Origin of the sequence: Glycomyces endophyticus, assembly GCF_039531525.1 — a bacterium.
Classification (GTDB): domain Bacteria; phylum Actinomycetota; class Actinomycetes; order Mycobacteriales; family Micromonosporaceae; genus Glycomyces; species Glycomyces endophyticus.
Genome location: NZ_BAAAQF010000006.1, coordinates 169,866 through 282,790, shown reverse-complemented (window position 1 = coordinate 282,790; position 112,925 = coordinate 169,866). Strand labels below are relative to the sequence as shown.

General features: G+C 72.3%; 106 protein-coding genes and 1 tRNA gene (2 of these 107 cut by a window edge). 60 read left to right on the top strand and 47 right to left on the bottom strand.

Annotation, left to right across the window (positions count from 1 at the left end):
• The 4 genes in view from ABD419_RS11380 to ABD419_RS11365 are tightly spaced (at most 6 nt apart) and all read left to right on the top strand, a layout consistent with a single transcriptional unit that may run on beyond the window.
• On the top strand, positions 1–1,153 hold the 3' portion of the coding sequence (locus ABD419_RS11380) for a nitrite/sulfite reductase (RefSeq protein ID WP_344486090.1). It extends 521 nt beyond the left edge of the window; the window shows 1,153 of its 1,674 coding nt (coding positions 522–1,674); its start codon lies beyond the left edge, outside the window; its stop codon occupies positions 1,151–1,153.
• Positions 1,150–1,374, top strand: coding sequence for a hypothetical protein (locus ABD419_RS11375; RefSeq protein ID WP_344486087.1), 225 nt, complete (start codon positions 1,150–1,152; stop codon positions 1,372–1,374). Before ABD419_RS11380 ends, ABD419_RS11375 begins: the two co-directional genes overlap by 4 nt.
• 6 nt (positions 1,375–1,380) lie before the next feature.
• Positions 1,381–2,091, top strand: a complete 711-nt coding sequence (locus tag ABD419_RS11370) for a phosphoadenylyl-sulfate reductase (protein WP_344486084.1) — start codon at positions 1,381–1,383, stop codon at positions 2,089–2,091.
• Positions 2,084–2,821, top strand: coding sequence for a sirohydrochlorin chelatase (locus tag ABD419_RS11365; protein ID WP_344486081.1), 738 nt, complete (start codon positions 2,084–2,086; stop codon positions 2,819–2,821). Before ABD419_RS11370 ends, ABD419_RS11365 begins: the two co-directional genes overlap by 8 nt.
• Before the next feature lie 36 nt (positions 2,822–2,857).
• Here the strand turns inward: ABD419_RS11365 and ABD419_RS11360 are convergent, their stop codons facing one another.
• On the bottom strand, positions 2,858–3,301 hold the full coding sequence (locus tag ABD419_RS11360) for a hypothetical protein (RefSeq protein ID WP_344486077.1): 444 nt from the start codon (positions 3,299–3,301) through the stop codon (positions 2,858–2,860).
• Between the two features lie 32 nt (positions 3,302–3,333).
• Here ABD419_RS11360 and ABD419_RS11355 point away from each other — a divergent pair, with 32 nt between their 5' ends.
• Positions 3,334–4,290, top strand: coding sequence for a diacylglycerol/lipid kinase family protein (locus tag ABD419_RS11355; RefSeq protein ID WP_344486074.1), 957 nt, complete (start codon positions 3,334–3,336; stop codon positions 4,288–4,290).
• An 837-nt stretch (positions 4,291–5,127) separates the two neighbouring features.
• On the top strand, positions 5,128–5,391 hold the full coding sequence (locus tag ABD419_RS11350) for a WhiB family transcriptional regulator (RefSeq protein WP_344486071.1): 264 nt from the start codon (positions 5,128–5,130) through the stop codon (positions 5,389–5,391).
• A 174-nt stretch (positions 5,392–5,565) separates the two neighbouring features.
• Here ABD419_RS11350 and ABD419_RS11345 read toward each other — a convergent pair whose 3' ends face one another.
• Together ABD419_RS11345 and sodN are read right to left on the bottom strand one after the other, a co-directional pair.
• A complete protein-coding gene (locus tag ABD419_RS11345) occupies positions 5,566–6,012 on the bottom strand; it encodes an ATP-binding protein (protein WP_344486068.1) in 447 nt (148 codons plus the stop codon).
• Positions 6,013–6,200: 188 nt separating this feature from the next.
• A complete protein-coding gene (sodN, locus tag ABD419_RS11340) occupies positions 6,201–6,611 on the bottom strand; it encodes a superoxide dismutase, Ni (RefSeq protein WP_344486065.1) in 411 nt (136 codons plus the stop codon).
• Between the two features lie 158 nt (positions 6,612–6,769).
• Between sodN and ABD419_RS11335 the strand changes: the two genes are divergently transcribed.
• Both ABD419_RS11335 and ABD419_RS11330 read left to right on the top strand, forming a co-directional pair.
• A complete protein-coding gene (locus ABD419_RS11335) occupies positions 6,770–7,738 on the top strand; it encodes a zinc-binding dehydrogenase (protein WP_344486062.1) in 969 nt (322 codons plus the stop codon).
• Between the two features lie 178 nt (positions 7,739–7,916).
• On the top strand, positions 7,917–8,405 hold the full coding sequence (locus ABD419_RS11330; protein ID WP_344486059.1) for a hypothetical protein: 489 nt from the start codon (positions 7,917–7,919) through the stop codon (positions 8,403–8,405).
• A 114-nt stretch (positions 8,406–8,519) separates the two neighbouring features.
• On the opposite strand, the gene ABD419_RS11325 is transcribed toward ABD419_RS11330, so the two are convergent.
• From ABD419_RS11325 to ABD419_RS11305, 5 genes are all read right to left on the bottom strand, one after another.
• On the bottom strand, positions 8,520–9,410 hold the full coding sequence (locus ABD419_RS11325; protein ID WP_344486056.1) for a carbohydrate ABC transporter permease: 891 nt from the start codon (positions 9,408–9,410) through the stop codon (positions 8,520–8,522).
• 1 nt (position 9,411) lies between these two features.
• Positions 9,412–10,353, bottom strand: a complete 942-nt coding sequence (locus tag ABD419_RS11320) for a carbohydrate ABC transporter permease (protein ID WP_344486053.1) — start codon at positions 10,351–10,353, stop codon at positions 9,412–9,414.
• Positions 10,354–10,376: 23 nt separating this feature from the next.
• Positions 10,377–11,699: an extracellular solute-binding protein gene (locus ABD419_RS11315; RefSeq protein ID WP_344486050.1), complete on the bottom strand. Its 1,323-nt coding sequence runs from the start codon at positions 11,697–11,699 to the stop codon at positions 10,377–10,379.
• 254 nt (positions 11,700–11,953) lie between these two features.
• On the bottom strand, positions 11,954–15,643 hold the full coding sequence (locus ABD419_RS11310; protein ID WP_344486047.1) for a multifunctional oxoglutarate decarboxylase/oxoglutarate dehydrogenase thiamine pyrophosphate-binding subunit/dihydrolipoyllysine-residue succinyltransferase subunit: 3,690 nt from the start codon (positions 15,641–15,643) through the stop codon (positions 11,954–11,956).
• A 235-nt stretch (positions 15,644–15,878) separates the two neighbouring features.
• A complete protein-coding gene (locus ABD419_RS11305) occupies positions 15,879–16,232 on the bottom strand; it encodes an STAS domain-containing protein (RefSeq protein WP_091053583.1) in 354 nt (117 codons plus the stop codon).
• A 311-nt stretch (positions 16,233–16,543) separates the two neighbouring features.
• On the opposite strand from ABD419_RS11305, the gene ABD419_RS11300 reads away from it, so the two are divergent.
• The 3 genes from ABD419_RS11300 (at position 16,544) to ABD419_RS11290 (ending at position 20,396) form a co-directional block, all read left to right on the top strand.
• The gene (locus ABD419_RS11300) at positions 16,544–17,263 is read left to right on the top strand and encodes a response regulator transcription factor (protein WP_106361950.1); all 720 of its coding nucleotides are present in this window, start codon (positions 16,544–16,546) and stop codon (positions 17,261–17,263) included.
• Complete coding sequence (locus ABD419_RS11295; RefSeq protein WP_344486043.1) at positions 17,260–18,789, top strand: sensor histidine kinase; 1,530 nt, start codon at positions 17,260–17,262, stop codon at positions 18,787–18,789. The genes ABD419_RS11300 and ABD419_RS11295 overlap by 4 nt, the downstream gene beginning before the upstream one ends.
• A 155-nt stretch (positions 18,790–18,944) precedes the next feature.
• Positions 18,945–20,396, top strand: a complete 1,452-nt coding sequence (locus ABD419_RS11290; RefSeq protein ID WP_344486040.1) for a S1C family serine protease — start codon at positions 18,945–18,947, stop codon at positions 20,394–20,396.
• Positions 20,397–20,465: 69 nt separating this feature from the next.
• Here ABD419_RS11290 and ABD419_RS11285 read toward each other — a convergent pair whose 3' ends face one another.
• Positions 20,466–21,023 carry a restriction endonuclease gene (locus ABD419_RS11285; protein ID WP_344486038.1) on the bottom strand — a complete coding sequence of 186 codons (558 nt, stop codon included), beginning with the start codon at positions 21,021–21,023 and terminating at the stop codon, positions 20,466–20,468.
• 298 nt (positions 21,024–21,321) lie between these two features.
• On the opposite strand from ABD419_RS11285, the gene rsmI reads away from it, so the two are divergent.
• Positions 21,322–22,176, top strand: coding sequence for a 16S rRNA (cytidine(1402)-2'-O)-methyltransferase (rsmI, locus tag ABD419_RS11280; protein WP_344486137.1), 855 nt, complete (start codon positions 21,322–21,324; stop codon positions 22,174–22,176).
• Positions 22,177–22,182: 6 nt separating this feature from the next.
• Here the strand turns inward: rsmI and ABD419_RS11275 are convergent, their stop codons facing one another.
• The 4 genes from ABD419_RS11275 to ABD419_RS11260 form a co-directional block, all read right to left on the bottom strand.
• Positions 22,183–22,437 carry a type II toxin-antitoxin system VapC family toxin gene (locus ABD419_RS11275; RefSeq protein ID WP_344486036.1) on the bottom strand — a complete coding sequence of 85 codons (255 nt, stop codon included), beginning with the start codon at positions 22,435–22,437 and terminating at the stop codon, positions 22,183–22,185.
• Between the two features lie 145 nt (positions 22,438–22,582).
• Entirely contained in the window at positions 22,583–22,828 is a 246-nt protein-coding gene (locus ABD419_RS11270) for a hypothetical protein (RefSeq protein WP_344486033.1), read from the bottom strand.
• Between the two features lie 49 nt (positions 22,829–22,877).
• On the bottom strand, positions 22,878–23,972 hold the full coding sequence (locus ABD419_RS11265; protein ID WP_344486030.1) for an ABC transporter permease: 1,095 nt from the start codon (positions 23,970–23,972) through the stop codon (positions 22,878–22,880).
• Positions 23,969–24,886: an ABC transporter ATP-binding protein gene (locus ABD419_RS11260; protein WP_344486027.1), complete on the bottom strand. Its 918-nt coding sequence runs from the start codon at positions 24,884–24,886 to the stop codon at positions 23,969–23,971. The genes ABD419_RS11265 and ABD419_RS11260 overlap by 4 nt, the downstream gene beginning before the upstream one ends.
• A gap of 146 nt (positions 24,887–25,032) precedes the next feature.
• Here ABD419_RS11260 and ABD419_RS11255 point away from each other — a divergent pair, with 146 nt between their 5' ends.
• From ABD419_RS11255 to ABD419_RS11245, 3 genes are all read left to right on the top strand, one after another.
• Positions 25,033–26,442, top strand: a complete 1,410-nt coding sequence (locus tag ABD419_RS11255; RefSeq protein WP_344486024.1) for an MFS transporter — start codon at positions 25,033–25,035, stop codon at positions 26,440–26,442.
• A 108-nt stretch (positions 26,443–26,550) separates the two neighbouring features.
• Positions 26,551–28,662 carry a molybdopterin oxidoreductase family protein gene (locus ABD419_RS11250; protein WP_425556005.1) on the top strand — a complete coding sequence of 704 codons (2,112 nt, stop codon included), beginning with the start codon at positions 26,551–26,553 and terminating at the stop codon, positions 28,660–28,662.
• 218 nt (positions 28,663–28,880) lie between these two features.
• Positions 28,881–30,002, top strand: a complete 1,122-nt coding sequence (locus tag ABD419_RS11245) for an alpha/beta hydrolase family protein (protein WP_344486021.1) — start codon at positions 28,881–28,883, stop codon at positions 30,000–30,002.
• A 285-nt stretch (positions 30,003–30,287) separates the two neighbouring features.
• Here ABD419_RS11245 and ispH read toward each other — a convergent pair whose 3' ends face one another.
• The 4 genes from ispH to ABD419_RS11225 form a co-directional block, all read right to left on the bottom strand.
• Positions 30,288–31,226: a 4-hydroxy-3-methylbut-2-enyl diphosphate reductase gene (ispH, locus tag ABD419_RS11240; RefSeq protein WP_344486018.1), complete on the bottom strand. Its 939-nt coding sequence runs from the start codon at positions 31,224–31,226 to the stop codon at positions 30,288–30,290.
• Positions 31,223–32,236, bottom strand: a complete 1,014-nt coding sequence (locus ABD419_RS11235) for a polyprenyl synthetase family protein (RefSeq protein ID WP_344486015.1) — start codon at positions 32,234–32,236, stop codon at positions 31,223–31,225. Before ABD419_RS11235 ends, ispH begins: the two co-directional genes overlap by 4 nt.
• A 99-nt stretch (positions 32,237–32,335) precedes the next feature.
• Positions 32,336–33,751, bottom strand: coding sequence for a family 2B encapsulin nanocompartment shell protein (locus tag ABD419_RS11230; RefSeq protein WP_344486012.1), 1,416 nt, complete (start codon positions 33,749–33,751; stop codon positions 32,336–32,338).
• 97 nt (positions 33,752–33,848) lie between these two features.
• Positions 33,849–34,643 (bottom strand): bestrophin-like domain, encoded by a 795-nt coding sequence (locus tag ABD419_RS11225; protein ID WP_344486009.1) that lies wholly within the window; start codon positions 34,641–34,643, stop codon positions 33,849–33,851.
• 89 nt (positions 34,644–34,732) lie between these two features.
• On the opposite strand from ABD419_RS11225, the gene ABD419_RS11220 reads away from it, so the two are divergent.
• A complete protein-coding gene (locus tag ABD419_RS11220; RefSeq protein ID WP_344486006.1) occupies positions 34,733–35,350 on the top strand; it encodes a hypothetical protein in 618 nt (205 codons plus the stop codon).
• On the opposite strand, the gene ABD419_RS11215 is transcribed toward ABD419_RS11220, so the two are convergent.
• Positions 35,266–37,593 carry a terpene synthase family protein gene (locus ABD419_RS11215; protein WP_425556004.1) on the bottom strand — a complete coding sequence of 776 codons (2,328 nt, stop codon included), beginning with the start codon at positions 37,591–37,593 and terminating at the stop codon, positions 35,266–35,268. The genes ABD419_RS11220 and ABD419_RS11215 overlap by 85 nt on opposite strands.
• Positions 37,594–37,869: 276 nt before the next feature.
• Between ABD419_RS11215 and ABD419_RS11210 the strand changes: the two genes are divergently transcribed.
• From ABD419_RS11210 to ABD419_RS11190, 5 genes are all read left to right on the top strand, one after another.
• Positions 37,870–39,291 (top strand): FAD-dependent oxidoreductase, encoded by a 1,422-nt coding sequence (locus tag ABD419_RS11210; protein ID WP_344486000.1) that lies wholly within the window; start codon positions 37,870–37,872, stop codon positions 39,289–39,291.
• Entirely contained in the window at positions 39,288–41,771 is a 2,484-nt protein-coding gene (gene nirB, locus ABD419_RS11205; RefSeq protein ID WP_344485997.1) for a nitrite reductase large subunit NirB, read from the top strand. The genes ABD419_RS11210 and nirB overlap by 4 nt, the downstream gene beginning before the upstream one ends.
• Before the next feature lie 5 nt (positions 41,772–41,776).
• Positions 41,777–42,118 (top strand): nitrite reductase small subunit NirD, encoded by a 342-nt coding sequence (gene nirD, locus ABD419_RS11200; protein WP_344485994.1) that lies wholly within the window; start codon positions 41,777–41,779, stop codon positions 42,116–42,118.
• Positions 42,118–43,266, top strand: coding sequence for a uroporphyrinogen-III synthase (locus ABD419_RS11195; protein ID WP_344485991.1), 1,149 nt, complete (start codon positions 42,118–42,120; stop codon positions 43,264–43,266). The genes nirD and ABD419_RS11195 overlap by 1 nt, the downstream gene beginning before the upstream one ends.
• 82 nt (positions 43,267–43,348) lie before the next feature.
• Positions 43,349–44,065 carry a hypothetical protein gene (locus ABD419_RS11190; RefSeq protein WP_344485988.1) on the top strand — a complete coding sequence of 239 codons (717 nt, stop codon included), beginning with the start codon at positions 43,349–43,351 and terminating at the stop codon, positions 44,063–44,065.
• Positions 44,066–44,126: 61 nt separating this feature from the next.
• Here ABD419_RS11190 and ABD419_RS11185 read toward each other — a convergent pair whose 3' ends face one another.
• Entirely contained in the window at positions 44,127–45,209 is a 1,083-nt protein-coding gene (locus ABD419_RS11185) for an NAD-dependent epimerase/dehydratase family protein (RefSeq protein WP_344485985.1), read from the bottom strand.
• Between the two features lie 146 nt (positions 45,210–45,355).
• On the opposite strand from ABD419_RS11185, the gene ABD419_RS11180 reads away from it, so the two are divergent.
• From ABD419_RS11180 to ABD419_RS11170, 3 genes are all read left to right on the top strand, one after another.
• Positions 45,356–45,640 carry a hypothetical protein gene (locus ABD419_RS11180; protein ID WP_344485982.1) on the top strand — a complete coding sequence of 95 codons (285 nt, stop codon included), beginning with the start codon at positions 45,356–45,358 and terminating at the stop codon, positions 45,638–45,640.
• A gap of 266 nt (positions 45,641–45,906) precedes the next feature.
• Complete coding sequence (locus ABD419_RS11175) at positions 45,907–46,617, top strand: endonuclease V (RefSeq protein WP_344485979.1); 711 nt, start codon at positions 45,907–45,909, stop codon at positions 46,615–46,617.
• Between the two features lie 71 nt (positions 46,618–46,688).
• On the top strand, positions 46,689–47,144 hold the full coding sequence (locus tag ABD419_RS11170) for a hypothetical protein (RefSeq protein WP_344485976.1): 456 nt from the start codon (positions 46,689–46,691) through the stop codon (positions 47,142–47,144).
• 3 nt (positions 47,145–47,147) lie between these two features.
• Here ABD419_RS11170 and ABD419_RS11165 read toward each other — a convergent pair whose 3' ends face one another.
• Positions 47,148–47,789, bottom strand: a complete 642-nt coding sequence (locus tag ABD419_RS11165; protein ID WP_344485973.1) for an MOSC domain-containing protein — start codon at positions 47,787–47,789, stop codon at positions 47,148–47,150.
• A gap of 76 nt (positions 47,790–47,865) precedes the next feature.
• On the opposite strand from ABD419_RS11165, the gene recO reads away from it, so the two are divergent.
• Positions 47,866–48,612 carry a DNA repair protein RecO gene (gene recO, locus ABD419_RS11160; RefSeq protein WP_344485970.1) on the top strand — a complete coding sequence of 249 codons (747 nt, stop codon included), beginning with the start codon at positions 47,866–47,868 and terminating at the stop codon, positions 48,610–48,612.
• Positions 48,613–48,643: 31 nt separating this feature from the next.
• Here the strand turns inward: recO and ABD419_RS11155 are convergent, their stop codons facing one another.
• On the bottom strand, positions 48,644–49,399 hold the full coding sequence (locus ABD419_RS11155; RefSeq protein ID WP_344485968.1) for an alpha/beta hydrolase: 756 nt from the start codon (positions 49,397–49,399) through the stop codon (positions 48,644–48,646).
• 121 nt (positions 49,400–49,520) lie between these two features.
• Between ABD419_RS11155 and ABD419_RS11150 the strand changes: the two genes are divergently transcribed.
• Positions 49,521–50,306, top strand: a complete 786-nt coding sequence (locus ABD419_RS11150; RefSeq protein ID WP_344485966.1) for an isoprenyl transferase — start codon at positions 49,521–49,523, stop codon at positions 50,304–50,306.
• A 46-nt stretch (positions 50,307–50,352) separates the two neighbouring features.
• Here ABD419_RS11150 and ABD419_RS11145 read toward each other — a convergent pair whose 3' ends face one another.
• Complete coding sequence (locus tag ABD419_RS11145; RefSeq protein ID WP_344485964.1) at positions 50,353–51,207, bottom strand: ion transporter; 855 nt, start codon at positions 51,205–51,207, stop codon at positions 50,353–50,355.
• Positions 51,208–51,281: 74 nt separating this feature from the next.
• On the opposite strand from ABD419_RS11145, the gene ABD419_RS11140 reads away from it, so the two are divergent.
• The 9 genes from ABD419_RS11140 (at position 51,282) to ABD419_RS11100 (ending at position 57,901) form a co-directional block, all read left to right on the top strand.
• Positions 51,282–52,304, top strand: coding sequence for a permease (locus ABD419_RS11140; protein WP_425556015.1), 1,023 nt, complete (start codon positions 51,282–51,284; stop codon positions 52,302–52,304).
• Complete coding sequence (locus ABD419_RS11135) at positions 52,301–53,014, top strand: TIGR03943 family putative permease subunit (RefSeq protein ID WP_344485960.1); 714 nt, start codon at positions 52,301–52,303, stop codon at positions 53,012–53,014. The genes ABD419_RS11140 and ABD419_RS11135 overlap by 4 nt, the downstream gene beginning before the upstream one ends.
• Before the next feature lie 150 nt (positions 53,015–53,164).
• Entirely contained in the window at positions 53,165–54,145 is a 981-nt protein-coding gene (locus ABD419_RS11130; RefSeq protein WP_344485957.1) for a metal ABC transporter solute-binding protein, Zn/Mn family, read from the top strand.
• 15 nt (positions 54,146–54,160) lie between these two features.
• Entirely contained in the window at positions 54,161–54,925 is a 765-nt protein-coding gene (locus ABD419_RS11125) for a metal ABC transporter ATP-binding protein (RefSeq protein ID WP_344485954.1), read from the top strand.
• A 26-nt stretch (positions 54,926–54,951) separates the two neighbouring features.
• Entirely contained in the window at positions 54,952–55,806 is an 855-nt protein-coding gene (locus tag ABD419_RS11120) for a metal ABC transporter permease (RefSeq protein ID WP_425556014.1), read from the top strand.
• A gap of 53 nt (positions 55,807–55,859) precedes the next feature.
• Positions 55,860–56,171 (top strand): ArsR/SmtB family transcription factor, encoded by a 312-nt coding sequence (locus tag ABD419_RS11115; protein WP_344485948.1) that lies wholly within the window; start codon positions 55,860–55,862, stop codon positions 56,169–56,171.
• A gap of 26 nt (positions 56,172–56,197) precedes the next feature.
• Positions 56,198–56,581: a transcriptional repressor gene (locus ABD419_RS11110; RefSeq protein WP_112133554.1), complete on the top strand. Its 384-nt coding sequence runs from the start codon at positions 56,198–56,200 to the stop codon at positions 56,579–56,581.
• Between the two features lie 10 nt (positions 56,582–56,591).
• Positions 56,592–56,963 (top strand): antibiotic biosynthesis monooxygenase, encoded by a 372-nt coding sequence (locus ABD419_RS11105; protein WP_344485945.1) that lies wholly within the window; start codon positions 56,592–56,594, stop codon positions 56,961–56,963.
• The gene (locus tag ABD419_RS11100; protein ID WP_344485942.1) at positions 56,960–57,901 is read left to right on the top strand and encodes a hypothetical protein; all 942 of its coding nucleotides are present in this window, start codon (positions 56,960–56,962) and stop codon (positions 57,899–57,901) included. Before ABD419_RS11105 ends, ABD419_RS11100 begins: the two co-directional genes overlap by 4 nt.
• Before the next feature lie 32 nt (positions 57,902–57,933).
• Here ABD419_RS11100 and ABD419_RS11095 read toward each other — a convergent pair whose 3' ends face one another.
• Positions 57,934–59,172 (bottom strand): hypothetical protein, encoded by a 1,239-nt coding sequence (locus ABD419_RS11095; RefSeq protein ID WP_344485939.1) that lies wholly within the window; start codon positions 59,170–59,172, stop codon positions 57,934–57,936.
• 164 nt (positions 59,173–59,336) lie between these two features.
• Between ABD419_RS11095 and ABD419_RS11090 the strand changes: the two genes are divergently transcribed.
• The 3 genes from ABD419_RS11090 (at position 59,337) to ABD419_RS11080 (ending at position 65,684) form a co-directional block, all read left to right on the top strand.
• Complete coding sequence (locus ABD419_RS11090; RefSeq protein ID WP_344485936.1) at positions 59,337–61,148, top strand: HSP90 family protein; 1,812 nt, start codon at positions 59,337–59,339, stop codon at positions 61,146–61,148.
• 51 nt (positions 61,149–61,199) lie between these two features.
• Positions 61,200–64,103, top strand: coding sequence for a tetratricopeptide repeat protein (locus tag ABD419_RS11085; RefSeq protein ID WP_344485933.1), 2,904 nt, complete (start codon positions 61,200–61,202; stop codon positions 64,101–64,103).
• Positions 64,104–64,307: 204 nt separating this feature from the next.
• Positions 64,308–65,684 (top strand): glycine--tRNA ligase, encoded by a 1,377-nt coding sequence (locus ABD419_RS11080; protein ID WP_344485930.1) that lies wholly within the window; start codon positions 64,308–64,310, stop codon positions 65,682–65,684.
• On the opposite strand, the gene ABD419_RS11075 is transcribed toward ABD419_RS11080, so the two are convergent.
• Complete coding sequence (locus tag ABD419_RS11075; RefSeq protein ID WP_344485927.1) at positions 65,685–66,584, bottom strand: hypothetical protein; 900 nt, start codon at positions 66,582–66,584, stop codon at positions 65,685–65,687. It lies immediately after the preceding gene.
• A gap of 119 nt (positions 66,585–66,703) precedes the next feature.
• Here ABD419_RS11075 and ABD419_RS11070 point away from each other — a divergent pair, with 119 nt between their 5' ends.
• Positions 66,704–67,861, top strand: coding sequence for a hypothetical protein (locus ABD419_RS11070; protein WP_344485924.1), 1,158 nt, complete (start codon positions 66,704–66,706; stop codon positions 67,859–67,861).
• Between the two features lie 62 nt (positions 67,862–67,923).
• Here the strand turns inward: ABD419_RS11070 and ABD419_RS11065 are convergent, their stop codons facing one another.
• The 4 genes from ABD419_RS11065 to rpmB all read right to left on the bottom strand — a co-directional run bounded on the left by ABD419_RS11065 (position 67,924) and on the right by rpmB (position 69,064).
• Positions 67,924–68,112, bottom strand: coding sequence for a hypothetical protein (locus ABD419_RS11065; RefSeq protein ID WP_344485921.1), 189 nt, complete (start codon positions 68,110–68,112; stop codon positions 67,924–67,926).
• Between the two features lie 197 nt (positions 68,113–68,309).
• Positions 68,310–68,615, bottom strand: a complete 306-nt coding sequence (gene rpsN, locus ABD419_RS11060; protein WP_344485918.1) for a 30S ribosomal protein S14 — start codon at positions 68,613–68,615, stop codon at positions 68,310–68,312.
• Between the two features lie 40 nt (positions 68,616–68,655).
• The gene (gene rpmG / locus ABD419_RS11055) at positions 68,656–68,826 is read right to left on the bottom strand and encodes a 50S ribosomal protein L33 (RefSeq protein ID WP_344485915.1); all 171 of its coding nucleotides are present in this window, start codon (positions 68,824–68,826) and stop codon (positions 68,656–68,658) included.
• A 1-nt stretch (position 68,827) separates the two neighbouring features.
• On the bottom strand, positions 68,828–69,064 hold the full coding sequence (rpmB, locus tag ABD419_RS11050; protein WP_344485912.1) for a 50S ribosomal protein L28: 237 nt from the start codon (positions 69,062–69,064) through the stop codon (positions 68,828–68,830).
• Between the two features lie 62 nt (positions 69,065–69,126).
• Here rpmB and ABD419_RS11045 point away from each other — a divergent pair, with 62 nt between their 5' ends.
• Together ABD419_RS11045 and ABD419_RS11040 are read left to right on the top strand one after the other, a co-directional pair.
• On the top strand, positions 69,127–70,377 hold the full coding sequence (locus ABD419_RS11045) for a CobW family GTP-binding protein (protein ID WP_344485909.1): 1,251 nt from the start codon (positions 69,127–69,129) through the stop codon (positions 70,375–70,377).
• Between the two features lies 1 nt (position 70,378).
• Positions 70,379–70,630, top strand: a complete 252-nt coding sequence (locus ABD419_RS11040; protein WP_344485906.1) for a type B 50S ribosomal protein L31 — start codon at positions 70,379–70,381, stop codon at positions 70,628–70,630.
• A gap of 87 nt (positions 70,631–70,717) precedes the next feature.
• Here the strand turns inward: ABD419_RS11040 and dusB are convergent, their stop codons facing one another.
• Both dusB and ABD419_RS11030 read right to left on the bottom strand, forming a co-directional pair.
• Positions 70,718–71,881 carry a tRNA dihydrouridine synthase DusB gene (gene dusB / locus ABD419_RS11035; protein WP_344485903.1) on the bottom strand — a complete coding sequence of 388 codons (1,164 nt, stop codon included), beginning with the start codon at positions 71,879–71,881 and terminating at the stop codon, positions 70,718–70,720.
• Positions 71,882–72,074: 193 nt separating this feature from the next.
• Entirely contained in the window at positions 72,075–74,687 is a 2,613-nt protein-coding gene (locus tag ABD419_RS11030; RefSeq protein ID WP_344485900.1) for a hypothetical protein, read from the bottom strand.
• A gap of 357 nt (positions 74,688–75,044) precedes the next feature.
• Here ABD419_RS11030 and dnaG point away from each other — a divergent pair, with 357 nt between their 5' ends.
• The 3 genes from dnaG (at position 75,045) to ABD419_RS11015 (ending at position 77,718) form a co-directional block, all read left to right on the top strand.
• Positions 75,045–76,910: a DNA primase gene (gene dnaG, locus ABD419_RS11025; protein ID WP_344485897.1), complete on the top strand. Its 1,866-nt coding sequence runs from the start codon at positions 75,045–75,047 to the stop codon at positions 76,908–76,910.
• Between the two features lie 122 nt (positions 76,911–77,032).
• Positions 77,033–77,299, top strand: coding sequence for a type II toxin-antitoxin system VapB family antitoxin (locus ABD419_RS11020; RefSeq protein ID WP_344485894.1), 267 nt, complete (start codon positions 77,033–77,035; stop codon positions 77,297–77,299).
• A complete protein-coding gene (locus ABD419_RS11015) occupies positions 77,299–77,718 on the top strand; it encodes a PIN domain nuclease (protein ID WP_344485891.1) in 420 nt (139 codons plus the stop codon). The genes ABD419_RS11020 and ABD419_RS11015 overlap by 1 nt, the downstream gene beginning before the upstream one ends.
• A 57-nt stretch (positions 77,719–77,775) precedes the next feature.
• Here ABD419_RS11015 and ABD419_RS11010 read toward each other — a convergent pair whose 3' ends face one another.
• A complete protein-coding gene (locus ABD419_RS11010) occupies positions 77,776–78,834 on the bottom strand; it encodes a fatty acid desaturase family protein (protein WP_344485888.1) in 1,059 nt (352 codons plus the stop codon).
• 228 nt (positions 78,835–79,062) lie between these two features.
• Here ABD419_RS11010 and ABD419_RS11005 point away from each other — a divergent pair, with 228 nt between their 5' ends.
• The 5 genes from ABD419_RS11005 (at position 79,063) to ABD419_RS10985 (ending at position 83,624) form a co-directional block, all read left to right on the top strand.
• Entirely contained in the window at positions 79,063–80,016 is a 954-nt protein-coding gene (locus tag ABD419_RS11005) for an ABC transporter ATP-binding protein (RefSeq protein WP_344485885.1), read from the top strand.
• A complete protein-coding gene (locus ABD419_RS11000) occupies positions 80,013–80,831 on the top strand; it encodes an ABC transporter permease (RefSeq protein WP_344485882.1) in 819 nt (272 codons plus the stop codon). The genes ABD419_RS11005 and ABD419_RS11000 overlap by 4 nt, the downstream gene beginning before the upstream one ends.
• A gap of 8 nt (positions 80,832–80,839) precedes the next feature.
• Positions 80,840–81,637 carry an ABC transporter permease gene (locus ABD419_RS10995; RefSeq protein ID WP_344485879.1) on the top strand — a complete coding sequence of 266 codons (798 nt, stop codon included), beginning with the start codon at positions 80,840–80,842 and terminating at the stop codon, positions 81,635–81,637.
• Between the two features lie 118 nt (positions 81,638–81,755).
• Positions 81,756–82,652 carry a M23 family metallopeptidase gene (locus ABD419_RS10990; protein WP_344485876.1) on the top strand — a complete coding sequence of 299 codons (897 nt, stop codon included), beginning with the start codon at positions 81,756–81,758 and terminating at the stop codon, positions 82,650–82,652.
• A 102-nt stretch (positions 82,653–82,754) separates the two neighbouring features.
• Positions 82,755–83,624 (top strand): ThuA domain-containing protein, encoded by an 870-nt coding sequence (locus ABD419_RS10985; RefSeq protein WP_344485873.1) that lies wholly within the window; start codon positions 82,755–82,757, stop codon positions 83,622–83,624.
• Positions 83,625–83,821: 197 nt separating this feature from the next.
• Here ABD419_RS10985 and ABD419_RS10980 read toward each other — a convergent pair whose 3' ends face one another.
• The gene (locus tag ABD419_RS10980) at positions 83,822–84,439 is read right to left on the bottom strand and encodes a pyridoxamine 5'-phosphate oxidase family protein (protein WP_344485870.1); all 618 of its coding nucleotides are present in this window, start codon (positions 84,437–84,439) and stop codon (positions 83,822–83,824) included.
• A 48-nt stretch (positions 84,440–84,487) separates the two neighbouring features.
• Between ABD419_RS10980 and ABD419_RS10975 the strand changes: the two genes are divergently transcribed.
• Together ABD419_RS10975 and ABD419_RS10970 are read left to right on the top strand one after the other, a co-directional pair.
• The gene (locus tag ABD419_RS10975; protein ID WP_344485867.1) at positions 84,488–85,798 is read left to right on the top strand and encodes an aminotransferase class I/II-fold pyridoxal phosphate-dependent enzyme; all 1,311 of its coding nucleotides are present in this window, start codon (positions 84,488–84,490) and stop codon (positions 85,796–85,798) included.
• Positions 85,799–85,874: 76 nt separating this feature from the next.
• Complete coding sequence (locus ABD419_RS10970; protein WP_344485864.1) at positions 85,875–87,146, top strand: MFS transporter; 1,272 nt, start codon at positions 85,875–85,877, stop codon at positions 87,144–87,146.
• Here ABD419_RS10970 and ABD419_RS10965 read toward each other — a convergent pair.
• From ABD419_RS10965 to ABD419_RS10935, 7 genes are all read right to left on the bottom strand, one after another.
• Positions 87,143–87,910, bottom strand: coding sequence for an SDR family NAD(P)-dependent oxidoreductase (locus tag ABD419_RS10965; protein ID WP_344485861.1), 768 nt, complete (start codon positions 87,908–87,910; stop codon positions 87,143–87,145). The genes ABD419_RS10970 and ABD419_RS10965 overlap by 4 nt on opposite strands.
• A gap of 55 nt (positions 87,911–87,965) precedes the next feature.
• The gene (locus ABD419_RS10960; RefSeq protein WP_344485858.1) at positions 87,966–88,796 is read right to left on the bottom strand and encodes a CE1 family esterase; all 831 of its coding nucleotides are present in this window, start codon (positions 88,794–88,796) and stop codon (positions 87,966–87,968) included.
• Between the two features lie 49 nt (positions 88,797–88,845).
• Positions 88,846–90,609 carry an IucA/IucC family protein gene (locus ABD419_RS10955; protein WP_344485856.1) on the bottom strand — a complete coding sequence of 588 codons (1,764 nt, stop codon included), beginning with the start codon at positions 90,607–90,609 and terminating at the stop codon, positions 88,846–88,848.
• The gene (locus ABD419_RS10950; RefSeq protein ID WP_344485854.1) at positions 90,606–91,196 is read right to left on the bottom strand and encodes a GNAT family N-acetyltransferase; all 591 of its coding nucleotides are present in this window, start codon (positions 91,194–91,196) and stop codon (positions 90,606–90,608) included. Before ABD419_RS10950 ends, ABD419_RS10955 begins: the two co-directional genes overlap by 4 nt.
• On the bottom strand, positions 91,193–92,470 hold the full coding sequence (locus tag ABD419_RS10945) for a lysine N(6)-hydroxylase/L-ornithine N(5)-oxygenase family protein (protein WP_344485851.1): 1,278 nt from the start codon (positions 92,468–92,470) through the stop codon (positions 91,193–91,195). Before ABD419_RS10945 ends, ABD419_RS10950 begins: the two co-directional genes overlap by 4 nt.
• Positions 92,467–93,966 (bottom strand): pyridoxal phosphate-dependent decarboxylase family protein, encoded by a 1,500-nt coding sequence (locus ABD419_RS10940; protein ID WP_425556013.1) that lies wholly within the window; start codon positions 93,964–93,966, stop codon positions 92,467–92,469. Before ABD419_RS10940 ends, ABD419_RS10945 begins: the two co-directional genes overlap by 4 nt.
• Positions 93,967–94,443: 477 nt before the next feature.
• Positions 94,444–96,120: a DUF885 domain-containing protein gene (locus ABD419_RS10935; protein ID WP_344485848.1), complete on the bottom strand. Its 1,677-nt coding sequence runs from the start codon at positions 96,118–96,120 to the stop codon at positions 94,444–94,446.
• A 122-nt stretch (positions 96,121–96,242) separates the two neighbouring features.
• On the opposite strand from ABD419_RS10935, the gene ybiA reads away from it, so the two are divergent.
• On the top strand, positions 96,243–96,746 hold the full coding sequence (ybiA, locus tag ABD419_RS10930; protein WP_344485845.1) for a riboflavin biosynthesis intermediates N-glycosidase: 504 nt from the start codon (positions 96,243–96,245) through the stop codon (positions 96,744–96,746).
• Between the two features lie 39 nt (positions 96,747–96,785).
• Here ybiA and ABD419_RS10925 read toward each other — a convergent pair whose 3' ends face one another.
• From ABD419_RS10925 to ABD419_RS10910, 4 genes are read right to left on the bottom strand one after another with little or no spacing between them, the layout of a single operon-like run.
• The gene (locus tag ABD419_RS10925; RefSeq protein WP_344485842.1) at positions 96,786–97,700 is read right to left on the bottom strand and encodes an ABC transporter substrate-binding protein; all 915 of its coding nucleotides are present in this window, start codon (positions 97,698–97,700) and stop codon (positions 96,786–96,788) included.
• A gap of 11 nt (positions 97,701–97,711) precedes the next feature.
• Positions 97,712–98,458: an ABC transporter permease gene (locus ABD419_RS10920; RefSeq protein ID WP_344485840.1), complete on the bottom strand. Its 747-nt coding sequence runs from the start codon at positions 98,456–98,458 to the stop codon at positions 97,712–97,714.
• Positions 98,455–99,132 (bottom strand): ABC transporter permease, encoded by a 678-nt coding sequence (locus tag ABD419_RS10915; protein WP_344485837.1) that lies wholly within the window; start codon positions 99,130–99,132, stop codon positions 98,455–98,457. The genes ABD419_RS10920 and ABD419_RS10915 overlap by 4 nt, the downstream gene beginning before the upstream one ends.
• A gap of 1 nt (position 99,133) precedes the next feature.
• Positions 99,134–99,955, bottom strand: coding sequence for an ABC transporter ATP-binding protein (locus ABD419_RS10910; protein WP_344485834.1), 822 nt, complete (start codon positions 99,953–99,955; stop codon positions 99,134–99,136).
• Between the two features lie 237 nt (positions 99,956–100,192).
• On the opposite strand from ABD419_RS10910, the gene ABD419_RS10905 reads away from it, so the two are divergent.
• The 3 genes from ABD419_RS10905 to ABD419_RS10895 all read left to right on the top strand — a co-directional run bounded on the left by ABD419_RS10905 (position 100,193) and on the right by ABD419_RS10895 (position 103,719).
• The gene (locus tag ABD419_RS10905; protein ID WP_344485831.1) at positions 100,193–101,545 is read left to right on the top strand and encodes a dihydrolipoyl dehydrogenase family protein; all 1,353 of its coding nucleotides are present in this window, start codon (positions 100,193–100,195) and stop codon (positions 101,543–101,545) included.
• A 98-nt stretch (positions 101,546–101,643) separates the two neighbouring features.
• Complete coding sequence (locus tag ABD419_RS10900; RefSeq protein ID WP_344485828.1) at positions 101,644–102,558, top strand: LysR family transcriptional regulator; 915 nt, start codon at positions 101,644–101,646, stop codon at positions 102,556–102,558.
• Between the two features lie 75 nt (positions 102,559–102,633).
• The gene (locus tag ABD419_RS10895) at positions 102,634–103,719 is read left to right on the top strand and encodes an epoxide hydrolase family protein (RefSeq protein WP_344485825.1); all 1,086 of its coding nucleotides are present in this window, start codon (positions 102,634–102,636) and stop codon (positions 103,717–103,719) included.
• Between the two features lie 54 nt (positions 103,720–103,773).
• Here ABD419_RS10895 and ABD419_RS10890 read toward each other — a convergent pair whose 3' ends face one another.
• The 3 genes from ABD419_RS10890 to ABD419_RS10880 form a co-directional block, all read right to left on the bottom strand.
• On the bottom strand, positions 103,774–105,357 hold the full coding sequence (locus ABD419_RS10890) for a TROVE domain-containing protein (protein ID WP_344485822.1): 1,584 nt from the start codon (positions 105,355–105,357) through the stop codon (positions 103,774–103,776).
• Between the two features lie 564 nt (positions 105,358–105,921).
• On the bottom strand, positions 105,922–106,179 hold the full coding sequence (locus tag ABD419_RS10885) for a hypothetical protein (protein ID WP_344485819.1): 258 nt from the start codon (positions 106,177–106,179) through the stop codon (positions 105,922–105,924).
• A 108-nt stretch (positions 106,180–106,287) separates the two neighbouring features.
• A tRNA-Asn gene (locus ABD419_RS10880) sits at positions 106,288–106,360 on the bottom strand.
• 228 nt (positions 106,361–106,588) lie between these two features.
• On the opposite strand from ABD419_RS10880, the gene ABD419_RS10875 reads away from it, so the two are divergent.
• Positions 106,589–106,921 carry a YtxH domain-containing protein gene (locus tag ABD419_RS10875; RefSeq protein ID WP_344485816.1) on the top strand — a complete coding sequence of 111 codons (333 nt, stop codon included), beginning with the start codon at positions 106,589–106,591 and terminating at the stop codon, positions 106,919–106,921.
• A 65-nt stretch (positions 106,922–106,986) separates the two neighbouring features.
• On the opposite strand, the gene ABD419_RS10870 is transcribed toward ABD419_RS10875, so the two are convergent.
• A complete protein-coding gene (locus ABD419_RS10870) occupies positions 106,987–109,458 on the bottom strand; it encodes a glycoside hydrolase family 3 protein (RefSeq protein WP_344485813.1) in 2,472 nt (823 codons plus the stop codon).
• A gap of 138 nt (positions 109,459–109,596) precedes the next feature.
• Between ABD419_RS10870 and ABD419_RS10865 the strand changes: the two genes are divergently transcribed.
• The 4 genes from ABD419_RS10865 to ABD419_RS10850 all read left to right on the top strand — a co-directional run.
• Positions 109,597–110,202 (top strand): TetR/AcrR family transcriptional regulator, encoded by a 606-nt coding sequence (locus tag ABD419_RS10865; RefSeq protein WP_344485811.1) that lies wholly within the window; start codon positions 109,597–109,599, stop codon positions 110,200–110,202.
• Positions 110,199–111,074: a putative RNA methyltransferase gene (locus tag ABD419_RS10860; RefSeq protein ID WP_344485809.1), complete on the top strand. Its 876-nt coding sequence runs from the start codon at positions 110,199–110,201 to the stop codon at positions 111,072–111,074. The genes ABD419_RS10865 and ABD419_RS10860 overlap by 4 nt, the downstream gene beginning before the upstream one ends.
• A gap of 146 nt (positions 111,075–111,220) precedes the next feature.
• Positions 111,221–112,060, top strand: a complete 840-nt coding sequence (locus ABD419_RS10855; protein ID WP_344485807.1) for a glutaminyl-peptide cyclotransferase — start codon at positions 111,221–111,223, stop codon at positions 112,058–112,060.
• Between the two features lie 66 nt (positions 112,061–112,126).
• Positions 112,127–112,925 carry the 5' portion of a hypothetical protein gene (locus ABD419_RS10850; protein ID WP_344485804.1) on the top strand. Its footprint extends 383 nt past the window's final position, so only the first 799 of its 1,182 coding nucleotides appear in the window; the start codon lies at positions 112,127–112,129; its stop codon lies beyond the right edge, outside the window.

The following is a 112,925-nucleotide window of genomic DNA, read 5'->3' as shown; positions in this document are numbered from 1 at the left end:
CCTCGGCTCCCCGGTCGCCGGCGTCGCCGTGGACGAGGTCATCGACGCGACCCCGCAGATCCAGGAGATCTACGACCGGTTCATCGGCGACCGCAGCCTCTCGAACCTGCCCCGCAAGTTCAAGTCGACCATCGGCTGGCTCCCCGACAGCCCGTACGAGACCAACGACATCTCCCTCATCGGCGCGCACCACCCCGAGCTCGGCCCCGGCTTCGACCTGTACGTCGGCGGCGGCCTCTCCACCAACCCGATGTTCGCCCAGCGCCTCGGCGTGTGGGTCGCCCAGGACGACATCGTCGACGTGTGGGTCAACGTCGTGCGCATCTTCCGCGACTGGGGCTACCGGCGGCTGCGCACCCGCGCCCGCCTGAAGTTCCTCGTCAAGGACTGGGGCGCCGAGAAGTTCCGCGAGGTCCTGGAGTCCGACGCCTACCTGGGCCGCAAGCTCCCCGACCTGGCCCAGCCCCCGGTCCCCGAGAAGCTCCTCGACCACATCGGCGTCCACAAGCAGAGCGACGGCAACTACTTCATCGGCGTCGCACCCGTCGCCGGCCGCGTCTCGGGCACCGTGCTCGACCAGCTCGCCGACATCGCCGAGAAGTACGGCTCCGACCGCGTCCGCGCCACGCCCCTCCAGAAGCTCCTGCTCCTGGACATCCCCGGCGACAAGGTCGACGACGCCGTCGAGGACCTGCGCGCGATCGGCCTGGAGGCGCACCCGTCCCCGTGGCGCCGCGCCACCATGGCCTGCACCGGCATCCAGTTCTGCAAGCTCGCCATCGTCGACACCAAGGACCGCGCCCGCGACCTCGTCGCCGAGCTCGAGAAGCGCGTCCCCGAACTGGACACCCCCGTCTCGATCCACGTCAACGGCTGCCCGAACGCCTGCGCGCGCACCCAGACCGCCGACATCGGCCTCAAGGGCCAGCTCGTGGTCAAGGACGGCGCCCAGGTCGAGGGCTTCCAGGTCCACCTCGGCGGCGGCCACGCCGCCGCGGCGAGCCTGGGCCGCAAGTCCCGCGGCCTCAAGGTCGCCTCGGAGGACCTCGGCGACTACGTCGAGCGCGTCACCCGCCGCTACCTCGGCGGCCGCACCGAGGGCGAGACCTTCGCCCAGTGGGTCCACCGCGCCGAGGAGGCCGAGCTCCAGTGAGCGGCCGCGTCGTCCCCTACCACTGCCCGTACTGCGGGGAGGAAGACCTTCGACCCTTCGTGCCCGAATCCGACAGCGACGTCGAGATCAAGGGCGGATGGCACTGCGCGGACTGCACCCGCGTCTTCGCCGTCACATACCACGGGATGGCGGCGGCGCAGGTCATCGCGCCGCCGGCCCCCACCGGCACCCAGCCGGAGCGAACACCCCGATCGGAGTGAAGCAGCATGAGCAGCAACGGGATAGGAAGAGACCCATTCGAACTCCGTGACCTCGCCATGGCGGCGGGGAAGCGCCTCGAGGACGCCACGGCCCACCGGATCATCGAATGGGCGGTCGGCGAGTTCGGCGAGCGCTTCTGCGTGACCTCCTCCATGGCCGACGCCGCCGTGGTCCACCTCGCCAGCGAGGTCGCCCCCGGCATCGACGTCGTCTTCCTCGACACGGGCCTCCACTTCCCGGAGACCCTGGAGGTCCGCGACTTCGTCGCCTCGACCATGAACGTCAACGTGCGCTCGATCCAGCCCGACCAGAGCGTCCTCTCCCAGGACGCGGAGTTCGGCCCCCGCCTGTTCAACCGCGCCCCCGACGAGTGCTGCTCGCTCCGCAAGGTCCTGCCGCTCAACGCCGCCCTCGCCGACTACGACGGCTGGGCCACCGGCCTGCGCCGCGACGAGGGCCCGACCCGCGCGAACACGAAGGTCGTCGACTTCGACCTCTCGCGCCGCAAGGTCAAGGTCTCCCCGATCGCCAAGTGGACGGAGGCCGACCAGGAGGCGTACATCGAGCGGTACAACATCCCGGTGAACCCGCTGCTCAAGGACGGATTCCGTTCCATCGGCTGCTGGCCGTGCACCCGCCGGACCGCGCCGGGCGAGGACCCGCGCGCGGGCCGCTGGGCCGCGTTCGACAAGACCGAGTGCGGACTGCATGTCTGACCGGCCGGCGCCCGAGACCGCCGCGGCCCCGGCCGCGGCGGGGACGGCGCCTTCGGGACCGCCGCGGCCGATCGTCCTGGTCGCCCACGGCAGCCCCGACCCGCGCTCCCCGGAGGCCGTCCGCGCGATAGCGCGGGCGGCCGGAGCGGACGCGGGCTTCCTGGAGTTCAACGAGCCCCACCCGGTCGAGGTCCTGCGCGGCATCGCCGACACCGGCGTGAGCGCCGCCGTGGCCCTCCCGCTCCTGCTGACCGACGCCTACCACACCCGCACCGACCTGCCCGAGGTCGCGAAGCGCGCCGAGGAGGCCCGTCCGGGCCTCGCGGTCGCCGTCGCCAGGCCGGTGGGGGACCTGTCCCTCGCGCGGGCCCTCGTGCGGGACCTGCCCTACGGGATCGACGGCCTGGTGGTCTGCGCCGCCGGCACCCGCGTCGACGAGGGCCGCGCCCACGTCGCCGCCGTCGCCGAGGAAGCGGGCCGCCTGCTCGGCGTCCCGGCCGGCCCCGGCTTCGCCTCGGGCCCCGGCCCGAAGGCCGGCGACACCGTCGAGCGCCTGAAAGCCGAAGGCGCGCAGCGCATCGCGGCCGTCTGCTACTTCATAGCCCCGGGCATCCTGTGCGACGCGGCCCTCGAATCCGCCCGCGCCGCCGGCATCGTCCATGCGGGTGAACCGCTCGGCGCCGCACCCGAACTCCTCGACGTCATCGCGCAGCGCGCGGCCGAGGCCTGACCCGGTCGGGGGCATCCCCGACGGCGGCTCCCGGGGTCACTCCCCGAACGGCCGGCGTTCGCCGAACCCGACGGCGCGGCGGCTCGGGCCGCACAGCACCAGCGCCAGCATCACCGCCGCGAGCGCCCACGCCGCGACCCCGACGACCGGGTGCGCCGCCTCCCGCAGGTAGTACCCCACGGGCAGCCACAGGAGCGACTGGAAGACCGCCTGCGCGACGATGTCGCGGCGCTGCAGCAGCCGGCGGCCGATGAACCAGTAGTAGAGCGCCGCCAGCCACGCCAGCAGGGCGATCCCGGCCGCGCCGCCCGCGGTGTCGACGTCCCCGGTGAGGATCTGCACCAGGGCCCACGCCCCCGCGGCCACGAGTCCCGTTGCGAGGAGCCAGAACACGCCCGCGGCAGCGGTCAGGGTCCACGGACGTGCGCCGTCACCGCGACTTTCGGTGACCGCGCCCATGTCGGCGTCGGTTTCGTTCACCCCTCAACCGTATCCCGGGCTACTCTGCGCCTATGCGCGACCTGAAAGCAGCGCCACAGCGCGGCCTGCTCATCGTGAACCCGAAGGCCTCCACCGGCTCGCGCCGGCGCACGCGCTGGGTCGTCAAGAAGCTCGACCGCGTGCTCGACCTGACCGTCGAGAAGACCGGCGACCGCGGGCACGGCGAGGAGCTGGCCCGCCGCGGCGCCGACGCGGGGTACGACGTGGTCTTGAGCCTCGGCGGCGACGGCACCGTCAACGAGGTCGTCAACGGCCTGGTCGCGGACGGCCGCCCCGCCGACGAGGCGCCCCTGTTCGCGCCGATCCCCGCCGGGTCCACGAACGTGTTCGCGCGGGCCCTGGGGCTGCCGTGGGACCGCCGCCGCGCCTCCATGGCGATCGTCGCGGCGCTGACCGACTCGCCGCGCACCCGCACCGTCAGTCTCGGACGCGCGCAAGGCGACGGCGTCGACCGCCTCTTCACGTTCTGCGCCGGACTCGGATGGGACGCGTCGATCATCAAGAAGGTCGAGTCGTACCGCAAGAAGCGCAATCTCGGCGCGCACTACGCACGCGCCGTCATGGCGGAACTCAATGAGCATGGCGTGGAAGGGGATTCGATCGAAGTTTCCCTATCGACCGGCGAAGAGGTCCTCTCGACAGGGATGGTCGTCGTGCAGAACTGCGCACCGTGGACCTATCTCGGCGCCCTTCCGGTGAATCTCAACGCGCGGGCGTCCTTTAATGCTGGACTTGATGTCCTGATTCTGCGTAAACTGGGGCTGTCGGACGCCGCGCGGACCGCCGCTTCACTGCTGGTGGGCCGCGATGGACCCGACGGCAAGCACGCGGTGACGCATCACGATCTCTCCAGGATCCGACTGCGCGCGTCGCTTCCGCAGGCCTTCCAGCTCGACGGGGACTATCTGGGAGAGCGCACCGAACTCGAACTCAGCTCGGTGCCGAAGGCGCTGCGGGTGGCCTGCTAACAACTTGGGAAAACCTCTAGGTGGGTGTTGACAAGTCGCCCGTGAGCAGGCAAGGTTGATTTCGCCATCCCTACCGGGACGGCGCGAGACTTACAACCGAATATCGTCTTTTCGGTGCGTTATAGACCGGGCGTCGTGGGTACTTCTGCCCTGGCGGACTTCTCGTAAGGTGTGTCTGCCAACCTTGAGTACCAGTGTGTCAAACCGGTTCGACTCGCTGTCACCGACCCCCTCCTTTACGAAGCCCGCAAGCCGGACAACGGTTTTCGGGCCGCGCGGAGGGATCGTGTGGCGGGTATCGCACGAGGGCCCGCGGTAGGGGTCCCGGCGGTGCCGAGGATTGCGTTCCCCGAGTCTTCTTCGAGGTAGCACGGTGAGTTCACTCACTTCGTGCTGAATTCCGGAGTCGAACCCTTGACAAATCACGACCTTGTGAAAGTATTCACAAGGGCCCGGGTCACGGTGCGGACTAGTCGCAGATCCGCTCGCGGAGCTGTACGTTTGCAGTCGCCATTCGGGCGGCCGACGCCGTAGGCGGGTGTGTGCCTCCCCGGCCCAGTGCGTTCAGCAACGGAGCTGGCGCTGCGCGAGGGCACTCCACGCTCGCGGTGACAACGATTCCCTTTGCAGGGAGACGAGAACCGCCCTGAGTGCCCGCCTGCGCCATCCGTGGGGTGCGCCGCCGCGACCACAGCGGCGGAACACGGATCGGCGCGCCAGCGGAGCGCGGCCTGAACGCCCGGCGCGAGGACCCCAGCGGTCCGCGACGCCCGAAACCTTAAGAACTCATAACACCGTGAAAGCAAGATGCTTGATGCTTAGCAAGGAGATGTTTTGATGGATTGGCGCCACGAGGCCATCTGCCGCGACGAGGACCCCGAGCTGTTCTTCCCGATCGGGGACACCGGTCCGGCACTGGTACAGATCGAGCAGGCCAAGAACGTCTGCCGGCGCTGCCCCGTGACCGAGGAGTGCCTGCGGTGGGCGCTCGAGAGCGGTCAGGACGCGGGCGTGTGGGGTGGCATGAGCGAGATCGAGCGCCGCGAGCTGAAGCGCCGCTCCGGTGCGATGCGCACGCTCGCCGCCCAGGTCGTCGGCTAGGACCACGCAATCCCTTGATCACCCATCCCTCGAATTTGTGACGACAGAAGCTTGGAAGGCCCGGTGGCGACGCCGGGCCTTCAAGCTTGTCCGGACCGGGCGCACCGCAGGCGCAGCCGCCGGGCAGGGCCTTCTGACCCGATGATGCCCGAGGGGTCCGACAGCGGGCCCCGGCTAGTGGATCCGGTGCCGCTCGGTGTCGGCGTCGGCCTCCGTCGCGGGGCGGCGCTGGCGGATGCGGATCGTCGTGAGCGCGCCCTCGACCTCGGACTCGACCTCGTCGGTGAGCGCCTTGAGGACCTGCCACTGGTAGGACCCGGCGTCGGGGAGGGGCTCGCCCTTGGGGCGGCTCAGCACGATCTGGAGGGCCTCCTCGCCCACTTCCAGGCGGCAGTGCAGGGGCTCGTCGCCGCTCTTGCGGCGGAACGGCCGCGGGCGGCCGGGCTCGGGCGGGATCAGGAGCGCGACCGCGGCGTTCACCGCCGCGCGCAGGTCCTCGATCTCGTCGAGGGAGAACCCGAGGCGGGTCGCCACCGCCGCCGTGGCGGTCGGCAGGACCGACAGGTAGTCGCCCGACGAGGGCACGTCGAGCAGCAGCACGTCGTCGCGCTCATCGCTCACCGGCATAACCGCTTCCCGTAGCCCTGCGGGGGAGCCCAAGCGAGGACCCCTCTCGCTGCAAAGGATAATCCGACCCCGGCCCGGGCGCTGACCACCCCGGCCGAATTCCCACCCGCGGGGACGCCCCGGTACGGAAGAGCGCCCGGTCCCGCGGCTCGGGACAGGGCGCTCCGCACGATTCGGGGCCGCTAGGCCTTCTTGGTCTCCCAGAAGATCGTCGCGATCTCGTCGATCTTGGCGAGGAGCTCCTCGGCGACCTTCGGGTCGGCGGAGCCCTTGGCGCCCGACGCGCCCGCGAGCTTCGTGGCCTCGTTGACGAGGGTGTGGAGCTGCGGGTACTTCTCGAAGTGCGGCGGCTTGAAGTAGTCGGTCCAGAGCACCCACAGGTGCTCCTTGACCAGGTTCGAGCGCTGCTCCTTGATGATCAGGGCGCGAGTGCGGAACTCCGGGTCCTCGTTGGCCTGGTACTTCTCGCAGATGGCCTTGACCGACTCCGCTTCGATGCGCGCCTGCGCCGGGTCGTAAACCCCGCACGGCAGGTCGCAGTGAGCGGAAGCCGTGATCTGCGGCAGCAGCCGCGTGAACAGAGGCTTGATCATGTGCCCCTCCAGCTTCCTAAAGTGGGTTGTGATTCCATCGCCGACCCTACCTCTCCGGTGGCCCCGAGTGGCCCGGCCCCTACAGTTGGGAGGCCGACGACGCTCCTCACGGAACCGCATGTCGGCCAGTGAAACACCCGAGACGGAGGTCAGTCCCGATGCTCGCCGCATACGCCCGCAACGTGAACCCCGAGGACCCGTTCGACGCCCTCTCGGTGGGTGAGATCGAGCCGCCGCCCGTCCCGGAGGACTGGGTCCGCGTCTCGCTCGTCGCCGCCTCGGTCAACCACCACGACCTCTGGTCGCTCGCCGGGGTCGGCCTCCGCGCCGAGCAGACCCCGATGATCCTCGGGACCGACGCCGTCGGCCGCACCGACGAGGGCGACGAAGTCGTCGTCTACCCCGTCATCGCCGACCCCTCGCTCGACGACGAGACGCTCGACCCGAAGCGCACGCTCCTGTCCGAGCTCCACCCCGGCACCCTCGCCGAGTCCGTCGCCGTCCCGGCGCGCAACCTCGTGCCCGCGCCGAAGGGCTGGAGCGCCGCCGAGGCCGCGTGCCTGCCCACCGCCTACCTCACCGCCTGGCGGATGCTCACCAGCCGCGGCCGCCTCGGCGCCGCCGGCGACAGCGCCGTGCTCGTCCAGGGGGCCGGCGGCGGGGTCGCCACCGCCGCGATCGTGCTCGCCCGGGCCCTCGGGGCCCGCGTGTACGCCACCTCCCGCACGCCTGAGCGCCGCGAGCGGGCCGCCGAGCTCGGCGCCGTCCCCGTCGAGGCCGGCGGGCGCCTGCCCGAGCGCGTCGACGTCGTCGTCGACTCCGTGGGCGCGCCGGTCATGGCCCACTCCATCAAGTCCCTCAAACCCGGCGGGCGCCTCGTCAACTGCGGCGTCACCGGCGGGCCGATCGCCGAGGTCGACCTGCGGCACGTCTTCTTCAAGCAGCTGGAGCTCGTCGGATCGACCATGGGCACCCTCGCCGAGCTGCGCGAACTCCTGCTCTTCTGCGCCGAGAGCGGCCTGCGGCCCGTCGTCGACTCCGTCCACGCCCTCGCCGACGCCGAGCAGGCCCTGCGCCGCCTGGCCTCGGGCGACGCCTTCGGGAAGGTCGTCGTCACCGCGTCCTAGCGCCCCGCGACAGCGTCGTAAGTACGACAGTGGGGCCGGTTTCTGGCGGGTTCGCCCTCCGGCCGGCCCCGCCTGCCCTCACCCTGTAATGGATGTCACTCACGGGCCGCTCCACGGCCCCGGCATCGAACGCCGAGCGCCTTGACCAGACGGGCGCCGAGGGCAGGGGGAAGCGGCCATGTCGGTACTGGGACGGGTCAGGGGCGGCGTCAAGTCCGCCGCGGGGAGCACGTGGACGGTGACCAAGAAGCTCCTGGTCAGGATCGCGATCGCGGCGGCCATCATGGTCGTGGCCATCGCCCTGGCGAGGAACGGGGAGAGCGCCGCCTCCGAGGCGGCGGGCGTCTCGGGCACCGAGGCCCGCCCGATAGCGGCGCAGCACGCGATCCTCTCGGAGGGCTGGACCCACGAGCAGGACCTGTCGTGCACGTACGCCGTCAAGGCCACGTTCGGGGTCTCGGTGTTCACCGAGACCGACATGGGGGCGCGGCGGCTGCTGCGCCTGCACAACAAGACCGAGGTGCACGGGGCCTGCGAGGCCGTCCAGGGCGGCAGGACGATCGGCTGCGCGGGGCTCCGCTGGGAGACCGAGTGGATCCGCGTCCAGTCCGGCGACACCGTCGGCTACGCGCCCGCCTCGTGCCTCGTCAAGGAGGGGGTGCTATGACGGCAGCGAACCCGACGGCAGTGCCGGAACGAGCGGCCCCGGTCTGAGAGGGCCGCTGCAGAGAAGACGTACGGGCGGGACGCGGCGACAGCCGCGTCCCGCCCCATGTCGCGACTACTTCAGGCCGACGCCTGCGACGCCCTTGACGATCTGCTTCTGGAAGATCAGGAACACGATGAGCAGCGGCAGCGCGCCGAGGACGGCCGAGGCCATGTTCTGCGCGTACAGCAGGCCGTAGCCGCCCGCGACCACGCCCAGGCCCACCGGGAGGGTCATGATCGACGGGTCGTTGGCGACCAGCAGCGGCCACAGGAAGTTGTTCCACGCCCCGATGAACGTGAAGATCCCGACGGCGGCGAGGATCGGCCCCGACAGCGGCAGGATGACGCTCCACAGGACCCGCAGGTGGCCGGCGCCGTCGATCCGCGCGGCCTCCTCGTAGTCGCGCGGGATCGCGTCGAAGAACCGCTTCAGGATGAAGATCATCACCGGCGCCACGACCTGCGGGAGCGCCAGGCCCCAGTAGGTGTCGACCATCCGCAGGGCGCTGACGACGTCGAACAGCGGGATGATGAGCGCCTGCGAGGGCACCATGATCCCGGCGAGGACCACGCCGTAGACGATCTTCTTGCCGGGGAAGTCCAGGCGCGAGAACCCGTAGGCGGCCAGGACGCACAGCGCCAGCGTCAGCACGGTGACGATCGTGGAGACCACGGTCGAGTTGATCATCCACGTGACGTGGTCGCCGCGCTCGAACAGCGTCCGGTAGCCCTCCAGCGACCACTCCTGCGGCAGCCAGTGGATCGGCTGGCCGAGGCTGGCCTCGGTCTCGGGCTTGAACGACGTGGACAGCGCCCACAGCAGCGGCACCAGCCACAGCAGCGCCAGCACGAAGGCGGCGAAGTAGACCAGGGCGGAGCCGGGGGTGACGCGGATGCGCGACCGGCGCTTGACGGCGCGGGGCGCGCGCTCGGAGGCCTCGGGCCTCGTTTGCACGGCGGTCATGTCAGTCCTCCCTCCTCGACAGCAGACGGAACTGGATCAGGGCGATGACGATGATGCAGGCGAACAGGATGTACGACAGCGCCGAGGCGTAGCCGATCCGGAAGCCCACGAAGCCGGAGTTGTAGATGTACTGGATGAAGACGTTCTCGGTGGCGAGGTTCGAGGCCCCGCCCGCCATCAGGTAGTACTGGTCGAAGATCCGCAGCGACGCGATGAGCTGGAGGACGATCACCAGCGCGGTCGTGCGCTTGAGCAGCGGCAGCGTGATCGACCAGAGCTTCTGGAGCGAGTTCGCGCCGTCGATGTCGGCGGCCTCGTACACCTCCGCCGGGATGGTCTGGAGGGCGGCGAGGTACAGCAGGAAGTTGAACCCGAGCGTCCACCACACCGTGGTGACGACGACCGAGCCCATGGCGTCCTGCTGGAACGCCCACAGGTGGTCCCCGCCGAGGCCCCACTCCCCGAGGTAGTGGTTGAAGAGGCCGCCCGCGGGCTGGTACATCCACAGCCAGACCATGGTGACCACGGAGACGGGGATGACGAACGGCGCGAAGAACGACAGCCGCAGGAACCAGCCGAGGCGGCGGGCGCGGTGCGCGAGCAGCGCGAACGCGAGGCCGAGAACGACCAGCGGCGGGGTCGACAGGATCGTGAACCAGGCGGTGTTCCACAGCGAGTCCATCGCGGCGGGGTCGCCGAAGGCCTCGATCCAGTTCTCCAGGCCGATCCACTCGACGGGGCGGCCGGTGAGGCTCTTGTCGGTGAAGGAGTAGTACAGGCCGAGGAGCATCGGCCAGATCATGAAGACGGCGTAGACGGCGACGAACGGCAGGACGAACCACAGCCCGAGCCAGGAGCGACGCTTCGGCGCCCGCGCGGGCGCTGGGGACGGCGGCCGGTCCGCCGTGGACGCCGCTTCGGGCGTCGCGGTGTCAGTAGACATCAGAGAGGTCCCTTTGCATCGTTTCAGTCGATCGGGTTGGGCAGTTCGACCATGGTCTGGGCGACGTCCTTGATGGCCGCCAGCGCGGTCTCGGGGTCGTTGGCGCCGGAGTACACCCCGGCGAAGACCCGGCCGACCTCGTCGGGCAGGCGGGCGGCGGAGCCGGCGAACCACACGTCGGGGTCGAACTGGACGTTGTCGACCACGCCGGAGTACTCGGCGTTCGGCTCGAGGTCCTGGTACTCGGGGCTGTCGGTGACGGGCAGGTAGGCGGGGGTGTGGCCCGCGCCGGCGCCCCACTGGAAGCTGTTCTGGAGCATGAACGCGACGTAGTCGACCGTCGCCTTCCTGACGTCGGCGTTCCAGCTGTTGTGGCGGGGGAGGACGAACGCGTGGCAGTCGCCCTGCGTGCGGCGGTTGCCGAAGAAGTCCGGCATCTCGGTCATGGAGAAGTCGAGGCCCTGGGCCTCGTTGAAGGCGCGGAAGCGGGTGATCTCCCAGTTGCCGACCTGGACGAGGCCGCCGGCGCCGTTCTCGAAGTTCGCGGCGGTCGCGCCGCCGTCGGAGATGCGCGGGCACAGGCCTTCGTCGGCCATGCGCCACATGGTGTCGATGGCGTTGAGGGCCTTGTCGTCGTCGAGTTCGAAGCCGTCCTCGTGGAAGATCCACTCGCCGTCCTGCTGGCGGTACCAGGCCCAGAACTGGCGCCATCCGGCGTTGGTGTCGAGGGAGGTGCCGTACTCGCCGGTCACGTCCTTGACGGCGCGCAGGAGGTCGAAGTACTCCTCGACGCCGTGGGTCTCCAGGAGCGTGCCGTCGGGGTTGAGGACGCCGGCCTGCTCGCAGATCGTGCGGTTGTAGTAGTTGACGAGGGCGTGCGTGTCCAGGGGGACGGCGTACAGCCGGTCGTCGGAGAAGCACCGGTCCCAGATGTCGGGGGTGAAGTCCTCGGGGTCGAGCCCGGCGTCGACGAGCTCGTCGATCTCGATCGCGTCGAGGAGGGTCGAGGGGGAGAGGCTCTGGAGGCGCGAGAGGTGGATGGTGGCGACGTCGGCGGCGTTGCCGCCGGAGGCGCCCATGACGAGCTTGGTGTAGAAGGGGGTGCCCCACGCGAAGGTGGTGGCCTTGAGGTCGACCCCGGTCTCCTCCATGAACTGCTCGTGCATGGTTGTCATGATCGCGCCGTCGGAGCCGGCGAGAAGGTTCCACTGCTTGACGGTGGTGCCGCCGCCGATGCCGCCGGTGATCGAGCCGCAGCCGGCGAGTCCGAGTCCGGCGGCGGCGGCCGTCCCGGTGAGGAGCGCCCGCCTGGAGAGCGCTCCAGGTGGCGAGGGAGGGTTCCGCATCTATGCATCACTCCAATGTGAGCTTTGTCGGGGCGGCCGGTGGAAGGGTGAGCCGTTCTGACATTGTTATCGCTATCACAGGGGGAGTCAAGAGGACCGGGGCATAGATATCGGTACCACTGTGCAGATTGCGAACAGAGGTGCTGGTGGTGCGCTCCCGCCACTTCGGTTCTCGTGGGTTCTCGTGGGTTCGCCGCGAGGGGACGCCGAAGGGGGAGGGGCCCGCGGCCCCTCCCCCTTACGGTCTCGTTCGCTTACTGCGGCTGCGGGACCGCCACGTCGATGAGCGCCTGCTGCTCGACCTCGTGGACCTTCGGCGAGCCGGTGGACGGCGCGGCGGCGGCCGGGCGGGAGATCCGGCGCAGGTGGACCCCGCCGAGCTGCTCCAGCAGGTTGAGCGCGATGAACGACCAGGCGCCCTGGTTCGCCGGCTCCTCCTGGACCCAGGCGGTCTCGACGGCGTTCGGGAACGCGCCGAGGGCGGCCTTGAGCTCCTCGGCCGGCAGCGGGTACAGCTGCTCGACGCGGAGGATCGCGGTGTCGGTGACGCCGCGGGCGGTCCGGGCGGCGGCCAGGTCGTAGTAGACCTTGCCGGAGCACAGGAGGACGCGCTTGACGTTTTCGGGGCGGATCTCGCCGGACGCGAGCGCCGGGTCGTGCAGGACCGGCTGGAACCGGCCGCTGGTGAACTCGTCCAGGTGGCTGACAGCGGCCTTGTGGCGCAGGAGCGACTTCGGCGTGAAGACCACGAGGGGCTTCTTGACCGGGTCGAGGCCCTGGCGGCGCAGCAGGTGGAAGTAGTTCGCCGGGCTCGTGGAGTTGACCACGCGCATGTTCTCGTCGGCGCACAGCTGGAGGAAGCGCTCGATGCGCCCGGACGTGTGGTCCGGGCCGGCGCCCTCGTGGCCGTGCGGCAGCAGCAGGGTCACGCCGGAGTGCTGGCCCCACTTGGCCTCGCCCGAGGAGATGAACTCGTCGATGATCGTCTGGGCGCCGTCGACGAAGTCGCCGAACTGGGCCTCCCACGCGACGAGCATGTCGGGGTTCTCCACCGAATAGCCGTACTCGAAGCCGAGCGCGGCGTACTCGCTGAGCAGCGAGTCGTAGATGAAGAACTTCGCGGTGTGCTCGCCCAGGTGCCCCAGCGGCGTGTACTCGTCGCCGGTGGCCTGGTCGATGGCGACCGCGTGGCGCTGCACGAAGGTGCCGCGGCGCGAGTCCTGGCCGGCGAGGCGGACGGCCTTGCCCTGCATGAGGAGCGAGCCGAACGCGAGGATCTCGCCGAACGCCCAGTCGACGTGGCCGGAGGTCGACATCTCGCTGCGCTTCTCGAGGACCTTGCGGATCGCCTTGTGCGGGACGAAGCCCTCGGGGAGCGTGGTGTGGGCCTTGCCGATCATCGCGATCGTCTCGGCGTCGACGGAGGTGTCGATGTCGGCGACCGGCTCGGGCTGGTGGCGCCACGGCAGCGGGCCGGTCTGCCCGGCCAGGGCCTCCTTGGTCTCGCGGAAGACCCGTTCGAGCTGGGCCTGGTAGTCCGCGAGCGCCTCCTCGGCGTCCTCCATGGTGATGTCGCCGCGGCCGATGAGCGCGCGGGTGTACAGCTTGCGCACGGACTGCTTGCCGTCGATGACCTGGTACATCTGCGGGTTGGTCATCTTCGGGTCGTCGCCCTCGTTGTGGCCGCGGCGCCGGTAGCAGACCATGTCGATGACGACGTCCTTGCGGAACTGCTGGCGGAACGCGAACGCGAGCTTGGCGACCTCGGCCACGGCCTCGGGGTCGTCCCCGTTGACGTGGAAGATCGGCGCCTGGATCATGCGGGCGACGTCGGTGCAGTACAGCGACGAGCGCGAGTGCGTCGGCGCGGTCGTGAAGCCGACCTGGTTGTTGACGACGACGTGCACGGTGCCGCCGGTGCGGTAGCCGCGCAGCTGCGACAGGTTCAGGGTCTCGGCGACCACGCCCTGGCCGGCGAACGCGGCGTCGCCGTGGATGGCGACCGGCATGACGGTGAAGCCGTCCTCGCCGAGGTTGAGGCGGTCCTGCTTCGCGCGGACCACGCCCTCCAGGACCGGGTTGACGGCCTCCAGGTGGGACGGGTTGGCGCACAGGGAGACCGTGGTCTCGCCCTTGCCGTCGGGGGAGGTGAACTTCCCGGTCATGCCCAGGTGGTACTTGACGTCGCCGGAGCCGCCGATGCTCTTGGGGTCGATGTGCCCCTCGAACTCGGTGAAGATCTTGGAGAGCTTCTTGCCGATGATGTTGGCGAGGACGTTCAGGCGCCCGCGGTGGGGCATGCCGATGACGACCTCGTCGAGCTCGGCGCCCGCGGCCTCGTTGAGGATGCGGTCGAGCAGCGGGATGAGCGACTCGCCGCCTTCGAGGCTGAAGCGCTTCTGGCCCACGAACTTCGTCTGCAGGAACGTCTCGAACGCCTCGGCGGCGTTCAGGCGCCCGAGGATGTGCTTCTGCTCCTCTACCTTCGGCTTCTCGAAGGGGACCTCGATGCGCCGCTGGAGCCAGGCGCGCTCCTCCGGGTCCTGGATGTGCATGTACTCCACGCCCATGCGGCGGCAGTACGAGTCGCGCAGGACGCCGAGGATGTCGCGGAGCTTCATGCGCTGCTGGCCCGCGAAGCCGCCGACGGGGAACGTCCGGTCGAGGTCCCACAGGGTGAGGCCGTGCGACAGGATGTCGAGGTCGGGGTGGCGGCGGATCTCGTAGTGCAGCGGGTTCGTGTCGGCCATGAGGTGGCCGCGGACCCGGTACGCGTGGATGAGCTCGATGACGCGGGCGTTCTTGTCGATCTGGCCCTCGTGGGTCTTCGACACGTCGCGGACCCAGCGGACCGGTTCGTAGGGGATGAGCAGCGAGCGGAAGACCTCGTCGAAGAAGCCGTCGCCCAGCAGCAGCTTGTGCAGCGTCGCCAGGAACTGGCCGGACTCGGCGCCCTGGATGATCCGGTGGTCGTAGGTCGAGGTGACCGTCATGATCCGGGAGACGCCCAGGTCGGAGAGGGTCTCGTCGGAGGCCCCGGCGAACTCGGCGGGCACCTCCATGGCGCCGACGCCGACGATGAGGCCCTGGCCCTTCATCAGGCGCGGGACGGAGTGGACGGTGCCGATGCCGCCCGGGTTCGTCAGCGTGAGCGTCGCCCCGGCGTGGTCCTCCATGGTCAGCTTGCCGTTGCGGGCCTTGCGGACCAGGTCCTCGTAGGCCTGCCAGAACTCGCGGAAGTCCATGGTCTCGGTGTGCTTGATGGACGGCACGACGAGCGTGCGGGTGCCGTCGGGCTTGGCCAGGTCGATCGCGAGCCCGAGGTTGACGTGCTCGGGCGTGACCAGCTGCGGCTTGCCGTCGACGACCTTGTAGGACGCGTTCATGCCCGGGTGGGCCTTGACCGCCTGCACCAGCGCGTAGCCGATGAGGTGCGTGAAGGAGACCTTCCCGCCCTGGCCGCGCTTCAGGTGGTTGTTGATGACGATCCGGTTGTCGAACAGGAGCTTCGCGGGGACCGCGCGGACCGAGGTGGCCGTCGGGATCTCCAGGGACGCGTCCATGTTCTGGGCTACCTTGGCCGCGACGCCTTTGAGCGGCTTGGTACCGAAATCGTTCACTGCTGGGGTCGCCTTCTCGGTCGAAGCTTCGGGTGCCACGGCAGCGGGCGCGGGCTCGGCCCGCACGGGGGCGGGCGCGGCCGCGACCGGCTCGGGGACCGGCGCGGGCTTCGGAGCGGGGGCCGGCTCGGCCTCCGCCTTCGGCGCGGCCTTCGCCTCGTGCTCGTCGACGAGCGGCGTGTTGGTCGGATCCCCGCCGAAGAACTCGCGCCACCCGGCGCTCACACTGTCGGGGTTTTCGCGGTATCGCTCGTACATCTCGTTGACCAGCCACTCATTGGCACCGAAATCGGTCAACGGATTGCCCGGAGTCGCACTCGACACGGCTGAATCGCCTCTTCTTTGACGCTGCGTGGACGGGGACGGCAGTCCCCGGACTCAAGGGTAACCGGGGGGAGGAGAAAGTGTAGTACCGGTAACGACTCTGCGGGGCCGGTCACTCGGACCCGCGCGAACGTGCTGCGCAGCAGGTGGATACGGGTGGAAGTCTGGTTCGCCACACCGGCGTTTCGCGCCCTGCGCGGGCCGGCGGGAACACTGAGGTTGCGGACGGCGGGCCCTAGCCCGCCGCGCTGCGCTCCTTGCCGGAGAACGTCTCGGTGGGCTCCTCCAGGAGCTCCTCGGCGCCGACGACGGTGAAGAGGCGGGTGATGAAGCGGTTGGGGTTGACGACGGCCAGCGCCACGCCCATCTCGCGGGCGATGCGGTAGGCCACCACGATGGTGCCGATGCCGGTGGAGTCGAGGACCGTCACCTTGGCGACGTCGACCCGGATGGCGGTGGCGCCGCCGGCCTCGAGGGCGTTGGTGATCGTCTCGCGGATCTGCGGCGCGGTCGCGTAGTCGACCTCGCCGGCCAGCTCCACGGTCACGACTCCGGCGTCGGTCGTGGCGGTCTCGATTGACAGCGTCATGAACTCACCTGATCCGGTAGGGTTCCCTGCCCGCGCACTCGACGTGCACGGCTGCGACACAAAGTCTATCCGACCGCCGCGGCGGAACACAGCTCGCGCGCGCCCGATTCGCGCAAAGCCACGCACATGTAAGAAAAAGGTCACACGATCGTGATCTGCACCCGTGCGCGCCGTCACCTGCCGCGCCGCGCCGGTCCGGCCCGCCGCGACGGCTTGGCACGCCGGGGGGTCGGGCGTATGCTTCGGAATCACTTGCGACCTGCGGAGCACCGGCCGTCGCGCCGGTCCGCCCCGACCGTGAAGATGAGGCCATGCCGCTTTCGACCAGCCAGCCGAGCGCCGAGACCGAAGCGACCCTCCTGGTCGTGGAGGACGACGAGAACATCTGCGAGCTGCTCGCCACGTCGCTGCGGTACGCCGGGTTCGCCGTCCACGCCGTCGGCTCCGGCGACGAGGCGCTCCGCTCGATCGCGCGCCACCGCCCCGACCTGGTCGTCCTCGACGTGAACCTGCCGGACTTCGACGGCTTCGAGGTGGTGCGGCGGATGCGCTCGGGCTCCGACCACACGCCCGTGCTGTTCCTCACCGCCCGCGACGACACCGCCGACACCGTCACCGGCCTGTCGGTCGGCGGGGACGACTACATCACCAAGCCGTTCGCGCTCGAGGAGGTCGTCGCGCGCATCCGCGCGGTGCTGCGCCGCTCCTCCGGGGAGCTGCCGCGGCCCTCGCGCCTCCAGTACGCCGACCTCGAGCTCGACGAGGAGACCCACGAGGTGTGGCGCGCGGGCAAGGCCGTGCAGCTGTCGCCCACCGAGTTCAAGCTGCTGCGGTACTTCATGATCAACGCCGGGCGGGTCCTGTCGAAGGCGCAGATCCTCGACCACGTGTGGCGCTACGACTTCCGCGGCGACGACGGCATCGTCGAGTCCTACGTCTCCTACCTGCGCCGCAAGATCGACACCGGGGAGCCGAAGCTCATCCAGACCCTCCGCGGGATCGGGTACGTGCTGCGAGAGCAGCATCGTTGAGCACGCCCCGCGTCATGGAAGGCGTCCGCGACAAGTGGGACCGCACCCCGCTGCGGGTGCGGCTCACCGCCGCCGTGCTCGTGCTCGTGGCCGGCTCGCTCATCCTCATCAGCGTCTCCACGATCCTGGCGCTCCACTCCTACTTCCTGGGCACCGTCGACGAGGAGCTGGAGGCGCAGCTCCTCAACTTCAGCCCCGACGTGTTCGACCCCGAGGACATGGAGGACGACGACGGCACGCCCGCGGTCCGGCCCGAGCAGTACGTCTTCTCGATCCTCTACAGCGAGGGCAACCGGTTCGACCGGCCCACCGACCGCCCCGACTACCCGGTGTTCGACTACGACGACCTGGTCGCGGCCGACGGCGAGGCGTTCACGGCGCTCTCGGCCGACGGGACCACCCGGTGGCGGGTCCTGGGCCTGTCCGGCTCGAACGTCGGCACGAACGACCCCGAGTACGACCCCGAGGACCACAACCTCCAGGGTGACGCCTACTACGTGCTGTCGTACAAGCTCGCGCACTTCGACAAGACCGTCGCCGGACTGGTGTGGGTCGACCTGCTCATCGGCGCCGGCGTCCTCGCCGGGCTCGCGGCGATCGGCGTGGGCCTGGTCCGCGCCAGCCTGTCGCCGCTGCGGCAGATCGAGAACACCGCGGCGATGATCGCCGCCGGGAACTACTCGCGGCGCGTCCCCGAGCACGACCCGGCCACCGAGGTCGGGCGCGTCGGCCGGGCCATCAACTCGATGCTCACCAAGGTCGAGAGCGCCCTGCGGGCCCGCGAGTACTCCGAGCAGCGCGCGCACGACTCCGAGGAGCGGATGCGCGAGTTCATCGCCGACGCCTCGCACGAGCTGCGCACGCCGCTCACCAGCGTGCGCGGGTACGCCGAGCTGGTGCGCTCGAACCCGCAGATGCCCGAGGCCGACCGCCAGCACTACATCCGGCAGATCGAGGAGGCCGCCAAGCGCATGGGCCTGCTCGTGGGCGACCTGCTGCACCTCGCCCGCCTCGGGCAGGAGCGGCCGGTCGAGACCGAGCCGGTGGACCTCGCGCCGCTCGCGCACGAGTCGGTCACCGCGCACGCCGTCATGGCCGAGGACCACGAGCTGAGCTTCACGTGCGCCCCCGGGTCGGCCACCGTCGTCGCCGCCGACCGCGCCCGGATGCGGCAGGTCCTCGACAACCTCCTGTCGAACGCGCTCCGGCACACGCCCGCGGGCACGCACGTGCGCGTGGGCCTCGCCTCCGAGGACGGCACGGTCCTCCTCACCGTCGCCGACGACGGGCCCGGCATGGAGCAGGAGACCGCCGACCGGGTCTTCGAGCGGTTCTTCCGCTCCGACGCGGTCGTCCACCCCGGTTCGGGGCTCGGCCTGTCGATCGTCGCGGCCATCGTCAAGGCCCACGGCGGCACCGTCCAGGTCGCCTCGCGGCCCGGCGAGGGCACCGCGTTCACGGTCCGGCTCGCCGCCGAGCCGGCCGACGAGCCCGAGGACGACCCGCAGGCGCCGGACCGATCCTGAGGAACCTCTGAGGTCCACGGCCGCCGACCGCGCCCGCGCGTCCCCGGCCGACCCCGCTGACCAGTGCGCCCGCCTCTGGGCGGGACGCTGATCATTAAAGGGTTTTAAGGCGTTTTCGCAGCGGACCGAGAGCTGGGCCCTGCATGCTGCCTTACATGAGCAACACTGAGAGCACCACGGGCCCCGAGGGGACCGACGAACCCAAGGGCTTTGCAGGGGCGCGGCAGGGCCCCGACGGGGCTCCCCACCTCCCGGCCGCGTCCGACGACGACCCCGGCCAGCCGCTCCCCGAGCGCCGCGAGCCCGAGCCGAGCCTGCCCCCGGCCGCCGCGCCGGCCCCGCATGCCGACCCGCGCCAGGTCCACGCCCCGCACCCGCCGCAGGCCCACCCGGCGCCGGTCCACCCGGCCGCGGCCCACCCGGGCCCGGCCACCGACCAGACCCGCGTCCTGCCCGCCGGCGCCCCCGCGCCCGCCCCGGCCGGCGCGCCGCACATGGCCGCCCCGGCCCCGGGCTGGCAGCCCTCGCAGGTCCCGCCGATGTACCAGGGCCACGGCGCCGCCGTCGCCCCGCCGCGCCGCGGCGGCCGCGGGAAGCTCGTCGCCGGGGCGCTCGCCCTCGCGCTCATCGCGGGCGGCGCCGGCGGCGTGGGCGGCTGGTTCCTCGCCGACCGCGACGGCGGCACCACCGTCGTCGAGTCCGTCTCCATGGACGCCGGCCAGGGCCTCACCTACACCGACATCGTCAACAAGGTCAGCCCCTCGGTCGTCACCATCGTCACCGACTCCGCCGAGGGCTCGGGCGTGGTGTACTCCGACGAGGGCTACATCGTCACCAACAACCACGTCGTGGACGGCGCCCAGACCGTGGAGGTCCGCTTCTCCGACGGCACCACCGCCGACGCCCAGATCATCGCCACCGACTCCACGCAGGACCTCGCCGTCATCCAGGTCTCCGGCGTCGACGACCTCACGCCGATCGCCTTCGGCGACTCCGACTCGATCCAGGTCGGCGACGCCGCCGTCGCCATCGGCTCCCCGCTCGGCCTCGAGGGCACCGTCACCACCGGCATCGTCTCGGCCCTCGACCGGTCCATGACCGTCGCCGGCGAGGAGTCCCAGGGCTTCCAGCAGCAGTCCAGCTCGACGCTCACCGGCCTCATCCAGACCGACGCGGCCATCAACTCCGGGAACTCCGGCGGCGCGCTCGTCAACGGCGACGGCGAGCTCATCGGCATCAACACCGCGATCGCGACCACCGACTCCGGCTCGATCGGCCTCGGCTTCGCGATCCCCTCCAACACCGTCCAGAGCGTCGTCGAGCAGCTCATCGAGGGCGGCTCGGTCGAGCAGGGCTACCTCGGCGTCTCCGTCGCCGACACCGACGGCAACGGCGCGATGGTCCTCAGCGTCGAGGCGGGCTCGCCCGCCGAGACCGCCGGCCTCCAGGAGGGCGACATCATCACCGCCGTCGACGGGAACCCCGTCACCAGCGCCTCCGAGGTGGTCGCCGCGGTCCAGGGCACCGCCTCCGGCACCGAGGTCGCCATCACCTACACGCGGGACGGCCAGGAGGGCAGCACCAGCGCGACCCTCGCGGCCTCCTGACGCGCACCGCACGCGACGCGGCCCCGGGCGAGAGCCCGGGGCCGCGTTCGCATCACTGCTGGGGCGACTCTACTGCGCCGCGCCGGTGCCCGCCTGGATGGCGGCCCGCACCGGGCGCAGCTCGGGCGGCGGCTGGCCCGTGTCGATCCACTCCGCCAGGCGGTCGCGGTCGACGATGAGGACGCCCAGCTGGCGCGCGACGGCCTCGTTGCGCGCGGCGTGGTGCATCCAGTGCAGGTTCGCGTTCGTGATGATGACGCCGGCGTCGCAGTCCCAGCGGGCCTTGATCTCCCCGCCGAGGATCTGCACGTGCCGGTTCCCGTTGCGCCGGCGCAGCTGCTTGTCGTCCTTCTTGGCGCGCACGATGATGCGCTTGCCGTTGGTGAAGGTCACCACGAAGTTGCAGCCGAGGTCGTTCTTGCGGTGGCCGAACTTCTTGACGCGCTTGGCGTCCAGACCGACCAGGAGCTGGCCGACCATCGCGTCGAAGGTCGGCATGTTCATGCGGTCGACGCCCCGCATGATCTCGTGCCGCTCGGCGGTGAGCGCGCGGTCCCGGTGCTCGTGGCCGCGGCTGCGGAAGAGGAACCAGCCCGCGAGTGCGGTGCCCCCCAACAGGATCGCCACCGACGCGAACCATGCCCAATGGTCCGCTATGAATCCCAGAACGTAGTAACCGATGATGAGAGCGGCGAGACCCGCTCCGACTCTGAGGATCACGGACAAGGCGGCCTCCATTGGGTTCAGAGGGCTTGCGGTTAGCGTTATGTCGCCTGTGTTGTGACTATAAGTATCCGTTACCGTTCGCTCACGCGTAAGGGCAATGTCCGGTACCCGACAGCATGACGCGGCAGATTGCATGTGCGGCCCGTCGCGGCGCGATCACCGGCCCGCGCCCCCGGCGCCGTCGGTGGGGGATACTGGCCTGGTGTCGACAACAACTTCGGGCGTTTTGGTGCTTCTCGGTGCGCCCCTGGGAAATCCAGAGGACGCCTCATCACGTCTGCGGACCGAGCTCGGCCTGGCCGACGTCATCGCCGCAGAGGATACCCGGCGGCTCCGCCGGCTGCTCAGTGAGCTGGATGTGGTCCCAGGGGCGCAGATCACCTCGTACTTCGAGGCGAACGAGACCGGGCGCACCGCGGCCCTGCTCGAACAGCTGCACGACGGCAAGCGCGTGGCGGTCATCACCGACGGCGGCATGCCCTCGGTCTCCGACCCCGGCTTCCGGCTCGTGCGCGCCGCGATCGACGCGGGCGTCCCGGTCACCTGCGCGCCCGGCGCGAGCGCGGTGACGACCGCGCTGGCGCTCTCGGGGATGCCGTGCGACCGGTTCTGCTTCGAGGGCTTCGCGCCGCGCAAGGACGGCGAGCGGCGGCGCCTGTTCGGCGAGCTCGCCGAGGAGCGGCGCACGATGGTGTTCTTCGAGTCGCCGCGCCGCGTGGCCGACACCCTGCGCGCCATGGCCGAGGCGCTCGGCGCCGACCGCCCGGCGGCGCTGTGCCGCGAGCTGACCAAGACCCACGAGGAGGTCCGCCGCGGCGGCCTCGGCGACCTCGCCGACGGCGCCGACGCCGACCCGCCGCGCGGCGAGATCACCCTGGTGGTCTCGGGCTGGACCGGCCCCGACGCGAGCGACGCCACCCCCGAGGCGATGGCCGCGGCCGTCGCCGCCCTGGAGGCCGCCGGCGCCGACCGCAAGGCCGCGATGAAGGAGGTCGCGACCCGCTTCGGTACGCCGAAGCGGGTCGTCTACGACGCGGTGATCGAAGCCGGCTGAGCCTGTTCAGTCGTCGAGGGCGGCGACCAGTATCTCGCAGCGAGCCGTACCCGATGCGGCGATTCGGGCATCTGTAGTGAGCAGCGGAGTACTGGTCTGCTCCGCCAGCGCGACATACAGCGCATCGTAGAAGCTGAGGTTCTGACGAAGCTGCCATGCGCGATCGAGTGCGGTCTGATCGGGCTCGACGAGTTCGATTCCGAGATCTAGGAATGCGCCGATGGCCAATTGGGCCTTCTGCGGCTCGATCCGCCGAAGCACATACCGCGTACCGCATGTCCGAATTCGGCGGCGAGATGGGCGGGCGCGATCCAACGCGTATGCATGGACAGCAGCGAACGAATGCGCTCGCTGAGTTTTCCGTCATCCGTGAGAGACCAGACGAGGGCGCTGGAGTCTACGACGATCATGCGAGGCCGCGCCTCGGCGCGTCCTTGGCATCGAGCACGTCCTCTACGGTATAGGTGGACGGGGGCATCGTCTTGAGCTGAGCAGTGATCTCATCGAGCTTGCGGCGGCGCTTCGCCCCGATGGCGAGTTCGTGTACGCGCTCGAGCAGATAGTCCTGGACGGTTTTCTGTTGAGCGTCGGCTTCGGCCTTGATGAGCTCCAGCTCGTCCTCGGGTATGTCATGAAGCATGAGGTCGGACATGAATCAATCGTAACTATCGATTCGTGTCCGCCGGTACCGCGACACGCGCTCACAACTCGTCGAACTTGAAGGTCTTCCATGCGACGAGGCCGACGAGGGCCGCGAAGGCCGCCAGGAAGCCGATCTGCGGGAGGACCGCGGACGGCGGCTGGCCGTAGACCACGACCGACTGGAGCGCCTCGTTGAGGTAGCGCATCGGCGAGGCGTACGAGAGCCACTGGACCCACTGCGGCGAGAGCGCGAGCGGGTAGAACGCGCCCGAGACGAACGCCATCGGCATCGTCACCAGGTTGCTCAGCCCCGCCGCGGCCGGGCTCGTCTGGGCGATCCCGCCGATGACCACGCCGATCGCGAGGAACGCGAACGTGCCCAGCAGCACCAGCGGCGCCGCGAACCACGTCCACGCCGACAGCCGCAGCCCGAAGGCCAGGGCCGCCACCGCGAGGAACACCGCGGTCTGGGCGATCGCGACCACGAGGTTCACCGAGACCTTCGCGCCCAGGAACGTCTGCACCGACGCCGGCGTCAGCCGCAGCCGCCGCAGCAGCTTGTCGCGCTTCCAGTCCACGATCGTGCCGGCCGCGCCGAACACGCCCGCGATCGCCACGCCCCACGCCAGGATGCCCGGCGCCAGGTACTGGATCGGCTGGAGCGCGCCGCCGTCGGCCTCCTCCACGTCGGTCCGGAGCACCGGCTCGCCGGGCGCCGCCGCCGAGAGGACCTCGAGGTTCACGTCGTCGATCAGCGCCGAGAGCCGCCCCTGGGCGATCGCGCCCGCGGTGGAGCTCGTCGGCGACGGGTAGATCCGCACCGTGTCGCCGTCCTGGACGACCGCGGCGTCCGCGTCGCCGTCGCGGAGCATCGCCAGCGCCGCGTCGAGGTCGGACGCCGCGGCGACGTCGAACTCGTCGGGGTCGGCTCCGTCGAGGACCGCGACACCGCCGACCGCGACGATCCGCGAGGCCGCGGTGTCGCCGGAGCCGAACACGCTCGCGAGCAGCACCATGAACATGAGCGGCAGGAGCATCGTGAAGAAGATCTGGCTGCGGTCGCGGAGCCATCCGCGGCCGAGGGCCTTGAACAGGCTCAGGAACGCCCGTCCGCGCGTGCCGTGCTGCACCTCGCGCTCCGCCGTCGCGGTCATCCGCGCCACTCCCGTCCGGTCACGTGCAGGAATACGTCCTCGAGGTTCGCGGTGCGCACGGCCAGGCCCTCCAGGGCTCCGTCGGACGCGAGCGCGGTGAGGAGCTTGCGCGGGTCGCGGGTCTCGAACACGACGGCGGCGTCGCCGCCGGTCACGGTCTCGCCCGCGGCGAGCTCCTCGATGCGGGCGTCGCTGAGCTGCCCGGAGGCGACGGTGACGCGGGTGGGGGCGTCGAGGGCCCGGACGAACCCGGCGGGGGAGTCGACGGCCTTGATGCGCCCGGCGTCCATGATGGCGACCCGGTCGCAGAGCGCCTCGGCCTCCTCCATGTAGTGGGTCGTCAGCACCACGGTGCGGCCCTCGGCGTTGACGGCGCGCATGAGGTCCCAGAGGTTGCGGCGCGCCTGCGGGTCGAGGGCGGCGGTCGGCTCGTCGAGGAACACCAGCTCGGGGTCGCCGACGAGCGCGCACGCGAGGGACAGCCGCTGCTGCTGGCCGCCGGAGAGCTTCTCGCAGCGCACGTCGGCGTGCTCGCCGAGGCCCACGGTCTCCAGCATGTCGCCGGCGCGGGTCTTCGAGGCCCCGTACAGCTCGGCGAACGTCTCGATCTGCTCGCGCGCGGTCAGGAACTCGAAGAACGCGGAGGCCTGGAGCTGCACGCCGAGGCGGCGGGTGAGGTCGGGGGAGTGCGGCCACGGCGACCGCCCCAGCAGGCGCACCTCGCCGGAGTCGGGGCGGCGCAGGCCCTCGACGATCTCCAGCGTGGTGGTCTTCCCCGCCCCGTTGGGGCCGAGGATGCCGAAGAACTCGCCGCGTTCGACGCGGAAGCTCACGCCGTCGACCGCGCGGACCTCGCCGGTCCGGCGGCCGCGGTAGGTCTTGCGGAGGTCGGCGACCTCGATGGCGGCGTCCATACAGGCGAATCTAGAGGATCGGGCGATGTGACCGGGTTCTCGGCCCCACCCGTTCACACCGTCCGTAACAGGACCGTGAGCCGAACTTCACGGGGCCGGTACGGACGCCGCACGTCCAGGCAACGCCGCTCGCGGAGGGTGGCCCCATGACTTCGACACTGACGCCCCCGGCCGCGAAGGCCGCCCCCCGCAGAGGCTGGATCAGCGACTGGCGCCCCGACGACGAGGGCTTCTGGCAGTCGACCGGCCGCAGGACCGCCCGCCGCAACCTGGTCTGGTCGGTGCTCGCCGAGCACCTCGGCTTCTCGGTGTGGACGATGTTCAGCATCATCACCCCGTTCCTGGCCGCGTCGGGCTACGACTTCAGCGTCAGCCAGCTGTTCTGGCTCACCGCCGTGCCGAACCTGGTCGGCGCGTTCCTGCGCATCCCCTACACCGCGGCCGTGGCCGTGTTCGGCGGCCGCAACTGGACGATGATCTCCGCGGGCCTGCTGGTGATCCCGACCGGGCTGCTCGCCTACTGCGTGATGAACCCGGGGACGCCGTACTGGATGTTCGTCGTCGCCGGCGTCACGGCCGGGTTCGGCGGCGGGAACTTCGCCTCGTCGATGGCGAACATCTCCTACTTCTACCCGGAGCGCCACCGCGGCTCCGCGCTCGGCGTCAACGCCGCGGGCGGCAACATCGGCGTCGCCGCCGTCCAGTTCTTCGGGCCGCTCGTCATCGGCGCCGCGATCCTGGGGACCTCCCAGGGCAGCAACGACGCCGGGAAGCCGTTCTACCTGCACAACGTGCCGCTGCTGTGGCTGCTCCTGGCCGTGTTCGCCGCGTTCATGGCCTGGCGGGCCATGGACAACCTCGCGGTCTCGCGCACCTCGATCCGCGAGCAGCTGCCCGCGCTGGGCCGCCGCCACACCTGGATCATGAGCGTCCTCTACATCGGGACGTTCGGCTCGTTCATCGGCTACTCGTTCGCGTTCCCGCTGGTCATCAAGCTCGCGTTCCCCGAGTTCAGCGCCATCTGGATCGCCGCGCTCGGCCCGCTCGTCGGCTCCCTGGTCCGCCCGATCGGCGGCTGGTTCGCCGACCGCCTCGCCGGCGCCCCCATCACCTCCGGCGCGTTCGTCCTCATGGCCGCCGGCGCGATGGGCGCGATCTGGGGGATCAACGCGGGGTCGTTCCCGCTGTTCTTCGCCGCGTTCATGGTCCTGTTCGTCGCCAGCGGCATCGCGAACGGCTCCACGTACCGGTCCATCCCGGCGATCTTCCAGGCCGAGGCCGCCGCCGCGGCCGGAGGCAAGGCAAGCGAGGCCGAGGTCCTCCAGGCGAAGAAGATCACCGCCGCCGCGCTCGGCTGGATCTCCGCGATCGGCGCGTTCGGCGGGTTCCTCATCAACCAGGGCTTCCGCATCGCGAACGAGACGACCGGCTCGGTGGTCCCCGCGATGTGGGCGTTCGTCGGCGCGTACGCGTTCTTCCTGGTCCTCAACTGGTGGTGCTACCAGCGGACCGTCCTCGTCGCGAAGGCCCCGAGCCTCGCCTACGCGAAGGTCTGACCCCCGGCCCCGGCCCGCAATCACCGCCCCGCGGTGATTGCGGGCCACTTAGCATTCCCGAAACATCGCCCTCGCGGCACCGAAACGACCCCTGGGCACACTCGCCCCATGGCCAGCACCCGACGCCCCGCGCAGCCGCCCGCTCCGCCCGCCACCGCGGACCCGAGCGGCGCCGCCGGGAAGGACCCCGCGCGCACCAGGCTCCCCGTGCTCCGCAGCGCCGACACGCACTGCCCCTACTGCGCCCTCCAGTGCGGCATGCGGCTCGAGGAGGACGCCGACGGGACCGTCACCGCGGCCCCCCGCGGCGGCGGCATGTGCAAGAAGGGCTGGACCTCGCCCGAGCTCCTCGACCACCCCGACCGGATCACCGAGCCGCTCCTGCACGGCGAGCCCGTCTCCTGGGAGACCGCCCTCGACCACGTCGCCGCGCGCGTCCGCCGGGTCCAGGCCGAGCACGGGAAGGACGCCGTCGGCGTCTTCGGCGGCGGCGGCCTCACCAACGAGAAGGTCTACCAGCTCGGCAAGTGGTCCCGGCTCGCGCTGGGCACCAAGCACATCGACTACAACGGCCGGTTCTGCATGTCGTCGGCGGCCGCGGCCCTCAACCGCTCCTTCGGGATCGACCGCGGCCTCCCCTTCCCCGCCGAGGACCTCAAGGACGCCGAGGTCGTCGTCCTCGTCGGCGCGAACCCCGCCGAGACCATGCCGCCGTTCATGCGGTACCTCACCGGCGCGGAGCTCGTCGTCGTCGACCCGCGGCGCACCGCCACCGCCGAGGCCGCCCAGCTCCACCTCCAGCCCGCCCCCGGCACCGACCTCGCGCTGGCGAACGGCCTGCTGCACATCGCGATCGAGCAGGGCTACCTCGACCGCGACTACATCGCCGCGCACACCACCGGGTTCGACGAGGTCCGCCAGACCGCCGCCGGGTACTGGCCCGCGTTCGTCGAGCGGATCACCGGCGTGTCCGTCCCCGACCTGTACGCCGCCGCGCGGCTCATCGCCGGGAAGCGGACCGCGATCCTCACCGCGCGCGGCTCCGAGCAGCACGCCAAGGGCGTCGACACCGTCACCGCCTGGATCAACCTCGCCCTCGCGCTCGGGCTCCCCGGCCGGCCCTCCTCCGGGTACGGGTGCCTCACCGGCCAGGGCAACGGCCAGGGCGGGCGCGAGCACGGCCAGAAGGCCGACCAGCTCCCCGGCTACCGGATGATCACCGACCCCGCCGCGCGCGAGCACGTCGCCGCCGTGTGGGGCGTCGACCCCGAGACCCTCCCCGGTCCGGGCGTCTCCGCCGTCGAGCTGCTCCGCAAGTGCGGCGACGAGGTCCGGATGCTGTTCGTCCTCGGCTCCAACCCGGTCGTGTCCGCGCCGCGCGCGGCCCGGATCGCCGACCGGCTCAAGGACCTCGACTGCCTCGTCTCCCTCGACTTCGTCATGTCCGAGACCGCGAAGCTCGCCGAGGTCGTCCTCCCGGTCACCCAGTGGGCCGAGGAGGACGGCACCATGACCAACCTCGAAGGCCGCGTCATCCGCCGCCGCTCCCTGCGGCCCGCGCCCGGCGGCGTCCGCTCCGACCTGTGGATCATGAAGGAGCTCGCCGCCCGCCTCGACGCCCCCGGCGCGTACTCCACCGACCCCGAGGCGATCTTCGCGGAGCTCGGCCGCGCCTCCGCGGGCGGCAAGGCCGACTACTCCGGGCTCTCCTACGACCGCCTCGAGGAGCGGACCTTCCAGTGGCCCGTGCCCGCCCCCGACCACGACGGCACCCCCCGCATGTTCACCGACCTCGTGTTCCCCACCCCCGACGGGCGCGCCCGCTTCATCGCCGTCGACCACCGCCACCCCGCCGAGCGGCGCGACGCCGTCTACCCGCTGTACCTGACGACCGGCCGCATCCTCACCCAGTACCAGTCCGGCGCCCAGACCCGCCGCATCGGCTCCCTCGACGGCGAGCAGTTCCTCCAGATCCACCCCGACACCGCGGTCCGCCACGGCGTCGCCGACGGCGACCTCGTCCGCGTCACCTCCCGCCGCGGCTCCTACACCGCGCCCGCGCGGCTCAGCGCCGACATCCGGCCCGACACCGTCTTCAGCCCCTTCCACTTCCCCGGCGCCGCGAACGCGAACGCCGCCGTCTCCGACGTCCTCGACCCCGTCAGCCGCATGCCCGAGTTCAAGGTCTGCGCCGTCAAGATCGCCCCCGCGCCCCGGTAGTACGCCGCGCCGGACCCGACCTGAACCGGCGGGTCCGGCCGCGCACCGCGGCCCCGGACCTGACGTCCGACAGGGTTCCGGGCCGTGAAAGATCGGTCTTCGGACGGAGGCCCTTCGGTCGAAAGACCCATGCGGGACAAGCACTCCGGCTCCTACGGTTGAACGGCGGCCGGGCTTCCCCGCCCGGCCGACCACCGCACCCGAACAGGAACCGAGCCTTGCACCGACACCTCGAACGCGCACTCCTCGCCGCCACCGCGCTGGCCGTCACGGGCGCCCTCACCGCCTCCGCCGCGAACGCCGAGACGACCGGAGCGGACGCCGCCGCACCGGTCCTCGAAGTCCCCGCGCCCGGCGGCGGGTCCGCCACCGGGACCACCCGGCTCCACCTCGTCGACGAGGACCGCGAGGACCCGTGGGTCCCCGGCACGGACCGGGAGCTCATGGTCACCATGTGGTATCCGACCGCCGAGACCGACGGGCCGACCGCCCCCTACATGACCGCCGAGGAGTCGGCGCTGTTCGGCGCCCAGCTCCAGGTCCCCGCCGACCTCCTCGCCCAGGTCCAGACCAACTCGGTGCTCGACGCCGAACCGCTCGCCGACGACGGCGCGCTGCCGCTGGTGGTCCTCTCGCCCGGCTTCTCGTTCCCGCGCGCCACCCTCACCGGCCTCGCCGAGGAGCTCGCGAGCAACGGCTACGCCGTGGCCGCCGTGGGCCACAACTACGAAGCCCCGATCACCTTCCCCGACGGCCGCACCACCGAATGCCTCGCCTGCGTCGAGCAGGACGTCGACACCGTCGCCCGCACCCGCGGCGACGACCTGTCGTTCGTGCTCGACGAGCTCACCGGCGACGACGCCGCCTGGGAGGACGCGGGCGTCATCGACGCTGGCCGCGTCGCCGTCGGCGGGCACTCCATCGGCGGGGCCGGCAGCCACCGCGCCATGGTCGCCGACGACCGCTTCGACGCCGGGTTCAACCTCGACGGCACCTTCTTCGCGCTCGACCCCCGCAAGCTCGACCGGCCGTTCATGATGGTCGGCGCCGAAGTCCACGGCCAGCCCGGCGAGGACGACTCCTGGGGCAAGGCGTGGAAGAAGCTGTGCGGCTGGAAGCGGTGGATCACCGTCGACGGCACGACCCACAGCTCCCTGACCGACTTCGGCCCGCTCGGCGAGCAGGCCGGACTCAACCTCGACGAGCTCGACGGCTTCCGCTCCGACGAGATCGCCCGCGCCCTCGTCGTCGGATTCGTCGACGCGCACCTGCGCGGCGAGTCCGCACCGGTCCTCGACCCGAGCGGCGACTGGCCCGAGCTCCAGTTCCACAAGTACTAGCGCGACAACGGGGAGGCGGCCCGAGCAACGGGGCGCGCCGCCTCCCGGCGGTGCCGCGAGCGGCCGGGGAGCCCGGCCGAAGGATCGACTGCGCCGCGAGCGCAGCCGGCGCCGGAGCGGAAGCGCCCGGAGCATCGGCCGCATCCGGCAGCACGAGCGCAGGCGGCGACGCCACCGGAACCGAAGACCCGCAAGGGAAACCAGAACGCCCGGCCGCGCATCGCGCGCCCGGGCGACCTCATGCCCGCAGGCCCCACCGCGCCCGGAGGCGCGGCCGCCGCAAGATCACGACCCCCGGAGCCGCTGGGGGAGCAGGAACTCCTGCGTCTCCTCCGCCACGGGCCGCTCGACCACCTCGATCGGGCCGGCCGCGGCGATCACCGCCACCACCTCGTCCACCAGCCGCGGCGGCGCCGACGCGCCCGCCGTCACCGCGACCACCGCCGCGCCCTCCAGCCAGGACGGGTCCACCGCGGCCGCGTCCTCGACCAGATGCGCCGCGACGCCGTTCGCCGCCGCGAGCTCCACCAGCCGGTTCGAGTTCGACGAGTTCGCCGACCCGACCACCAGCACCAGGTCGGCCTCGCCGACCACCGCCGCGACCGCCGCCTGGCGGTTGCTCGTGGCGTAGCAGATGTCCTCGGCCCCTTGGCCCCTGACGTGCGGGAACCGCTGCCGCAGGGCCGCCGCGATGTCCTCCACCTCGGCCACCGACAGCGTCGTCTGGCTCAGGTACGTCACCCGCTCCTCGTCCTCGACCCGCACCGACGCGGCCGCCGCGGCGCTCGGCACCAGGACCGTCCGGCCCGGGGCCACGCCCATCGTCCCGACGACCTCCTCGTGCCCCTCGTGTCCGATGAGGAGCACCGTGTCGCCCGCGTCCGCGGCGCGCTTCGCCTCCGCGTGCACCTTCGCGACCAGCGGGCACGTCGCGTCGACCGCGTCCAGCCCCCGCCGCGCGGCCTCCGCCTCCACCGCCGGGGCCACCCCGTGCGCGCTGAAGACCACCAGCGCGTGCTCGGGGACCTCGTCGAGCTCCCCGACGAACACCGCGCCCCGCGACTCCAGGTCCGCGACCACGTGCGCGTTGTGGACGATCTGGTTGCGCACGTAGACCGGCGGTCCGTGCCGCTCCAGCAGGCGCTCCACGATCTCGATGGCGCGCTCCACGCCCGCGCAGAACGACCGCGGCGACGGCAGCAGGACCCGGCGGACCGCGGTCACCACACCCTGCCGACGGTGCTCGCCGCCAGGCTCGTGAGCGCCTCCACGGCCTCGCCGTGCAGCCGCCGGTCCGCGAGCCCGCCCGCGGCCGCCGACGTCAGGGACTCGGCGGCGCGCTGGCTCGCGACCCGGCCGCCGCAGGACTCCACCAGGTCGGCGGCGCGGCGCAGGCCCTGCTCGTCCAGGGGCCCGTCGGCGCGGTAGAGCCGCGCCAGCTCGGCCGCGTCGGCGTGACCCGAGCCGAGGGCCGCGGTCACCGGCAGGGACTTCTTGCGGTTGCGCAGGTCCGAGTACACGGCCTTCCCGGTGACGGCCGGGTCGCCCCAGATCCCGAGCAGGTCGTCGACGTGCTGGAACGCGAGGCCGAGCCGGAACCCGAAGTCCCGCAGCGCCTCCACCTGCTCGGGGGTGCCGCCGCCGAACAGGGCCCCGAGCGCGGTCGCGCAGCCCATGAGCGACGCGGTCTTCGCCTCGCTCATCGCCACGCACTCGGCGAGGTCCACGTGGTCGCGGTCCTCGAACCGGGTGTCGGCGAGCTGGCCCTCGATGAGGGCGCGCACGGTCTGCGCGAGCATCCCCGCGCCGGCCGCGGCGCGGTCGCCCCCGGCCTCGGCGATGACCTCGAACGCGAGCGCGTGGAGCGCGTCGCCGACGAGGATCGCGTCGTTGACGCCGTAGACCTTCCACGCGGTCGCGCGGTGCCGGCGCAGGCCGTCGCGGTCGATGATGTCGTCGTGGACGAGGGAGAAGTTGTGGACCATCTCCACCGCGACCGCGGCCGGCACGGCGGCCCGCCAGTCGCCCGAGACGGTCTTGGCGGCCAGGAGCGTCAGGAGCGGGCGCAGGGCCTTCCCCGAGTTGGCCTCGACCGGGGCGCCGGCCTCGTCGGTCCATCCGAAGTGGTAGGCCGCGATCCGGGCGGCCGGCCCGGGGAGCCTGCCCGCGGCGGCGCGGAGCCCGGCGTCGATCGCCTCGCGCTCGGCGGTGAACTGGTCGGTCAGGACGGTCATGCGGGGGCCTCCCTCTCGATGGCGTCCGGGGCGTCTCGCGCGCCCCGGGTTCGGGCCCGGGCGGCCGCGGCGGTGCGGACCGCGGCCGCCCGGGACTGGCTAGCGTCCGATCTCGACGTGCTCGAGGATGCCGAGCGCGTCGGGCACGAGCACCGCCACCGAGAAGTAGGCGCTCACCAGGTACGACATGACGGCCTTCTCGTCGATCCCCATGAAGCGCACCGACAGTCCGGGCTCGTACTCGTCGGGCAGGCCGGTCTGGTGCAGGCCCACCACGCCCTGGTTGTCCTCGCCGAGGCGCATCGCCAGGATCGAGGTGGTGCCCGCGGAGGTGATCGGGATCTTGTTGCACGGCAGGACCGGCACCCCGCGCCACGCCACGGCCTCGCCGCCCTGGAAGCTCGTCAGCGGCGGGTACAGGCCGCGCTTGTTCAGCTCGCGGCCGAACGCGGCGATCGCCTTCGGGTGCGCGAGGATCACGCGGGTGTCGCGGCGGCGCGAGACGAGCTCGTCGAGGTCGTCCGGCGTCGGCGGGCCCGAGCGGGTCGGGATGCGCTGGTTGAGCGCGGCGTTGTGCAGGAGCCCGAACTCCCGGTTGTTGATCATCTGGTCCTCCTGCTGCTCGCGGAGGGCCTCCACGGTGAGGCGGAGCTGCTGCTCCATCTGGTTCATCGGCTGGTTGTAGAGGTCGGCGACGCGCGTGTGGACGCGCAGGACCGTCTGGGCCACCGCCAGCTCGTACTCCCGCGGCGCGAGCTCGTAGTCCACGAACGTCGTCGGCAGGTCCGGCTCGCCGGTGTGGCCCGCGGCGATGTCGATCGCGGACTCGCCGTGCTTGTTCGTCTTCGCCGAGCGCCCGGCCCGGAACCGGGCCAGGTGCGCCCCGAGCGACGGGATGCGGTCGACGAGCTCGGCGACCGCGGCGGCCGGGAGCGTCAGCACCGTGACCGGGGTCGCGGCGATGACGTCGTGGTCCCACGCGGGTGCGGTCTCGGTGAGGACCTCGTCGCCGAAGTGGTCGCCGTCGACCAGGACGCCCATGGAGAACCGGTCGCCGAACTTGCCCTCGCCGAACTGCTCCACGCGGCCGTGCGCGATGAGGTGCAGGCCGTCGATCGGCACCCCCTGCTGCGCCAGGTGCTCCCCGGCGCGGATCTCGCGCTGCTCGAAGCGGTCGGCGAGCGCGGCCAGCACCTCCTCGTCGTCGATGCCGCGCAGGTGCGCGATCTCGCCGAGCTCGGTCGGGATGACGCGGACGGCGTCGCCCTCGGTGCTGAACTCCACGCGGCCGTCGCCGACGGTGTGGGTCAGGCGCCGGTTGACCCGGTACGCCCCGCCCTGGGTCTGCACCCACGGGAGCACCTTGAGGAGCCACCGGGAGGTGATCTCCTGCATCTGCGGGACGGACTTGGTGGTGGTGGCGAGGTTGCGGGCGGCGGCGGTGCTCAGGCTGGTCTGGGGCTGGGGGTGCTGTCCGTTGGAGGTCTGCTGGGGGACGACGACGGAGTCGGTCATGCGAACACGTCCTTCTTGCTACGAGGTCTCACTTCGAGGCAGTCAAGTCTCGAAGAGCATCATATTGCCGTTGAGGTCGAAAACCTCAATAAATCACTCAAAAGAGTTCATCGTGTGCATAGTTCGCATCGATGTAGTCGAAGCGCTCCACCGCGGTCTCGTACGCCACCGGGTCGGTCGCCCCGCTCCGGCTGAACGGGTACTCCAGCTGGTACGTGGCGAACAGCATCAGCGCCACCATCCCGGAGATGAGCCCCACCAGCACGTACTGGTACTTCCGGGTCGGCGTCCCCAGCGTCAGCATCACCGCGAACACCAGGATCGCGCCGGGCACCAGCACCGTCCACATCGCCGCGCTCAGGCCCCGCTGCGCCTGCAGCAGCCGGTCGGTGCGCGACTCGGTGATCGCCAGGACCCCGTCCTCCGCGGCCGTCAGCCGCGCCTGGACCACGTCGTCGTCCGTCTGCGCCCCCGCCACCGGCGCGCGCATCGCGTCGAGCAGGATCAGCCCCTCCGAGGAGACCGGCTCCTGGTCGCGCATCGCCGGCCACTCCTCCTCGATGACCTCCTCGGTGTAGGCCCGCACGGCCTCCCGCACCTCGTCGCGCTGGTCGGGTTCGAGCGCGGCGGCCGCCCAGTACACGTCGACGAGCTCGTTCGCCTCGCGGAAGGTCACCTGCCCGGCCTCCTCCTTGTTCTCCCACGCGGTGATGAGGACGAACGCGAGGACGATCGCGTACAGGACCGTCAGGAGCTCGAAGATCGTCGTCCCGAGCTCGTTGTTGTGGGCGCGGTCCGTCGGCGGGGCGAACCGCTGGAGCAGCGCGATGACCACGCAGGCCGCCGCTACGACCGTAAGGGTGAACAGGAGTCCCTGGAGCCAGATGGCCATTGATCTCACCAGACTTCGTAAAGCAGAATAAAGAGTATGAACCGTGATGAACAACGCAGAAGATTGTGGTGGGATACGTGCGCCGCCTAGTGGCTTTGGTCATTGCGGCCGGGGCCCTGACCGTCTCCTCCGGCCTCGCGCTGGCCTCGGGCGCCGGACCCGAGGCCGAGGCCGCGGAGACCGAGCCCGAGCACGGGGCGGTCGGCGTGGAGCTGCTGCTCACGATCTGCATCGAGCTCCCCATCATCGACCTCCCCGACCTGCCGCCACTGCTGGAGTGCCCCACGACGCCCCCGCCCTCCCCGTCGCCGGAACCGCCGGAGCCGACCTCGGCCCCGGAGGAGCCGGCGCCGACCTCGGCGGTGGAGTCGCCGCCTCCGCCGCCGCCGTCCCCCGAGCCGGAGCCGACGGAGCCGGCCCCGTCCGAGCCGGTCGCGACGCCCGCCGCGCCCGAGCCGGAACCGCCCGCCCCCGCCCCGGCGAGCGAGGAGCCGACCACGCCCGAGGCGACCCCGTCCAGCGCCGCCCCGCCGCCGCCGGACCCCGGCCCGCTGCCCGACGGGCTCGCGGTCGAGGACGCGGCGGTGGTCGCGGAGGAGCCGGACGAGGACTCCTCGGTCCTTCAGAAGCGCATGGCCGCAGCGGTGTTCGCGTTCGTCGCCGCGCTGGGCGCCGGGTCCGCGTTCTCCGGCCGGGCCGGCAGGTAGTCGCGCCACGAGGGCGGTCCCGGGACCCGGTACTCCGCCGGCACCGGGGCCCCCTCGGGCCCGGACGGCCGGGGCCGCCCGACCCCGTGGGCCGCGGTCGAGCCCGGCCCCGCCGACGCGAGCGGGCGCAGGTTGTCCTCGCGGTAGCGGTCGGTGCCGTCCAGGTGCCACTTGTGGATCGCCGCGATCCAGTGCTTCAGGTCGGTCACGTACGACGCGAGCGCGGCCTGCGCGTCGGCGTCGAGGCCGTGCTCGGCGACCAGGCCGGGCAGGTCGTTCGCCTCGACCATCCGGAACTGCTCGATGCGGGCGTTCGCGAGGTCCGCGGCGATCCGCGCCGCCTCGTCGCGGCCGACCCCGAGGTACTCCTCGATGACGACGACGCCGTTGAGCAGCTGCCCCTCGTACTCGATCTCCTTCTGGTACGAGCACACGTCGTTGAGCAGGCACACGGCGTCCATCGCGGCGGCCTCCATCCACTCCAGCGGCCGCGACCGCCAGACCGCGTCGGGGACGGTGCGGCCGTGCCGCAGCCGCGCCAGCGACATCGTGAGGTCCGAGCCGAACGAGTCGCGGCGCAGCTCCACGTAGTCGACCGGGTCGGGCACGCGGTTCTGCGCCTCGGCGTGGACCTCGCGCACCCAGCCTTCGAGCATCTGCTCCACGGCCCGCCGGAACTCGGCGCGGGCGCGGTCCTCGAACCCGGCGGCGGTGCGCCGCCACAGGTCGGCGAGGCCGAGCTCGACCGGGTTGGCCGCGGCGGGCGCCGGGCCGAGGTCGAGCGGCATGCACGCCATGAGCCGGCGGTGCTGCGCGACGGCGGCGGCGACGCTCCTACCGCGGCCGAACACCGCGGGGTAGTAGTCGTCGCCGTAGGTGCCCCAGGCGAGCCAGTCGGCGGAGGCGTTCAGCTCCTCGGCGGTGCCGTCCGGGTCGATCCCGGCGGAGCACAGCGCGAAGTCGAAGCCCTCGAACCGCCTCCGGTCCCACAGCCCCGAGCCCGGCAGGGCCGGGTCCGGCGCGAGGAAGCCCATCGCGGCGGCCCACTCGGTGCCGTGGCGGCGGGCCGCGTCGAGGTGCGGGTTGAGCCGCAGCTCGAACGGCTGGTGGAACACCGGCATCGGCGTCGGTCCGACGACGCGGAACGGCGCGCGCGAGTGCTGCTTGAGCGCCGAGGCCGCGATGCGCGCCTGCGAGGTGCCGATCCCGTTGGGGCCGCCGAGGACCCGCTCCGCGGCGTCGTTCATGTACCGGCTGGAGCGCATGTGCCACTCGTGGCCGCCGGCCTGCCAGTCCTGGAGTCCCTTGGCGTACAGGCCGATCGCGGCCTGCTCGGGCGGCGCGACCCCTTCGGCCGCGCACAGCACCGGGACCTCGGTGAGCGCGGTGTGCTCGAACTGGTGCAGCCGCGAGGTCAGGATGTCGTTGACGAGCTCGGCGGCGGGCTGGGTGTCCAGGCCCAGGAACCGCTCGAAGACGAGGACCGCGTTCGCGTGCTCGCCCTCGTCGGTCACCTCCCGCTCGTAGCTGAACAGGTCGTTGCGCAGGTGGACGGCGTCGGAGAAGGTGTCGCGCAGGACCTCCAGGGGCCGCGACGCGGCGACCTTCGCGGGGACCTCGGCGCCCACGGCGTACTCGACCAGGCCCGCCGACCACGGGGCGCCGCCGACCTTGCGGCGCATCTCGATGTACTCGATCGGGTTGGCGACGCGGTCGGAGGTGATGTTGTCGAGCTCCCACAGGGACTCGAACAGCAGGTTCACCGTGGACGCCAGGAACCGCTCGCGCCAGCCCGCCGACATCGCCGGCGCGGTGCGCCGCCACAGGTCGTGCAGGCCCAGCTCCACCGGGTTCTCCGGCTCCGGCGGCTCGCCGAGGTCCAGGGGCATGAACAGGGGGATGCGGTCGAGGTACGCCTTCGCGCCCGCCTTGTCGCGGGTGCGCTTGAAAGCGTCGAGGAAGTGGTCGTCGAAGAAGAAGACCCACACGTACCAGTCGGTGACGAGGTCGAGCGCGGGCGCGTCGCAGTCGGGGTGCGTGTACGCGCACAGCAGCCCGTAGTCGTGCCGGTCGAGCTCGGCCAGGTCCCAGACCACGCCGCCGCCCTCGGCCGGCGCGTCGAGCATGCCCATCGTCTTCGCCCACGCGCGCGCGTGCACCCGCGCGCCCTCCACGTGGGGATTCAGGCGCGCCGGATGCGGCAGGTAGAACGTCGGCAACACGAACGGGTGATTTTTTGACATAGCGCTCCCTATCGGCGAAACCGGTGGAATGCAGGCGGCTCCACTGTAAGGGTTCCCGGGCCCGGCCGCTACCCCCAGTCGGGTGCCGTGCACGAGCTGTCGAGTCGCGGCGGCGGGGGCGTGCGGACTACTTAGCACACGCGAAACATTGGCCGCTCGATCGCGAAACAGGCCCGGGCGAACCTAGACGCCAGTCGGGGGCTGACAGCGTCGTCGCTCCGACGGCGCGGCCCGGGGCCGCGTCCGCAGTCAGCCCAGCACCTGGAGGTCCAGCGCGTGAAGGTCGCCATCGTCGGCTACGGCATGGCCGGGGCCCGCATCGCCCGCGAGCTCGGGCGCCGCGGCGTCGACGTCACCGTGTTCGGCGCCGAGTCCGAGGCCGCGTACAACCGCATCCTGCTCTCGAGCATGATCGCGGGCAAGCAGACCGAGGCCGAGATCGCCCTGCCGGTCCCGCCCGACCACGTCGAGCTGCGGCTCGGCGAGACCGTCGAGTCCGTCGACCTCGACGCGAAGACCGTCAACGGGGTCCCGTTCGACAAGCTCGTGCTCGCCACCGGCGCGGAGGCGTTCGTCCCCCCGATCCCGGGCCTGGCCCCGCTCCCGACCGGTGCGTACGTGCTGCGGACCATCGAGGACGCCCGCTCGATCCTCGACGAGGCCGCCAACCGCGCCTCCGCGATCGTCCTCGGCGGGGGCCTCCTCGGCCTGGAGTCCGCCCGCGGACTCGCCAAGCGCGGCATGGACGTCACCGTGGTCCACGCCGCTGGCCACCTCATGGACCGCCAGCTCGACCCGCTCGGCGCGCGGGTCCTCGCCGACTCCTACGCCGAGGTCGGCGTCGACGCCGTCGTCGACGCGCAGACCACCCGCGTCATCCACGGCGACGACGGCCTCACCCTCGTCCTCGCCGACGGGCGCACCGTCACCGGGCAGCTCCTGGTCGTCTCCTGCGGCATCCGCCCGAACACGGACCTGGCCCGCGCCATGGGGATCGAGTGCGGGCGCGGGGTCGTCATCGACGACCAGTGCCGCACCTCCAGCCCCGACGTGTTCGCGGTCGGCGACTGCGCCGAGCACCGCGGCGTCCCGTACGGGCTCGTCGGCCCCGCGTGGGAGCAGGCCGACGTCGTCGTCGACCTCCTCTCCGGCGTCAACCCCGACGCCGCCTACGAGGGCTCGCGCCTCGTCACCCGCCTCAAGGCCTCCGGCATCGAGCTGGCGGCGATGGGCGAGGTCGAGGGCGACGAGGTCGTCTCCTTCGCCGACCCGGCGCGCGGCACGTACGCGCGCCTGGTCATCGACGCCGAGGGCCGGCTCGCGGGCGCGGTCATGCTCGGCGACAACCCCATGGTGGGCCAGGTGGTCCAGTTGTTCGACACCGGCGACCCGGTGCCGCACGACCGCCGCACCCTCCTCATGGGCCGCCCCGGCGAGTCCGTCTCGGTGGCTCCCGAAACGCCGGCGTCCATGCCCGACGAGGTCGTGGTCTGCCGCTGCAACAACGTCACGAAGCGGGAGCTGAGCGACGCGTTCTTCGAGGGCGCGCGCACTCCCGAGGCCCTGTCCGACGCCACGCAGGCCTCCACCGGCTGCGGGACCTGCACCGACGACGTCGCCGGACTCTGCAAGTGGCTGAACAGCACCGTAGCCGGCCTCGGCCGGGCCGCGGAACAACTCGATGAGGTGTCAGCATGAGCAAACTCGTAGTCATCGGCGACGGCATGGTCGGGCGCCGCTTCCTGGAGGCGGTCACCCAGCGCGACCCCTCCTGGGACGTCACGGTCCTGTGCGAGGAGCCCCGCCCGGCCTACGACCGGGTGCGCCTGTCGGCGTTCTTCGACGGCGTCAGCGCCGAGGAGCTCTCCCTCGCCTCCGACCTGCCCGGCGTCGAGGTCCGCCTCGGCGAGGCCGCCGCCGAGGTCGACCGCGCCGCGAAGACGGTCCGCTCCGCCTCCGGCGAGTACCCGTACGACAAGCTCGTGTTCGCGACCGGCTCGTACGCGTTCGTGCCCCCGGTCGAGGGCAAGGACCTCCCCGGCGTGTTCGTGTACCGGACCATCGAGGACCTCGAGCGCATCAAGGCCCACTCCGCGGGGCGGCGCCACGGCACCGTCATCGGCGGCGGCCTCCTCGGCCTGGAGGCGGCCAACGCCCTGAAGCTGCTGGGCCTGGAGGTCCAGATCGTCGAGTTCGCGCCGTGGCTCATGGCCCGCCAGCTCGACGAGGCCGGCGGCGGGGTCCTCAAGCAGCACATCGAGTCCCTCGGGATCGGCGTCGACTGCGGCACCGGCGGCACCCGCATCGAGGCCGTCGACGGCCGCCTGCGCATGGACACCAACCGCGAGGGCGTCTCCTACGACACCGACCTCATCATCTTCGCCGCGGGCGTGCGCCCCCGCGACCAGCTCGCCCGCGACTGCGGGATCGAGGTCGGCGAGCGCGGCGGCATCGTCACCGACCTCTCCTGCGCCACTTCGGACCCCGACGTGTACGCCATCGGCGAGGTCGCGGCCGTGGAGGGCGTCTGCTACGGGCTCGTGGCCCCCGGCTACGCGATGGCCGAGGTCGTCGCCGACCGCCTCGCCGGCGGCGAGGCGACCTTCCCCGGCGCCGACATGTCGACCAAGCTCAAGCTCCTCGGCGTCGACGTCGCCCAGTTCGGCGCGTTCGACGGCCCGCTCGCCACCACCTACCTCGACCCCGCGAACGGCACCTACGCGAAGCTCGTCCTCTCCGACGACGCCCAGACCCTGCTGGGCGGCATGCTGGTCGGCGACGCCGAGCCCTACCCGCTGCTGCGCGCCAGCGTCGGCGGGAAGGTCCCCGGGACGCTCGCCGACCTCCTCGGCGGCGGCGAGGTCGAGGGCGCCCTCCCCGACGGCGCGCAGGTCTGCTCCTGCAACGCCGTCACCAAGGGCGAGATCATGGGCGCCATCCACGAGGGCTGCCACGACGTCGCGGAACTCAAGACCTGCACCAAGGCCGGCACCTCCTGCGGCTCGTGCATCCCCATGCTCAAGCAGCTCCTCGCCGAAGGCGGCGTCGCGGTCTCCAAGGCCGTGTGCGAGCACTTCACGCAGTCCCGGGCCGAGCTGTTCGACATCGTCAAGGTCACCGGCATCACGACCTTCTCCGAGCTCATCGCCCGCCACGGCGCCGGCACCGGCTGCGACCTGTGCAAGCCCACCGTGGCGTCGATCCTCGCGAGCCTCTCCAACGGCCACATCCTCGACGGCGAGCAGGCCGCGCTCCAGGACACCAACGACCACTTCCTCGCCAACATGCAGCGCAACGGCACCTACTCGGTCGTCCCGCGCATCCCCGGCGGCGAGATCACGCCGGACAAGCTCATCGTCATCGGCCAGGTCGCCAAGGAGTTCGACCTCTACACCAAGATCACTGGCGGCCAGCGCATCGACATGTTCGGCGCGCGCGTGGAGGACCTGCCGAAGATCTGGCGCAAGCTCGTGGACGCGGGCTTCGAGTCCGGCCACGCCTACGGCAAGTCCCTGCGCACCGTCAAGTCCTGCGTCGGCACCGACTGGTGCCGGTACGGCGTCCAGGACTCGGTGAAGATGGCCATCGACCTCGAACTGCGCTACCGGGGCCTGCGGTCCCCGCACAAGCTCAAGTCCGCCGTCTCCGGCTGCGCGCGCGAGTGCGCCGAGGCCCGGAGCAAGGACTTCGGGGTCATCGCCACCGAGCACGGCTGGAACCTGTACGTCGGCGGCAACGGCGGCTTCACGCCCCGCCACGCCGACCTCCTCCTGTCCGATGTGGACTCCGAGACGCTGGTCCGCACCATCGACCGGTTCCTCATGTTCTACATCTCCACCGCCGACCGGCTCCAGCGCACCTCCAAGTGGGTCGAGGCCCTCGACGGCGGCCTCGACTACCTCCGCGAGGTGGTCGTCGACGACCGGCTCGGGATCTGCGAGGACCTCGACGCCATGATGGCCAAGCACGTCGAGACCTACGCCGACGAGTGGAAGGGCGTCATCGACGACCCCGAGAAGCTCCAGCGGTTCGTCTCCTTCGTCAACGCCCCCGAGACCCCGGACCCCTCGATCGAGTTCGAGGAGGTCCGCGGCCAGAAGTTCCCGGCCGGGAGCACCGAGCGCTCGCGACCGGTCCTGCTCGGCACGCCCGTCATCCGCTCGTCCCAAGGGAAGTGATCCGAATGGAACCCATCTGCGCATTCGACCGGCTCGTCCCCGGCCGCGGCGTCGCCGCCCTCCTGCCGGACGGCGCCCAGGTCGCCGTGTTCCGGCTCGTCGACGACAGCCTCCACGCGGTGTCCAACCAGGACCCGTTCACCGGCGCCAACGTCCTCAGCCGGGGCCTCGTCGGCGACCGCGGCGGCGAACCCGTCGTCGTCAGCCCCCTGCTCAAGCAGGCGTTCTCGCTCACCACCGGCGCCTGCCTCGACGACGAGGCCGTGTCGCTGGCGGTCTACGCCGTCGAGGTCCTCGACGGCGAGATCCGCGTCGGCGCCCGCTCCGAAGTGGAAGCGGTCGCCTGATGGCCGCCGCCGGAGCCCCCGTCCGCGAGGCCGAGACGACGCTCGCGCCGCTGACCGGCTACACCGTGGCCGTCACCGCGCAGCGCCGCGCCGACGAGCTCTCGACGCTGCTGGAGCGCCGCGGCGCCCGCACCATCGTCGCCCCGACGCTGCGGATCGTCCCGCTCCCCGACGACGAGGCCCTCCGCGCGGCCACCGTCGAACTCATCAGGGAGGCGCCCGACCTCGTCGTCGCCACCACCGGCATCGGCTTCCGCGGCTGGCTGGAGGCCGCCGAGGGCTGGGGCATGGGCGAGGACCTCCTCGACGTCCTCGCCCGCGCCCGCATCCTCTGCCGCGGCCCCAAGGCCCTCGGCGCCGTGCGCGCCGCCGGCCTCACCGAGGAGTGGACCGCGCCCTCCGAGACCGGCGACGAGGTCGTGGAGTACCTCCGCGCCCGCGGCGTCGGCGGGCAGCGCGTCGCCATCCAGCTCCACGGCGACCCCGCCGAGGACTTCATCCGCACCGTCCGCGCCGGCGGCGGCGCGGCCGTCCCCGTCCCGGTCTACCGGTGGACCCTCCCGACCGACATCACCCCGGTCCAGCGCCTGGTGGACGCCATCTGCGCCCGCCGCATCGACGCGGTCACCTTCACGTCGGCGCCCGCCGCGAACGCGCTCCTGCGCATCGCCGGCGACCAGGCCGCCGACCTGCTGGAGGCCCTCCGCGCGCCGGCGGAGGACAACGGCGTCCTCCCCGTCGCGGTCGGCCCGGTCACCGCGGCCCCCTTGGAGCGCTTGGGCGTCGAGACGGTCCAGCCGCAGCGGGCCCGCCTCGGCTCGCTCGTGCGCGCCGTCGCCTCGGCGCTCCCCAAGCGGTCGCGCCGCCTCAAGCTCGCCACCGGCCACCAGATCGAGCTCCGCGGCCACATGGTGCTCCTCGACGACCAGCCGTTCCAGCTCCCGCCCGCGCCGATGGCCGTCATCCGGGCCCTCGCCACCGCGAACGGCCGGGTCCTCTCCCGCACCGAGCTCCTCGGGCACCTGCCCCGCGGCGCCGACGGCCACGCCGTCGAGATGGCGGTGACGCGGCTGCGCGACGCCGTCCACCTCCGGTCCTGTGTGGAGACCGTCATCAAGCGCGGGTACCGCCTGAACCTCGAAGCGTGACGGACGTGCGGCGGCGGACTTCCCTTTGTACGATGAGGGAGCCCGAACGCACCACTTGCTTATATCTGAATCGGAGGCCGCCATGGCGTACCCGCCAGCGCCGCAGTACCCGCAGCAGCCCCTGCCGCCGTCGGGGCCGAAGACGAGGCCCGGATCGGTCACCGCGGTGGTGTGGACCCAGTTCCTCACCGCGGCCCTCCTGGTGATCACCGGCATCGGCATGTTCATGGTCCAGTCCGCGGTCGGCGACGCCGTCCGCGACGAGCTGCTGAACGACCCGTCCCTCGAAGGCTCCGGCATCACCGCCGACCAGGTCGACTCCCTCATGACGATCGTCTTCGCGGCCACCGCGGGCGTGTACCTGCTGTTCGCGGTCTTCTACGTCGTCCTGGGCATCCTGAACAACAAGGGCAACCGGCCCGGGCGCGTCCTCTCGTGGGTCCTGTCGGGCATCGCGCTGGCGTGCTGCGGCCTCGGCGGCCTCATCGGCCAGGTCGGCTCCACGACCTACACCATGAACGACACCGAGTACAACGACCAGATGACGCAGGCGGTCGAGGACGCGACCCCGGCGTGGGTCAACGCCCTGGACTGGATCACGCTGATCATGTTCATCGCCGGCTCGCTGGTCATCATCATCCTGCTGGCGGTGCCGGCCTCGAACGAGTTCTTCCGCAAGGAGGAGCTCGCCGCGGGCCCGTACCAGGGCCAGCCGCCGTACGGCGGGCAGCCGCCCTACGGCCAGCAGCCTGGCCAGCCGCCCTACGGGCAGCAGCCGCCCCCGCCGCCGGCCCAGTAGCGCCGCAACGGCAACGGCCCCGCCGAGAGGCGGGGCCGTTCGTCGTCTCGCAGGACCGGCCCTAGCCCGGGGGCGCGGTGGGCGGCGGGACCGCGAAGGCCCGCTCCCGGTCGTACCGCTCCAGGGCCTCGGTGTCGGCCTCGGTGCCGTGCCAGGCCGCGAGGAGCTCGCCTTCGCGCCGGCGGCTCAGGCCCGCCCGCAGGGTCGGCGCGGCCGCGTTCGCGCGCCACCACCGCCCGATCGTGGTCGCGAGGGTCGAGAGGCGCAGGCCCGCGGCGACGGCCGGCCCGGAGGGGCGGCTGCCGTGCCCGTCGTAGTCGGGGGAGGGCGCCCAGAACCCGAGCGACTCGTGCCCGGCCCAGGGGGTCACCTCCTGCTCGAGGATGAACTCCTGCGAGACCCAGGTGAGCTCCGGCCGCTCCTTGAGGACGCCCTCCGCGATGAGCGCGTCGGCGATGCCCTCGAAGAACGCCGCCATGCCGATGTGGTCGCCGATGGCGTCGAACGTGCCGGTGAGGCCCGCGTCGGCGGCGTCGAGGAGCCAGTTCGCGTAGTCCTCGACGTCGATCCACTGGACGGGGCGCTCCTGCGGTCCGGGGGCGAGGATCTCGCCGCCCTCGGTGAACCGCAGCGGCCAGTAGCCGAGCCGGTCGACGGGGTCGCCGGCGCCGACGATGAGGCCGGGCCGGGTGACGAGCGCGCGGTCGCCGAGGCGCTCGCGCACCATGTTCTCGATGGCGACCTTGCTGGCTCCGTAGACCTCCACGGACGGGTCGGTGGAGTCGTCGGCGGCCGGCTCGAACACCTCGTCGGTGACCGCGGCGTGCTCGGCGTACGCCGAGATCGAGGAGATGAACGACCAGTGCCCGGCGCCGTCGGCGAGGGCGTCGAGGACGGGCCCGACGTGCGCGGGGATGCGCGCGACGTCGAAGACCGCGTCGAACTCCCTGCCGCGCAGGGGTTCCACGCCGCCGGGGACGCTGCGGTCGATGGGGACGAACTCGGCGCCCTCCGGGGGCTCGCCGCTGGAGCCGCGCGCGGCGACGGTGACGTGGTGGCCCCGCGCGAGCGCGAGCTGCGCGATGGTCCGGGAGAGGTAGACGGTTCCGCCGAGGACGAGGAGGCGCTTCGGTTGCAAGGTCATGCCCTGAGCATGGCCGCCTGCCGGTCGGCGGGCAAGCCCCGTTCGCCCACGGCGGATCCGCTCTCGGCGGAGGCGGGCGCGCGGGCGGACTTGCGGCGGGGGCCGCGGCGGCTCAATATGCTGGAAGGAGACGCGGGGAGGCCGCCATGACCGATCGATGGGACGCCGCCGGAGCGGGCGGGACGGGCGAGGAGGACTTCGGCGAGGACTTCTTCGCCTCCCTGGAAGCCGCCCCGGACGCCGACGCCTTCGGCGCCCTCGACGGCGCCGACGGCCCCGACGAGTTCCTGTACGAGTCCGAGGGCGACGGCAGCTTCGAGACCGACGCCGCCGACGACGGCGCTGACGAGGGCGCCGCCGACGGCGACCCGGAGGCCCCTGAGGAGTTCGACGCCGACGACTTCCCCTTCGACCTCGGCGGCGAGGGCTGACCAGGCGCGGGCCCCGAGGCGCCTGCTGTCAACTTTCGGTGACCGGTGACCGGGCGACCGGCCGCGGGGCCGCCGCGTCCGAACGCTAGTGGTCGCCTTTCGGGTGACAGCGCGGCCGCCAGCCCCGGTTCTTGTCGGACCCGAGGGGGATGCTGGCCGCTACGGTCCCCTGGGCGGGTGGGGGTTAGGGATGGGGTTCACGGCCTTCAGCACTCATGCGCGCCCGTACCGGGCCCGTCCGGCGGCCGCTTCGTTAGTCTTCCGGTGTGAGCGACTCCGAAGCACCCCCGAACCGCGCCGCCTACGCCCGACTCCCGCGCGACGAGGCCGAGGCCGTCGCGATGCAGACCGAGCTCGCCGGGTGCGTGGTCGTCGCCGACGGCGACCGGCCCGCCGAGACCGTCGCGGGCCTCGACATCGCCTACGGCAAGGACTCCGACGCCGCCGTCGCCACCGCGGTCGTGCTGCGCCGCACCGACCTCGCCGTGCTCGACGAGGCCGTCGTCCGCGGGACCTCCGACTTCCCGTACGTGCCCGGCCTCCTCGCGTTCCGCGAACTCCCGTTGCTGCTCAAGGCGATCGAAGCGCTCACCGTGACCCCCGACCTGTACGTGTGCGACGGGTACGGGCTCACCCACCCCCGCCGCTTCGGCCTGGCCTGCCACCTCGGTGTCGTCCTCGACGCCCCCGCGATCGGCGTCGCGAAGAACCCGCCGCACCTGCCGGTCGAGGCGCCCGGCGCCGCGCGCGGCGACTGGACCCCCATCGAGGCGGGGGAGGAGACCGTCGGCTGCGCCCTGCGCACCCAGGACGGCGTCAAGCCCGTGTACGTCTCCGTGGGCCACCGCGCCACCCTCGCCACCGCCCGCGACCTCGTGCTCGAACTCGCGCCCCGCTACCGCCTGCCCGAGCCCATCCGCGCCGCGGACCAGTTGGGGCGCAAGCGACTCGCCGCGGCCGCGCCGACGGCGGGGTAGGGCCTGCCCCACCCCGGACCGGCCCGCTCGCCGGATCGAATCCGGGGGGCCAGGGCCCTAGTGTCGACACCATGGAGAAACCCCAGTCAGTCACGAACGCCGCCCTGCTGTGGACCACCGCGGTCGTCGCGGGCGTCATCGAAGCCCTGTTCGTCGTCAGCGAGATGCACCGCGACGGCGGGATCGACTCCGGCACGTGGACGGCGCTGGCCGTCCGCGGCGGGATCTACCTCGCCGTCATGGCCCTCATCCTGACCTTCGCGTCCGGCCGCCGCTGGGCCCGCTGGGCCCTCGCCGGGCTCCTGTCCGTCGTCGGCCTCGCCTCACTGGTCGTCGAGCCCGCCCGGCTCCTCATGGACGGCACGCCGCTCATCGAGGCGTTCGGCGGCGACGGCGACCTCATGATGGGGATCTTCGTGGCGCGCATGCTGCACATCGCGGCGGTGCTCCTCGCGACGATCGTCATGTTCAGCCCCAGCGCCAACGCCTACTTCCGCCGGCCCGCACTGGAACCGGCCGCCGCCTAGGCCCTACCGCCCGCGCAGCCACTCGGCGTCCCCGGGCGCCAGGTCCGGGATCGACGCGACCTCCTCCACGAGGTCGCGCTCGCCCATGCCCGCCCGGAAGAACATCGCGGCCGTGACCCCGTGGTCGGGCCGGTGCACGACCTCGAGCGCCGCCCCGGCCTCGACGTGGCCCGGCTCGACCACCCGCAGGTACGGGCCCGGCCGGGCCTCGCGCGTGAACGTCTTCAACCAGCCGCGCTCGTCGATCCAGCCGCGGAACGTGCCGCACGGGATGCGCGCGCCGGTCACCTGGAGCACCAGCCCGCCGGGCCCGGCCCAGCGCTCGCCGATGAGGGCCGCGTTCACGTCGTACCCGCGCACGGTCAGGTTCTCCCCGAACGCGCCCGGCGCGAACTCCCGGCCCACGAGCGCCCCGAAGTGCGCGTAGTCCTCGCTCGCGAAGGCGTACACGGCCTGGTCGGGGCCGCCGTGGTGCTGGACGTCGCCGACCCGGTCCCCGGCCAGGCCGACCGAGCCGTCGCCCTTGGGGCCCGGTGGGGCCACCGCGACCGGGCCCGCCACGGGCCGCTTGTCGATGTAGGTGGCCGCGAGGCCCTTCCACGGGTTCGGGCGAGGGCGGCCGACGTTGACCGAGAGGATCTCCACGAGCCGGAGCCTAGCGGCGGACCGCGGGCGGCTCAACCCGATTCGCGGTGTCGGCGGCCCCGGCTACGCTTGCGGCGTGGGGGTGAGCACTCGGAAGCTGTTCCGCGACGACGCGGTGGTCCTGCGCACCTTCAAACTGGGCGAGGCCGACGCGATCGTCTCGGTCCTCGGCCGCACCCGCGGCCGCTACCGCGCCATGGCGAAGGGGCTGCGCCGCACCTCCTCGAAGTTCGGGGCCCGCCTCGCCCCCTTCAGCCACGTCGACCTCCAGCTCATCGAGGGCCGCGCCGAGCTCCACACCGTCACCCAGGCCGTCGGCCTGCACCTCTCCGGCGGCGCCATCAGCGGCGACTGGGCCGCGTACACGGCCGCGTGCGTCATCGCCGAGGCCGCCGAGCGGCTCGTCCCCGAGGACCACCAGCCCGACCTCGACGTCTTCCAGCTCACCCTCGGCGCCTTCCGGGCCCTCGCCGAGACCGAGCTGCCGCCCGTCCTCGTCATGGACTCGTACCTGCTGCGCGGCATGAAGTCCGCCGGCTGGGCGCCCTCGCTGGAGCAGTGCGCCGTGTGCGGCGCCGACGGCACCCACCGGGCGTTCGCCGTCGCCGCCGGCGGCGCCGTCTGCGGCGACTGCCGCCCCGGCGGCGCCTCCGTGCCCGCCACCGCGTCGCTGGAGCTCATGCGCGCCCTCGAATCCGGCGACTGGGCCAGCGCCGTCGCCGCCGACCAGCGCCAGCGCGGCGAGGCCGCCGGCCTCATCGCCGCGCACTTCCAATGGCACTCCGAGCGACCGCTTCGCACGCTCAAGTACGTGCCGCACTAGGCCTCCCGGACCGCCGTCCCGCGCTGCGCCGTCACACGCTCCGCAGCAGGAACGCCGCCGTCACGTCCAGCAGCTCCTGCCGCTCCGCGAGCGTCCCCGGGCTGTGGCCCATGCCCGCCACCGTGTGCAGCTCCAGCCGGTCGCCCCACGCCTCCCGGTACGGCTCCAGGAACTCCGCCCGCATCAGGCCGTCCTCGGTGCCGCCCGCGATGAGCGCGGGACCGGCGTGCCGCCGCGCGGCCGCGAACTGGTCGAGGCCCGGCAGGTCGTCGAGGAACGCGCTCCCGAACCGCACGCCCCGGTAGTCCGCGTACCCCCAGTCGCGGATCTGGTCCCGGTACGGCCCGCGGTTCCAGTACGGCAGGTTGAGCGGCCCGCCCGAGGGCGCCCACAGCGCCAGGCCCGGCAGGGCCCGCCCGCCCGCGACGAGGACCGCCGTCAGGGCGCCCATGCTGAAGCCCAGCACCGAGATCCGCTCCGGCACGAGCGCCCGGTTCCGCTCCAGCTGGTCGAGGACCGCGTCGAGCTGGGACGCCTGGTCGGAGATGGAGAACTCCACCGGGTCGCCGTCGGACTCACCGAACCCGGCGAAGTCGAACCGGTACGCCGCGACGCCCTTCCCGGTCAGGTCGCGGGCGAGGCGCACGAACTCGTCGCGCGAACCCATCCGGTTCTCGCCGAACCCGTGGCACAGCACCACGGCCGGCACGGGTTCGCGATGCGGATGGGGGAGGTGGAGGACGCCGCGAAGCGTGCGGCCGCGGTGCTCCACGTTGAGAGGTTCCACGCGCCGAACGTAACAGAGCCGCCGCCGCCGCGCCACGGCTCGAACCCGGCGGGACTACGATCGGAGCCGCCGCCGCGGGGCGGCCGCAGTGGAATCGCAGTGGAATCGCCTTGGAGGTCCAGTGAGCCGCACCTACGAGCCGCCGAAGCCGCACCCCTCGGGCGCGGTGCCGCCCGAGCTCCCGCGCGACCTCGTGCCGCGGCACGTCGCCCTGGTGATGGACGGCAACGGCCGCTGGGCCAAGGAGCGCGGGCTCAAGCGCACCGAGGGCCACACCATGGGCGAGGCCTCCCTCTTCGACACCATCGAGGGCGCCATCGAGATGGGCATCGGCACCCTCTCCGCGTACGCGTTCTCGACCGAGAACTGGCGGCGCAGCCCCGACGAGGTCCGGTGGCTCATGGGCTTCAACCGCGACGTCATCCACCGCCGCCGCGACGAGCTCCACGCCATGGGCGTGCGCATCCGCTGGGCCGGGCGCCGCCCCCGGCTGTGGAAGAGCGTCATCGACGAACTCCGCGTCGCCGAGGAGCTGTCGAAGCGCAACGACAAGATCACGCTCCAGTTCTGCGTGAACTACGGCGGCCGCGCCGAGATCGCCGACGCCGCCGCGGCCCTCGCCCGCGACGTCGCGGCGGGGAGGCTCAACCCCGACCGGATCACCGAGAAGACGTTCGCCCGGTACCTCTACAACCCGGACCTGCCCGACGTCGACCTGTTCCTGCGCCCCTCCGGCGAGCAGCGCACCTCGAACTTCCTGCCCTGGCAGTCCGCGTACGCCGAGATGGTCTACCTCGACGTCCTCTGGCCCGACTTCGACCGCCGCCACCTGTGGCGCGCCTGCGAGATCTACGCCCGCCGCGACCGCCGCTTCGGAGGGGCCGAGCCGAACCCCGTGTCGGCTTAGCGGACCGCGGCCACCGCGGCGGAGCCGAACCCGGCCGCGCCCGCGGCTACCGGAACGGCGAGTAGTCGCGCCCGCGCTCCTGGTCCGCCGCCATCTTGTCGACCGCGACCTGGAGCTTCTCGATCCGGTCGAGCAGCAGCGCGGTGTCCGCGTGGATCTCGCCGTCCTCGTCGTCGATCTTCTGCGCCTCCTCCATCGAGGCCAGCACCACGCCGATCATGAGGTTCACCAGGATGAACGCGCCGAACAGGATGAACACCACGTAGTACGGCAGCGTCCACATGTCGTGCGCCATGCTGTCGCGGATCACGTTCCCCATGTCGTCGAACGCGACCAGCTGGAACAGGTTCAGCAGCGCCTTCCCGACCGACCCGAAGTGCTCGGGATCGGTGCGGTTGAACGCGATCCACCCGATCATCGCCCACAGGTACATGACCAGCCCGGTCAGCGCCATCACCCCGGCCGACTTCGGCAGCGCCTTCCCGGCCGCCACCAGGATCAGCCGCAGCGACGGCAGCGACCGGAAGATCCGCACGATCCGCGCCAGCCGCAGCAGCCGCAGGATCGTCACGTTCTCGCGCAGGCCCGGCAGGAACGACGCCACCACGATCACGAAGTCGAAGACGTTCCAGCCGTCCTTGAAGTACCGCCACGGCCGCCGCCCGAACGACAGGAGGCCCGCCACGACCTCCAGCGTGAAGAACACCAGGCACACGTAGTCCACCCAGTGCAGGAAGTCCCCGGCGACCCGCACCGCCGGCTTGAACGTCATCGCCCCCAGCACCGCGCCGTTCAGCACGATCACCGACATGGACACGACCTGGAACCGCCGGTGGGCCAGGAGGGCTCTGCACGCAGCGGGGATGCGGCTGGGGTCGGTACCGAGTGTGGGGACGCGCACGGGCCAAGCGTAGTAAGTGCGAACACTCCTCGACCCCGGAGGTGAGCGGGCCGGTGACGCGCCCGACCGCCCCCATGCCGCACAATGGGGCCGTGAGCGCCGACCTCGCCGACACCGCCGCCCCCGACGCCCCGCCCCGGCCCCGCCGCCGCCGCGGGCTCACCTCGATCGAGGCCCTCGCCCTCCTCCTGGTCTTCGGCCTCACCGCCCGCCCCGGCCTCACCGACCTCTTCGCCGCCCCCGCCGCCCAGGCCTGGTCCGCCCGGTTCGTCGCCGTCTGCGTGCAGGCGTTCCCGTTCCTCGTCCTCGGCGTCGCCCTCTCCGCCGCCATCGCCGCCTTCGTGCCCGCCGACTTCTTCCACCGGGCCGTCCCCAAGCGCACCGCGCTCGCCGTCCCCGTCGCGGGCGTCGCCGGGGCCGTCCTGCCCGCCTGCGAATGCGCCTCCGTGCCCGTCGCCGGAGCCCTCGTGCGCCGCGGCGTCGCCCCCGCCGCCGCCTTCACGTTCATGCTCGCCTCCCCGGCGATCAACCCCATCGTCGTCGTTTCCACCTTCGTGGCCTTCCCCGGCGCCCCGGAGATGGTCGGCGCCCGCGGCGCCGCCTCCCTCCTCGCCGCCGTCACCATCGGCTGGCTCTGGGCCAAGCTCGGGAAGACCGAGTGGCTGCGCCTCCCGCAGCACCGCCACCACGACGACGGCAAGTGGGCCGCGTTCTGGGCCGCGATCCGCCACGACTTCCTCCACGCCGGCGGCTACCTCGTCATCGGCGCCGCCATCGCCGCCGGCCTGAACACGCTCGTCCCCGAGACCTGGCTCGCGCCCATCGCCGACGACCCCGTCCTCGGCGTCCTCGCGCTGGCGGTCCTCGCCGTGCTCGTGTCGATCTGCTCGGAGTCCGACGCGTTCGTGGCCGCCTCGCTGACCCAGTTCTCGCCCACGGCGAAGCTCGCGTTCATGGTCGTCGGCCCGTTCATCGACGTGAAGCTCGCGGCCATGCAGGCCGGGACCTTCGGCCGCCGCTTCGCGGCCCGGTTCGCGCCGGCGGCGTTCATCGCGGCGGTCGCCGCCGCCGTCCTGATGGGAGCGGTCTGGCTGTGAGACGCGATGCGCAGGCGGTGATCCTGCTCCTCGTCGGCGGCGGGATGCTGCGCCTGGCCTGGACCGGCGCCTACCTCGACTACGTGAAGCCGTACGCGTTCTGGCTCATCGTCCCGGCCGGCGTCCTGCTCGTGGCGGTCGCCGCGATCACCGGCGTCCAGGCGTGGCAGGACCGCGCCGACGCGGACGACGGGCACGGCCACGGCCACGGCGAACCGAAGGTGGCGTGGCTCCTGCTCGCACCCGTCGTCGGGATGCTGCTCGTGGCCCCCGGCGCGCTCGGCTCCTACGAGGCCGAGCGGACCGGGACCGTCGTCGGCGCCGAGGAGTCCCGGTCGAACTACCCGGCGCTGCCCGACGACGTCGACCCGGTGCCGCTCACCCTCCTCGACTACGCCGCGCGGGCGATCTTCGACGAGGGCGAGACCCTGGAGGGGCACCGCATCCAGCTGCGCGGGTTCGTCCTCTACGACGGCGACGAGCCGCAGCTCGCGCGCATGGTCGTCTCCTGCTGCGCCGCCGACGCCCGGCCCGTCAAGATCGGCTTCGAGGGCGACGTGCCCGAGGACCTGGCGCCGGACCAGTGGATCGAGGTCGTCGGCACGTACACCCCGCGCCAGGGCCGCGACGAGATCAACGGCGAGCTCGTGCCGTACATCGAGGTCGAGTCGGTCACCCCGATCGAGGCCCCCGACAACGAGTACCAGTAGCGGCCTCACCCGAACGCGTGATCCGGGTCATGGATTCCCGCGCCCGCGGCCGCCGAAGTGAGGCGTTCCCGCAGTTCGCGCCCGTCCCCACCCGCGCCCGGCTCATATTAGATGTTGACAATGATTGTCATGACGGAGCAAGGTTCAGAGATGCGCCGTTCCAGCTTGCTCATCCTGCCCATCGCCGGCCTCGCCGCCGCCGGCACCCTCGCCGCGTGCGGCGGGGAAGGCGGCTCCGACGCCGACGGCCTGAGCGTCGTCGCCGCGTTCTACCCCCTCGCCTACGCCACCGAGCAGGTCGGCGGCGACGACGTCGCCGTCACCAACCTCACCCCCGCCGGCCAGGAGCCCCACGACCTCGAACTCGCCCCCTCCGACATCGCCGCCATCGAGGAGGCCGACTACGTCGTCTACCTCAAGGGCTTCATCCCCGAGCTCGACGCCGCCGTCGAGGAGTACGCCTCCGACAAGGCCCTCGACGTGACCACCGCCGTCGACACCATCGGCTACGACGCCACCCAGGTCTTCGAGGACGACCACGCCCACGAGGAGGAGGCGGAGGAGGAGGAAGGCGAGGAGCACGCCCACGACGAGGAGCTCTCCGGCACCGACCCCCACATCTGGCTCGACCCCGTCCGCTACGCCCAGATCGGCGAGGCCATCGCCGACGGCCTCGCCGGGATCGACGACGCGAACGCCGACGCCTACGCGACCGCCGCCGACGCGTTCACCGCCGACCTCACCCAGCTCGACGCCGAGCTCACCGACGCCCTCGCCGGCCGCACGAGCGACGCGATCGTCACCTCCCACGCCGCCTTCGGCTACCTCGCCGACCGCTACGGCCTCACCCAGGTCGCCATCTCCGGCCTCAGCCCCGACCAGGAGCCCGACACCCAGCGCATGGCCGAGGTCGCCCACTACGTCGAGGACAACGCCGTCACCACGGTCTTCTTCGAGACCCTCGTGTCGCCCGACATCGCCGAGACCCTCGCCGCCGAGACCGGCGCCCAGACCGCCGTCCTCAACCCGCTCGAAGGCCTCACCGACGAGCAGTCCGACGACGGCGACGACTACTTCACTGTGATGCGCGAGAACCTGGCCGCGTTGCAGACCGCCCTCGGCGCGGCGTAAGGCAGCATTAGCCGAATGCCCGTCCTCAACGTCCGCGGCGCGACCGTCTCCTACGGCGGTCGCGCCGTCGTGCGCGGCGCCGACCTCGCCGTCGCCCCCGGAGAAGCCGTCGCCCTCATGGGCGCCAACGGCTCCGGGAAGTCCACACTCATCAAGGCCGTCGCCGGACTCGTCCCCCTCGCCGGCGGCGAGATCGAGCTGTTCGGCACCCCGCAGAGGCGCTTCCGCGACTGGAGGCGCGTCGGCTACGTCCCCCAGCGCACCGGCGCCGCCTCCGGCGTCCCCTCCACCGCCGCCGAGGTCGTCTCCCAGGGCCGCCTCGCCCACCGCGCCCTCGGCATGCCGCAGCGCCGCGCCGACCGCGACGCCGTCGCCCGCAGCCTCGCCGAGGTCGGCCTCGCCGACCACGCCCGCTGCTCGGTCGACACCCTCTCCGGCGGCCAGCAGCAGCGCGTCCTCATCGCCCGCGCCCTCGCCACCGACCCCGAACTGCTCATCATGGACGAGCCCACCGTGGGCGTCGACGCCGAGACGCAGGCCGCGCTCGCCGCCGTGATCGCCGACCGCGTCGACGCCGGATGCGCGGTCCTCCTCGTCACCCACGAGCTCGGCCCGCTCACCGACCGCCTCGACCGCGCCGTCGTCCTCGCCGACGGGAAGGTCGTCCACGACGGCGCGCCCCCGCGCCCCGTCGGCGAGCACGCCGACCCCGCCCACGAGCACGCGCACCCGCACGCCAACGGCCACGGCGACTCCGACGACCTCTGGGGCGGCAAGTGATCCTCGAGTACTTCCAGTACGAGTTCATGCAGCGCGCCCTCCTCAGCGCGCTCGTCGTCGGACTCTGCGCGCCCACCGTCGGCGTGTTCCTCGTCCAGAAGCGCCTCGCGCTCATCGGGGACGGCCTCGGCCACGTCGCCCTCACCGGCGTCGCGATCGGCTTCCTCACCGGCGCCGAACCCGTGTGGACGACCCTCGCGGTCACCGTCGCCGCCGCCGTCGTCATGGAGCTGCTCCGCAGCAAGTCCAAGACCTCCGGCGACGTCGCCCTCGCCATGCTCTTCTACGGCGGCCTCGCCGGCGGCGTCTACCTCACCGGCATCGCCTCCGACAAGGGCGTCGCGAACCTCCAGCAGTACCTGTTCGGGTCGCTCCTCACCGCCGGCTGGTCCGAGGTGTGGACGATCGTGATCGGCGGCGCCGCCGTCGCGACCCTCATGCTGGTCCTGCGCCCCTGGCTCACCGCGATCTGCGCCGACGAGCAGTACGCGCGCGCCTCCGGCCTGCCCGTCGCCGCCCTCAACCTGCTCCTGCTGGTCACCACCGCCGTCACCGTCTCGGTGTCGATGCGCGCCGTCGGCATCCTCCTCGTCAGCGCCCTCCTGGTGATCCCGGTCGTCACCGTCCAGCAGTTCACGCGCTCGTTCAAGGCCACGATGTTCGCGTCCATGGGCGCCGGGTTCCTCATCTCCGGCGCCGGGGTCCTCACCTCGGCCGCCCAGGACGTCCCGCCCGGCGCCACGATCGTGCTCATCGGCGTCGCCGCGTTCGTCGCCACCGCCGTCGTCGCGGCCCTGACCAGGCGCGTCCGCCGCACCCGCCGGGGCCACCTGCCGCCCGAAGGGGAGCCGCTCGAGGTCGAGCTGCCCGCGAAAGCATGACGGCGCGGCCACCTGGGACCTCGCCGGGGCGCGCGACGCGATATTTTTGCGGGGTGCGCACCGAAGTTGATCCGACCGAAGCGCCCGCCGACTACGAGTCGGCCGGCGAGCTGCTGCGCGCGCTCGCCGCGCCGCTGCGCATCGCGATCGTGATGGAGCTGGCCGCGGGCCCCAAGTACGTGCACCAGATCGTCGAGACGCTCGGGGTCACGCAGCCGCTGGTCTCCCAGCACCTGCGGGTCCTGCGCGGCGCGGGCATCGTCCGCGGCACCAGGTCGGGCCGCGAGATCTCGTACTCGCTCATCGACGACCACATCGCGCACATCGTCACCGACGCCGTCAACCACGCCCGGGAGGAGCACTAGTGGCCACCAAGCCCCCGGCCGAGAACATGGCCAGGTCCACCAAGCAGCGGACCGCGATCCTCGACCTGCTCGAGCACGACGACGCGTTCCGCAGCGCCCAGGACCTCCACGCGATCCTCCGCGACGCCGGGTCCAAGATCGGCCTGACCACCGTCTACCGCACGCTCCAGGCGTTCGCCGAGGCCGACATCGTCGACGTCATGCGCCTGCCCGGCGGGGACCACCTCTACCGGCTCTGCGCCGCCGAGGAGCACCACCACCACCTGGTGTGCCGCTCCTGCGGCAAGACCGCCGAGGTCGCCGGGCCGACCGTGGAGCGCTGGGCCAACAAGGTCGCGGCCGAGCACGGCTTCACCGACGTCGGACACACGCTCGAACTCCACGGCCTGTGCGCCGACTGCTCCAAGTAGGCTGGGCAGCGTGCTGGTTGTATATCGTTTCGCCGTAACCGAAGGCGAGACGGAGACCTTCTCGCGCGACGCCGAGGACGCCCTGGCCGCGCTCGCCTCCTGCGGCGGCTTCGTCCGCGGGGGGCTGGGCCGCGCCGTCGACGACTTCGACGCGCAGGACGCGGTCTGGATGCTGTGGACCGAGTGGAACGACGTCGGCTCCTACCGCCGGTCGCTGTCGAACTTCCAGGTCAAGATGGCGACCCCGCTGCTGTCGCGGGCGCTCCCCGAGGCCTCCGGCTTCGAGGTGCTCGCCGAGTGCGGTCCCGGCGAGTCGCCGCACCGCACCGGCTCCGACCGCGAGGCCGACCCCGAGGCGGCCCGCAGAGAGGCCGCCCGATGACCGACCGCGACCCCGCGCGGCCCGACCGGGACGCCGACGCCGCCCCGGACGCCGCGGCCGGCGAGCCGATCGCCGACCAGACCCCGCCGCTGGAGCACACCGGTTCGCGGCCCGCACCCGAGCTCGGCGACCCGCCGGAGCGCACCGACCCGGGTCCCGAGCTGGTCGAGCACCTCGACCCGCCGCTCGAACCGATCCCGGACCTCGCGCCGGCCCCCGAGCCGGAGGCCCCGGCGCAGCACGCGCCCGAGCCGATCGAGGTCGAGTCGCACACGTCCGTGGAGGCCGTGGCCGAGCCGGCGGCCCCCGCGCAGCTCGCGCCCGAGTCCGGCGCCGCCCCGATCCCGTTCGAGCCCGAGCCGTCGGTGCCCGAACCGGCCGAGGCCCCCGCGGCGTCCGACCCCGGCACCGCCGACACGCTCGCGCTCCCGCCGACCACCCTGGCCGTCGAGCCGCCCGCGGCCGCGCCCTCCGCGCCGCCGCCCCCGACCGGGGTCCCGGTCCCGTTCGCGGCCCCGCCGACCGAGCGCAACGGCGCCAAGCTCGCGCTCAAGCTCGGCTTCGGCATCGGCGGCGGCGTGCTGCTGTCCGCTGCCGTGATCATCGCGGTCGTCGTGGCGTTCGTGACGTTCGCGAACTCGATCAGCGACGAAGTCCAGGACACCGCCGCCGAGTTCGTCGGCGAGCTCGCCGACGAGGACTGGGACGCCGCCTACGCGATGCTCTGCGAGGACCTGCGCGAGCGTCCCGCCGGCGAGTACGTGCCCGAGTGGGAGTCCTGGGACCCGGCCAGCGCCGAGGTCCAGCCGCTCGCGTTCGACGACGTCGACGTCAGGGTCCGCCTCGCCGACGGCTCGGAGATCGCGATCGTCGTCCAGGTCGACCAGACGGCCGAGTCGCTCGGCACGAGCGTCTGCGGCTGGTACGACGTCGAGTAGCCCGCCGTCGCGGCGGAGCCGCTGCGCGGCGCTCAGCCGCCGAAGGGCGGCTGCGGCCCGCTCTGCGGCGGGTACGGCTGCCGGTACTGGCCCTGCTGCGGCGGGCCGTACTGCGGCTGCGCCCCGTACTGGGCCTGCGGCACGACCACGATGAGCGCCGAGGCGGGCCGCGGCGGCGTCCAGGCCCGCACGCCGGGCGCGAGCAGAAGCACCAGCACGAGGGCCGCGAGGACGGCCCGTCCGATGCCCCAGCCGAACGCGGGGATCACCGGGTCGACCTGGCCCGGCAGGGCGCCGAAGTCGTAGTAGCCGTCGGCGTGGTCGAGCACGGTGCCGAGCAGGATCACGCCGTAGCCCAGCAGGGTGATCGAGCCCCAGATGTTCCCGAAGACGCGTCCGCCGAAGCGCCCCTTGAGGATCAGCGGCGCGGTGATGAGCGCGCCGATGAAGGCGATCGTGTTCGCGACGAGGTGGACCCACGGCGGCAGCATCCCGCCGATGGGCCGGCCGAGGAGCGTCGCGGTCTCGGCCGCGCCGAAGTCGCCGATCATGCGCAACTGGTTGACGACGCCCCAGGCGGCGAGGGCCGCGAGCAGGAGGATCGCGCCCGCGGCGAGCGCGACCGAGCCGGGCCGCGTCTCGGGCCGCTGCGGGCCGTCCGCCGGGCCGGGCCGTCCGGGGCCGGCCTGCGCGAACCCGCCGGGGAGCCGCACCTCGCCTCGCTGGATGCGGTGCATGAGGATCCACTGGCGGGCCGACTTGGCGCACAGGAGCCCGAGCAGGGTCCCGTAGAGGCCGCCGAGGACGACGCCGACGAGGAGCGCGACCCAGCCGGTCTCGATGTAGACGATGCCGAAGACGATCGCGGCGGCGCTGACGACGAGGCCGAGGATCGCGGAGACGAGCGACCAGATCCACGCCCAGCGCTTGCCGCGGGTGATGTGGACGCCGCTGGCGAGGGCCTGGACCGTGGAGTAGAGGGCCCAGGCGAGGCCGATGAGGCCGAACACGCTGAAGTACTGGACGAGTCCGATCGCCGAGGCGATGTCGCCCAGTCCGGCGAGGGCCGTGAGGATCCACAGGATCGCCTGGATCCCGGTGATGCTGCCGGGCTTCGCCATCGACAGGGGCGGGGCCTGCCCGGGGAGGATCTGGTCCGGCCGCTGCGGCACCGGTCCGTACGCGCCCGCGGGACCCGACTGCGCCGGTCCGGCGGCCGGCGGCTGGTACTGGAGGTGCGCGCGGTCGGGCGGCGGGGGCGGGAAGCTCATCGGGCGGAATCCTCGCGGTCAGGGGGAGTTCGGTAGCGGTCACCCTACCGGATGCGGTCGCGTCCCCGGGTCCGCTCGGAGCGGGGTTTTCAGGCGCTCCCCGGGAGCGGCGGTTTGCTAGTCTGACTGACGCTGAACGACCTCCGATCAGAGCAGGACGCGCCGTGTCTGAGACAACGCCGACTTCCCATACGTTCCAAGTGGATCTGCGCGGCCTGGTGGACCTCCTGTCGCACCACCTGTACTCCTCGCCGAAGGTGTACGTGCGCGAGCTGCTGCAGAACGCCGTGGACGCGATCACCGCGCGCCGCCTGGCCGACCCGGGCTTCGACGCCGACGCCGCCGCGGTGCGCATCGAGACGAACGGCCGGCGGCTGCGGATCACCGATCCCGGTGTGGGCCTGACGCTCGCGGAGGTCCACAAGCTGCTCGCCACGATCGGCGGATCATCCAAAAGGGATGAAGAGATCGAGGGCGCCCGCCGGGACTTCCTGGGGCAGTTCGGGATCGGCCTGCTCGCCTGCTTCACCGTGGCGTCGGTCATCACCGTGACCTCGCGGTCGGCGAAGGACGCCGCCGCGCCCGCGGTCCGCTGGGCCGCAAGGGACGACGGCTCGTACACCGTCACCGAGGCCCCCGCCGCCGAGCACCCCGAGCCGGGCACCACCGTCGAGCTCGTCGCCCGCCCCGGCGAGGACTGGCTCGAACCCGAGCGCGTCGTCCAGCTCGCCCGCGAGTACGGCTCCCTGCTGCCCGTCGACATCACGATCGACGGCGGCGACGGCCCGGTCCGCGTCACCGACACCCCGCCGCTCTGGGAGCGGCAGCACGCCAACCCGACCGCGCGCCGCGTCGCCCTGAACCGCTACTGCGAGGACGTGCTCGGCTTCCCGCCGCTCGACGTGATCGACCTCGACGTGCCGCTCTCGGGCCTCAAGGGGGTCGCGTTCGTCCTCCCGCACGCCACCTCGCCGTCGGCGCGCCCCGCGCACCGCGTGCACCTGAAGCGGATGCTGCTCACCGACACCGCCGACAACCTGGTCCCCGAATGGGCGTTCTTCGTCCGCTGCGTCGTGGACACCGACTCGCTGCGGCCCACCGCCTCCCGCGAGTCCCTCTACGACGACGAGGCCCTCGCCGTCGCCCGCGACGCGATCGGCGCGCAGATCCGCGAGTGGATCTCCCGCCTCGCCGCCGAGGACCCGGCCCGCCTGGAGGCGTTCCTCGCCGTCCACGAGCTCGGCGTCAAGGCCCTCGCCCGCCACGACGAGGCGCTCCTCGCCGCGATGCTCCCGTGGCTGCGGTTCGAGACCACCTCCGGGCGCACCGGCCTCCTCGAGTTCGCCCGCGCCCACCAGCCGGTCTACCTGGCCGGCACGGTCGACGAGTACCGGCAGGTCGCCCAGATCGCCGCCGCCCAGGGCATCGGCGTCGTCAACGGCGGCTACACCTACGACGCCGAGCTCGTCCAGGCCCTGCCCCGCCTCGACCCGCAGGTCAAGGTCGAGCAGCTCCAGCCCGGCGTGATCTCCGCGAGCCTCGGCCCGGTCGACGCCCGCACCGAGCTGGGCCTCCAGGCGTTCCTCGCCGCCGCCCGCTCCCGCCTCGACGCGGTCGACGTCGACGTCGTCGTCCGCGAGTTCGACCCCGTGTCCGTGCCCGCGCTCCTCCTCGACGACCGCGAGGCCCGCCGCGAGCGCCAGCGCGCCGAGGCCGAAGCCCAGGCCGACGACCTCTGGGGCGGCATCCTCGCCTCCATCAAGCAGCACGCGCCCCGCGCCCAGCTGGTCCTCAACCACCGCAACCCGACCGTGCGCCGCATCGGCGCGATCGCCGACCCCGATCTCGCGGGCACCGCCGTCGAGTCGCTGTACGGCCAGGCCCTGCTCATGAGCCACCGGCCGCTGCGCGCCGCCGACACCGCGCTGCTGAACCGCTCTTTCATGAACCTGCTGGAACGCGTTACAAAGGAATGACGACCGGACCAGCCCCCCTCGACACTGCCTGAGAAAGACCGAGGACCCGCGATGGCCACTCCCGACCCCGACGCGATCTGGCGACTGCTCAACGAGGCCCGCTTCGAAGAGGCGGGCGAGGCGAAGGTCGCGGCACTCGAGCGGGCCGTGGAGGCCGCCGACGCGGTCGGCGACCCCGAACTGGTCAACTACGCCCTCAACGGCCTGGTCGACGCCTACGAGTTCTCGCGCGACTCGACCCGCCTGCTGGTCCCGTTCGCGCGGCTCCTGCGCGGCTTCGACACCCGCCCCGAGCACTTCGACGCCTACCTGACCCGGTCCCTGTACTGGACGTTCAAGTGGATCGTCGACTCGATGATCGAGCAGCCCGACGTGCCCCTCGAGTCGATCGAGCACTGGCTGCAGGAGATGCGCCGCCGCTACGCCGAGGCCGGGTACTCGATGCACGCGCCCGCCGCGTACGAGATGCAGCTGGCGTACCACACCGGCGACTACGACCGGGTCGCCCGGGCGATCGAGGCCCTCGGCGAGGCCGAGGAGGACGAGATGTCCGACTGCACCGCCTGCCAGTACACGACCCTCGCCACGATCGTGTTCTACGCCGAGGAGGACTCGGCCGACGCCGCCATGGAGATGCTCGAACCCGTCCTCGCCGGCGAGCACTCGTGCGCGCACGAGCCGCACTACGCGCTCGCCCTGTCGCTGCTGCCGCTCGTCGAGCTCGGCCGCTCCGCCGAGGCCCGCGCCAACCACCTGCGCGGCTACCAGATGTGCCGCGGCAAGGAGGACATGGTCCCGATGATCGCGCTGCACATCGAGTTCTGCGCGCTCACCGGCAACGAGCACCGCGCCGTGGAGATCCTCGCCGACCACGCCCGCTTCTTCGACCTCGACCTGGGCGTGCGCGAGCGCCAGCGGCTCCTGGAGGTCGCCGTCCTCACCTGCCGCCGCCTCATCGCGCTCGGATACGCCGACACCCCCGTCCCCGGCCCCGGCGGCCGCGAGTGGACGCCCGAGTCCCTCCGGGACTGGGCCGAGGCCGAGCGGACCGCGGTCTGCGCCCGCTTCGACGCCCGCAACGGCAACGACCACCACTCCCGCATGTCCGCCTGCGTCGTCGACTCCACCCCCTACGACCACCCGGTCCACCTGGGCCTCAAGGAGCCCCGCGCCACCGAGCCCGCCGTGGCCCTCCCGCCCGGCCGGACCGTCGAGGGCCCCGACCTCGACGCCGCGATCGACGCCGCCTACGCCGCGTACGACGCCTGCTCCCCGGACACGTGGAAGGCCTGGCTCACCGTCGGCGCCATCGCCGACGCCCTCGGCATCGAGCTCATCCCCGAGCACCGCGCCGAGATCGCCCACGCCGAGTCCGCCCGCGCCGACGACCCCGCCGAGGTCGAGGAGGGCCTGCGCCGCGCCACCGCCCTGTTCGGCACCGCCGGGCAGCCCGGCCGGGCCCTCGTCGCCGAGGCGTTCCTGCTCGTCCACCGCGCCGAGAGCGCTCCCCAGGAGACCGCCGCCGGCGCCGCCATGATCGCCGCCACCGCCCTGCGCCTGCGCGACGAGCAGCGCATCGACGACCGCAGCCTCCACACCAGCCAGGTCCTCGCCATGCGCGCCGAGTACCTCGCCGCCCAGGCCGGGAGCCCCGCCGCGCCCGGCCTCGACGCCCGCGCCGAGGCCCTGGAGGCCGAGCTCGCCGAGCGCTCCGACCGCCGCTACGCGCTCATCCGCCGCTGCGACCTGCTCGACCTGCGCGCCCGCCTCACCGACGACGCCGACGCCAAGACCTGGCTGCTCACCACCGAACTCGAGGTCGCCCGCGCCGCCGACGCCGGCTGGGCCGTCGCCCGCGCCTGCGCCGACCTCGCCGACCAGGTCGGCCTCGCCGGCGACTTCGCCCAGGCGTACGCGATCACCCGGGAGGGCCTGACCGCCCTCGGCGACGAGCCGAGCCGCACCATCGCCGCGAAGCTCCACCTCCAGGCCGCCGAGTTCCGCATGCGCGAAGGCGACCACGCCGGCACCTACGAGCACGCCCTCGCCGCGTCCGTGCACTGCGACGCCGTCGGCATGACCGTCCCCGGCGCCGTCGCCCGCCACCTCATGGGCGCGGCCCTCGTCGAGCTCGACCGCCGCGCTGAGGCCGTCCCGATCCTCGAGGAGGCCCTGGAGGACCTGCCCGACTCCGAGCTGTGGCGGGTGTGCAACATCCGCTTCAACCTCGCCGAGGCCTACGACAAGCAGGACGACACCCGCCGGGGCGTCGAGCACGGCCTCGCCGCGCTGGCGCTCATGGAGACCCGCCGGGAGCTCGGGCACGCGCCGCTGTACGCCGACACGCTGTTCCTCACCGGGGAGCTGCTGGAGAAGCTCGGCGAGCACGAGCACGCCCTGGAGGTGTACTCGCGCGCCGCCGAGGCCGCCGAGGAGGTCGGGGACCTGACGTCGTGGGCGCGGGTGAGCCGGGCCCGGGTGTGGCTGCTGCGCACGATCTCCGGCGACACCGCGTTCGGGGAGGGCCTCCAGGCGATGGCGCACATCGCGGCGGGCCTCATCGCGGTGCGCGCCGACCCGGCCGCGCCCGAGGCCGCCCGCGAGGGCGCCCGGTTCGAGCTGGGCGAGACCTACCGGCAGCACGCGCAGCTGACGTTCCAGTTCCTGGAGTCCCAGGCCGGGGAGCCGGGCCTGCGCCGCGAGGAGGCCGAGCCGGTCCTCGACCTCCAGCGCCGGGCCCTCGCGGTGTTCCGCGACGGCCCGCTCCTGCTCGAGCGGGCGAGCCTGACCGCGCACCAGACGATGTGGCTGCTCTCCGAGCTCGGGGACGCCGCCGGGGCGATCGAGGCGGGGGAGGAGGCCCTGGGCTGGCTCGCGGGCCCCGAGCACGCCGAGGCCCGGGACGGGTTCGAGCAGCACCTCGCCGACCTCCGCCAGGGCGCCGCCGGAGCCTGAGCCGCCAGCGGGGCGCGCACAGCCGGGCGCCTACCGCGAGGTACGCTTGCCCACTGGCGGCAGGTGCGCACAGTCGGTGCGCACGAGCGTTCGGCACCGGGTCGAAACCGGGTTGAACCGCCGCCGCCTGAGTGATCTGCTCAGAGGGTCGCAACAAATTATCCGCAGTCTCACCGACCGCCAGCCGGATCGAGAGGAATCATCGTGTCCCAGGACCGCACCGAAGCGCTCATCAGCCTGTCCAAACGCCGCGGCTTCGTCTTCCCCAGTTCGGAGATCTACGGAGGCACCCGCTCGGCGTGGGACTACGGCCCGCTCGGTGTGGAGCTGAAGGAGAACATCCGCCGCGAGTGGTGGAACGCGATGGTCCGCGAGCGCGACGACGTCGTCGGCCTCGACTCCGCCGTGGTCCTCAACCCCCAGGTGTGGGTCGCCAGCGGCCATCTGGAGGAGTTCACCGACCCGCTCACCGAGTGCCAGTCCTGCCACAAGCGCTTCCGCGCCGACCACCTCGTCGAGGCGTACCAGGAGAAGCACGACGGCGCCGAGCCCGAGGGCGGCCTCGCCGACCTCGCGTGCCCGCACTGCGGCGCCCGCGGCTCCTTCACCGAGCCGCGCATGTTCAACGGCATGATGAAGACCTTCCTCGGCGCGGTCGAGGACTCGGAGAACACGCACTACCTGCGCCCCGAGACCGCCCAGGGCATCTTCGTGAACTTCACGAACGTGATGACCGCCTCCCGCCGCAAGCCGCCGTTCGGCATCGCCCAGACCGGCAAGAGCTTCCGCAACGAGATCACGCCCGGGAACTTCATCTTCCGCACCCGCGAGTTCGAGCAGATGGAGATGGAGTTCTTCGTCGAGCCGGGCACCGACGAAGACTGGCACGAGTACTGGCTGACCGAGCGCTGGAACTGGTACACCGGGCTCGGCCTCTCCGAGGCCAACCTGCGCCGCTTCGAGCACCCGCAGGACAAGCTCTCGCACTACTCCAAGCGCACCGTCGACATCGAGTACCGCTTCAACTTCGCGGGCAGCGAGTTCGGCGAGCTCGAGGGCATCGCCAACCGCACCGACTTCGACCTGTCGACGCACTCGAAGCACTCGGGTGCCGACCTGTCCTACTTCGACCAGGCCAAGGGCGAGCGCTGGACCCCGTACGTCATCGAGCCCGCGGCGGGCCTGACCCGCTCGGTGCTGGCGTTCCTCCTGGAGGCCTACGACGTCGACGAGGCCCCGAACACCAAGGGCGGCGTCGACAAGCGCACCGTCCTGCGCTTCGACCCGCGCCTGGCGCCGGTCAAGGCCGCGGTGCTCCCGCTCAGCCGCAACGAGGACCTGTCGCCGAAGGCGAAGGACCTCGCCGCGCGCCTGCGCCGCCACTGGAACGTCGACTTCGACGACGCCGGCGCCATCGGCCGCCGCTACCGCCGCGCCGACGAGATCGGCACGCCCTACTGCATCACCGTCGACTTCGACACCCTCGAGGACCAGGCCGTGACGATCCGCGACCGCGACTCGATGAAGCAGGAGCGCGTCGCCCTCGACCAGGTCGAGCGGTACCTCCTCGAGCGGCTCTAGTCAGCCGCCGATCGTCCGGGGGCCGATCTCGATCCTGTCGAGGTCGGCCCCTTCGGGTATCCACGCCGCGTGCAGGTCGAGCTCCTGCACCGTCTCGCCCTCCAGCACCGTGCGCCAGCCCGCCGAGCCCAGCTCGAACGAGAACGGGTCCTCCCCTGCCGGCAGGCCGCCCAGCAGGACCCCCGCCGCGTCGCGGAACATCACCGCCAGCTGGATCTCGCGGGCGGTGTCGCTCACGACCCGGTAGTGCACCCGGTAGCCCTCGGGGCTCAGCAGCGGGTCGACCGACAGGACCTCCACCTCCGGCAGCGGCGGCACCGTCGTCCAGTCCCGGGCCTCCTCGGTGAGCTCCGCGGGGTCCGGCGCGAGGAACGACGGCTCCCGCGTCTCCAGGCCCAGGTCCGCCACGTCGGCCTCGAACATCGCGGACTTCAGCACGAACCCGAGCTCCACGGCCGTGTCGGCGGGGATCGCGTTGGGGTAGAAGCTCTCCAGGACGGCCGCGGGGCCGCCGTCGTCCCCCGCCAGGGTGACGTCGAGCGACCCGGGGCCGATGATCGGGGAGTCGAACGGGTTGTAGAGGACCGCGCCCAGGATCACCCGCTCGTCGCCGAGCTCGTCGGTCACCGTGCTGAACCCGTACTCGAGGATCTCGAACTCGACCTGCGGGCCGCTGGTGAAGTCGACCCAGTCCTGCACGCCCGTCGGCAGTTCGGAGACGTCCGCGAGGTCGTCGTGCGGGCGCGGCTGCCACTCCACCGACACCGCCAGGACCACGGCCGCGGCCGCGAGCGCCACCGCGAATGGCAGGCGCGGCAGCGGCTCGGCGCGGCGGGCGGCGCGCGCCGCGAACCGCCGGAGCCGCCCGGCTGCGGCGCTGATCCACCTGGTCGAGGGCATGAGGAGTCCCGTGTGAGAACGCTACACTGTGCTCACCACGGTAGCGGCGCCCCGCCCCGCCCGCACTCCGGGGTTCGGCAAGGGCCACAGGCACCGCGGGCGGTCCCAAGGGGGCGAACGTGTCCGGAGCGGCGACACCCGACCGCCGGGGCGAGGAGCACGCGATCGACCTCGGCGCCGTCGACGCGCCCGAGGACGAGTCCCCCGCACCGGCGGCCCCGCCGCGGAGGCGCCTGCGCTTCCCCAACGCCGCCATGGCCTTCGCCGCGGTCCTCCTCGTCCTCGCCGCCGGCGTCGTCGCGGTCGTGAAGTGGGCGCCGACGGGGAAGCTCAATGCCGAGGACGTCGTCAGGAACTACCTCGAGGCCGCGCGGGCGGGCGACATCGAAAGCGCCCTGTCGTTCACCGACCAGCCGCACGCCATCGGCGACTTCCTCGTCCCCGAGGCCCTCGACACCCGCTGGAGCGTCGTCGAGGTCGGCCAGATCCAGTACAACGACAGCGCCCGGGAGGGGCGCGTCATCTCCCAGGTGTACGCCGAGATCGAGGCGTTCGACGGCACCCGCATCGGGTTCCGGTACCTCGTGGGCATCGAGGACGGCCGGGCCGTCATCGAGAACGCGCTCACCGCGGGCGAGGCGTACCCGGCCTTCGACCACCTCGACGTCAACGGCGTGACCGCGCAGGTCGACGAGGCCCTGGGGATCACCAACATCATGCTGCTGCCGGGCGTGTACGAGTTCTACCCCGACCTGCCGTCCACGATGGAGCTCGAAACCGAGGGGTCGGTGCTCGCGCTGGGGAACCGGTACATCCGCCTCGGCGAGGACCGCGCCGACGAGTGGCTGCCGATCCCGTGGCCGACGGTCTCGGACGAGGGCGAGGCCCTCATCGACGCGACGCTGCGGGACTACCTCGACGCGTGCGTGCGCCAGCCGGACGCGGCGGGCTGCCCGTTCGGGTTCCCGCGCGACGACGCCCGGACCGTGGAGGCCGCCCCCGGGGCGTCGTGGGAGATCACCCTGTACCCCGAGGTCGGGGCCCAGTGGTGGGCGTACGAGCTGCTCCAGGGCTTCGTGCTGGTGACGACGGAGCCCGGCGAGGCGCGCATCGCGGTGGTCGTCACCGAGGACGGCGAGTCGCGCGAGACGGTGGTGAGCTGCCCGATCTGGGCCGACGGCCTCTTCGCGGACCTCGACTTCGCGGGCGGCGCCTCGATCGCGCGCGCCGACGGCACGACCATCGAGCGCTGCAACTCGCTCGTGGAGTTGGAGTGAGGCCCCGCCGCTCGGCTGGTGGGGCCCGGTGGAGCGGGGCGCGGCCGCGGGGCCGCGCCGGCTCAGTCGCTGTGGATGACGCAGTCGCAGTCGACCCACGCGGGGGCCGAGGCGCGGTCGGTGTGCGTGATGTAGTGGCCGCGGCTCTCCGACGCCCAGAGGGACGCGGGGCTGGCGGGCACATCGGCCTGGACCTCGGCGGGCAGGATCTCGGACGCCGCGGCCGGGGCGGTCTCCACTTGCTGGACCATTGCTCTTCTCGCTCCTTCGTCTCTTCATAGTCGAACGCAGAAACGGCTCGCATGGTTCCGGGCTTGAGAGCAGTCTCACAGCGTGTTCGCAAGGCCCACATTAGCGTCCCCCGGCGACGGGCATGTAACGCTTTCATGCCAATGGGCCGCCGGGGGTGCAGCTCACGGCCCTGAACTCAGCCGTTCGGATGAGCCTCCTACCAGGACGATTTCCGCACTCCGGGCAATTCGCCGCGGTGCGCCATCGCCCTGAGTCGGACACGCGACAGTTCGAACTTCCGGAACACGCCCCGCGGGCGGCCGTCGACCGCGCCCCGGTGCCGCAGCCGCACCGCCGCGGAGTCCCGCGGCAGCCGCTGGAGCGCCCGCACCGCCTCGGCGCGGGCCTCCGGCGCGGTCGCCGGGTGCGACACGAGCCGCTTCAGCTCCGCGCGCCGCTCCCGGTACCGCGCCACGAGGACCTCGCGCCGCCGCTGCCGGGCGATTGCCGACTTCTTTGCCATTACCGGTCCTCTCTCCTGTGCTCTCGGTTCCGGATCGCCACTAGCGCTCCTCCCTGAACTCGACGTGCCGCCGCGCGACCGGGTCGTACTTGCGCAGCACCATCCGGTCCGGGTCGTTCCTGCGGTGCTTCCTCGTGACGTACGTGTACCCCGTCCCGGCGGTCGACCGCAGCTTCACGACCGGCCTCGCATCCGTGCTCTTCGATGCCATCTCAGACCCGCTTCCCTTCCGTTCGCATCCGCGCCACGACGGCTTCCACGCCGTCTCGGTCGACGATCTTGATCCCCTTGGCCGACAGGCGGAGCCGCACGTAGCGGCCCTCGCTCGCCAGGAAGTACCGCTTCGTCTGGAGGTTCACGTTCCAGCGCCGGCGGGTCTTCTGCTTCGACCACGGCACGTTGTTGCCGAACCCGGGGCCCGCCCCGGTCACGTCGCATGTTCTGGGCACCTCGCCCTCCCTTCGATGGTTCAATTATAATGACAATCGTTTTCAATTAGATCGGAGGTCCCATGTCCCAGCTCGCCCAGCCCGGCGCCGCACCGCCGCAGGCCGACCTGCGCGCCGCGCTGACGCTCCTCACCGGCTTCGCCCCCGAGGCGACCCGCGCGGCCGCCGACCTGCTCGCCCGCGCCGACCCGGCCCTCCTCGTCGTCGAGTACGACCTCGCCGGCCTCGCCGCCGACGGGACCGTCCGCCGCACCGTCCGCGACGGCCGCGGCCCCGTCGAGGACGAGCGCACCGCCCTCGAGCACGGCTGCCTCTCCTGCACCGTCCGCGAGGACCTCCTCCCGGCCCTCGTGCGCCTCGCCCGCACCAGACCCGGCGACGACATCGCCCTCGTGCTCCCGCCCAACATGGAGCCCGGGACCGTCGCCGCCGCCTGCGCCTGGGCCGAGGTCGACGGCGCGCCCGTCGCCGACGCGCTCCGCATCGACTCCGTCGTCGCCGTCTGCGACCCCGCCAGCCTCCTCGACACCCTCGACTCCGACCAGGACCTCGCCGACCGCGGACTCCACGCCGCCGACGACGACGCCCGCTCCGTCGCCGACACCGCCGCCCGCCAGATCGAGTACGCCGACACCGTCCTCCTCTGGGCCCCCGGCGCCGACCCGGACTTCGAGCACGCCCGCCTCGCCGTCCTCCTCCAGCGCCTCAACCCGTGGGCCCGCCACCTCGTCGTCGACCTCGACGAACCCGGATGGCTCTCCCAGCGGCTGCGCCGCAGCGGCCGCTTCGACCCCGACGCGCCCGAGCCCCACGGCCGCGGCCTGGAGGGGCACGCCGTCGGCAGCCACGAGCCCGAACCCGACTGCGGGGTCGTCGCCGCCGTCTACCGCGCCCGCCGGCCCTTCCACCCCGCCCGCTTCCACCGGGCCCTCTCGGACGTCGCCGGCCGCACCCTGCGCGGGCGCGGCCACCTGTGGCTCGCCTCGCAGCCCGACGCGATCGTCGCCTGGGAGTCCGGCGGCGGCGGGGTCGCCATGGGCGAGCTCGGACGCTGGCTCGCGGCCACGCCCGACGCGGAGTGGGAGGACGCCGGCCCCGAGCGCCGGGTCTACGCCGACCTGCACTGGGACGCCGACTTCGGCGACCGCGAGATCCACCTCGCGTTCGTCGGGCTGCACTTCGCGGCCGACGAGCTCGCGGCCGTCCTCGACGGCTGCCTCCTCACCGACGAGGAGGCCGCCGCGGGTCCGCGCGCGTGGCGGGAATACGACGACCCGTTCGACGGTTGTTTCGACGGCAAGGAAGGGAACTGACATGAAGCAAGGCATCCACCCGAACTACGAGCCCGTGGTCTTCCGCGACCGCGGCGCCGACTTCGCCTTCCTCACGCGGTCCACGGCCACCTCGGCCGAGACCGTGGAGTGGGAGGACGGCCGGACCTACCCGGTCATCGACGTCCAGATCTCCTCGGCCTCGCACCCGTTCTGGACCGGCAAGAACCGCGTCCTGGACGACGAGGGCCGCGTCGCCAAGTTCTACAAGCGCTACGGCCAGAAAGGCAAGTAAGCGCCGAGGCCGCGGGGGACCGCGGCCCCGAGACCGCAGCAGGGGCCTCCCCGGCACCGGGAGGCCCCTGCTGTCGCGTCCGGGCGCTCAGCCGCCGGAGGAGTCGATCTCGGCCCCTTCGGGGACCGTGCGGTCGTCGCGGTCGTCGAGCCAGCCCTCGGGGAGCGAGACCTTGCCGGGGGAGTTGGTGCGCCCGCGCGGCTTCCCGATGGTCGACTCCGGGAACGGCGCGGCCGCGTCGAGCTTCCCGAGGAGGTCCTCCAGCTCGTTGAGCGACGCGACCATCGCGAGGGAGCGGCGCAGCTCGCCGCCGACCGGGAAACCCTTGAGGTACCAGGCGACGTGCTTGCGGAACTCGCGGCAGCCGTGCTCCTCGGCGGCGATGTTCCGGCGCGCCTCGTACGACTCGGCGCCCGCGATCCACTCCACGAGGAGCTGCGCGTGGCGCAGCATGACGTTCGCGACCTCGCCGAGTGACGGCATGAGGCGCGTCTCCCGGCCGCTGAAGGCCGCCTCCAGGTCCCCGAAGAGCCAGGGGCGGCCCAGGCACCCGCGGCCGACCACGACGCCGTCGCAGGCCGTCTCAGCGGCCATCCGCAGCGCGTCGTCGGCCTCCCACACGTCGCCGTTGCCGAGCACCGGCACGTCCAGGCGCTCCTTCAGCGCCGCGATGGCCTCCCAGTCGGCGGTCCCGGAGTACCGCTCGGCGGCGGTGCGGCCGTGGAGCGCGACCCACGCGACGCCCGCGTCCTGGGCGATCTCGCCCGCCTCCAGGTAGGTCAGGTGGTCGTCGTCGATGCCCTTGCGCATCTTCACCGTGACGGGGATGCCCCGCTCGGCGGCGGTGTCGACCGCCGCGGTGACGATGTCGCGGAACAGGCGCCGCTTCCACGGCAGGGCCGAGCCGCCGCCGCGCCGGGTGACCTTCGGCACCGGGCAGCCGAAGTTGAGGTCGACGTGGTCGGCGAGGTCCTCCTCGACGACCATCCGCACGGCCTTGCGCACGCCCTCGGGGTCGACGCCGTACAGCTGCAGGCTGCGGGTCTCCTCGTCCGGGTCGAACTCGATGAGCCGCATCGTCTTCGGGTTGCGCTCGGTGAGCGCGACGGTCGTGATCATCTCGCACACGTAGATCCCCGCGCCCTGCTCGCGGCAGAGCTTGCGGAACGGCAGGTTCGTGATCCCGGCCATCGGCGCCAGGACCACGGGCGGGGACACGGGCTTGCCCGCGAGCGAGAGCTGATTCGTCACCGGTCGATTATCCCAGCGCCCGCCGCGCCCGCCAACGCCCGAGGGCGTGACCGGTGACGCCGTCCTCTTTCGGGTGACAGCAGCGCTCGCGGGCCCGGTTCCTGTCGGACCCGCGAGCAATGCTGGCGGCTACGGTCCCCTTCTGGGTGGGTGGGGGCTTGGGATGGTCTACCACCTCAAGCCCTCAATAGCGCTATTCGAGGTCGACCGTCACCGAGGCGGCCCAGGGCTTGCCGGCGACGTCGTAGGCGCCGCCGTAGCTGAAGCCCTCCGCGCCGACGGTCGCGCCGCCGGGGATCGCGGCCTGGCCGTCGAGGTAGGCGTGGAGCTTCTGGCCCTCGAAGTCCGAGACCAGGACCACCGTCGCGCTCCCGGCGTAGCCCTTGACGTCGAGCGCGGGCGTCTCCGACGCGCACAGCGGGTCGGTCAGGCGCGAGTCCGCGAGCTCCTTGGCGACCTCGCCGCCCGCGACCCAGCTGATCGTGCCGGTGCCGCGGCTGGTGGCGATGAACTGCCCGCTCTGGGCGCCCACCACCAGGCAGGTCGGGTTCGCGCCGACCTCGGTCGCCGCGGTCTCCGCGAGCTCCCGGTCCAGTTCGTGCACGGTGCCGGCGCTCGTGGCGACGGCCGGTCCGGCCTCGGCGGCGGCCACGTCGGCGACCCCGCCGTCGAACCCGATCGCCTCGCCGGCGGCCGCGTCGAACGCGAGCGCCGCGCCGTCGTAGTACTGCGCCGCCAGGCCCTGGAGCGTGGAGGTGAGGTCGACGACCGCGACCTGGCTCGCGCTCAGGTCCCCGACGATCGCGTACCCGGAGCCTGCGACGGTATCGCGGTGCGCCCCGTCCTCGACCGTGCCGCGCTCCAGCGCGAGCGACCCCGAGGAGTCCGACCAGGCGTCGACCGAGGTCGGCGCGGTGAACGGGAGCGCGACGGTGCCGAGGACCTGCGCCGAGGCGAAGTGCCCCGGGTTCGGCAGGCCCGGATACGACTCCGACCAGCTCGACGAGTACGACCCGCTCTTGTCGCCCATGGCGATCACCACGAGCGAGCCGGCCTGCGACGCGGGGTTCCAGGTGGTCACGAGCGCGAGCTCGTTCCCGTCGGTGAGCGCGACGTCGGTGGGCACCTGGCCGTCCGGCAGGAGCAGGCAGGTGCCGCCCTGGGCGCCGCTGATGCCCGCGGTCGCGACGACTCCGGAGGAGAACGCGATCACCGAGTGGGCGCTGACCTCGGCGCTCTGCTCCGGCCGCGCGAGCGCGACCGGGCGGCCGAGCTCGACGCCGAGACCGGCGATGCACTCGGCCGTGGAGCCTTCGACGAGCTCCAGCTCGGGCGTGCCGTCCTCGGAGAAGCGGCCGCCCGCGCGGGGCGCGAGGCCGATGAGGTCGTCGGTGGTCTCGACGGCGGTGACGTGGTCGACGCCGCTCAGGGCCCCGTCGTCGGTCAGGTAGCCGAGCTGGCCCTGGACGCTGCGGTCGGCGTCGCCCAGCAGCGGCGCGGTGGCGAGGGCGTCGCCGCCCGCGGGGGCGACCTCCTCGGCGTCGGAGCCGCCGGAGGCGTCCCCGTATCGCCACGCGAACCACTCGGCGGTGCCGGCGGCGGCCGCGAGCTCGGCGTACCGCTCGGCGCTGAGCGCCTCGTCGGCGCCGGGGCTCTCACTCGAGGTGTCGTCGCCCGAGTCGTCGCCGGGCTGGTTCGGCTCGCTCGGCGGGGCCGCGCCCAGCATGAGCACGATGCCGATGATGAGGCCGAGCGTGATGAGGCCGCCGATGCCGTAGATCGCGTAGCGGACGCCGACGTGGGTCGGCGGCGAGACGCGGGTCGGCGGGGGCTCGGCCGGGGCGGCCTCGGGCGCGGCGGTCTCCTCGCTGCGCCGCTGCGCGGGCACGGTCTCGGTGACCGTCGCCTCTGCGGGCCGCTCGCCCAGGACCGGCGCGGCGTCGGCGGGGAACCGCTCGGCCGCGAACGCGCCTGCGGGCGGCTCGGAGAACGGCTGCGGCTGACCGGCTTGCGCCTCCTGGAACGCGCCCTGGGGCTGCTCCTGGCGGCCGCCCTGCGGCTGCTCGGGGAACGCGCCCTGCGGCTGCTGCTGCCCCGTGAACGTGCCCTGCGGGGCGGCGGGGAACGGGTCGGCCTGGTACTGCTGCTGCTCGGCCTGGTACGCCTCGCGGGCGGCCTGGGCCTCGGCGGCCAGCCGGTCGGCCTGGTACGGGTCGGACTGGTAGAGGTCCTGGCCGCCGGCGTCGCCGCGGTACTGGGACTGGCCGTAGACGTCGGCCTGGTACGGGTCGGCGCGCAGCTCGGGGAACTCGAGGCCCCCGCCCTGCGGCGACGGCTGCTGCTCGGGCGCGGCGAAGCCCGGCCCGGACGCGGGGGCGGCGTACGGGGCGGCGCTCGGGTCCGGCCGGAAGGCCTGCTCGGCCGGCGGGTCGGCGGGGCCGGGCTGGCCCGGCACCGGGCCGCCGGCGGGCCAGGGGGCGCCGCCCGCGGCGAGGCCCCAGCCGGTCTGGCCCTGCTGGTTCATCCAGTCCTGGCTCGACCGCGGCGGCCAGTCGGCCGACTCGCCCCACTCGCCTTGCGGCTGCGGGGCGTCCGGCGGCGCCGCGGGCGTCTCGAAGAGGGTCCCGCGCGTCTCGGCGGCGCGCGGCGGCTCAGTACCGCCGAGGTCGGCCGCCCACTCGTTCCGCCTGGCCTCGGGATCGAGGTCGTCGGAGGGCGCGGGCTCGCCGAACCGGTTCGGGCCCGCGGGCGGACGGGGATCGGACGACGCCTCGTCTTCCGGCGCTGCGGAAGGCAGGTGACCCACCCCGCGCGCGGTGATTCGGGGCGGATTGGTGGGTGTGGCCGCGGGTTCGCTGGTGGGAGGCCAGGAGGGCGGCTGCTCGGGCGATGGGTCCGGCATGATAGGCGACTCTAGCCGATCGGACCGCGCAACCGTGAGGCGTGGTCGGGAAAGATGTCCACGGGGTTCGTGGTACAGCGGGGCCTTCACCTCGGACTTCTTCCGCGCCAAGCGATCCCGCGCCGCCCGAAGGGGACGTGACCTACGACGCGGGCGTGTCGCGCCGTCGCCTCACAACCTGCCGCGTCCGCCGCCGGACTGTCGGACCCTGCGGGCACAATGGGAAGCGGCGCGAAGAGGTGACAGCAGAAAAGGGGCAGAGTGGCGGGGCGAATCCGGGACGCCGACATCCAGCTGGTGCGCGAGCGGGTGGACATCGCCGAGGTCATCGGCGAGCGCGTCACCCTGCGCAACGCGGGCGGCGGCAACCTCAAAGGCCTGTGCCCCTTCCACGACGAGCGCTCCCCGAGCTTCAACGTCACCCCCGCCCGCGGCGTCTACCACTGCTTCGGCTGCGGCGTCGGCGGCGACGCCATCACCTTCCTCACCGAGCTCGACGGCCTCACCTTCGTCGAGGCGGTCGAGCGCCTCGCCGGCAAGGCCGGCCTCAAGCTCACCTACGAGGACGTCGACGGCCGCCCCCAGCGCGGCCCCTCCGGCCAGCCCGGCCTCAAGCAGCGCCTCCTCGACGCCCACGCCGCGGCCGCCGAGTTCTACACCGGGAAGCTCCTCGCGCCCGAGGCCATGACGGCCCGCCGCTTCCTCGCCGACCGCGGCTTCGACCGCGTCGCCGCCGGGACCTTCGGCTGCGGCTACGCCCCCGACGCGTGGGACGCCCTCGCGAAGCACCTGCGCGCCAAGGGCTTCACCGCCGAGGAGCTCACCCAGGCCGGACTCGCCAAGCCCTCCCGCAGCGGCAGCCTCATCGACCGGTTCCGCCGCCGCCTCCTGTGGCCCATCCGCGACTCCTCCGGCTCGGTCATCGGCTTCGGCGCCCGCAAGCTCTTCGACGACGACCAGGGCCCCAAGTACCTGAACACCCCCGAGACGCCCCTGTACAAGAAGTCCCAGGTCCTCTACGGGATCGACCTGGCACGCAAGGACATCGCCAAGACCGGCCGGGTCGTCATCGTCGAGGGGTACACCGACGTCATGGCCTGCCACCTCGCGGGCGTCCCCATGGCCGTCGCCACCTGCGGCACCGCGTTCGGCGCCGAGCACATCCGGGTCCTGCGCCGGTTCCTGTTCGACTCCGAGTCCGCCGACGGGCGCATCATCTTCACCTTCGACGGCGACGAGGCCGGCCAGCGCGCCGCCCTCAAGGCCTTCGACGAGGAGCAGCGCTTCGTCTCCCAGACCTACATCGCCGTCACCCCCGGCGGCCAGGACCCGTGCGAGCTGCGCCAGAGCGCCGGCGACGCCGCCGTCCGCGAGCTCATCGAGCGCCACACCCCGCTCGTGCAGTTCGCGCTCGAACGGGCCATCGCCAAGCACGACCTCGACACCGCCGAGGGCCGCCTCCACGCCACCCGCGCCGTCGCGCCGCTCCTCGCCCGCGTCAAGGACCGCGGCCTCGTCGAGGAGTACCTCGGCGTCTACGCCGGCCGCCTCGGCAAGGACAAGGCCGAGCTCCGCCGCGCCGTCCAGGGCGCCGCCGCCGGCCAGGCCCCCGCCGAGGCCCCGGCGCAGCCGCGCCGCGAGGCCCGCGCCGACTCCATGCAGCTCCGCGCCCAGCGCGAGGTCCTCAAGGTCGCCCTCCAGCAGCCCCAGGTCGCCGGCCCCTACTTCGACGCCGTCGACGCCGCCCCCTACACCGACCCGAACTACCGCGCCGTCCGCGAGGCCGTCGCCGGCTCCGGCGGCGCCGCCCGCGCCGCGGCCGGCCCCAACTGGATCGCCGCGGTCCAGGCCGCGTGCGCCGAGATCGCCGCCGGCGCCCTCGTCAGCGAACTCGCCGTCGAGGAGCTCCGCCTCGCGGGCGAGCCCGACGCCCTCTACGTGCGCACCATCCTCGCGCGCATCCAGCGCCCCGTCGTCGAAGCCGAGGTCGCCGACCTCAAGCGCCGCCTCCAGCGCATCAACCCCAGCACCGACAAGGACCAGTACATGACCCTCTTCGGCCAGCTCATGGGCCTGGAGCAGCACGTGCGGTCCCTCCGCGACCAGGCCGCCAACGCCTTCGAGTGAGTCCCGGCGGGACGCCCCGCGTCGAACGTCGGACCGGCCCGGTCGACGGACCCCGACCATCTGATGCACTCCGCGCCGTGTTCTGGTGCAGTTTTCCGGCCGGTCTGGTGCATCATTGGAGGATGACGAGATTCTCAGTGGAAGTGGACGACGCGGTCATGGCGGAGGCCCAGCGCGAACTCGGGACCCGGTCCAAGGTCGCGACGGTGAACGAGGCGCTGCGCCTCGCGGCGGAGCGCAGCAGGGTCCGGGAGGCGATCGCCGCACTCGACGCGGTCGAGCTCGACCTCGCCGGGAGCGAGCGGTCGTTCCGCTTCAACGGCGGCCGCGACCTCGACCGCCTCGCGGAACGGGCCAGGCTGGAGGCCGCCGAGGCCGAGGACTCCTGATGGCGGCCGAGATCTACATGCTCGACACCTCCGCGTGGGTGCACCGGATCCTCGACGAGTCCGTCCGCCGAAGGGTCGACGACCTCTGGCTCGCGGGCCGCGTCGCCACCTGCCAGATGGTGGTCGCGGAAGTCCTCAACAACGCCAACGACACGCGCTCCTACAAGTCCCTCCAGGGGTCGCTCATCGCCGCCAGGTGGATGCCGGTCACCGAGGCCTCCATGGACCGGGCGCTGGAAGTCCACGCCGCGCTCGCCGATCGCGGCGAGCACCGGCACTTCTCGCTGCCGGACCTCTTCATCGCCGCGACCGCCGAGCTCGGCGGCGCCACCGTGCTCCACTACGACTCCGACTACGAGCGGATCGCGGCCGTGACCGGGCAGCCGACCGCATGGGTGGCGCCGCGCGGCAGCCTCTGACCTCCGGACGGCGAGAAGGCCGCCCCCCTCGCGGGGAGCGGCCTCGAAGCTGCGGGTCTAGTGCGCCTCGGCGGGCTGCGGGTTGCGCAGCGGCTCGCCGTGGGCGTGGAGTTCGCCGAGGGCCTCGCGCCAGGACTGGATCAGGCCCGTCGCGTGGTAGGGGATGCCCTTCTCGTCGCAGAACTGCTCGACGATCGGCTGCGCGTACTTCAGGTGCACCGACGGCATCGCCGGGAACAGGTGGTGCTCGATCTGGTAGTTCAGGCCGCCGAGCGCGAAGTCGGTGAACCAGCCGCCCTTGACGTTCCGCGAGGTCAGGACCTGCTTGCGGAGGAAGTCCAGCTCGGTCTCGCCGACGAACGTCGGCATGCCCTTGTGGTTCGGCGCGAAGACCGAGCCCATGTACACGCCCCACGCGGCCTTGTGCACCAGGATGAACACCACGGCCTTGCCGGGGGAGAGCACGAGGAACACGGCCGAGAGGTACGCGGCCCAGTGGACGGCCAGGAACAGGGCCTCCATGCCGCGGTTCTTCAGACCGGGCTTCAGGACCGACTTGATGCCCGACCAGTTCAGGTTCAGGCCCTCGAGCGTGAGGATCGGGAAGAACAGCTCGGCCTGGTACTTGCCGAAGAACCGGTCGATGCCCTGCGCGATGCGCGCCTGGCGCTTCGACCACACGAACAGCTGGCCGCCCATGACGTCCGGGTCGAGCTCCTCGTGGTTCGGGTTCGCGTGGTGGCGGTTGTGCTTGTCGTTCCACCAGCCGTAGCCCATGCCGTTGGCGAGGTTGCCGGTGAACCAGCCGATGCGCTCGGAGGTGGAGCGGCTGCGGATGACCTGGCGGTGCGCGAGGTCGTGGCCGAGGAACGCGACCTGGGCGCTGACGATCGCGAGGAACACCGCGGTCAGCAGCTGCCACCAGGTGTTGCCGAGCATGGCGAAGGCGACCCAGCCGCCGATGAACACCGCACCGGTGAGGGCGAAGCGGATCACGTAGTACCCGGGGCGCCGCCGCATCAGCCCGGCCGCGTTGATGCGGCGGGAGAGCTGGGCGAAGTCGCTGCCGGTCCGCTCCGCTGCGGGAGCCTCGGGGGCGGGCAGTGTCATCGTCATGTGAGCTTCCGATCTGTCGTGCTCGTTCTCGACCCCTCAAGCCTCCCGGTTGCGCGCCCGCAAGTCGCTACCGCTGACCCGTCAATAGGGGTAGTGCTTGCCCTACCTTTCCCAGGCCGCTCCCAGGAACGGCCACCGCAGCGTAAGGGACGGGACCGCATCGCGTAAGGACCGTGACTCCGAGTAAGGAGTGGAGCCCTGTCGTATGAGGCATCTAGGCTCGACGGTATGCCTGATGTCAACGAGATCCTGGTCAGCGCGGTCGACCTGCGCAAGAGCTACGGCGACCACGAAGCCGTGCGCGGAGTCGACTTCGCGATCGAGCGCGGCGAGGCCTTCGGGTTCCTCGGCGCGAACGGGGCCGGGAAGTCCACCACCATGCGGATGATCGGCTGCGTGTCCCAGCCCACCGGCGGCACCCTGGAGGTCTTCGGCCGCGACCCCCACACCCAGGGCGCCGAGATCCGGGCCCGCCTCGGCGTCGTCCCGCAGGACAACACCCTCGACGACATGCTCACCGTGTTCGAGAACCTCGTCGTCTACGCCGGCTACTTCGGCATCAAGAAGAAGGCCGCCCGCGCCAAGGCCGCCGAGCTCCTCGACTTCGTCCAGCTCACCGCCCGCGCCAAGGACCAGGTCTCCGACCTCTCCGGCGGCATGCAGCGGCGCCTCGCCATCGCCCGCTCCCTCATCAACGACCCCGAGCTGGTCATCCTCGACGAGCCCACCACCGGCCTCGACCCGCAGGCCCGCCACCTCGTCTGGGAGCGCCTCTTCCAGCTCAAGCACCGCGGCGTCTCGATCCTCCTCACCACCCACTACATGGACGAGGCCGAGCAGCTGTGCGACCGCCTCGTCGTCATGGACGAGGGCCGCATCATCGCCTCCGGCTCCCCCCGCGAGCTCATCGACACCCACGTCACCAAGGAGGTCGTCGAACTCCGCTTCGGGACCGCCCACACCGCCGAGCTCGCCGCGCTGGCCCACACCCTCGACGGCGTCGGCGCGCAGATCGAGCCGCTGCCCGACAAGATCCTCGTCTACACCGACGACGCCGACGACACGAACGCCGCGCTCGAGGCCCGCGACGTCCACCCGACCTCGGTCCTGGCCCGCCGCGCCACCCTCGAAGACGTCTTCCTGCGCCTGACCGGCCGCGCCCTGGTGGAGGACGAGGCGTGACCACCGCGACCCAGGCCGCGGTCGCCGACCGCGCCGCCCCCACCGCGCTCTCCGGCGCCTGGCGGGCCTTCACCCTCCAGCTCGCCCTGTTCCGGCACGTCTGGCACGGCACCGTCTTCACCTCGGTGCTCCTGCCGATCCTGTACATGGTCTCGATCGGCATCGGCGTCGGCGCCTACATCGACTCGGCCTCCGTCGGCGGCCTCACCTACGCCGAGTTCATCGCCCCCGGCCTCATCTGCTCCGTCGCGGTCATGATGCTCGGCAACGACATGGTCTTCCCCGTCTTCGGCGGCTACGCCGACTGGGGCGGCGGCTACCTCGCCCAGCGCGCCACCCCGCTGCGCCCGGTCGACATCCTCAACGGCCACCTCGCGTACGCGGTCCTGTTCCGGCCCTTCACGAACTGCACGATCGTCGCGGTCGTCCTCGCCTGCTTCGGCGTCTTCGCCTCCTGGTGGGCGGTGTTCGCGGTGATCGCCGCCGCGCTCGTGTCGGCCGCGATGGCGCCCTGGCTGCACTGCTGGGCCTCCAGCATCAAGAACGACTCGAACCTGAACATGATCTTCCGGTTCGCCGTCATGCCGATCTCGCTGTTCTCGGGCGTGTTCTTCCCCGCGAGCGAGATGCCGGGCTTCCTCCAGCCGCTGGTGTGGGCCTCGCCGCTGTGGCACGGCACGGAGCTCGCGCGGGCCGCCACCGCCGACGTCCCCTCCGCCCTGCCGCCCTACGTCCACATCGCCTACCTGGCGCTGCTCGCCGTGACCGGGTGGTTCGCCGCCCGCCGCGTCATCGAGCGCCGCCTGAACTTCTAGGAGCCCGCGTGTCCGTCATCGCCTACGGCGCCGCCCGCGCCGGCCTCCGCAACTCCGGGGCCCTGCTCAACCGCAACTGGATCGCCATGCGCCGGGCCTGGATCCTCATCCTGTCCGGCGCCGTCGAGTCCCTGCTGTTCCTGTTCGCCTTCGGGTTCGGCGTCGGCGCCCTCGTCGGGGACATCACGCTCCCCGACGGGACCACCGTCTCCTACACCGCGTACGTGGCGCCCGCGATCCTCGCGAACGCCGCCATGATGGGCGTCCTCGCCGAGACCTCCATCAACGTGTTCGCCAAGTTCAAGTGGATGAAGGTCTACGACGGCATCCTCAACACCCCCCTGAAGCCGACGGACGTCGCGCTCGGCGAGGTGTGGTGGGCGCTCATCCGCGGCTTCACCTACATCGGCGCGTTCGTGGTCGTCATGGGGCTCTTCGGACTCCTCGACTCCTGGTGGGCGCTGCTGGCGGTCCCCGCGTGCGTGTTCATCGCGCTCGCGTTCGCCGGGATCGGCCTCACCCTCGCCACGCTGTTCCGCGACTGGACCGACTTCGACTGGATGAACGCCGTCGTCTTCGCGATGTTCCTGTTCGGCGGGACCTTCACCCCGGTGGAGGCGTATCCGGCGTTCGCGCAGCCGATCGTGTACGTCATGCCGCTCTACCACGGCATCGAGCTCGTCCGCGGCATCAGCCTGGGCCACCTCGGCCCGATGATGCTGGTGCACATCGCGTACCTCCTGGCGCTGGCGGTCGGCGGGATGTGGATCGCGCAGCGCCGACTGGCACGGGCCTTGTATAAGTAGCAGCGGTCAAGCAGCAGGCCGCGCCCCCGCCTCGGCAGGGGCGCGGCTGCTTGCATGTAAGAAAGTTTTCTTCAAATGTGACCTTCACAACGGAGTGAAATTTCGGTACGTTCCCCTTATGAGACACCGCAACCGACGAATCGCACTCCTCGTCGCGGCACTCCTCACCGCGGCCGCGGCGGCCTTCGCCCCGACCCTGGTCTCGAACGCCGACGACTTCACGGCACAGGCCGTCTCCCACAAGAGCCCGTTCAACTGCAACAAGACGTTCTACGCGAACAACTGGATCGGCACCCCGGCGCACAACCCCGCCAAGTCGATCGACTGGCAGACCTACGGGTCCGACGCGATCAGCGGCGAGACCGTCCGCGCCACCGCGGCCGGCACCGCCTACTTCTACAACGAGGGCTCCACGAGCTACGGCCGCTGGGTCAAGATCGTCCACGCCGACGGCACCAGCACCCGCTACGCCCACCTCGCCACCCAGGTGAAGGCCCCCGGCTCGAGCATGTCCGTCTCGCAGGGCACCGTCATCGGCACCGTCGGGTCGACCGGCGGCTCCAGCGCCCCCCACCTCCACTACGAGCAGCGCAACGCCAGCGGCACGGTCGTCAGCCCGGTCGTCGAGGGCGTCTCGGTCCCGCAGGGCACCAAGAAGGCCATCACCTCCACGAACGCGTGCTCCGGGAGCAACCCGTACACGCCCGGCGAGGTCTGCGGCTCCGGCTACTCCCAGATCAACCAGCACGCGCTCGGCACCGTCGGCGCGATCTTCCTGATGTACAACAGCTCCAACGGCTACAACTGCGTGGTCACGCTGAAGTACACCAGCGTCGGCACCGCCAGCGCGGTCTCCGCCACCCTCCAGGCCGAGGGCGGCACCCAGGCCAAGGACTCCGGGAACTTCGCGTACTACGCGGGCCCGGTGAAGAAGTCCGCACCGAACACCTGCGTCAAGTGGGGCGGCTCGGTCGGCTCCACCACGTGGACGAGCGGCTGGAGCCACTGCGGCTGACACGCGGCCCCGGCGGGGCCCGCGGTGCCGGACGGTCGGCACTGCGGGCCCCGCCGCCGTGCCAGCTGGACGGCCCGCAGGCCCCGCCGCTATGGTGAGCGCGTGAGAACCCTCCTGCGACTGTGCATCATCGTCGCGTTGGCCTGCGCGCCCGCCTTCGCCCCTTCGGCGGCGCTCGCCGCCGGCGGCCCCCGGGTCCTGGTGCTGACGACCGGGAACGAGGCCGAGGACGTGGCCGGCTTCGCGATCGAGCGGCTCCAGATGGAGGCCCGCCGCTGGAACTTCACCCTCGTCGAGGGCGAGCCCGCGGACCTCGAGGACCTCGACGACGTCGACGTCGTCATGTTCCTCAACACCGGCGCCGACCTCCTCGACGAGGCCCAGCAGGCCTCCCTGCACTCCTTCATCACCCGCGGCGGCGGCTTCGTCGCCACCAACGCCGCGGCCGCGAGCGAGCCCGGCTGGGCCTTCTACCAGGAGATGCTGGGCGCCACCGCGCTCACGCCGCCGGTGGAGCCGGCCTCCGAGCAGGAGGTCGCCTTCAACGCGGGCTCCCCGATCACCGACGGCCTCGACGAGGACCTCAAGGTGACCGAGCGCTGGTACTACTTCGATCCCGAACCGGCGCAGCCGGACTCGACGATCCTCGCGCAGCTCGGCTCCGGCGACCCGGTGGCGTGGAACTCGGAGAGGTACAACGTCTTCTACGCCTCCCCGGGCGGCGCGGGCAAGACCTGGGGCGACCGCGACTTCCTCCAGCTGATCCGCCAGGGGATCTGGTGGGCCGCAGGCGAGGAGGGGGTGCTGCTCCAGAACTCCGACGACGCGGCCCCCGAGTGGCCCTACACGTGGACGTTCGCGCTGTTCGTCGTCGCGGTCGCGGGCGGCGGCTCGATCGCCGTGTGGCGCCTGGACAAGGACGAGGCGCGGCGCGAGTCCGAGGAGCGGGAGCCGGCCAGGGCCGGAGTCTGAGCGAGGCGGAGGAAGCGGGCGGACCCCATGGCCCGCCCTTCCTGCGTCAGCGGCGCGGCCGCCCGCGCCGGAGACGGCGCCGGACCGGGCTCCGAGCCGGAAGTTCCCACGACCCGCTCACACCCTCGGAGCACCCATACGGCCACGGGGGCGGAGCCGGTCCGGCGCCGCGCGGAACGGAGTCTACCTCCGCCCGGTCACAGCCGCCCCGTGACGAGCGTGCGCACGTTCGCGACGCCGTTCTCGAAGGGCAGGTCCTCGTCGTCGGGCTCCTCGACGGGGCCGCCCGCGCGCTGCTTGATCGAGACCTCCTGGAGCGGGATCGCGAGCAGCGCGGACATCGCGTTCTCCTTGGGGCTCGCCTCGCGGGACCGGTCGGAGCGGCCCTCGGCGAAGCGGTCGATGAGGGCCTTGAAGACGTTCCAGCGCTCGTCGGCGTCCTCGACCAGGCGCGCGTTCGCGTGGACGACCACGCTGCGGTAGTTCATGGAGTGGTGGAACCAGCTCTTGGCGAAGACGAGGCCGTCGACCACGGTCGCGGTGACGCTGACCGGGAAGCCCTCGCGCCCGCCCAGGCCCATGCTGCTGCCGGTCGAGCCGTGCAGGTACAGCGTGTCGCCTACGCGCACATGGAAGGTGGGGAGGACGCGGGGCGCGCCGTCGGGGCCGACGAAGGCGAGGTCGACGAACAGCGCCTCGTCGAGGACCCGGTAGGACTCGGCCCGCTCGTAGGTGACCCGCTCGCGCGAGCGCTTCGGGGTGGTGCGCTCGGTCTGCTCGAACCGGCCGCTGTAGGGGCATTCGAGGGTGGACATCGAGGGGGGCTCCTGACTGATATTATGTACTGATACAATGATTCAGTTATGTCGGTACAGTATCAGATCACCGGGTCCGCGGCAACCGAGATCGCCGCCAGCGTCGAGTCCGGCGTGCGCTCCGGACACCTCGCCCCCGGCCGCACCCTGCCCCCCGTCCGCCGGCTCGCCGCCGAACTCGGCGTCGCCCCCGGCACCGTCGCCTCCGCCTACCGGCGGCTGCGCGAGCGCGGCGTCGTCGAGACCGGCGGCCGCGCCGGCACCTTCGTGCGCCAGCGCTCCGCGTTCACGCCCACCGGGACGCTCACCGTCCCCGCCGGCGTCCACGACCTCGTCTCCGGCGAGCCCGACACCGCGCTCCTGCCCGACCTCGGCTCCCTCAAACCGCACGTCGAGATCCCCCCGGGCAACTACCGCGACGGCGGGCCCTGCCCCGACCTCCTCGACCTCGCCCGCGACCGGTTCGCCGCCGACGGCGTCCACGGCGAACTCACCGTCACCTCCGGCGCCCTCGACGCCTTCGAGCGCGGCCTCGCCGCCCGCCTCGAACCCGGCGACACCGTCGCCGTCGAGGAGCCCACCTGGGCCAACGGCCGCGACCTGCTCCTGTCGGCCGGGTACCAGGTCGCGCCGGTCGCGATCGACGGCGACGGCCCCGTCGCCGCCGAGCTCGACGCGGTCCTCGCCTCGGGCGCCCGCGCGTTCATCCTCACCTCGCGGGGCCAGAACCCCACGGGCGCGGCGGTGTCGGCCGAGCGCGCCGCGGCCCTGCGCGCCGTGATCGCCGCGCACCCGGGCGTCTTCGTCGTCGAGGACGACCACTGGGCCGAGCTCTCGCGGACCCCGCTCCACTTCGTCGCCGACGCCGCCGAGCACTGGATGTTCGTCCGCTCGGTCTCCAAGCCGTACGGCCCCGACCTGCGCACCGCCCTCGTCGCCGCCGACCCCGACACCAAGGCCCGGGTCCAGGGCCGCATGGCCCTCGGCCACGGCTGGGTCTCGCGCATCCTCCAGCACTTCGTGATCGCCGCCTGGACCGACGACGACGTCGCCGCGGCCGTCCGGCACGCCGGAGCCGTCTACGCCGAACGCCAAGCGGCCCTTCGGGAGGCGCTCGCGGCGCGCGGCATCGACGTGTGGGGCCGCTCGGGCCTGAACCTGTGGGTGCCCGTCGCCGACGAGACCGCCGCCGTCGTCTCCCTGCGCGACAGCGGCTACGCCGTGGCCCCCGGGCGCGGCTTCTCCTTCCGCGGCGCCCAGGCGATCCGCGTGAGCACCGCCCGCCTCGACCCCGCGCACGCCCCCGCGGTCGCCGAGGCGATCGCGTACGCCTCCGGACCGGCGGCGCCGCCGGTCTGAGCCGCGGGCCGCCCCTCGGCGGCCCGCCACGGGCGGACCACCCGATCCGCCCGACAACTCCAGAAAGGAAACCCCCGTGACCGTTGCTGCACAACCGGACACGACGCAACTCCAGAAACGCGTTCTCAGGACCCTCTTCACCACCCAGATCCTCGGCGGCCTGGCCGTCGGCATCGGGATCGCCGTCGGCGCGCTCCTCATCGAGGACATGACCGGCTCCTCCACGTACGCCGGCCTCGGCCAGAGCCTGTTCGTCGGCGGTTCCGCGCTCGTGGTCGTCCCGGCCGTGCGCATCACCGAGCGGTTCGGCCGCCGCGGCGGGCTCGCCTTCGGCTACGCGTGCGCGGTCGCGGGCACCCTCGTCATCGTCGGGGCGATCCACCTCGACAACGCGGCCCTGGTCGTCTGCGGCTACTTCCTGCTCGGCTCGGCGTCGTTCGCGGGCCTCCAGTCCCGGTACGCCGCCGCGGACCTCGCGCCCGAGGCGCGCCGCGGCTCCCACCTCGCGATCGTCGTGTGGGCCACCACGATCGGCTCGGTCGTGGGCCCCTCGGTCGCCGGTCTCGCCGAGCGCTGGTGGTCGGCGTGGGTCGGCGGCCCCGCCTACGTCGGGTCGATGGTCGCCATCGGCCTCCTGTGCGTCCTCACCGCCGCCGTCATCGGCGTGTTCCTGCGCCCCGACCCGCTGCTGACCGCCCGCGAGCTCAGCGGCGAGACGGACGCGCCGCGCCGCTCGATCGCCGACGGGTACCGCACCGCGACGACCAACCGGGCCGTGCGCACCGGCGTCGTCGCCGCGGCCCTGGGCCACTTCGTCATGGTCGGCGTCATGGCGATGACCGCCCTGCACATCCGGCACGGCATGGCCGACCCCGAGCAGGCGCTCACCGTCGTCGGCGTGATCCTCGGCCTCCACATCGGCGGCATGTACGCGCTCGCGCCGGTCGTCGGCCGCCTCGTCGACCGGCACGGCGCCCGCCCGGTCCTGGTGGGCGGCACCGCGGTCCTCGTCGCGGCGTGCGCCGTCGCCGGGTCCTCGCCCGCCGACGGCCACGTGCGCCTCTCGATCGGCCTGGTCCTGCTCGGCCTCGGCTGGTCGGCGATGACCGTCGGCTCGGCCGCGCTCGTCACCGGCGCGGTCACCCCGGCGCGGCGCCCGTCCACGCAGGGGTTCTCCGACCTCGTCATGGGCCTCGCCGCCATGGGCGCGGGGATCGCGTCCGGCCCGATCGTGGAGTACGCGGGCTACGGGATGCTCTGCGTGTGCTGCGCCGTCGTCGCCCTGTGCGTGGTCCCGTTCCTCATGGGCCGCATCGTGCCGCCGAAGCCCGCGGAGGGGCCCGCCTAGTAGCCGTAGGCGCTCGGGGCGTTCTGGCCGCCGTCGACCGGCACGACGGCGCCGTTCACCGCCTTCGCCTTGTCCGACAGGAGGAACGCGATGACCTCGGCGACGTCTTTCGGGTCGATGAGCTCCTTCGACGGGAACTCGTCCAGGAACGCCTCGTAGCGGCCGGGGTCGGCGACGCGCAGCCGGTCCCAGTTCCGGTCGGGGATGAGCATGGACCCGGGCGCGACCGCGTTGACGCGGACGCCGCTCGGGCCCAGCTCCCGGCCCAGCACCGTGGCCGCGTGGTTGAGCGCGGCCTTCGTCGAGCCGTAGGCGAGCCCGGGGGAGGGCTTCGAGCCGGAGATCGAGGAGACCAGGACGGCCGCGCCGCGGGTGCGCCGCAGCTGCGGCAGCGCCGCCTTGAGCGCCGTCATCGCGTTCACCACGTTGACGCCCATGGTGTACGCCCAGTCGTCGGCCTCGGTGTCGATCAGGCTGCGCCCGCGCGCGCCGCCGACGTTCGCGACCACGCCGCCGAGGTCGCCCAGGCGGCGGCCGGACTCGTGCACGAACTCGGTCAGCATCTCGGCGTCGTTCACGTCGAGCGCCCGCGCCGCGACCTGCACGTCGTGCTCGGCGCGCAGCTTCGCGGCGAACTCGTGCAGCGGCGCGGCGTTGCGGGCGCAGAGGGCCAGCGGGACCCCTTGGGAGGCCAGGAGCGAGGCGGTGGCCTGGCCCAGGCCGTGGCTCGCTCCGGTGATGAGGACGGGACTGTTCAGTTGCATGCCGTTCATTCTGGCGTGCCGTGTCCAGGGCCCGTGCCGACCGCTGCGGGCGGTCCTATCCGAGGCCGGTGAAGAACTCCCACATCGTCCGGCTCGCCCACAGCGGCACGGGGGCCCGCTCGCTCCCGAACCACTCGTGCCCGCCGTCCACGAGGTACTCCACCATCGGCACGCCGCCCTCGCAGGCCCACGTCTCGCTGCTCCAGCCCTCGCCCGCGTCGGTGCCCGACGCCGCGCACCCGGACTCGTCGCGCCAGGTGGCGAGCGCCGACGCGCCCGCGACGCGCGGGTCGGATTCGCCGATGAACGCGATGAGCGGCACCGGGGTCGCCACGGTCGCGACCGAGCCGAGCACGCCGCCGGTGCCGGAGGGCACCACGGCCGCGGCCCCGGCGATCCGGTCGCCCAGGCCGACCGCGGCCGCGACGGCCATGTCGCCGCCGTTGGAGAACCCGGCCAGGTAGATCCGGTCGGGGTCGGCGCCGCGGGCCGCCACGAGCTCGTCGACGAGCGCGCCGAGGAAGTCGGTGTCGGCGCCGCTCGCGGCCGCGTCCCACTGCTGCTCGGGGTCGGACGGGTAGACCGCGATGAACCCCTCGGACTCGGCGAGGCCGTCCAGGCCCGACGCGGTCTGGACCGCCGCGCCGGAGCCGGGCATGCCGTGGAGCGCGATCACCGCGGCGAGCGGTTCCTCGGTGCACGGGAACGACATCGAGTAGGAGTGCTCGCCGAGGGGAAGGTGCTCGACCCTGGTGAACTCGCCGGTCTCGCACTCGACGGGCTCGGGGGAGGGCGCCGCGTCGGCAGCCTCGTCGGGCGACTCGGCGCAGGCGCCGAGCAGCGCCGCGCAGGCGAGCGCCGCCGCGGCGAGCGTGAGGGGTCTCATGGTGGGAGCGTACCCCCGATCCCCTCTGGACCGCGGTCGGTCGGCGCCGTCAGCGCCAGGGCGCCAGCGGATTGTCGAGGCGTCCGGCGTAGATCAGGCTCTCCTCCTGGTTCTCGATGTCCACCATCTGCTGGTTGTTCTTGAGCTGCAGGCGGTTCAGGCACGAGAGCCGGAACGCGTCGTCGAACAGCGGGAACCGCTCGAACGCGCCGGCGAGCTCGGGGTGCGCGGTCTGGTAGTCCTTGAGCGACTCGGCCGCCGTGCGCCAGAACTCGTCCTCGCTGAGCACCCCGTCGAGGTGCAGGATCGGGGCGAGGAACCGCAGGAAGCAGTCCGCGACGTCGGTGAGGATCGACAGCGCCCGCACCTCGTCGGGCACCTCGGCCCTGATCCGCGCGATCGCCTCCGGCACCTCGGTCGCCGGCTCCAGGACCGCGCACTCCTCGCCGATGTCCTTGAGGAACACCCGCTCCACGGCCCCGTCCTTGAGCACGAGGATGACGTTCTCGCCGTGCGGCATGAACACCAGTCCGTACCTGTACAGGCAGTGCGCCAGCGGCACCAGGTACGCGTCGAGGTACCCGCGCAGCCAGTCGGCCGGGCGCAGCCCGGACCGGCGGATGAGCGCCGACGCGAACGGCTTCCCGTCGCGGTCGACGTGCAGCAGCGACGCCATGGTCGCCGCGCGCTCCCCCTTGGCGAGCTTGGGGACCGGGCTCTCGCGCCACAGCGCGGCGAGCATCTTCCGGTACGGCGAGCCCTTCGGCGCCCCGGCCGTGTAGGCCGGGTGCCGGTAGCCGACGGCCGCGCGCTCGCGCAGCACGGTGGCGCCGTGGCGCTTCAGGGTCGGGTCGCCGTGCACGAGGTCGGCCACCCAGTCGCAGATCGCGGGCGTGACCTCCATGTACTCGGTCGACAGGCCCCGCATGAAGCCCATGTTCAGCACCGAGAGCGAGGTCTTGACGTAGTCGCGGCCCGGGTCGGTGCGGTCGAAGAACGTGCGGATCGACTGCTGCGCCTGGAACTCGTCGTGGCCCTCGCCGAGGGGGATGAGCCGCCCGGCGGCGATCTCGGGCGCGAACGTCACGGCGATCTTGTTGCGCCACTGCCACGGGTGCACCGGGATCAAGTACACATCCTCATAGGACAGTCCCTGGTCGGTGAGCACCGACGCGAAGTACTCGCGGGAGTCGGCGTCGACCTGGGTGTCCAGGAGCCACTCAAAGTCCAGCTCGGGGGAGGACGCGAACATCGCGTGCTCGCGCCGCGCCGCCAGCCACATGAGCCGCACGCCCGCGCCGGCCTCGGGCGCGTACGCCCGGTAGTCCTCGGCGGTGAACCCGAGCCGGCCCGAGCCGGCCACGAAGCACGGGTGCCCGCCGGTCATCGCCGCCTCGATCGCCTGGAAGCCCGCGCCGACGAGCGCGCCCGAGGTCGGCTGGTCCTCCGAGAGCTGGAACGCCCCGCGGTTGACCGTGGCCGCGACCTCCTCGAGGTACACCGGCAGCACCGCGTCGCTCAGGCCCAGCTCGCCCCGGAACGCCAGGAAGAACGCGGCCGCGTCGAGCTCGCGCTCGACGCCGCCGGCGGTGCGGGTGATCGAGGCCGGGTCGACGACCCAGTGGTCGAGCCGGAATCGCCGCGCGGCGAACCGGTACCGCTCGGCCGCGCCCGCCGCGCCGAGCGCGTATGCGTCGCCGTCCTTGACGGGCACGAGCAGCCGCTCGTGCGCGAACTCGCCGATCGCCTTGGCCAGCAGGTGCCTCGTGGCCTCCTGCCACAGCCGGGGCGTCAGGTGGTCGACGGCGCTCATGCGTTCACTCCCTTGGCGGCGGACCGCTCGAAGTCCATGCGGGTGCAGAAGCTCAGCAGCGCGTCCTTGCCCGCCAGCCTCACCGTCCTGTCGGGACGGAAGCCCACGTGCTCGTTGAGGCGGTGGATCGCCTCGTTCCCGGTGTCGGGCTCGACGACCACGCGCTCGGCGCGGAACCCGTCGAACAGCAGGTGCATCACCGCGGTCATGACGCCCCTGGTGAACCCGGGGATCGGCACGTCCGCGGGGGCGGTGAGCACGTGCATGCCGACGTCGCCCGGCTCCGGGTCGTACACCGACGCGAGCTCCGAGTGGGCCGGGTCGTACACCTCCACGAGGAACCGGGCCCGGTAGTGGTACAGGCCCATGTACGCGAAGTGGTGCGGGTCGTCCTCGATGGCCTCGTGCTCGGCGAGCACGTCGGCCACGGCCGCGTCCTGCATCATCCAGTACCGGGCCTTGGGGTGCGTGACCCACTCGTGCAGCAGGGGCGAGTCGGTCGGCGGGTCGACGGGCCGCAGCCCGAAGTCGCCGAGGCGCTCGTGCAGGTGGTAGAAGGTCTTGGGGGCCTTCATCGCCGCGTTCATGACGGTGCTCCGAACTCCTGGAAGCCGATTCGCTGTTCGACGGGGTAGACCTCCCGGCCGGTCATCGACCGGATGATCCAGGAGTTGCGGTAGGCGGCCATGCCGAGGTCGGGGGCGGTGAAGCCGTGGGTGGCGAGCTCGGCGTTCTGCACGAAGACCTCGCCCGTCCCGGCCCTGTCGACGCTGTAGTCGCGCCGGGGTTCGAGGCGGCCGGTCGCGTCGAAGCGGAGCCGGTCCCTGACCTCGTCGAGGAACGCGGGGACGCGGTAACTGTAGCCGGTGGCGAGCACCAGCCCCTCGGTCACCAGGTCGAAGCTCCGGTCCTGCTCGTGCTGCCTGACGCCGAGCCGGACGCTCCCGCAGCCCGCGGCCTTCTCGACCGTGCAGTTGGTGAGCAGCCGCGTCGGGACGGCCCCCATCGCGAACCGCTTCTCGTACAGCACGTCGTAGATGTCGTTGACCAGCTCGGCGTTGATGCCCTTGTACAGGCCCTTGTGCGCCTGGTTGAGCTCGTCGCGCCGCTCGCGGGGCAGGCCGTGGAAGTAGTCCACGTACTCCGGGCTGGTCATCTCCAGCGTCAGCTTCGTGTACTCGAGCGGGAAGAACCGCGGGGAGCGGGTGACCCAGTTCAGCTCGTATCCGCCGGTGTCGATGTCGCCCAGCAGGTCCCGGTAGATCTCGGCGGCGCTCTGGCCCGAGCCGACCACGGTGATCGACTTGCAGGCCTTGAGCCGCTCGCGGTGCTCCAGGTACTCGGAGGCGTGGCAGACGGTGTCGGACTCCAGCTCCCGGCAGGCCGGGGGCACCCACGCGGGCGTGCCGGTGCCGAGCACCAGGCGCTTCGCGCGGTCGGTGCGCTCGCCGCCGGGGCCCTCGGAGGTGACGGCGTAGGCGCCGTCCTCCCAGGCCACCGCGGTGACGTCCCGGTCGAAGTGGAGGTTGTCCATCTTCCGCGCGGCCCAGCGCAGGTAGTCCTGGAACTCGGTGCGCAGCTGGAAGAACGACTCGCGGATGTAGAACGGGTAGATCCGCCCCTGCTCCTTGAGGTAGTTCAGGAACGTGTACGGCGAGGTCGGGTCGGCGAGGGTCGCGAGGTCGGCCATGAACGGCACCTGCATGGTCGTGCCCTCGATGAGCATCCCGGGGTGCCAGTCGACGTTCGGCTTGCGCTCCAGAAAGATCCCGTCGAGGCCGGCGACCGGCGCGGTGAGCGCGGCGAGGCCGAGGTTGAACGGCCCCAGGCCGATCCCGATGAAGTCGCGGACGGCGCTCACGCGGCCTCCCGCGCGGTCTTGCCGTGGCGCGCGAGCGCCTCCAGCACGGGGACGACGTCGTCGAGCACCGTCTCGGGGTTGAGCAGCGTCAGCTTGAGCGCGATGCGGCCCTCGACGCGGGTGGCCGCGACCATGCCGTCGCCGGAGGCGGCGAGGGCCTCGCGGGCGCGGCGGTGCGCGTCGTCGTCGGCCCCGGCGAGGCGGAACAGCACCGTCGACAGCTGCGAGGGCGGCGCGGCGACCTCGAAGCGCGGGTCGGAGGCGAGCCAGTCCCAGGCCTCGTCCGCGAGCGCGCACACTCGGTCGAACATGGCGCCGACGGCGTCGGGTCCCAAGGTGCGCAGCGTCATCCACAGCTTGAGCGCGTCGAAGCGGCGGGTGGTCTGGAGGCTCTTGTCGACCTGGTTCGGCACCGCCCCCTCGGCCGGGTTGAGGTAGTCGGCGTGGTGCGTGACGTGGCGCAGCGAGGCCCGGTCGCGCACCAGCAGCGCGGAGGAGCTCACCGGCTGGAAGAACGACTTGTGGTAGTCGACGGTGACCGAGTCGGCGGCCTCGACGCCCGCCAGCAGGTCCCGGTGGGCGAGCGAGACGAGCAGGCCGCAGCCGTACGCGGCGTCGACGTGGAACCAGACCCGGTGCGCCGCGGCGATCTCCGCGATCGATCCGAGCGGGTCGACGGACCCGAAGTCGGTGGTCCCGGCGGTGGCGACGACGGCGGCGGGCACGTTCCCCTGCTCGCGGCAGGTCTCGATCGCGGCGTCGAGGGCGGCGGGGTTCATGCGGAACCAGTCGTCGGCGGGCACGGTGACGACGGCGTCCTCGCCGAGGCCGAGGAGCCTGGCGGCCTTGACGACCGAGAAGTGCGAGTGCGGGGAGGCGAAGAACCGCAGCCGGGGGAGGACCTCGACGCCGCGCATGGGGGTGCCGGTCTCGATGCGGTGCTTGAGGAGCACGGCCTCGACGGCCTCGTCGCGGGCGAGGAGGAGCGCGTGGAGGTTGGACTGCGTGCCGCCCGAGGTGAACACGCCGTCGGCGTCGGGGCCGAGCCCGATGCGCCCGGCGGTCCAGTCGATGAGCCGCTGCTCAATGAGGGTCCCCCCGGCGCTCTGGTCCCAGGTGTCCACCGAGGTGTTCACGGCCGCAAGCACGGTCTCGGCGGCGACGGCCGGGAGCGCGACGGGGCAGTTGAGGTGGGCGAGGTAGCGCGGGTGGTGGAACCAGACGGCGTCGTCGAGGTAGAGGCCCCCGACCTCGTCGAACGCGGCCTCGAAGGACTCCAGAGGGCGGTCGAGGTCGACGGCCGCGACGGCGGGGGCGAGCGCCGCCGGGGCGGCGCCGGTCCAGGGCCGCTCGACCGTGGCGAACCGTTCGGCCAGGCGGCCGGCGACGTCGGCGACGAGGCCGCGGTAGGCGGCCGCCGAGTCGCGGCCGAGGAGGGCCGGGGGGTCGGTCCGGTTGCGCGGCACGGGAGCCGGGCGGAGGTCGGCGCTTGTCAGCACGGAGGGTCACCTTTCAGTGGTTCATCACGGAGGGACGGTCTCTCGGAATGCCGGGGAACGTGTAGGTTAGGCTAACCTAAGTGCTCGACGGGCGGAAGGGCTCATCCCGAATGGTGATGTTCTCCACGGTTCTCCGACCGGATTTCCGCTAATCGGCATTTGCGTGAAATTGCGGCCAATGCCGGACGACCTCCCTTGAGGAGGGTCCAAGGTGATTGCGGCGCAACGCGATCGCAGCGGCGATTCCGTCCGCGCGCCGTCGTAGGGGAGTTGCGGCGGCGCCCGGGGGGAGTCGCCGCCGCGCATGAATCATCCAATACCGACCGGGCACTGTCTGTCACCAATCCGACAGCGCCCGGACCGCGACCGCAGCTCAGCGCCCCGCCCTCCGCCCTGTTTTCCCTGGGGTGCAACGAGACCGGCGGCGGGCCCCGAGGCCCGCCGCCGGTCCGCATCTCCCCCTCGGAGGGAGACTTACCTCGCTTCCGCGATCCACGCCTCCACGACGCCGGTCATCGTCTCCAGCGGGATCGAACCGCTGGTCAGGATCCGGTCGTGGAAGTGCCGCAGGTCGAACGCCGCCCCGAGCTCCCGCTCGGCGCGCCCGCGCAGGCCCTCGATGTGCTTGCGGCCGATCATGTACGCCAGCGCCTGGCCGGGCCAGGCGATGTACCGGTCGACCTCGTTCGCGATGTTCACTTCGGACAGGGCGGTGTTGTCGCGCATGTACTGCACGGCGCGCTCGCGCGACCAGCCGAACGCGTGCATCCCCGAGTCCACCACGAGCCGGCAGGCCCGCCACGCGTCGAACGAGACCATGCCGAGCCGCGCAAGGTCGCCGCTGTAGAGCCCGATCTCGTCGCACAGCCGCTCGGTGTACAGGCCCCAGCCCTCGCCGAACGCCGTCACGTACCCGAACTGCCGGAACTGCGGGAGGTCCTGGAGGGTCTGGCCGAGGGCGAACTGCAGGTGGTGGCCGGGGACGCTCTCGTGGAAGGCGAGCGCCTCGTACTCGTACCGGGCCCTGCTCTGCGGCGCATAGGTGTTCACCCAGTGGGTGCCCGGCCGCGAGCCGTCGGAGGCCGGGACGGTGTAGTACGCGAGGGTCGAGCCCTTGGCCGCGTGCTCGGGGATCGGCTCGATCGAGCACGGCGCGATCTCGTAGTCCAGGAACGCGGTCGGCAGCGCGGCCTCGGCCCGGCGCAGGGCGGCCGTGACGTCGCGGACGATCTCCTCGGAGGTCTCGTACCGCAGTCCGGTGTCGTCGCGCAGCCGCGCCACGACCTCGGCGACCACGCCGGTCCCGAGCGCGCGCGCCCCGATCTCGGCGAAGTCGGCGCGGTTGCGCTCGACCTCCTCGAGCCCGATCCGGTGCACCTCCTCGGGGTCGAGGTCGGTGGTGGTGAACTGCCGCGACGCCGCGCGGTACCCGTCCTCGCCGCCGGGCACGTGGCAGACGCCCACGGCCTCGTCGCCGCGCGCGACCGGCAGCAGCTCGGCCTCCAGGGCCTCGCGCCACCGCGCGAGCGCGGGCCGCACCCGCTCGGCGACGAGCGCCCGGGCCTCGGCCTTCCACTCGCCGGCGTCCACGCCCGCCGGGTCCGGCGCCGCCAGGACGTCCCGTTCTATATCGGTCGCGAGGTAGTCGTCCAACTGCTCGATCACACCCAGCACCCCGCTCCGGGTCTGGTGCCGCCCTTCGGACCCGGCCTGCCGGTACCGCTCCAGGACCGCGTCGAAGTGGTCCCCGACCTGCCCGAGCCGCACCAGGTAGTCCCGGCTCCGCTGCTCGGAGTCGAGGCTCTGGCGCGGCAGCGAGGACAGCATCGAGGAGACCGGACCCGAGATGGTGTTGCTCAGCGCCACCTCCCCGAGCCTCGCCTCGATCACCGCGGACTGGTCGTCCACGAGCCGCCCGAGCATGGAGTACGTGATCCGGTCCTGCCCCTCCAGTCCCGCCGCGTCCACCGCCGCGAGCCCCTCCCGGACCTCCGCGTGGTGCGCCAGCCGCACCGCGTCACCGCCCCGGCTCGGATCGCCCAGCAGGTGGTCGTACCCGGGGATGCCGTAGAAGCTGGCCGACATGGGGTTGTCGGCCAGATGAAAGTCGAAGTACCGCTGCGCCAGCGCAGCGAGCTGAGGATCGCCCATGTGCACCCTTCCAAACTGAGGTGCCACCGATACTAGCCGCTCGGCAAGTGGCCTGTCGCCGCCGCTCGGGCCGCATGGGAACGCCGTTGCGCGCCAGGCGCGCCGCGTGCGAAGCTGGCGCGATGTCCGTCAAGTACCTCTACTTCTGGAACCAGAAGGCCGAACCCGGGGGCCGGGTCGGGCGCGGGTGCCTGAGCCAGTGGTGGCCCAGTGCGTTCGACGACGACGGCCGCCGGTTCGCCACCGCCGAGCACTACATGATGGCGCACAAGGCATGGCTGTTCGGCGACACCGAGGCCGCCGAGCGCGTCCTCGACTCGGGCCACCCCGGCCAGGCCCAGAAGATCGGGCGCCAGGTCCGAGGCTACGAGCAGGACGTCTGGGAGGCCGAACGGCTCGGGATCGTCGTGCGCGGCAACGTGCTCAAGTTCGGCCAAGACCCCGACCTGCTCGCGTTCCTGCTCGGCACCGGCGACCGCGTCCTCGTCGAGGCCAGCCCCGTGGACCGCATCTGGGGCATCGGCCTCGCCGACGACGACCCCCGCGCCGCCGACCCCGGCACCTGGCGCGGCCTCAACCTCCTCGGGCAGGCCCTCATGGAGGCCCGGGCCCGACTGCGCGCATGAGAGAAGGCCGGTCGGATCGACCGGCCTTTTCTCATGCGTCTAGCTCAGGCCGTTGTCCGACAGCCACTGCTCGGCGATGTCCGGAGTGGACGCCTGGTCGACCGTGCTCTGCACGTTCAGCGCCACCAGGCCCTCCGGCGTGAGGGCCGCGCTCACCGCGTTGATCACGTCGGCGACGTCGCCCTCGATCTCCTCGCTCACCAGCGGCACCACGTTCGACGCCAGGAACAGCGACTCCGGGTCCTCCAGGACCACGAGGTCGTCGGTCTGGATGCGGGGGTCGGCGGTGAACACGTTCGCCACGTTCACCGTGCCCGCCACCAGGTCCTCCACCGTGGTGTCGCCGGTCGCCGAGAACTCGACCGACACGCCGTACGTCTCCTCCAGGCCCGTCGGGCCGTAGGGCCGCTCGGCGAGCTCCGGGGGGCCGCCCAGCGTCAGCGTCTCTGACACGTTCGCCAGGTCGGCGATCGAGACCAGGCCGTTCGCCTCGGCGAAGTCGCCGGTCACGGTGTAGGAGTCCTGGTCCGACGCGGTCGACTGGTCGAGGACCGCGAGCCCCTCGGGCAGGGCCTCCTGGAGCGCGGCGTACACGTCCTCAGGGGACCGGGCCGTGGTCTCCGGGTCCAGGAACTGGAGCAGGTTGCCGGAGTACTCCGGGAACAGCGTGATCGCGCCGCTCTCGACCTCCGGCATGTACGCGTCGCGCTGGCCGATGCTGAAGCGCCGCTCGACCTCCATGCCGGCGCCTTCGAGGGCCTGCGCGTAGATCTCGGCGACGATCTCGTTCGAGTAGTACGCCTGGGAGCCGATCACGATCGCGCCCTCCGCGGCCTCGCCCGACGACTCGTTCTCGCCGAGCGGGTCGTCGGAGGAGCAGCCGGTCAAGGCGATCGCGGTGCCGAGGACCGCCGCGGCGGCCATGACGGCACGAGTGCCTCGCACTCTGAACATGGGTATTCCTCTCAAGATGGGTGTGGGCTCGGTTCGGGTTCAAGGTCGGGTCCGGGGCGCCGTCGCGGCCCGGTCACGTGCTCGCCGCGGCCGGCCCGCACACCGCGCGGCACCGCCGCCCGCTGCGCGAGGGCCAGCAGCGCGTCGAGGACGAGCGCGAGCACGGCGACCAGGACCGCACCGCCGAGCACGACCTCGTAGCGGCGCAGGCTCAGCCCCGTGATGATCGGCAGGCCCAGCCCGCCGAGGTTGACGTACGCGGCGATGGTCACCGTCGCGACCACCTGGAGCACCGCGGAGCGGAACCCGCCCACGAGCAGCGGCAGCCCCAGCGGGACCTCCACGCGCCACAGGATCTGCGCCTCGGTCATGCCGACCGCGCGCGCGGCGTCGACGACCCGGCGGTCGATCGCCTCGAACCCCGCGTACGCGCCGGCGAGCAGCGAGGGGATCGCGAGGATCACGAACGTGACCGTGGCTGCCTCCGGCTTGTGCAGGACGCCGAACACCAGCACGAGCAGGACCAGGAGCCCGAACGACGGCACGGCCCGGGCGGCGCCCGCGAACGCGACCGCCACCTCCCGGCCGCGTCCGGTGTGGCCGATCGCCCACCCCAGCGGCACCGCGATCAGCGCCGCGATCGCGACCGCGATCGCCGTGTAGTACAGCTGCTGGAGGAGCAGGTGCTGGAGCGAGTTCGGGCCGGTCCACTGCTCGGGCGCGGTGAGCCACGCGAAGGCGTCGCCGAGGAGGTTCACGCGGCGGCCTCCGCGGGGACGGCCGACCGGCGCGCGGGCGTCTTGCTGCGCACCCACGGCATCAGCAGGCGGCCGGCGAGCATGAGCAGCAGGTCCACCAGGAGCGCGATCACCGCGACCGCGACGATCCCGGCCAGCACCTCGGCGATGATGCGCCGCTGGAGGCCGTTGGTGAACAGGTAGCCGAGGTTCGTGACCCCCACGAGGATGCCGACGGTCGCCAGCGAGATCGTGCTGACCGCGGTCACCCGCAGGCCCGCGAGGATCACCGGCCCGGCCAGCGGCAGGTCCACGGCCCAGAACCGGCGCGCGTCGCCGTAGCCGACCGCGGTGGCCGAGCGGCGCACCGCCGGGTCGACCGAGTCGAGGCCGTCGGTGACGGCGCGGACCATGATCGCGATCGCGTAGATCGTCAGGGCGATCACCAGGTTCGTCTCACTGGTCGCCGGATAGCCCGCGACCACCGGCAGGATCATCAGCAGCGCGAGGGACGGGATCGTGTACAGCAGCCCGGTCACGGTGATGACCCAGCCGCGCAGCAGCCGGTACCGCCACGCGACCCAGCCCAGCGGGAGCGACAGCAGGAACCCCGCGACGATCGCGATGACGCTCTGCCGCAGGTGGTCGAGCGTCAGGGAGCCGATCAGGTCGAGGTTGTCGGTCACCCACTCCACGTCAGGCCCCGTCTTCCACGAGGACGCCCTGCGTGCGGCCCTCGGCGTCGACCAGGACCGCGCCGTGCTCGGTCCGCTTCACGCGCAGCGCGCGCTTGCCGCGCTCAGCGCCGATGAACGCCGCCACGAAGTCGTCGGCCGGGCGCTCGGTGATCTCGCTCGGGCTGCCGACCTGCAGCCGCTCCGCGCCCTTGGCGAGGATGGCGACCTGGTCGCCGAGGAGGAACGCCTCGTCGATGTCGTGCGTCACGAACACCACGGTCTTGTCGAGCTCCTTCTGGAGCCGGATCAGCTCGGTCTGCAGCTCGGCGCGCACGATCGGGTCGACGGCCCCGAACGGCTCGTCCATGAGCAGGATGTTCGGGTCGGCGGCGAGCCCGCGGGCGACGCCCACGCGCTGCTGCTGCCCGCCCGACAGCTGGCTCGGGTACCGGTCGGCCATCGAGGCGTCGAGGCCCACGACGTCCATGAGCTCCAGCGCGCGCGACCGGGCGGCCCGCCGCGTGCCGCCGTTCAGCCGCGGGACGGTCGCGATGTTCTCGGCGACCGTGAAGTGCGGCATGAGGCCGCTGTTCTGCATCACGTAGCCGATGCTGCGGCGCAGCGCGACCGCCTGCTTCGCGGCCACGTCCTCGCCGTCGATCGCCACGGTGCCGGAGGTCGGCTCGACCATCCGGTTGATCATGCGCAGCAGCGTGGTCTTGCCGCAGCCCGAGGACCCGACGAACACGGTGGTCTTGCGCGAGGGGATGACGAGGTCGAACGAGTCGACCGCCACCGTCCCGTCCGGGAATCGCTTGGTGACGTTGCGGAACTCGATCATCGGCCTGCTCCCGGTGCACGGACGGTGCGGTTCCCCGGCCGCCGTCCGCACCTCGCCCGGCCGACCGGTCATGCACCGGGGATCGGGCCCGGCGCTCACGCGACACTACCCGATTCGCGCACGTTCCATGCCTTCTCGAACCTTACGATTCGGAAAAACCGGGGCGTCCCGTAAGCGGCACCGGTGCCCTCGCCCGCCGGTATGGTTGGGCGCGAACACGGACGAGAGGAGCCGGACATGGCGGAGCAAGTGGACGTGGTCGTGGTGGGCATGGGCCCCGGAGGCGAGTCGGCCGCGGCCGAACTCGCCAAGGCCGGACTCGACGTCGTCGGCGTCGAGCGCCGCCTCGTCGGCGGCGAATGCCCCTACTACGGGTGCATCCCCACCAAGATGATGGTCCGCGCCTCCGACGCGCTCGCCGAGGCCCGCCGCGTCGCCGACCTCGGCGGCACGGCCGAGGTCACGCCCGACTTCGCGCCCGTCGCCCAGCGCATCCGCGGCGAGGCCACCGACGACTGGGACGACCAGGTCGCCGCCGACCGCTTCACCGACGCCGGCGGGCGCCTCGTCCGCGGCGCGGCCGTCATCACCGGCCCCGGCGCGGTCCGCGTCGGCGACCGGGAGTTCACCGTCGCCAAGGCGATCATCCTCAACACCGGCACCGAGCCGGCCGTCCCCCCGATCGACGGCCTCAAGGACACTCCCTACTGGACCAACCGCGACGCGGTCGCCGCGACCGGGGCCCCCGGGTCCCTCATCGTCCTCGGCGGCGGCGCGATCGGCCTGGAGATGGCCCAGGCGTTCTCGCGCTTCGGCACCCAGGTCACCGTGTTCGAGGCCGCCGACCGCCTGCTCGCCCTCGAAGAGCCCGAGTCGGGCGAGCTCGTCGCCAAGGTCTTCCGCGAGGAGGGCATCGCCGTCCACACCGGCGCGTCGGTGGACTCCGTCGCCCACGACGGCGACCGCTTCGCCGTCACCGCCGGCACCGTCACCGTCGAGGCCGACCGCCTCCTCGTCGCCACCGGCCGCCGGCCCAACATCCGCGACCTCGGTCTCGACACCGTCGGCGTCGACGCGACCGGCCGCTCCCTCAACGCCGACGAGCACCTGCGCCTGACCGACGGCGTCTACGCCATCGGCGACATCGTCGGCCGCGGTGCGTTCACGCACATGTCGATGTACCAGGCCAAGATCGTCACCGACCACGTCCTCGGCAAGGACAACGCCGGCGCCGAGTACCACGCCGTCCCGCGCGTGACCTTCACCGACCCCGAGGTCGGCGCCGTCGGCCTCACCGAGCAGCAGGCCCGCGACCAGGGACTGCAGGTGGCGACCTCCGTCTCGGAGATCCCGAGCTCCTCCCGCGGCTGGATCCACAAGACCGGCAACGAGGGCTTCGTCAAGCTCGTCGCCGACACCGACCGGGGCGTCCTCGTCGGCGCGACCTCCGCCGGCCCCACCGGCGGCGAGGTCCTCTCGATGCTCACCCTCGCCGTCCACGAGCGCACCCCGATCGCCAACCTGCGCCGCATGATCTACGCCTACCCGACGTTCCACCGCGCCGTGGAGGACGCGCTCTCGCGCCTCTGACACCACCGCACCCGAACGCCGCCGGCATCCGGTCCGGCGGCGTTCGATTGCGTTCGGGAACCGCTCGAACCGGCCCGGGCGCGCGCATACTGCCGCACGTGAACCTCGAGATGCGAGAGATCGAAGCGTTCCTCACCGTCGCCGAGGAGCTCCACTTCGGCCGCGCCGCCGCGCGGCTCGCGCTGTCGACCTCCAGAGTGAGCGCGCTGATCCGCACCCTCGAACGCCGCGCCGGAGCGGCGCTGTTCGAGCGCACCAGCCGCACCGTCCGCCTCACCCGCGCCGGCGAGCACCTGTTCGCCGAGTTCCGCACCGCGTACGTGCGCATCGAGCGGGCGCTGGCCGAGGTCCGCGACGCGGCCGACCCCGCGGGGAAGGTCATCCGCGTCGGCTTCGCCACCACGCTCCCCGAGAAGCTGGCCCCCGCGCTGGTCCAGGCGTTCGAGCAGGCGCACCCGCAGGCGCGGGTCGTCCAGTGCGCGGCGCCGGCCACCGACCTCTTCCGCTGGCTCGAAGGCGGCCGGCCCACGTGGCAGGTCGACGTGTTCGCCACGTGGATGCCCGTCGAGGTCGCGCCCGAGGCCGACCTGGCGATCGGCCCGGCCGTCCAGCACGTGCGACGCGCGGTGATGCTCGGCGTCGACCACCCGCTCGCCGAGCGCGCGGTCGTCGACGTCGAGGACCTCGCCGCCCACGAGGTGGTCTACCCCCGGCTGCCGCAGTGGTACGGCGACGCGTGGACCCCCCGGACCACGCCCGGCGGTCGCGAGCTGCGGCTGCGCCGCGTCACCGCGGAGTACACCGAGGACCTGCTCCGCCTCGTCGCCGAGCAGCCGCTCGCGCACCTCACGGTCGCGTCGCTCCTCGACTCGTACCACCGGCCCGGCGTCGTGGTCCTGCCGCTCATCGGCCTGCCGCCGATGCCGGTGCGCCTGGTGTGGCCGCGGTCCTCCCGCGACCCCCTCGTCCAGGCGTTCGCCGACGCGGCCGCCGAGTGCGCCCGGGACGCCTAGATCGTGTTGCCACGCAGCACGCACGTGCTCCGTTTCGCCCTTGATCGCGCCCGCGACCTGCTAAATCCTAGAAGCATGAGCAACGAGCACCGCATCGAGCGGTTCACCGTCGACATCGCCGACGCCGACCTGAAGGACCTCCAGGAGCGCCTCGCCCGGGTCCGCTTCGCCGACCAGATCCCCGGGTCCTACGGCGTGAGCACCGACCGCGTGCGGCGTCTCGTGGAGTACTGGCGCGACGGCTACGACTGGCGCGCCTGGGAGACCCGCCTGAACGCGCATCCGCAGTTCACCACCGAGATCGACGGCCAGAACGTCCACTTCGTCCACGCCCGCTCCGAACGAGAGGACGCCTTCCCGCTCATCCTCACCCACGGCTGGCCCGGCTCGGTCGCCGAGTTCCTCGACGTCGTCGAACCGCTCACCGCCGCGGACTTCCACCTCGTCATCCCCTCGATCCCCGGCTTCGGCTTCTCCGGCCCCACCACCGAGCCCGGCTGGGACAACCAGCGCGTCGCCCGCGCCTGGGCCGAGCTCATGGCCCGCCTCGGCTACACCCGCTACGGCGCGGCCGGCAACGACGCCGGCTCGATGATCTCGCCGGAGGTCGGCCGCACCGACCCCGACCACGTCGCCGGCGTCCACGTCACCCAGGTCTTCTCCTTCCCCAGCGGCGACCCCGCCGAGTTCGAGTCGCTCGCGCCCGAGGACTTCGCGACCCTGGAGACCCTCGACCACTTCATGAAGCACAAGTCCGCCTTCAACACCCTGCACTCCCAGCAGCCGCAGACCCTCGCCCACGCCCTCGCCGACTCGCCCGCCGGCCTCCTCGGCTGGAACGCCCAGCTCCTCGACGAGTCCGTCGACGACGACTTCGTCCTCACCAACGTCGCGATCTACTGGTTCACCGGCACCGCCGGCTCCTCCACCCGCCTCTACTACGAGAACGCCCAGGCCGAACCCCCCACCGCCCCCACCACGACCCCCCTCGCCCTCTCCGGCGCCGCCGGCGACTTCCACGGCATCCGCGCCTTCGCCGCCCGCGACCACACCGACCTCCGCGCCTGGACCGTCCACCCCCAGGACTCCCACTACCTCCACCACACGGTCCCCACCGAGATCACCGCGGACATCGCCGCCTTCTTCGACACCCTCCGCTGACGCGAGGAGGGGCCGGTCGGAATCATCCGGCCGGCCCCTCCCTCAGATCGTGCCTCAGAACGGCCAGCGGGCGTCGCGACCCGCCTCCAGGAGCCCGACCATCGCGAACGCCGCGTCGGTGAGGCCGCCGAAGGTGTGACGGGTGCGGGTACCCGAGGGCGCGTGGCCCATCCGGTACCCCGCGAGGTTCCACGTGTAGACCATGCGGTCGGCGGGGACCGCGGCCGTGACGTCCTGATCGCTCCCGTAGTGCGCCTGCTCGTCGGTGAGAATCACGACCCGGTCGTGACCCGCGTAGTGCCGTGCCACCGCGCCCGCCGTGTCGGTGCCGCCGCGGATGAAGTACCCGTCCGACTTCCACCGGTCGACCGACTTCAGCAGCGACTCGCCCCGCTTGGGCGGGAACACCATCGTGCTCCGGCGTCCCTGCCAGTCGTTCGAGAACGACACGACGTCGGCGGCCTCGCAGCGGCGTGCGAGTGCGAGGCCGAACACCGTGGCGGCGTCCCAGCGCATGAGCGAGCCGTCGCGCGAGAACCCCATCGCCATGGACCCCGAGGTGTCCACCAGGACCAGCGTCCGGCCCGCCAGCTCCGGAAGGCCCGCGAGCGAGAGGTCGAGCGCCCGCTCCAGGGCGTGGCCCCACCGCAGCGACGGCGCCGCCCGGTAGGCCGAGAGGAACCGCATGGGCAGCTGCCGGGACCGCGCGATCTGGGCGGGATCGGCGAGCGTCGCGGCCACCGCTGCGGCGACCTCGTCCGGGACGCCCGCCTCGTCGAAGTTCCGCAGGTTCCGCAGCAGCGCCATGTACCCCATGCTCGGGATCAGCGCCGACCACAGGCGGCCCTTGTCGATCCGGGGACCGGCCAGCGAGAGTGCGTCCTCCCACGTCATGCCCGCGTTGCGGAGCCGATCCTGGTCGAGCAGCGCCTCCGGTCGGTCGAGGGCCTCGGCCCGCAGGGCGCGGTTCGCGAGGATCATCCGGAGGCTGTCGGGCACGGACTCGTCGCGTCCGTAGCGGCGGTCGAGGAGGTGCTGGAACAGGTCCCCCTGCCGGTCGGTCGCCGCTGAGGCGTGGACGAGGTTGAGGACGTCGCCGAACCGGTAGCCCTTCGAAGCGGTGTCGTACTTCAGGGCCGACCGCTCGGTGTAGAGCCGCACGGCGGCGTCGGCGATGCCGCGCTTGACGGGCTTCGGGACGGCGCGACCGTACGCGGTCGTCCAGTACGCGAGCGCCTCACCGGGCTCATCGGCGCGCTGGAGGACCGACGCGACCACCTGCCGGCCGCCGGGCACACCGCCCTCGGCCATGGCCTTAGCCGCTTCGAGTCCGCCGACCAGCGCCGCCGACCGCAGGTGCGCACCGGTCCGCAGCCACCCGAGGAACCGCGCGGTCCAGTCGGCGTCTTCGATCGCGACGGTCCGCACGAGCTCGGCGTACCGGTTGTCGCGCCCGCTCGCCGACTCGTAGAACGTCTCCTCGCCGACCATGTTGGTGACGGCGAGCAGGAACAGCTCGGATTTGGCGTCGCGGGCGTAGCCGGGTGCGCCCTCGTGGGTGCGGCCCGAGGGTGCGGGCTCGCTGTGAATCGGGGAGCTGACGGCGGGTCGGGCGGTCGACTTGTTGAACTTGGGCATGGGGTCCTTCCGACGAAGGCGAGACGGAGAAGCGAGCGCCCGAGGACAAATCGGCGCGGGAGCACATATCTGCTCTAGGCCGCTGAGCTAACCGCCCGTGTAGGCGGTCCGGGATTCGAACCCGGGTCTTCCACTGAGAAGGTGAAGGAACCCACACCTGCGCACCGGGCGCTCGCTGTTCACGTCTGGCCTCCCAGGGGTCGGGAGGGGACCGCACCCGGAATCGGCGTGCCCGAGGTCGAAGTCGACAGCGGGACGCTGCCTGGCGCTCGATCCGATCGAGCTGCGCCGCGCTTGCGCACGACGGCGGGACTTGAACCCGCAACCTCCAGGTCCGAAGGAACCCACTGCCTTCGCACCGGGCACACCGCGTTCCGAATTTGGCCCTCCCGAGATCGAAGCGCCTGCGGTGTAGTCAATGCGAATGAAGGAACCGCGGGCAGCGCACCGGGAGATGCGTTCCTCAATGTACAGGCCCCCAGAGCTTCTGGGCGACTGAGATTTCACCGGGGGTCCGCCCCGGTTCGGACGGGGCAGACCGGTCGACCTCCTCACCCGGGCTTCTCAGCGCTCGGAGGTCTCCGCGTCCCGGCGTCCCTGGCGCCAGGTCTCCATGAGCTGCATGCCCTGCAGGTTGATGATCACGCCCAGGGCGAACATCAGTCCCGACCCGGGCAGTGCCACCAGGAACCCGAACCCGTATGGCCCGAAGCTCGCCACGAGTCCCAGCACCAGGGTCAGCACGCCGATGGCGAACATCCACCCGGCGGCCTTTCCCGCGCGCTTGACCGCCTTCTCGATTTCATCGTCAAATTCCCTCATGTCCCCACCATATGGACCGCGGCCCGGATTCGGGGTCCCGGCGATCGGTGCCGACCGATGGGGAGGAACGACGAAAGGCTGGTCATGAGACCGGCCTTTCTGTGTCTGCTCCCCAACTTGGACTCGAACCAAGAACCTGCCGATTAACAGTCGGCTGCTCTGCCAATTGAGCTATTGGGGAAGGTGTTCTGCCGTGCGGCGAACCGGATACGAGATTACAGGAGCGGTGGGGGCGGGTGCCACCGGGGTGGGTGTGGTGTGGGTCCGAGACGGGAGGAATCGGGCAGCGCGTTTCGCGCTTGAGCGGGCGGGGCACCCCTGGATGCGGCAGAATGGCCGCTGTGTGCGGGGACGCACAGTCGACGAAGGCAGCGTCCGGCCCGAGGGTCGGCCGGAGGAGGCAAGCATCATGCGGAAGTGGTATCTCGTAGCCGGGTTCGCGGTCGGGTACGTCCTGGGGGCGAAGGCCGGCCGGGAGCGGTACGAGCAGATCGTGGACTACACGCGCCGGGTCACCGGCAACGACAAGGTCCAGCAGGTGGCGTCGTCGGTCCGCAATCAGGCGGGCAAGGCGGTGAACGCGGCGCAGGACAAGATCAAGGACACGAAGTTCGGCGAGATCATCGAGAACTTCACGACCAGCGCCGACGAGCCCCCGAAGGCGGAGCCCTGGGACTCCGCCGGGGTCACGACCCCGGCCCGCAACGACCGCGCCATCCGCGAGGACGCACCCGGTTTCTGAATTCCATAGCGAGCGAGGAGGGCCGGGATCCCAAGTCCCGGCCCTCTTCCTTATCCCTCGAGCAGTCAGGCCTTCAGTTCGGACGCGAGCGGGAGGTCGCCGACGTTCCCTCCGGCCCTCGCGGTCCACGTGCCGCCCACCTCGGTCCAGGCGTGCCGCTCCTCGTCCCAGTACTGGAACGAGCGGTCCTCGAGCGCGATGACGACCTCGACCTCCTGGCCGGGGTCGGCCTCGACGGCGGCGAAGCCGGCGAGGCGGTTCGGTTCGATGCCGCCGGGGACGTCGGCCGCGGGGTCGGGGGAGAGGTAGAGCTGGACGATCTCGCGGCCGCGCGCGTCGCCGGTGTTCGCGACCGTCACCCGGGCTTCGCGGCCGGAGACCTCGAGGGACCGGTACTCCCACTGCGTGTAGGAGAGGCCGTGGCCGAACCAGAAGGCGGGTTCGGCGGTGCCGCGGCGCTGCCAGGCGCGGTAGCCGATGAAGACGCCCTCGTCGTAGCGGAGGACCCCGTCGGTGGGGACGACCTCGGTGACCGGGGCGTCGGCGAGGGTCTTCGGCCAGGTGGTGGTGAGGCGGCCGCCGGGTTCGGCGCCGAGGAGGACCTCGGCGAGGGCGTTGCCGCCCTCCTGGCCGGGGAACCAGGTGAGGAGGATGCCGGCGACGTCGCCGGCCCAGGGCATCTCGACGGGGGAGCCGGTGTTGACGACGACGATCGTGTTCGGGTTGGCGGCGGCGACGGCGGCGACGAGTTCGTCCTGGCGTCCGGGGAGGCGCAGGTCGCGGCGGTCGAAGCCCTCGGATTCGGTGAGGGCGGTGGTGGAGACGACGACGACGGCGATCTCGGCGTCGCGGGCGGCGGCGACGGCCTCCTCGATGAGGGTCTCCTCGTCCGGGCGGGGCTCGGTGTGCATGAGCCCGAACAGGACCGAGGGCGGGAACCCGGGCGGGAAGTCGAACGGCGTGAACTCGTGGCGGATCTCCAGCTCCTGGCCCTGCTCGAGGTGGAGGCGGACCCGCTCGACGCCGGGGCCGAAGAACGCCTCGAACGGGTCGTCGCTGGTGTACTCCTGGTCCTGGTCGAAGACAATCTCGCCGCCGAGGACGAGCTTGTGGTGCCCGAAGCCGCGGGTGCCGAAGACGTGCTCGCCGGTCTTGGTCGCGATGTAGCGGCCTTCGAGGAGCGCGTACGCGAACTCGTCGGTGCTCAGGCCGCCGGGCACGTACCCCATCCACTTGACGTCGCCGTTGGCGAGCGGCTCGGCGGGGAGCGCGATGCCGTCGTTCTTCACGGGCCGCGCGGTGAGCGTGAAGCCGCGGTTCGCGGCCTGGATCTGCTCGAAGAGGTCGACGCCCTGGGCGTAGACGACGCGGTCGCCGAGGCGGGCGCGGAGGCCGTCGAGGGGGGAGACGACGTGCGGGGGGAAGACGGTGGCGGAGCCGCCGCCGAGGATGCGGGCCTCCTCGGCCGCGGGGCCGATGAGGGCGAGGCGGTGGACGACGTCGGGGTGGAGCGGGAGGATGCGGGTCTCGTCGCCGGCGGGGACGTCGTTCTTGGCGAGGACGAAGGACCGGCGGGCGATCTCGCGGAGCAGGCCGTCGGGGTCTTCGATCGCCTCGACGCGGCCGGCGACCGCGGCCTCGACGCCGTCGAGGGCGCCGACGCGGGCGGCGAGCTTGAGGATGCGGCGGACGTTCGCGTCGACGGCGTCCTCGGTGGTGCGGCCCTCGCGGACGGCGGCGACGAGGTGCTCGCCGAACACGGTGAGCGGGCCGGGCATGGCGAGGTCGAGGCCGGCCTCGACGCCCTCGACGGTGTGGCGGGCGGCGCCCCAGTCGGAGACGTTGAACCCGTCGAAGCCGAACTCCTCGCGGAGGACGTCCATGAGCTCGCGGTGCGCGGTCATGGTGGTGCCGTTGACCGTGTTGTACGCGGTCATGACGCCCCAGGGGTTGACGGCGGCGGCGACCATCTCGAAGGGCCGCAGGTACAGCTCGCGCAGGGCCCGCTCGCCGATGACGTTGTCGACGGTGAACCGGTCGGTCTCGGCGTCGTTGGCGACGTAGTGCTTCATGGTGGTGCCGACGCCGTGCTCCTGGACGCCCGCGACGTACGCCTCGGCGATGCGCCCGGTCATGTACGGGTCCTCGCTGAACGCCTCGAAGTGGCGGCCGCCGAGCGGGGAGCGGTGCAGGTTGATCGTGGGGGCCAGGAGCACGTCGACGTCCTTGCGGCGGGCCTCGGCCGCGAGCAGGTGCCCGATGCGGCGCACCAGGGCCGGGTCCCAGGACGCGGCCTGCGCGGTGGGGCTCGGCAGCGCAAGGGACGGGTCGGCGGCGGTCCAGAAGCGCCCGCGCACGCCGATGGGCCCGTCGGAGACGGTCATCGACCGCAGGCCCGCGGCGGGCGCGGCGAGGGTGCGCCACATGTCGATGCCGGCCAGCAGGTCGGCCTTGGTCTCCAGGTCCAGTCTCGCGAGCGCGGCCTCGACGGCCTCGTCGTAGTCGGGCCGGTCGGCGGGGACGGTCCAGTCGCTCATGGCGTGCCTCTCTTCGATCGCGCTGCGGTGCGCCGTGGACGAGTCTGCCACCGCTACCGAGTGACCGGTAGTGCCTGATATCGAATCGTGATTATCTATGCTGGAGGGCCATCGAGACCGAGTCCAAGGGGCGCGCCCATGACGAACCCGCCGAGGCCGAACGGCGTCCGCCACGGCGCCCGCGGGCAGGCCCGCCGCGAGGAGATCGTCCGGGCCGCGATGGAGGTCATCGCCGAGCGCGGCTACCGCGGCGCGAGCCTCGCCGCCGTCGCGGAGAAGGTGGGGCTCACGCAGCAGGGGCTCCTCCACTACTTCCCGTCCAAAGAGGACCTGCTGATCGCGGTGCTCACCATGCGCGACGAGTGGGACTCCGGCGAGCGCGTCATCGGGGAGGAGCCCATGACGATCGCCCAGGCCGTGGGCGTGGTCGAGGCCAACGCGCACCGGTCCGCGATCGTGCGCACCTTCTCGGCGCTGCTCGGGGAGTCCGTCACCGAGGACCACCCGGCCGGGCCGTACTTCCGCGACCGCTACCGGCTGGTGCGCCGCGACATGGCGATCACCCTGCGCCGCCGGTGGGGTGACCGGCTCCCTTCCGGGCTCACCCCCGAGGAGGCCGCGCCGCTGCTGGTCGCGATCATGGACGGTCTGCAGTTCCAGTGGCTCCACGAACCCGAAGGCGTCGACATGCCCGCATCCTTCCGCGCGTTTCTGCGCCTGATCGACCCCGAGGCGATCGCGTGACGCTGCCCGCGCTCGCCGCGCTCGCCTGCCCCAACTGCGGCCAGGCCCTCGACCAGGCCGACCGGCGGCTCTCCTGCCCGTCCGGGCACTCGTTCGACCTCGCCAAGCAGGGCTACGCGCCGCTGCTCGCGCCCGGTTCGAACGCGACCACCGGCGACACCGCCGACCAGGTCGCCGCCCGCGAGGAGTTCCTCTCCTCCGGCGCCTACGACCCGCTGCTCGCGGCCGTGGCGGCCGCCTCGGTCACCGACGCCCCCGGCGCGGTCGTCGAGCCCGGCTGCGGCACCGGCCACTACCTCGCCGCGGCCCTGGGGAAGGACCCCGCGCGCGAGGGGATCGGCCTCGACACCTCCAAGTACGCGCTGCGCCGCTGCGCCAAGCGCGAGGTGCCCGAAGACGGTGAACCGCGACGAGCCGCCGGAACTCAGGCGCGGCTCGCCGCGGTGCTCGCCGACGCGTGGAATCGACTTCCGGTACGCGACGGCGCCGCCGCCGCGGTCCTGAACGTCTTCGCCCCCCGCAACGCCGACGAGATCGCACGCGTCCTCCACCCAAGAGGCGCTCTGGTGGTCCTGACCCCCCGGCTGGACCACCTCCGCGAACTCGTCGACGCCTTGGACTTGCTGAGCGTCGACCCCGCTAAACCGCAGCGGACCGCCGACCAGCTCGGCTCCTTGTTCGAGACCGAGCCGGCCGACGAGATCTCATATTCGATCGGCCTGGGACACGAGTCGATCCGCCGGCTCGTGGGGATGGGGCCGAGCGCCCGCCACCACGGCGCGGCCGAGCTCGATGCGGCCGTGGCCGCCCTGCCCGAGCGCGTCGACGTGACCGTCTCGGCGACCGTCACCCGCTGGCGCCCGAAGGGCTGAGAGCGGCCTGCGAGCCGACCCCTCCGACGCCGCGGGCCCGGTCTCCCCCCGATGCGCGGCAAACGCTTCGATCGAACTCTTGTCCTCGTTTGCCATGACCGATACGGTACGAGGCATCACCCCTGAACCACCTGGAGACGAGTTCAATGTTCGATGAGAAGCGGGCGGCCCGGCACGGCCTCGCCCTCACGGCGGCGGGGCTCCTGGCGCTCGCCGGATGCTCGACCGGGGACGCCGCGGCGGACGAGGGCGATCGCGAGATCCCCGACCAGGACGCGAGCATGTTCGCGGGCATCGAGGTCCTGGAGACCTACGACCACGACCCCGGCTCCTTCACGCAGGGCCTCGAACTCGCCGAGCACCCCGAGTTCGGCACGGTCCTCTACGAGAGCGCCGGCCTCTACGGCGAATCGGACGTCCGCATCACCGACCCCGCCACCGGCGAGGTGCTCGCCTCCCAGGACCTCCCCGCCGAGGACTTCGCCGAAGGGCTCACCCTCACCGACGACGCGATCTGGCAGATCACCTGGCAGGAGCACCACGCCTACAAGCGCGACCCGGTCACCCTGGACGTCGTCGAGACCGTCGAGTACGACGGCGAAGGCTGGGGGATCTGCTACGACGGCGAGCGGCTCGTCATGAGCGACGGCTCCGACACCCTCACCTTCCGCGACCCGGCCACCTTCGAGGAGACCGGCACGATCGCCGTCGCCGACCGGAGCGGCCAACCCGTCTTCTCCATCAACGAGCTCGAATGCAGCAACGGCACGGTGTGGGCCAACATCTGGCAGACCGAGGAGATCATCGGGATCGACCCCGAGTCGGGCGCCGTCCAGGCCGAGGTCGACGCGTCAGGGCTGCTCTCGGAAGAGGAGTCCGCGGGCGCCGACGTCCTCAACGGCATCGCCAAGGCCGAGGGCGACGGCGAGTTCTACCTGACCGGGAAGCACTGGCCCAAGATGTTCCTCGTCCGCTTCGTGTCCTGACCGGAGTGCGCAGACCGTGACGATCCGGCGATTGCGCCGCTGGTCGAGGTGGGCCATGATGGCCTCATGGCCATCACCCCCCTTGACCGATTGCTGGAGTACAAGATGCACCTCTTGGCCGACTCCCGGCAGCCCCGCCTCTTCGCCGCCTGGTGGCAGGACCTCACCACCGCCGCGTTCTCGGCGTGGTTCATCGGCGGGCTGATCCTCGACGTCAACGCCCACGCCCACGACTGGCCCGAATCGTTCTTCACCTGGTGGCACTTGGCCTTCTACACCGGCTTCGCCGCCACCGCCGCCTGGATCGCCTGGATGCTCGTGCGCGCCCACCGCGCCGACGGCCGCACCGGCATGGCCGCCGTGCCGCACGGCTACGGCCCCGCGATCATCGGCGTCCCGCTGTTCCTCGCCTCCGGGATCGCCGACATGATCTGGCACGAGCTGCTCGGCATCGAGACGAGCCTCGACATCTTCTTCAGCCCCTCCCACCTCGGCCTCGCCGCGGGCGGCGTCCTCATCGCGCTCGCGCCCTGGCTCTCGGCCTGGCGCCGCGAGACCCTCTCGGTCGAGCCCGAGCCGATCCCGATCGAGGCCCGCCTCGCCGCGCCCGCGCTCTCGCTCGGCTTCCTCGTCGCGACCCTCGTGCTGTTCCTGAACTACCTGGTGCCCTTCACGAACACGCCCGCCGTCACCGCGGGCGGCCTCGCCGGGCACCCCGGGATCGGCGCCGCGCACTTCGACAGCGCTCCGGTCGCGGGCATGGTGTTCACGACGGTGCTCGTGCTCGCGCTGGCGGTCTTCACGACCGGCCGGTTCCGGCTGCCGTTCGGGTTCTACACCGTCGTCTTCGCCTATCCGTCCATCA

Bases quoted from the DNA above. Each gene is read 5' to 3' on its own strand.
- ABD419_RS11190 (WP_344485988.1), top strand. From the start codon at position 43,349: ATGGCGTACCCGCCAGCGCCGCAGTACCCGCAGCAGCCCCTGCCGCCG.
- ABD419_RS11170 (WP_344485976.1), top strand. From the start codon at position 46,689: ATGGAGAAACCCCAGTCAGTCACGAACGCCGCCCTGCTGTGGACCACC.
- ABD419_RS11250 (WP_425556005.1), top strand. From the start codon at position 26,551: ATGGCCAGCACCCGACGCCCCGCGCAGCCGCCCGCTCCGCCCGCCACC.
- ABD419_RS11255 (WP_344486024.1), top strand. From the start codon at position 25,033: ATGACTTCGACACTGACGCCCCCGGCCGCGAAGGCCGCCCCCCGCAGA.
- ABD419_RS11075 (WP_344485927.1), bottom strand. From the start codon at position 66,584: ATGCCCTCGACCAGGTGGATCAGCGCCGCAGCCGGGCGGCTCCGGCGG.
- ABD419_RS11010 (WP_344485888.1), bottom strand. From the start codon at position 78,834: ATGACGATGACACTGCCCGCCCCCGAGGCTCCCGCAGCGGAGCGGACC.
- ABD419_RS10955 (WP_344485856.1), bottom strand. From the start codon at position 90,609: ATGAGCGCCGTCGACCACCTGACGCCCCGGCTGTGGCAGGAGGCCACG.
- ABD419_RS11325 (WP_344486056.1), bottom strand. From the start codon at position 9,410: ATGACCGCCGTGCAAACGAGGCCCGAGGCCTCCGAGCGCGCGCCCCGC.
- ABD419_RS11125 (WP_344485954.1), top strand. From the start codon at position 54,161: ATGCCCGTCCTCAACGTCCGCGGCGCGACCGTCTCCTACGGCGGTCGC.
- ABD419_RS10910 (WP_344485834.1), bottom strand. From the start codon at position 99,955: ATGATCGAGTTCCGCAACGTCACCAAGCGATTCCCGGACGGGACGGTG.
- ABD419_RS11265 (WP_344486030.1), bottom strand. From the start codon at position 23,972: ATGACCGCGACGGCGGAGCGCGAGGTGCAGCACGGCACGCGCGGACGG.
- ABD419_RS11110 (WP_112133554.1), top strand. From the start codon at position 56,198: ATGGCCAGGTCCACCAAGCAGCGGACCGCGATCCTCGACCTGCTCGAG.
- ABD419_RS11130 (WP_344485957.1), top strand. From the start codon at position 53,165: ATGCGCCGTTCCAGCTTGCTCATCCTGCCCATCGCCGGCCTCGCCGCC.
- ABD419_RS10895 (WP_344485825.1), top strand. From the start codon at position 102,634: ATGAGCAACGAGCACCGCATCGAGCGGTTCACCGTCGACATCGCCGAC.
- ABD419_RS11225 (WP_344486009.1), bottom strand. From the start codon at position 34,643: ATGGCCATCTGGCTCCAGGGACTCCTGTTCACCCTTACGGTCGTAGCG.
- ABD419_RS10925 (WP_344485842.1), bottom strand. From the start codon at position 97,700: ATGTTCAGAGTGCGAGGCACTCGTGCCGTCATGGCCGCCGCGGCGGTC.
- ABD419_RS11235 (WP_344486015.1), bottom strand. From the start codon at position 32,236: ATGACCGTCCTGACCGACCAGTTCACCGCCGAGCGCGAGGCGATCGAC.
- ABD419_RS10855 (WP_344485807.1), top strand. From the start codon at position 111,221: ATGTTCGATGAGAAGCGGGCGGCCCGGCACGGCCTCGCCCTCACGGCG.
- ABD419_RS10980 (WP_344485870.1), bottom strand. From the start codon at position 84,439: ATGTCCACCCTCGAATGCCCCTACAGCGGCCGGTTCGAGCAGACCGAG.
- ABD419_RS10905 (WP_344485831.1), top strand. From the start codon at position 100,193: ATGGCGGAGCAAGTGGACGTGGTCGTGGTGGGCATGGGCCCCGGAGGC.
- ABD419_RS11230 (WP_344486012.1), bottom strand. From the start codon at position 33,751: ATGACCGACTCCGTCGTCGTCCCCCAGCAGACCTCCAACGGACAGCAC.
- sodN (WP_344486065.1), bottom strand. From the start codon at position 6,611: ATGATCAAGCCTCTGTTCACGCGGCTGCTGCCGCAGATCACGGCTTCC.
- ABD419_RS11015 (WP_344485891.1), top strand. From the start codon at position 77,299: ATGGCGGCCGAGATCTACATGCTCGACACCTCCGCGTGGGTGCACCGG.
- ABD419_RS11335 (WP_344486062.1), top strand. From the start codon at position 6,770: ATGCTCGCCGCATACGCCCGCAACGTGAACCCCGAGGACCCGTTCGAC.
- ABD419_RS10890 (WP_344485822.1), bottom strand. From the start codon at position 105,357: ATGCCCAAGTTCAACAAGTCGACCGCCCGACCCGCCGTCAGCTCCCCG.
- ABD419_RS11315 (WP_344486050.1), bottom strand. From the start codon at position 11,699: ATGCGGAACCCTCCCTCGCCACCTGGAGCGCTCTCCAGGCGGGCGCTC.
- ABD419_RS10935 (WP_344485848.1), bottom strand. From the start codon at position 96,120: ATGGGCGATCCTCAGCTCGCTGCGCTGGCGCAGCGGTACTTCGACTTT.
- ybiA (WP_344485845.1), top strand. From the start codon at position 96,243: ATGTCCGTCAAGTACCTCTACTTCTGGAACCAGAAGGCCGAACCCGGG.
- ABD419_RS11100 (WP_344485942.1), top strand. From the start codon at position 56,960: ATGACCGACCGCGACCCCGCGCGGCCCGACCGGGACGCCGACGCCGCC.
- ABD419_RS10990 (WP_344485876.1), top strand. From the start codon at position 81,756: ATGAGACACCGCAACCGACGAATCGCACTCCTCGTCGCGGCACTCCTC.
- ABD419_RS10865 (WP_344485811.1), top strand. From the start codon at position 109,597: ATGACGAACCCGCCGAGGCCGAACGGCGTCCGCCACGGCGCCCGCGGG.
- ABD419_RS10960 (WP_344485858.1), bottom strand. From the start codon at position 88,796: ATGAGACCCCTCACGCTCGCCGCGGCGGCGCTCGCCTGCGCGGCGCTG.
- ABD419_RS11350 (WP_344486071.1), top strand. From the start codon at position 5,128: ATGGATTGGCGCCACGAGGCCATCTGCCGCGACGAGGACCCCGAGCTG.
- ABD419_RS11085 (WP_344485933.1), top strand. From the start codon at position 61,200: ATGGCCACTCCCGACCCCGACGCGATCTGGCGACTGCTCAACGAGGCC.
- ABD419_RS11260 (WP_344486027.1), bottom strand. From the start codon at position 24,886: ATGGACGCCGCCATCGAGGTCGCCGACCTCCGCAAGACCTACCGCGGC.
- ABD419_RS11065 (WP_344485921.1), bottom strand. From the start codon at position 68,112: ATGGTCCAGCAAGTGGAGACCGCCCCGGCCGCGGCGTCCGAGATCCTG.
- ABD419_RS11180 (WP_344485982.1), top strand. From the start codon at position 45,356: ATGACCGATCGATGGGACGCCGCCGGAGCGGGCGGGACGGGCGAGGAG.
- ABD419_RS11355 (WP_344486074.1), top strand. From the start codon at position 3,334: ATGCGCGACCTGAAAGCAGCGCCACAGCGCGGCCTGCTCATCGTGAAC.
- ABD419_RS11120 (WP_425556014.1), top strand. From the start codon at position 54,952: ATGCAGCGCGCCCTCCTCAGCGCGCTCGTCGTCGGACTCTGCGCGCCC.
- ABD419_RS11305 (WP_091053583.1), bottom strand. From the start codon at position 16,232: ATGACGCTGTCAATCGAGACCGCCACGACCGACGCCGGAGTCGTGACC.
- ABD419_RS11215 (WP_425556004.1), bottom strand. From the start codon at position 37,593: ATGTCAAAAAATCACCCGTTCGTGTTGCCGACGTTCTACCTGCCGCAT.
- ABD419_RS11195 (WP_344485991.1), top strand. From the start codon at position 42,118: ATGGCCGCCGCCGGAGCCCCCGTCCGCGAGGCCGAGACGACGCTCGCG.
- ABD419_RS11185 (WP_344485985.1), bottom strand. From the start codon at position 45,209: ATGACCTTGCAACCGAAGCGCCTCCTCGTCCTCGGCGGAACCGTCTAC.
- ABD419_RS11005 (WP_344485885.1), top strand. From the start codon at position 79,063: ATGCCTGATGTCAACGAGATCCTGGTCAGCGCGGTCGACCTGCGCAAG.
- ABD419_RS10885 (WP_344485819.1), bottom strand. From the start codon at position 106,179: ATGAGGGAATTTGACGATGAAATCGAGAAGGCGGTCAAGCGCGCGGGA.
- ABD419_RS11020 (WP_344485894.1), top strand. From the start codon at position 77,033: ATGACGAGATTCTCAGTGGAAGTGGACGACGCGGTCATGGCGGAGGCC.
- ABD419_RS11270 (WP_344486033.1), bottom strand. From the start codon at position 22,828: ATGTCCGACCTCATGCTTCATGACATACCCGAGGACGAGCTGGAGCTC.
- ABD419_RS10965 (WP_344485861.1), bottom strand. From the start codon at position 87,910: ATGCAACTGAACAGTCCCGTCCTCATCACCGGAGCGAGCCACGGCCTG.
- nirB (WP_344485997.1), top strand. From the start codon at position 39,288: ATGAGCAAACTCGTAGTCATCGGCGACGGCATGGTCGGGCGCCGCTTC.
- ABD419_RS11320 (WP_344486053.1), bottom strand. From the start codon at position 10,353: ATGTCTACTGACACCGCGACGCCCGAAGCGGCGTCCACGGCGGACCGG.
- ABD419_RS10950 (WP_344485854.1), bottom strand. From the start codon at position 91,196: ATGAACGCGGCGATGAAGGCCCCCAAGACCTTCTACCACCTGCACGAG.
- ABD419_RS11300 (WP_106361950.1), top strand. From the start codon at position 16,544: ATGCCGCTTTCGACCAGCCAGCCGAGCGCCGAGACCGAAGCGACCCTC.
- ABD419_RS10870 (WP_344485813.1), bottom strand. From the start codon at position 109,458: ATGAGCGACTGGACCGTCCCCGCCGACCGGCCCGACTACGACGAGGCC.
- rpsN (WP_344485918.1), bottom strand. From the start codon at position 68,615: ATGGCAAAGAAGTCGGCAATCGCCCGGCAGCGGCGGCGCGAGGTCCTC.
- ABD419_RS11140 (WP_425556015.1), top strand. From the start codon at position 51,282: ATGCCGCACAATGGGGCCGTGAGCGCCGACCTCGCCGACACCGCCGCC.
- ABD419_RS11045 (WP_344485909.1), top strand. From the start codon at position 69,127: ATGTCCCAGCTCGCCCAGCCCGGCGCCGCACCGCCGCAGGCCGACCTG.
- ABD419_RS11370 (WP_344486084.1), top strand. From the start codon at position 1,381: ATGAGCAGCAACGGGATAGGAAGAGACCCATTCGAACTCCGTGACCTC.
- nirD (WP_344485994.1), top strand. From the start codon at position 41,777: ATGGAACCCATCTGCGCATTCGACCGGCTCGTCCCCGGCCGCGGCGTC.
- rpmG (WP_344485915.1), bottom strand. From the start codon at position 68,826: ATGGCATCGAAGAGCACGGATGCGAGGCCGGTCGTGAAGCTGCGGTCG.
- ABD419_RS11330 (WP_344486059.1), top strand. From the start codon at position 7,917: ATGTCGGTACTGGGACGGGTCAGGGGCGGCGTCAAGTCCGCCGCGGGG.
- ABD419_RS11365 (WP_344486081.1), top strand. From the start codon at position 2,084: ATGTCTGACCGGCCGGCGCCCGAGACCGCCGCGGCCCCGGCCGCGGCG.
- ABD419_RS10875 (WP_344485816.1), top strand. From the start codon at position 106,589: ATGCGGAAGTGGTATCTCGTAGCCGGGTTCGCGGTCGGGTACGTCCTG.
- ABD419_RS11290 (WP_344486040.1), top strand. From the start codon at position 18,945: ATGAGCAACACTGAGAGCACCACGGGCCCCGAGGGGACCGACGAACCC.
- ABD419_RS11040 (WP_344485906.1), top strand. From the start codon at position 70,379: ATGAAGCAAGGCATCCACCCGAACTACGAGCCCGTGGTCTTCCGCGAC.
- ABD419_RS10975 (WP_344485867.1), top strand. From the start codon at position 84,488: ATGTCGGTACAGTATCAGATCACCGGGTCCGCGGCAACCGAGATCGCC.
- ABD419_RS11095 (WP_344485939.1), bottom strand. From the start codon at position 59,172: ATGAGCTTCCCGCCCCCGCCGCCCGACCGCGCGCACCTCCAGTACCAG.